This is a genomic window from Mycobacterium sp. ITM-2016-00316 (assembly GCF_002968335.2).
Lineage (GTDB): Bacteria > Actinomycetota > Actinomycetes > Mycobacteriales > Mycobacteriaceae > Mycobacterium.
In genome coordinates this window covers 2,107,845-2,223,187 of sequence record NZ_CP134398.1, presented here as the reverse complement: position 1 = coordinate 2,223,187, position 115,343 = coordinate 2,107,845, and the positions used below count along the sequence as shown (strand labels likewise).

Here is a 115,343-nt window from a genome sequence, read left to right as displayed (position 1 = left end):
GGGTAGCGTGCCACGCCGTCGCGGCGAGCCAGCCGAATTTCGCCTTCCTCCAACGGAGTGCGCAGCGATTCCAGCACATGGGTGCCGACTTCGGCGTACTCGTCGAGGAACAGCACCCCGCGGTGCGCGCGGCTCACCGCGCCCGGACGTGCGATTCCCGTTCCCCCGCCCACCATCGCGGCCACGGTCGAGGAGTGATGCGGGGCGATGAAGGGCGGGCGGGTGATCAGCGGGGTGTCGGGCGCCAGCGTCCCGGCGATCGAATGGATGGCGGTGACCTCGATGGCCTCCTCCTCGGTCAGCGGCGGGAGCAGGCCCGGCACCCGTTGGGCCAGCATCGTTTTGCCGATTCCTGGCGGCCCGGTCAACATCAGATGGTGCGCACCCGCAGCGGCGACCTCCACCGCGACCCGCGCCGCGGTCTGCCCGATCAGATCCGCGAGATCCCGGCACTCCGGCGGCACATACGGCGCGGCGTCGGTGACCCGTCCCGCCAGCTGACCCTTTCCGCGGAACCAGTCCTGCAACTGGCGCAGACTCTGCACACCCCACACATCGATACCGTCGACCAGGCTGGCCTCGGCCAGATTGTCCAGCGGCACCACCACCGCCTGCCAACCATCGCGCTTGGCCGCCAGCACCGCCGGCAGCACACCCTTGACCGGTCGCACCCGGCCGTCGAGTGCGAGTTCGCCGAGCAGCACCGTCTTCTCCAGCCGGGCCCACGACTTCTTCAGATGCGCCGACAGCACGGCCGATGCCAAGGCCAGGTCATACATCGAACCCACCTTGGGCAGCGTGGCCGGCGACAGCGCCAGCGTCAGCCGGGTGTCCGGCCACGTGTTCCCGCAGTTGGTGATCGCCGCCCGCACCCGATCACGGGATTCCTGCAGTGCGGTGTCGGGCAGCCCCACCAGGTGCACGCCCGGCAGCCCGCCGGTGATATCAGCCTCGATCTCCACCGTGATGCCGTCCAGGCCGCGAATCGCGACGGCGAAGGCGCGTCCCAGAGCCATCAGCCGACCGCCTGCAGATGGGTGAGCTCCGGTGTGCGGGCACGGCCGAACCGCACCCCGATCACATCGATGCGCACCCCCGCCCAACTCCCGCCGCCACCGGCCAGCCACAACCCCGCCAGCCGTCGCAGCCGACGGACCTTGTCCGGGGTGACCGCGTAGGCGACACCGCCGAACCGGTCGGTCGTGCGCGCCTTCACCTCGACGAAGATCACCACCCGGGCCGCCTCGTCCAGCGCGATCACATCCAATTCGCCGTACCGGCAGCGCCAATTGCGCTCCAGCACCGTCAAACCCATTGCTTCCAGGTGCTGCACCGCCAACTGCTCACCGAGCGCACCGATCTCGGCGCGAGTCCAGGTTTCCATGAACCCACCCTCGCCACGGCCACCGACAGAACCGCGACTCCGAGACGCAGAAAGCCCTAGTTATCCCCAATCACCGATTCATCCACAGGGTCAGCCCAGGGCGCCGCTGTCCTTCGCGACGATCGACTCGACATCGGCACGCACCCGCTCCAACTCCGCGCGCTCCTCGTCGGAGTACTCACGGGCCGTGTCATCGAGCACACACACCGTGCCGACCACCCGGCCCGCACCGTCATGCACGGCGACACCCAGGTAGTTGTGCAAGCCGAACTCGGTCTCGTCCTCGTTGCCTGCGAAGGTGTCATCTGCTCGCGAATCCCGAACGAACAACGCCTCATCGGTGTTCACCACCCGTTCGCAGTACAGCGGTGTCCGGCCCGTGTCGTCTCCGGCCTTCTTGCCCGCCGCCCCGACCGTGTAGTGCTGGGTGGCTTCACCGGCGGTGGCCGCGACCACCATGGCATCGGGGTCCGAGCGCATCACCAGGACGGATTTGACGCCCAACCGGGAAGCCAGCGTTCGAGTTGAGGGGTGAGCGCAGACAGCGCCGGAGTGGAATCGGCGGCAAAGGGTTCGGCTGGGGTCATGGCCGCGATTATGGTCACACCCCTCTCGTCGCACAACCATTGTGCTCACCGGGCGGTCACATCCGCGAATATTTCGTCAGCGCAACGCTGTACAAGCCGTACGCGGCAAAACCGACTGCCGCCGCCAACAACGTCGCCTGACCGTACTCCGTCTGACCCAGCGCTCTCACCGACGCATCCAGTCCCGTCGCCCTCGACGGATCCTGCAAGAACGAAGCGCCCAGGACCAAGATTCCCGCCCCGAAAAGCACGATGCCCTCCCCGACATGACCGACCAAGCCCAACACGGTCATCAGCCGTCCGCCCGGCACCGTCAGGTCTGCAAGGAACTTCCGGGATGCGCCCTTGTAGATGAAGTAGCCGCCGAATGCCGCGATCGCCACACCGGCGGCGACCAGAACAGCTTTACCCCCACCGGACTGCATCAACCGGGCACTCAGTCCTTCGGCCCGTTCACTCCCATACCTTCCCACGCCCACCGCGAACTGCACCGCCGCGAAAGCCAGCGCCAGGTATACGACCGCAAGTCCCAACGCCTTGAGCCGGTTCACCGGCGGCGTGTGCCGCTTGTCGGCATGGGTGCTCTCGCCCGGATGCAGACCCAGCACGACCTCGGCCAACCGCCACATCGACAGCGCGAACAGGCCGAAGGCCACCACCCATAACGACATCGAACCGCCGCGCTGCTCGGCGAGCACCGCCAAAGCCCCGGTCTGGTCGGCCTCGCCCCGGAAACCGAACGCGATCCGCACGATGATGTAGGCGATCAAAAGATGCAGCAATCCACTCACGGGATAGCCGGCACGGGCGATCGACTCGACAGTGCGACTTTCGGTGGCACGGTTGACCGCGCCCTTGAACGTCATCCAGCCACTGCCAGGTCGAGCACCGTGCACGTCTACCCGCCTTGCATGTTCGAAAGGGACTCTCCGACCAACGGTATAGCGGCACGTTCTGTCGGGCGGTTTCGGCATATCGCACGCCTTGACCTCAATGCCCGTTGAGGTTCTAGGTTGGCGGAGACAACGACGACGAGAGGAATCCCGTGGCTGAATACACACTGCCAGAACTCGATTACGACTATGGCGCGCTGGAGCCCCACATTTCCGGGCAGATCAACGAGATCCACCACAGCAAGCACCACGCCACCTACGTCAAGGGCCTCAACGACGCCCTGGCCAAGCTCGAAGAGGCCCGCGCCGGCGACGACCAGTCGGCGATCTTCCTCAACGAGAAGAACCTCGCCTTCCACCTCGGCGGACACGTCAACCACAGCATCTGGTGGAAGAACCTGTCCCCCAACGGCGGCGACAAGCCCGAAGGCGAACTGGCCGCCGCCATCGACGACCAATTCGGATCCTTCGACAAGTTCCGCGCCCAGTTCACCGCCGCGGCCAACGGCCTGCAGGGATCGGGCTGGGCCGTGCTGGGCTACGACAGCCTGGGCCAGCGCCTGCTGACCTTCCAGCTCTACGACCAGCAGGCCAACGTGCCCCTGGGCATCATCCCGCTGCTGCAGGTCGACATGTGGGAGCACGCCTTCTACCTGCAGTACAAAAACGTCAAGGCCGACTACGTCAAGGCCTTCTGGAACGTCGTCAACTGGGCCGACGTCGCCGACCGCTACGCCAAGGCCACCGCGAACACCGGCGGACTCATCTTCGGCTGAGCTGGGTTTCGCACGCGTCAAAAACGGGGACACCGCGGTCCATGAGCAAAAGTGGCAGCACGGTCCACGGTGCGGTGGACAAGGCGACCGACAACGACGGCTTCCAGTACGCCGCGCGTGCCGGCTACGCAGCGAGTGGCGTCCTGCACCTGCTGCTGGGCTACATCATCCTGCGGCTGGCCCTGGGTACGGGCGGCAACGCCGACCAGTCCGGCGCGCTGGCGGCCCTGGGCGCACAGACCGGCGGCCAGGTGATGTTGTGGATGGCGACGATCGGGCTGTTCGCGCTCGGGCTGTGGCATCTGGCCGAGGCGGTCGTGGGCTCCAAGCCCAGCGAGCGCTCCGGCGACGACGATTCACCGGCGTGGAAGCGTGCCAAGTCGGTCGGTCTGGCGATCGCCAACTTCGCGATCGCGTTGTCCGCCATACGGTTCGCGACGGGCTCCGGTCAGTCCAGCGGCCAGCAGAACTCGGGCCTGTCCGGCCAGCTCATGCAGTCCGGCTGGGGTAAGGCACTGCTGATCGCCGTCGGTCTCGGGGTCTTGGCCGTCGGCGGCTACCACGTCTACAAGGGCGTGACCAAGAAGTTCTTCAAGGATCTGCGGGTATCCGGCGGCACCGGTATCACCGCTGTCGGTGTCGCCGGATTCGTCGCCAAGGGCCTGGTGCTCGCCGGCGCCGGCATCCTGGTCATATTCGCCACGCTGCAGGCCGATCCGGCCAAGGCCTCCGGTCTGGACGCCGCGGTCAAGACGCTGGGCCAGGCTCCGTTCGGCAAGTTCCTGCTCATCCTCGCCGCCCTCGGCATCGCGGCATTCGGCACGTACAGCTTCGTGCGCAGCCGCTACGGCCGGCTCTGACCCGGTCAGCTCAGGGCGTCGATGAGCGCCGCCAGCTGCCCGGGTGACACCGCCACCCCGCATTGGCGCCGCAGGTCGATCAGCGGGCGCGCGATGTTCTGCAGATCGAGGAACTCGCCGGGGTGGGTGAGGAAGTAACCGCGCACCGAGTTCTCGGCATCGGCGGTGGACTGACTACCGGCCGCCGTGAGCACATCGTTCGCGCCGGGATGCGTGTCCAGGTAACCGCCCGCCTGCCCCAGCACCCCACTGGCGACGGTGGCGAGGTTGCTCGCCGAACAGGGTGGTGCCGCCCCGGCAGTCGGGGCAGCGATCACGGACGCGGCGAGTCCACCGAGGACGAGCGTGGCAAACGGTTTCATGCGTCGATCCTGCGGCACCTCCCGCCGCCCTGCACGATCTTGTCGCGAACTGGACATGTCGGTGCACCCGGTTACCGTCGCGCCATGTCGTTTCCCACCCTCGCCCGCCAGGTCGGCATCCCGGCTCCGAACGGGACTTTTGACGCCGAGAGAGCCGTCGCCGCGGCCATCGATTTCTGCACCGCCCACGACGTCGCCCGGCACACCAGATACTCGGTGGTGCCGCGGCTGGATCAGGCGTTGCGCATCGCCGCGCTGACCGGCCCGGACCGGCGCTGGCGACGGATGGCCCGCTGGTCGGGAAACAACGATATCGAGGGGCTGCCCGAGACGGTGCAGCTCACCGATGAGCGTGACAACCTCTACAACCGGTTCGTGGCCGCCCTGCCCGAAGCGGACTGGCTGCCGCCGAACACGGTGACCTCGGTGAGCCGCTGGGCACGGTTCTCCCCCGCCATGCGCGAAGCCCAGAAATTGGGCCTGGGCTGGATCCTGCCTGTTCAGCGGGAGGTTCTGCTGGTCCCGATGCCCACGACCCGCTACGCCGACACCAGCGCCCGCGTGCTGCACTGCGACACCGGCCGGCCGGCCATCGAGTGGTCCGACGGCTCGGGACCGTTCTATCTGCACGGCACCGAGTTCGACGAAGGCCTGTACCGGGCGGCGCTCGGCGGTGGGCTCTCCCTGCATGCCATGTCCGCCATCCGCAACGCCGATCAGCGCTCAATCGCCATGCGCTACTTGACCTTCGACGCGGCCGAGACCGACGGAGCCCGGATGCTCGACAACAATGTGTACCGGCTGACACTGCCACCGCGGCTGGCCGGCAACCATGGCGCGTTCGCCTACTTCACCCGTGTGGGCGAAAGCCAATCCATCCAGTGGGTGGATCCGCGGGGCAAGATACGGGAGGGTTCGATGCGCACCCTGTGAATATCGCGGGTAGGCCACCCTATCCTTATCGGGGGATGAAAGGATTCCTCCATGAAACTCCGGTGGAGCCGCGTTGCCGCGGCGTTGTCCGTCATCGCCGTCGTCGCCTCGGCGACGGCGTGCTCGTCCGACGACGGGGGCGACGAACTGCTGATCTACAACGCGCAGCACGAATCGTTGACCAAGGAGTGGATCGACGCGTTCACCGCGGAGACCGGCATCAAGGTCACCTACCGGCAGGGCGGCGACACCGAACTGGGTAACCAGCTGATCGCCGAGGGCGACGCCTCACCGGCCGATGTGTTCCTCACCGAGAACTCGCCGGCGATGGCCGCCGTCGAGGACGCCGGGCTGTTCGCCGATGTGGACGCCGCCACTGTCGAGCAGGTGCCCGCCGAGTACCGCCCGTCGACCAACAAGTGGACCGGCGTCGCCGCGCGCACCACGGTGTTCGTCTACAACACCGAGAAACTGCAGCTCGGCGAGCTGCCGCGGTCGATCATGGACCTGCAGCAGCCCGAATGGAAGGGCCGCTGGGGCGCGCCACCGCCCAAGGCCGACTTTCAGGCCATCGTGGCGGCGATGCTGCAGCTGACCGGCGAAGAGGCCACCTCGGCGTGGCTGGCCGGGATGAAGACCAACGCGACCCTGCTGCAGGACAACATCGCCACCCTGCGTGCGGTGAACGACGGTGAAATCGACGGCGGGATCATCTACCACTACTACTGGTATCGGGATCAGGCCAAGACCAAGGAGATCAGCGCCAATACCGCGCTGCACTACTTCCGCAACGAGGACCCGGGCGCGTTCATCAGCATCTCCGGCGGTGGCGTACTGGAGTCCAGCAAGAAGAAGGATCAGGCACAACAGTTCCTGAAGTTCGTCACCGGCAAGTCCGGACAGGAAGTCCTGGAGAAGGGCACCTCGTTCGAGTATCCGGTGGCCAGCGGCGTGCCCGCCAACCCCGCGCTGCCCGCTCTGGACACCCTGCAGGCACCGAAGGTCGACCCGTCCACCCTGGACGCGGCCAAGGTGACCGACCTGATGACCAAAGCCGGCCTGCTCTAGGTGGTCTCCACCCAGCCCGACCGCACAACCGCCGGACCGCGACCACCCGCCCGGCCGGGCCCCCTGCTGACCGGGGGCATCGGCCTGCTGGTCGCGGTGACCTTCGTGCCGTTGGGCTACGTCGGCTGGGCGGTGATCAGCACCGGTCCCACCCGCATCTACGAACTGGTGGTGCGGCCCAGGGTGGCCGAGCTGCTGTTCAACACCGTCGGCCTGGTGGTGGTCACCGTGCCGCTGTGCGTGGTCCTCGGCGTCGGGGCGGCCTGGCTGGTCGAGCGCACCGACGTATTCGGCGCCGCGGTGTGGCGCCCGCTGCTGGTGGCCCCGCTGGCGGTGCCCGCCTTCATCAACAGTTACGCCTGGGTCAGTGTGTGGCCGACGCTGCACGGGTTCGGCGCGGGCGTGCTCGTCGCCACCCTGTCGTACTTTCCGTTCGTGTTCCTGCCCGCCGCGGCCACGCTGCGCCGGCTCGACCCCGCCATCGAGGAGTCCGCGCGGGCCCTGGGTTCGGGCACGACCGGCACCCTCTTCCGGGTGGTGCTGCCGCAGTTGCGGCTGGCTGTTCTCGGCGGCGGACTGCTGATCGCGGTGCACCTGCTCGCCGAGTACGGCGCGTTCGCCATGCTGCGTTTCTCGACGTTCACCACCGCCATCTTCGAGCAGTTCCAGGCGACGTTCGACGGTGCCGCCGGCGCCACCCTGGCCGGGGTACTGGTGCTGCTGTGCCTGATGCTGTTGCTGGGTGAGGCGCTGCTGCGCGGCAACGCCCGATTTGCCAGGATCGGATCCGGCGCGCCACGCGCGGCGACACCGATTCGGTTGCGCGCGGCGAACATACCGGCCACGGCCGGCCTGGCCGCGCTCACCGTGCTGGCGCTGGGCGTGCCGGTCTGGACACTGCTGCGCTGGCTCTGGATCGGCGGCACCCAGGTCTGGGAGATCGCCGATCTGAGCGAGGCGCTGGGCCAGACCGCGGTGCTGGCCGCGGTGGCTGCCGCGCTCACCACGGTGGCGGCGTTCCCCTTCGCGTGGCTCGCGGTCCGCTACAGCGGCGCGTTCGCCAGGACGGTCGAGGGCGCCAACTTCGTCACCAGTTCCATGCCCGGCATCGTCACCGCGCTCGCGCTGGTGACCGTGGCCATCCGGTTCGCTCCCCCGCTGTATCAGACCGCGGCACTGGTGCTGTGTGCCTACGTGCTGATGTTTCTGCCCCGCTCCCTGGTGAGCCTGCGCTCGGGTCTGGCTCAGGTGCCGCCCGGACTGGAGGAGGCGTCACGTTCGCTGGGGGTGTCACCGGCGCTCAGCTTCGTGCGGATCACCTTGCGGCTCACCGCACCCGCGGCCGGTGCGGGTGCGGCGCTGGTGTTCGTCGCCGTGGCCACCGAACTGACCGCCACCCTGCTGCTCGCGCCGACCGGCACCAGGACGCTGGCGATGCGGTTCTGGTCGCTGTCGAGCGAACTCGACTATGCGGCCGCGGCGCCGTACGCGCTGGTGCTGGTCTCGTTGTCGATCCCGGTGACCGTGGCCCTGTTCCGGCAAGCGACGAGGGGGACGTCATGAGCGAGCACACCCTGGCCGTCGCGGGCCTGACCAAGACGTTCACCGATCACCCGGTGCTCGACGGCGTAAACCTGACCCTCAACCCGGGCAGTATCACCGCCGTGGTCGGCGCGTCAGGCTGCGGCAAAACCACCCTGCTGCGACTGGTCGCGGGATTTGAGGCGCCCGACGCCGGCACCATCGACATCGGCGGGCGACGCGTCGCCTCCGCGTCGAGCAGCCTTGCCCCGCACCGCCGCTCCGTCGGCTACGTCGCACAGGACGGCGCCCTGTTCCCGCACCTGAGCGTCGGCGCCAACATCGCCTACGGGCTACCCGGCCGCGCCCACAGCGCAGCGGTTGCGGCCCGTGTCACCGAACTCCTCGACACCGTCTCGCTGCCACCCTCTTTCGCGACACGACGTCCCCATGAACTGTCCGGCGGCCAGCAGCAGCGCGTCGCACTGGCCCGCGCGATGGCGCGGCAACCGGCCCTGATGCTGCTCGATGAACCGTTCTCCGCCCTCGACACAGGACTGCGTGCCGCCACCCGCAAGGCGGTCACGAAGGTGCTCAACGAGGCCGGCGTGACCACCCTGCTGGTGACCCACGACCAGGGCGAGGCGCTGTCGATTGCCGATCAGGTCGCCGTCATGCGCGAGGGGCGGTTCACCGCTGTCGGTACCCCTCAACAGGTCTACCGCAGACCCGCCGACCGATTCACCGCCGAGTTCCTCGGCGATTGCGTGTTCCTGCCCGCCACCGTGCGTGCCGGGTCCGCCGAATGCGTGCTGGGCCGGATCCCGTTGGTCACACCGGCGCCCGACGGTCCCGCCACGTTGATGTTGCGGCCCGAGCAGCTGGTCGCCGTCGAGATCACCGATGCCGCAGCGGCGCCGGGGCCCGGGATCGGCGTCGTGGTGTCCACCGAGTTCCTCGGTCACGACGTGCTGCTCACCATCGATGCCGGTGGCGACACCCCGCCGATCACCGTGCGTCAGCACAGCATCGCACCACCGGAGGAATCCGCGAAGGTTCGCATCGAGATACTCGGTGGCGGTCTGGTGTTGCCGTGAAGCACGTCGTCGCGCACCTGCGGGCCCACGGTGAACGGCCCGCGGTGCACACCGCCGACCAGACGCTGAGCTACCGACAGCTCGCCGACCGGGTCGACTGCGCCACAGCCGAGTTCGCCGGCGACCGGAAACTGATCCTGCTCGAAACGCACAACGATATCGCCACGCTGGTGCATTATCTCGGCGCCATCGCCGGCGGACATGTGGTGCTGCCGGTGCCGCCCGGCAGTGATCACGCAGATCTGCTGGCAACCTATCGTCCCGATATCGTCATCGACGCCGACGGGATGCGCCGCCGCGGCGCGCAGCACCACGACCTGCACCCTGACCTGGCACTGCTGTTGTCCACCTCCGGAAGCACCGGCTCACCGAAACTCGTCCGACTGTCGGCGGCCAATCTGCTGGCCAACGCCGAGTCCATCGCCGAATACCTCGACCTCAGCGTTACCGACTGTGCCGCAACGACATTACCGATGTCCTACTGCTACGGGCTGTCGGTCATCCACAGTCATCTGCTGCGCGGGGCGGCGTTGATCCTCACCGATCTCTCGGTCATCGACGACGCCTTCTGGGAGCTGTTCCGCCGCCATCAGGGCACCTCGTTCGCGGGCGTGCCCTACACCTTCGATCTGCTGGACCGGATCGGCTTCGACACGATGAGCCTGCCGCACCTGCGCTACATCACCCAGGCCGGCGGACGCCTGGAACCCGCCCGGGTACGTCAGTTCGCCGCACTCGGACAACGCCGCGGCTGGCAGCTGTTCGTCATGTACGGAGCCACCGAGGCGACCGCCCGAATGGCCTACCTGCCACCAGAACTCGCCGGCACCCGGGCCGAGGCGATCGGCCGGGCCATCCCTGGCGGACGACTGTGGATCGACGGTGGGGCGAGCGAAGCGACGGGGAATCAGTACAGTCCCGACGGCGAGATCGGCGAACTCGTCTACCAGGGCCCCAATGTGATGATGGGCTACGCCCGCGACGCCGCCGACCTCTCGGCAGCTGCCGGCACCGACGAACTGCGCACCGGCGATCTGGCCCGACGCGGAGACGACGGACTCTTCGAAGTCGTGGGCCGCGCCAGCCGGTTCGCCAAGCTGTTCGGACTGCGCATCGATCTGCAGCGGGTGGAGTCGGCCCTGCGCGAACGTGGTATCGCCGCGCTGTGCACCGACGACGACGACACTCTCGTCACCGCCACCACCCACGACGCGCAGACGGTGCGCGGGGCCGTCACCGAGATCACCGGGCTGCCCGCCGGATCGGTACGGGCCGTCACCGTCGACGAGCTGCCGATGCTGTCCTCGGGCAAACCCGACTATCCCGCGGTACGAGCGCTGCGCCCCGAGCCGGCCGCCGCGACCGCACTGCGCGGCGTGTTCGCCGACGTGCTGCACCTCGACCCCGCCCACATCGACCCCGGCGCCAGCTTCGTGGATCTGGGCGGCAATTCGCTGAGCTACGTGACGATGTCGGTGCGCATCGAGCGGGTACTGCACGAGCTTCCGCCCGATTGGCATCGGCTGCCGCTACGCGACCTGGAGCAGCTCACCACCCGCAAGCGCCGCTGGACCTCCACATTGGAAACCAGCGTGGCGCTGCGGGCCCTCGCGATCGTGCTCATCGTCGGATCCCATGCCGAACTGTTCGAGATGTGGGGCGGCGCGCACATCCTGCTCGGTGTCGCCGGCTATAACTTCGGCCGGTTCTGCCTGACCTCCGTGCCGCGCCGGGACCGGATCCGGCACCTGCGCAGCACGATCGCCTGGATCGGCCTTCCCGCGATCGCCTGGGTGGCGATCACCATGACCTTCAGCGATGACTATCAGTGGTCGAATCTGTTGCTGGCCAACAAGATTTTCGGCCCTTTCGACAGCATGACGGCGGGCCGGCTGTGGTTCATCGAAGTGCTGGTGTGGATCCTGGTGCTGTTGACCCTGCTGCTGTGGGTGCCCGCCGCGGACCGGCTGGAGCGCCGCCGGCCGTTCGCGTTCGCGCTGGTGTTTCTGGCCGCCGGAGTCGCCCTGCGCTACGACGCCCCGGGTCCCGACATGGGCGAAGATGCCTGGTTCAGCATGCTGGCGTTCTGGTTCTTCGCCGTCGGCTGGGCCGTCGCGAAATCATCGAGCACCTGGCAGCGTGCCGCCATCACAGCTCTGCTGGCGGTGGGCTTGTACGGCTATTTCGGTGACCATCTCCGGGAAGCGTTGGTCTTCGCCGGTATTGCGGCGATGATCTGGTTGCCGTCGATCCGCTGCCCGGTGCTGCTGACCGGCGTGGTGGCCGCCCTGGCCGACGCCTCGCTGTATATCTATCTGACCCACTTCCAGGTCTATCCGCTGTTCGGCGAGCATCGGTTGCTCGGTGTGCTGGCCGCGCTGGCATTCGGTGTGGTGCTGGCCCAGGTGATGACGCGGCTGCGTCACCGCTCGGCGATCAGGCCTTCCTGGACCAGGGTGGCGGCGATCACGCCGTCGGCGCGCACGAGCGACGCGGTCATCACGCCGCGCCCGCGGGAGGCCGCCGGCGAGCGGGATTCCAGCAGATTCCACTGATCTGCCCGCAACGGCCGATGGAACCAGATCGACGAGTCGGTGGTGCCGCTGCGATGCGACCGGTCGGCCATCGAGAATCCGTGCGCCTGCAGAATCGGGTCGACGCCGTAGAGGTCGGTGACATACACCGCGATCAGGGTGTGGATCAGCGGGTCGTCGGGCAGCCCGACGGTGGCGCGCCACCACAACCGCCGCACGAACTCCCCGTCGGTGTGCTCGTCCTCGACATGGACATCGAGTTCGTCGAGCGGAACTGACGGCGCCGGCCCGGGGGGCCCGGTGTGGTCCAGGGTGTCCGGGTGCGGCGGCATCGACGGCCGGGTCCCGTGTTCGGGGCCAGGCAGCGGCGCGGAGAACGACACCGTCGCGATGTTGAGCAGCCGGTCGTGCTGGCGGGTCTGCACCCGGCGGGTCGCGGCGGTCCGCCCGTCATAGATCCGTTCGACCTGATAGTCCGAATCGTCACCGGCCTCGCCGCCGCGCAGGAACTGCATGTGCAGGTTGGTGGGCCGTTTCCCGGCGTCAACCGTGGCGCACGCCGCGGCCAGGCTCTGCGCGGCGAACAACCCGCCGAAGGACCGCTTGCCCGGTGGTCCGGCCCCGGGGCCGGACCAGCGGTCCTCGCCGTCCGGCACCGGCGTCAGCAGGTCCAGCAGCACGCTCACGCCACGGTCCCCGCTCCGGTCAACCGCTCGATCTCCGCGCCGCTGAGCCCCAGCCGCCCCAGCACGGCCGCGGTGTGGTCGCCCAGCGCCGGCGAGGGGACGGCGGGCGGATAGCTGCCGTCGATGGAGATCGGCAGACCCGGCGCCAGGTACTCCCCGATCCGCGGCTGGTCCAGGGTGGTGAACAGCGGGTTGGCGGTCACCCGTTCATCGGCGGCGACCTCGGCAAAGCTGCGGTAGCGCTCCCAGAGCACCGAGGTCTGCGCCAGCGCGGCGGTGATGTCCTGGGCGCTGCGTTCGGCGAACCACAGGGTGAACAGTCCGGTCAGCGCATCGCGGTGCCGGTATCGCTGCCCCTCGTCGGTGAAGTCGGCGCCGAGCGCCTCTCCCAGTGCGGCAACGGCTTTGGTCGTGCCGGTCAGTTCGGTGAGGTCGCGGAAGTGCCGTCCGGTCAGCGCGACCAGCATGAACACCACGCCGTCGCTGCTGGTGAAGTTCTGGCCGTACTGGCCGTAGAGCGAGTTGCCGATGCGTGGGCGCTCGGTGCAGGAGACCATGACCTCGGTCAGGAAGCTGAGATTGCCTGCGGTGGCCAGTGCGACATTCTCCAGCGGGATGGCGACCTGCTGTCCGGCACCGGTGCTCTCACGGTGGCGTACCGCGGTGACCACCGCCAGCGCTGCGTACAGTCCACACGTCACATCCCAGGCCGGCAGCACGTGGTTGACCGGGGTGGCCAGATTCGGCGGCCCGGTCACCAGTGGGAAACCGACGGCGGCGTTGACGGTGTAGTCCACCCCGGTGGAACCGTCGGCGCGCCCGGAGATCTCGACGTGGATCAGATCCGGCCGCAGCGCCACCAGCGCGTCGTAGGAATGCCAGGCGCGGCCGGCCACATTGGTGATCAGCACGCCGGCGTCGGCGATCAGCCTGCGGATCAGCTCCTGGCCCTCGGGTGCCCGCATGTCGACGGCCACCGACTGCTTGCCCTTGTTGAGTCCGGCCCAGTAGATGCTGTCCCCGTCGTCGGTCACCGGCCAGCGCCGGTAGTCGGCGGCGCCTCCCACGGGGTCGACGCGGATCACCTCCGCGCCCAGTTGTGCCAGGGTCATCCCCGCCAGCGGCACCGCCACGAAGCTGGAGATCTCGATGATCCGTACACCCGCCAGGGGCCCCTGCGCCACACCAGTCACCCGGTCAAGCTATCAACCCTGCGTCAGCACGGCGCCGTCACGGCTCGCGGTCACCAATGCGCCGCGACCACCGTCGATCAGCACACCGCGCAGATATCTCGAACACGATGTCGCGCCGTCGAAGATCTCGCTCTTGACCTCTTCGGCCAGCACCGACCGGCCGTTGTCGGTGAAAAGGTAGCGGTACCGGGTCTCGGTGTGGCCCTGCCCCAGCTCTTCGGACTCGATATCGAGGTCGACATCGGCGGGTTTGGCGACGCCGAGTGCGGTGAGCACCGCGTCGGGCGAGAACTCCGCGAGATCGATCTCCCGGGTGGTCTCCGGGGCCAACCGGACCTCCTCGGTGGCCTCGGCGACATCCAGGAAGCGCACCAGTCGCCAGGCGTCCCCGACTCCCCGCAGCACCACCCGCTCGCGGCCCGGCAGCAGCTCCGCGACCACCAGCTCCTTATCCAGGTACACGGCGACGGCTCCGGTGATCTCGCCCAGCTCAGCTGCCCGACGCCGCAGCGCCGACAGGTCCCAGGGCCGGACCTTGGGGCCCAGGTTGTCCTCGTTGAGCGCGCGCACCGCGGCGGCGACGGCCGCCCGGATCGGTCCCTTGTTGCAGCGCAGCGGAATCTCACCCGCGTCACGCAGGGCCCACAGCGCGGTGATGACCTCGGCTGCCAGGTCGACGGAATCAGACACGACACGTCAGGTTACGGCCTCTCGGCTCGTGCCATTAGATTTGGCGGCATGTCCTCGATCGAGCTCGACACACCTGGCGGCCCCATCGACGCGCTGGTCGACGTACCCGAGGGCCGGGGTCCCTGGCCGGGCGTGGTCGTGGTGCACGACGCCATCGGCTATCAGCCCGACAAGGAGGCGGTGTCAGCGCGTATCGCCGCCGCCGGCTACCTGACCGTCACCCCTAACCTGTATGCCCGGGGCGGCCGCGCCCGCTGCATCACCAAGGTGATGCGGGCCGCGCTGACCAGGCAGGGTCCCGCCATCGAGGACCTGCTGGCCGCCCGCGACTATCTGCGCGACCGGCCGGACAGCACCGGCATCGTCGGCATCGCCGGTTTCTGCATGGGCGGCCAGTTCGCGCTCATTCTGTCCCCCAAGGGTTTCGGTGCGGCCGCGCCGTTCTATGGGACCCCGCTGCCGAAGAACCTGGAGGACACGCTCAGCGGCGCGTGCCCGATTGTGGCGAGCTTCGGAGCCCGAGATCCGATCGGGCGGGGCGCCCCGGCGAAGCTGAACAAGGCCGTGGCGGCCCACGGCATCGCCGCCGACGTGAAGGTCTACCCGAACGCCGGGCACAGCTTCGCCAACCAGCTTCCCGCGCAGGCGCTGTTGCGGGTCACCGGATTCGGTTACAACGAGGCCGTCGCCGAGGATGCGTGGAGCCGGGTCTTCGACTTCTTCGAGACGCATCTGCGAGGCTGACCGCCGCGCCGTCACGAGTCCATCCGAACAGCATCGAGTGTGTCCATCCGCACTGCGATCCACTCGCGAACGGTGTCAACAGCGCTCAACAGTGACTGCTCCTCCAGGCCATCCGTGACGGGCACCGTGGCGGCGATCTCGTCGAGCAACGCGCTCGCCGTGCCGTTCCCGTACATCTGGTCGTAGAGATCCCAATAGACCTCACGGTAGGTGGGCGCCCACGCCTCTGATTCGAGGAATCGGGTCTTGAGCTGGTTACCGAAGTTCGGCGCCTGGCCGCCCGGCGCCATGCCCTCGACACCCGGGGCCGGCCCGATCTGAACGTCTTCGCCCGGCAGAGTTTTGGCGTCGCCATTCATGGCGAGGTTGAGATCCCACGATATGACCGAGATCTTCTTCGCGGACAGGTCATACCAGAGATAGTAGTTTTGGCCGGGCCCACCCATATCGTCGCCGTTGCCGAGCAGATTCTGGGTGGCCAGGTAGCGAGCGAACGAGTCGGTGTCCACCCACTCCGAGACGTGCGCATCGAAGTCGGTCTGGTCGGCGTCCTGCAGCCATGCCAGGAAATTGATGAGCGGCTGCAGGTTCCCGTCGTCCGCGGCGTTGATCTGCTTGAACTGTTCGGCGTAGAGCGACTGGTCGGGTCCGCGGTACTCCAACCGCGAGTTCGCGTCCGCCTTGTAGAGGTAGCCATCTGTGTCGAACAGCGAGTTCGCGTACATCTCGTCAGGGTGCTCGGCCAGCAGGCGCGTCGTCGTATGGCCGTTGATCGTGTAGGTGGCGTACGCATAACGCTGGGTGGGCTGACCCGTCACCGCCGTCAGCGACAGGGACAGCGCTTCGTTGATCACGGGCGTCCCCGGTCGCACCGACAGTTCGGTCAGTCCCTGATAGCCACGGCCGTCGGCATTCTCGTCGAAACTGATGAGCAGCGGCAACGACGTGGGGTCTTCCGCCGAAGCGACAGCCATCCCGGCCATTCCTGCGGGCGGACCCGCCTCACCGCCGACGGGGGGCACATCGGGACCACCGGCGCGCCCACCTCCCAGCCCCATCAACGTCGAGTTGCCTTTGAGCCGCACAGCCACATCGCTGATCTGGGTGCCGTCGATGACGATGTCCGCCGTCACCCACTTCTTGTCGCCGTCCTTCTGGTAGGCCGAGATCATCTGTTGATACTCGGCCTCGGTGACATCGACGGTCAGCGTGTGCGGCACGTCACCATCGAACAGATCGATGGTGCCGGCGATGTTGTCGGTGATCTCTGACTGCACGATGGTGATATCGCCGGTGATGTAGGGCCGGATACGGGTGTGCCCCAGTGTTGCGGTCAGCCCGATCGCGACGGCAACCAACAATGCCAACACCTTCCAGTGCTGACGCAACCGAACGGGTATGCGATGGGCGAGGCGTCGCTTCGGTGGTGCACCGCCGGCGAGCAGGTCGACCTCCTGCATCAGATGTCGGTCTGGTCGTACCCGGTCAGTACGGTCACCCGCTGGCCGGTGTTGACGGCTCCGAGCGCCGCGATCAGTTCACTGCCCTTGCGGCCCTTCTTCAACTGGGCCGTGTAATACAACTCGTTGAGTGCACCCGAGCGTGCCGACTCGGTCGACACCAGCTCGAACTCCGAGCAGAACTCGATCAACACGTCTTCCACACGCGCCGTGTACTCGGGCTCCGGCGGCACCTGGACTTTGACAACCTGGCGCTGGACATCGAGTGTGAACCAGTTGAACCGGTACATGATCACCAACACCAGACAGATGACCGCCGTGGCGGCCACGGCCAGCAGATAGAACCGGGTACCGGTGGTCATACCGACCGCCATGGCGAGGAAGATGAAGCCGACATCACGAGTCTCTTTGATGGCGTTGCGGAATCGGATGACCGACAGCGCGCCGACGAGCGCGAAGGCACGTGCGATATTTGACCCGACGACGAGCATGATCACCGAGATGACCATGCACACCATGACCAAGGTCTGCACGTAGGACTGACTGTAGGAGACGTTTTTGTGCGTGTAGCGGTAGACCCATCCGATGATCGAGGCCAGCACGAAGGACAGCATCAGCGAAGCTGCCACGTCGAACACCGTGAAGGTGCCGCTGAGATCTTGTAGGTCGATGGTCATTTGTGGTCATTCCTTTGGTGTCTGTGGAGTGTGCGATGAGGGTGATCTAGGTGGCTGCGCCGGCCACTTCGTGTGCGCTGTAATCGAGTTCGGGCGCCCCGGTCCGCGAGCGGGGCGCCAGGCCGAAGGCCTGCACGGACTGGCAGTACTTGGAGACCCGGACCACCGACATATCGATACTGGCGGCGAGGTCGGTGACCCAATAGGGCACACGCTCGTTGGCCTTGATCTCGACCACGGCCAGCTTGGGCGGGATGATGAACCGGTTGGTCGCACCGGACGCGAAATGCAGATCGCGGTCGCGCCCGTGCACCTTGTGGTCGATCGTCACCCGAAGCCCGAGATCCGCATCACGGCCCACGAAAGCCTCTCTCAGGTACCCGGTCGTGACGATGGGCCGCAGATCCAGATTGCCGATGAGCGTCGTCACCTCGTCGACGAATCCCTTTTGAGATCTGCTGCACAGCAGTGTCTCTCGCCTGTCCAGCCAGTCTTTTGCGTCACCGTAGGGTATTTCGATCCGGCGTTTCTGGGTGACGCGGTTGACCCGCTGTTTGATCTCGACGTGAACCGGCGTCTGGTCGGTGCAGTCTGCCGGCTGCCCGTAAAGACGGAGGCGCAGCTTACGCCGGAACCGTAAGCCCTCGATCTTCTCCCAGTAGAACCGCAGATCCGCGGTGTCGTAGTACAACGATGTCACCGGGTATCCACCCTGGGGCGAGAACGGATCCGAACCCATTCGCGCCGCGAGCCTCGCGCGGAGTTCGGGGACTTTGAATTCGTCAAGAAGGTACTTGATCTCATACCGGTTGAACGAATGCAGGCGACTCGCCGTCTGCTGATAGCCGGTCGGCTCAGTGGGCACGTCCTCGTACGAGGTCTCGGGCCGAGCGGCCTTCTTCGCAAGCCACTCCTTCAGATCCTTCAATGCCGCATTGCCTTTCACTCGACGTTCATGCCCGGTTCATACAGAAGATCACCGATGTCTATGGATCTCGTGTGACAGCGATAACCGATCGATATCAAGGTGCGGGAACAACAACGACCGGTGTGGCGTCGCCGTCATCGCTTTCGGGTACCGCCAGCGGCGGCCAGCCGACCTCCGTGGGCGGCCATGATTCGACGGAACTCTGGCTCGAATCACCATGTCCGTCATCATCATCGTCATCACCCGCCTGCGCGGTCCCCGCAAGGCCGACCATGATCACGAAGGTCGTCAGCAGGGCCACGGCCGACCTCGACATTGCCCTCACAGCGGAAGCACCTGGCCGTAGACGTTGAGCGCGTCATCGGATACCTCGGAGCTGGTCTGAGCCGATGCGAACAGACGAGCGGTGACCAATCCGCCGCACTCGTCGACCTGAACATGGGCATCCTGAACCGAGATGGTGGCGACCGACCCCTTCAGCGACTTGACCCCGAGTCCGACGGTCGCGATGCCGCCGGAGCGCAGTGTCGTGCCGATATCGGGACCGACACCCAGGACCGTGGTGTCATCGAACAAGTCGGTATCGAAGCCGACCCCCAGATCCAGGCCATCGCTGAGATCGATCTGGCAGCCGAGCTGCGCACCCACCACCAGCTGCCCGGAGTCGACCGGCCGAACACCCGCGCCCTCGACGGACAGGGTGAATCTTGCACTGAGATAACCCTCTTTGGTGTAGGGAGCACCGGCCATGTTCGGCACCGCGTCGATTCGGGCCTCGGTCATCGTCAGCGTCACCTGCCAACCGTCCACCGTCGTCGTCGTCCGGGTCACGTCCGGCACGACGACGACTTCAGCCTGCGCCAAGGCGGCGGGGCAACTGAGCATGGCCACGCTCACCGCGGCGGCAACCGCAGCATTCCGGAACGTCAACGTGCTCAACACCTTACTTGGCCATCCGCCTGGGCCGGCCCTCGCAGCCGACCCTCCCGATCCCGGCAAGCTTGCCGCACGATCATGTGCGCCCCCTATGCACAACGTGTGTCCGCGCTTTCCCCTGTGCGACAGGGTCTTCACACACTGCGCACATGTATTGCGAAGCGTCGCAGACGCTATCGGAAGGACAGTTACCGGCAACTCGGATGGGCGAGAGTTCCCGGCGAACCGTCAATCACACCCAAGATGTTCACCTCACAGCCGGCACATAGCAGTTCGATATGAGACCAGTAACCAAAACGGAGTGTTCTGGTCACCATCGCTGTCGATTTCATGACACGGTGGAAGAGTCGGACACACGATCGTCGCGAAACAATCTGATCGAGAAAGGAATTCATGCTCCCGGCGCACCGGGCCCCGGCCCCGGCGCCGGACCGGCGCGCCCCGGTCCCGGCGTACCGGGCCCCAGCCCCTGCCTGCCGTCGGCGCCCTGTCCGCCACCGCGGTAGAAAGCCAATAGGTGTGGCCCGAGACGATGCCGTCTCGGGCCACACGGCTGTGCTCCTATCAAGAATGTTTGCGCGGGCTCACGGTCTGGGCCGGAGAGCACAGCCAGCCGGGCTCGGGCAGTGCCCGGCGCTGGCGCGGCGTCAACGTCTCGGCGACCGCATCGACAAAGGTCCGCGGCGGTATGAACCGCGAGAACACCGAGTACGGTTTGTCGCTGGTGTAGACGAATGTCGCCGAATAGCGATCGCGGTCTGTCGGTGCTTTCAGCCGGTGGATGAGGCGACCCGTGTCTGCGTACACGGCGGTACGGGCGGGTCCGGTCACCTGACGCCAACCGGGTGGGGGTGCGACGGCCGCGATCGCCTCGTCCGCCAGGAACGTGATTCCCGGACGGCAGCGCAGCCGGCGGCGGGCCAACTCGCTCAACGATGGCGATAGGTACTCGAAAGGCCCATTCCCGGAATCCACATCATTCAGGTAGACAATGATCTTCAACATCCTGCGATCCTCGGCGTCGAGGTGCCAGTAGCGAACCTGCTGGCGCGCAGCCGGTGCACTGGCACGCTCCACCTTGACTTCCATCCCCACGTAGCGCACCGGCAGCCGGATATGTCTCTCGGCAATGTCCAGATTGTTCTGATCAAAGCCCCATCGATACAGCGAACCAAGCAGTTTGGGCTGATCGAGCGGCAGGTAGGTGACCGGTTCGGAGATGCCGTTGTCCCTCAACCACCCGACCGCGCGAGCGATGTCGAGGTTCACCGCACCCTCCATGTGCAGTCTGCGACTGGCAACCCCTTCGGTGTCGAGGCGGTGAACCCAGGCTTCATCCTTGGCGGTCAGCGTTGGCAAGGAGGCGCGGTGCCGTGCCGCTCGACTCTCGTAGTTACCCGCACGGAAGTTCCTCAGCACCGGAAGCTCTGAGGCTCGGCGAGCCACGTCGACCATGCGCAGCTGTATTCCGGCGATGGACGTGTCTTGCAGAACCAGTACCCGGCGCTGATCCCAGATCAACTGATAACCCCTCTGTGACGGATGCAGCGAACTCACGGTGGATCACGCAAAAGTGTTGATAGAAAGGTTCATTCGATGATCATAGGACGTGTGCCGGGCGACTTCGCGACACCGCCCTGGATGCCCGGGCGCCTCGATGAGGACGCCACCGCCGGCGACCTCTGCTCGGCTAATTCTACTGGGTTCGCGTGAAATCCGGCTATTGGCAACAGAATCGACAAAAGCACACGCCAGTCGACCAAGGAATGGCCGGGGGCGGATAGCCGCGCCGGCACGAGCAAAAGCAGCGTAGGGCCGCGACAGACGTTGGGCAGACAAAAGACAAAGGCCCTTCATAGAACTCTGCCAGTGTGCACCTAGCTGGCGTGCATATGTTGGCGGCGAGGGAACGGAGAATGTGATGCCTGGTAGCGCCGCGGTGGAGGAGAACTGGTCTTCGTGCGCCGCGCACGAGAATGGAGATTCGCCCGGCGCCGCTGTCACCTTGCGTGTTCTCGGCGACCCGCTGGCGTTTCGCATCATATCGGCGCTCGGCCAGTGCTCCACCGAGGGAATCAACGAACGTGAGTTGGCCGATATCGCAGGACTACCGGCCTCGGAGATCAGCACACAACTGGCCACTCTTCGCGAGGCCGGGCTGGTGGAGTCCCAGCGACGGGGCACCAACGAGTACCACCGGACCCGCTCTGAGCGCTGGCACGCCCTCGCTTCGTTGCTCACAGACGCTACGGTGCCGGCAACGTTCATTCCGACGCGCGCGTCATCGGGACGTAAATCGCGCCGTCGCGGGCGGCCCCGCGGTTCACACAACACAAGAGCTGAAATCGTGCTCGCCGCTAGGTCTCTCGCGCTCAGAGTCGGATTCGACGCCCTCGCCATGGGAGCGGTGGCCGCCGCGGCGGGAGTGAGCCGCGCCGCCATCAACTACCATTTCACCTCCAAGGCTGCGCTTTACCGGGCCGTGCTGGCCGAGACTCACACGGACATCGACCGTGCCGCGTCAGCCACCGCTCATTTTCTGCGCGGCGAGCAGGTCAGCACCCAGTTGCAGGCTTTCATCACCAAACTGGTCAATCCCCATGGCGATTGGTCGGCCGCCGCGGCGCTACCGAGCCTGATACTGGATTGCAGTCGTCACCCCGATCTGGTCGATGACGGTGTCGATATCATCGGGCTCGTACGCGGGTTCCTCACCTCGTCGATGAGTGCAGCGGCCGCCCATCAAGGCCCCGACGAGCAAGACGGCGGACTCGCGGTGTCCGTGGAAGCGACGCTCGCCTTCATCTTGGGGCTGGGCATTTCCGCACAGTTCGGCGGGGGAAACGGCCGTGCACAGCAATTGTTGGTGTCCTGGCTGGCGCTCGTGGATGGAGCAGACACGGCGCGGCCCGCCTGCACGCCCTGAAAGTCGCCTGCCGGGAGTGTCACCGTGACGCGGGTGCCATGTCGGTCGCTGCGGACGTCGATCCCGCCATGATGGGCCTTGATCACCGCCCGCGTGATCGCGAGCCCCAGCCCGGTGCTGCCGGAGTCTCGAGATCGGGAGCCGTCACCGCGAGCGAAGCGTTCGAATACGTGGGGCAGCAGGTCTTCGGGTATTCCGGGGCCGTCGTCGGCGACGGTGAGTGTGACCGATCGGTCGACGTGCGACACCAACGAGGTGACGATCTTCGTCCCGGGTGGAGTGTGGATGCGGGCGTTCGACAGCAGGTTGGCGACGGCCTGGTAGAGACGGGACCGGTCCCCGATCAGGCCTACTGATTCGGGCGGAATATCCAAGGTCCACAGGTGATCCGGTCCTGCGATATGGGCGTCGTGGACGGCATTGATCACCAGGTCGGATACGTCGAGCTCGTCGGTGGCAACGGGTCGACCGGTATCCAGTCGGGCCAGCAACAACATGTCTTCGACGAGTTGGCTCATCCGTCGGGACTCATCGTGAACCCTGCGCAGGGCGTGCACCAAGTCCCCACGATGGTGGAGGTCGCCCTGCTCATCGGCGTCCCCGACGAGGCGCTCTGCGAACTCGGTATAGCCCTTGATCGACGCCAACGGGGTCCGCAACTCATGGCTGGCATCGGCGACAAACTGGCGAATACGCATTTCGCTGGTGTGACGCGCCGTCAGTCCCTCGGCCACCCTGTCCACCATCGTGTTGAAGGCGGTGCCCAGCCGGCCGACCTCGGTGTGGGCGGTCGCAGGATTCACCGGCTCCAGAGGCGTCGGCAGCTGCACCTCGCCCCGGTCCAACCGAAGGCCGGCAATACGTTGCGCGGCAACCGACATCCGCGACAACGGGTCCAACTGACGGCGGATGATCACCATGCCTGCAGCGACGGTGGCAACCAATGCCACCAACGATGATCCACCGATGATCCAGGCTGCGGACGCGAGCGTGGCTTGCACCCCCGACATGGAGAGGCCGGCGATGATGACGACATCGGTGCCCTCGATCGGATACGCGGTCAGGCGGTAATCACCGAGCCCGTCGAGATCGATGCTGACCATCTGCTCGTCCGGCACATCCTTGAGTTGATCAGCCGCAGCGGGAGTCAGTGCCTGCCGGTTTCCGGTTGCCGTGTTCACCGCCGCCGCTGCGATGGTGTTCGCCGATTTGACCGCGCCGACCGTTCCCGATGACTGGCCCGGACCGTCCAGGAAGAGCGGCCCTGGTCCGGAGAAGCGCAGAAACGGCACGCTGCCCATCTGGTAGAACATCACCGAGCGCGACTGCGTTTCGAGCACCTGTGCATCGAGTTGACCGATGAGATAAGTCCTCAGTGCCAGCAGTGTCGCCGCACTCACGGCGATGCACAGGCTGACGCCCAGGACTGCGACCGCAGCGACCAGCCGGATCCGCAACGGCCAGGTGTTCGGCTTGAGCATCCGGACGACCCGGTCGCGCCCACTGGGCCTATCGTGGTTTGAGGACATACCCGACGCCTCGAACGGTATGGATCATCGGTGGCCGAGCCGCATCCACCTTCTTTCGGAGATACGAGATATAGAGCTCCACCACATTCGAACGGCCTTCGAAGTCGTAGTCCCACACATGTTCCAGAATCTGAGACTTGGTGAGCACCCGCCGCGGATTGCGCATCAGGACCCGGAGAACGGAGAACTCCGTGGCGGTGAGGAAGAGCTCCTCCCCCGCGCGGGTGACCTCATGGCTGTCTTCGTCAAGGACGAGATCGCCGACGACGAGGCGGCTGGTTCCGTCGACCACACCACGGCCAGATCGCCGCACCAGGGCACGCAGTCGCAGGATCATCTCCTCGACGCTGAAAGGCTTGGTGACGTAGTCATCTCCCCCCGCGGACAGTCCGGCGATTCGGTCCTCCACGGAGTCTTTTGCGGTCAGCAGGAGCACGGGCAGTTCGGGTCTCATGCGACGAAGTTCCTGCAATACGTCCAGGCCGCTCATATCGGGCAACATCAGGTCCAGTACCACCACGTCCGGGCAGACCGCCGCCGCGCGATGGATCGCCGCCGCACCGTCGGACGCCGTGGCGACCTCCCAGCCCTCATACCGCAGCACCATCGAGACGAGCTCGCTGAGCGCCGGCTCGTCGTCGACGACGAGAACTTCGATCGGGGATCCGTCGGGGTGGGTTATGCGATCGGCGTTCGCCACCGAAAATGATCGATGGGCAGCCGCACCGGTGTTGTGCACCTGTCGATTCTGTGACAGCTCCTTAGCCGGGCCCTGTGCACAGTCTGTGGGCGAGCTTTGTCTGCCGCGCACCCGAACCGGATCCGGTAGTGCGGCGATGCCGAAGCGCGGCGCGCGGACCGTGGCCCACGCGCCGCGCAGTGCTGCTCAGTCAGAACCTCGGGCCCGGCCCGAACGGGAGCGCGCCCGGGCCTGCACCGGGGCCCGGGCCCATCATCGGCGCCGGGGGTGGCGGTGGACCTCCACAAGGAAGCAGCGGCAGACACAGACCCTGCCCCGGTCCCGGCGGCGGAGGCGCGGGGAAAGCGTTCGCCACCCCCGCACCGAACCCGACGGAAGCCAGTGCGATACCCCCGCACACGGCCGCGGACCCTGCCGCCACAAGCACTTTCTTTCGTTGGTTTCCCACGGATCTCCTCCTCTGTACGAGTCACCGGAAGTGACGATCTCGACGCTAGGACGCAGACGTGGGAGCACCGTAGTCGTGCTCTGGGAATCGAATGTGAACCGGTGCGCCACCCTTCCGCGCTCCCGGCGGGCCTCATAGCAAGCACATAGGTTGGTCCCAGAGTCCACCCATGGCCGCGCCCCACGATGTGGTCATGACTCAGAACGTGGTGGACAGGCTCGCGGTGTCGACGCCGGTGACCCGACCCGACGCCGGCGCTCACGCCCGCGACCGTGGGGTGCCGGTGGTCGACGTGGTGGTTCCGGTGTACAACGAGCAGGGCGCACTGGCGGCTTCCATTCGTCGCCTACATCGGTATCTGGCCGAGACGTTGCCGTTCAGCACGCGGATCACGATTGCCGACAACGCCAGCATCGACGACACCCCGCGTATCGCAACCGAACTCGCCGATGAACTGGACGGAGTCCGGGTCATCCGGTTGGAGCAGAAGGGTCGTGGACGTGCCCTGCACACCGTGTGGTCTGCCTCGGATGCGCCGGTGCTGGCGTACATGGATGTCGATCTGTCCACCGACTTGGCCGCCCTGCAGCCGCTGCTGGCCCCGTTGATCTCGGGCCACTCCGACCTGGCCATCGGTACCCGACTGGCCCGCAGTTCACGGGTGGTTCGCGGCGCCAAGCGCGAGGTCATTTCGCGCTGCTACAACCTGATCCTGCGCTCGACGCTTGCCGCCAAATTCTCCGACGCACAATGCGGATTCAAGGCCATCCGCGCGGATGTGGCGGCCACACTGCTGCCGCACGTCGCCGATACCGGATGGTTCTTCGACACCGAGTTGCTGGTCCTGGCCGAACGGTCTGGTCTGCGGATCCACGAAGTTCCGGTGGACTGGGTCGATGACCCCGACAGCCGCGTCGACATCGTCGCCACCGCGACAGCGGATCTCAAGGGAATCGCCCGGATGCTGAAAGGCTTTGCCAATGGCTCGATCCCGGTGCGCGATATCGCGGCCCAACTCGGTTCGGGCCGGCGCACCGCCGCGCCACGCAGCTTGATGCGTCAAGGTGTCCGATTCGCCGCGGTCGGGGTGGCGTCGACGCTGGCGTATCTGACGATCTTCTCCCTGCTGCACGCCACCGCCGGCGCCCAGGCGGCAAACCTGATCGCCCTGCTGGTGACGGCAGTCGGAAACACCGCGGCCAACCGCCGATTCACGTTCGGCGTGCAAGGGCGGGACGGCATGCTGCGCCACCATGCCGAGGGGCTCACCGTCTTCGCCCTTGCGCTGGCGCTGACCAGTGGATCTCTGGCCCTGGCGCACAGCCTGGTCATCGTCACCCCACACTGGCTGGAACTCTCGGTACTGATCATCGCCAACCTCACCGCGACCGCGCTGCGCTTCACGCTGCTGCGAGGCTGGGTGTTCCACCCGAACCGAGGAGCATGATGCCCGCCTCCGCGGACACCACACACGCAGAGATCCCTGCTCATACCGTTGAGCCACCATCAGATCCGCGGTGGGCACGACCCGCGCTGGCCGCTCTGCTCGCGGCCACCGCGGTGTTCTGGTGCATCGGCCTGAGCCGCAACGGGTGGGCCAACGCTTTCTACTCCGCCGCGGTGCAGGCCGGCACCGAGAGTTGGAAAGCGTTCCTCTTCGGATCCTCCGACGCCGCGAACGCGATCACCGTCGACAAACCACCCGCCTCGCTATGGCCGATGCAGATCTCCGCCCGGATCTTCGGCGTCAGCTCCTGGTCGATCCAGCTTCCCCAGGTCCTTCTCGGGGTGGCGTCCGTCGCACTGCTCTACATCATCATCAAGAAGCAGTTCGGTCCCGCGGCAGGACTGATCGCGGGTGCGGCCCTGGCACTCACACCCGTAGCCACCTTGATGTTCCGCTACAACAATCCCGATGCACTGCTGGTCTTTGTGATGATCGTCGCGGCCTGGGCGCTGCTGCGCGCCGTCTCCGACGGTCGCACTCGCTGGTTGGTGCTGTGCGGCGCACTGCTCGGTGTGGGCTTCTTGACCAAACAGCTACAGATCCTGCTCGTCATACCGGGGCTGGCCCTGACCTATCTGATCGCCGGTACGCCACGGCTGCGTATCCGGTTCGCGCAGTTGATCGCGGGGCTGGGCGCGATGGTCGTCACGGCAGGATGGTGGGTGCTGCTCGTCGAACTCTGGCCCGCCGACAGCCGTCCCTATATCGGTGGATCAGAAAACAACAGCTTTCTCGATCTGACCCTCGGCTACAACGGATTGGGCCGCCTCATGGGCGGAGACAGCAACACCCCCGGGGGTGGCGCCGGACCCACACCCGAGATGGACAGTGGTGGTTTCAGCCCGTTCGGGAACCCCGGTATCACCCGGATGTTCACCGGGGAGTCGGGCGCTCAGATCTCCTGGTTGCTGCCGGCCGCCCTCATCGTGCTGGCCGTCGGCCTGATCGTGGCCTGGCGCCGGCCGCGCACCGATGCGCATCGCGCACAGTATCTGGTGTGGGGTGGCTGGCTGATCGGTACCGCAGGTGTGTTCAGCTTCATGTCCGGGCTGTTTCACGACTACTACACCGTTGCGCTGGCACCGGCCGTTGCCGCCCTGGTGGGAATCGGTGCTGTCGATCTGTGGAATCGCCGGGAAAATACCTGGGCTGCAATGACACTCGCGGCAACCGTCGCGGTAACCGGAGCATGGTCCTGGGTACTGCTCACCCGCACGCCTGACTTTGTCGGCTGGCTGCGCTGGGTTGTGCTGGCTGCGGCGATCCTTGCTGCGACAGCTCTGGCGATCACCGCTCTACCGACGCTGCGCCGCCCGCGAATCCAGTCCGTTGCTGCCGGTACCGCACTGGCCGTGGCCCTCGCGGGTCCGCTGTCCTATTCGATACAGACCATCAGCACGTCCCATACCGGCGGTGTGGTGACGGCGGGCCCGCAGGTGCCCGGACAGGGCTTGCCCGGCATGCCCGGCCCCGGCGGCGGGCCGATGGACACCACCAACGAGGTCTCTGCCGAGGTGGCCGCCACGCTGTCGGCCGACAGTGAGCGTTTCACCTGGATCGCCGCGATGCCGGGCTCCACCGAAGCCGGCTATTACCAGCTGGCCACCGGCCTGCCGGTGATGGCGCTCGGCGGGTTCGGGTCCGCGGACCCGGCTCCCACGCTGGAGCAGTTCCAGGATCACGTCGCCGACGGCCGTGTGCACTACTACATCGAATCGACGGGCCTGGGCATGCCCAGGAACACGGGCGACTCCGGCAAGCCGCTCACGCCGCCCGGAGTGAACCGCTCGACGGAAGCCGAACGCATCAAGGAGTGGGTCAAGCAGAGCTTCGCACCGGTGACCGTCGACGGTGTGACGCTGTACGACCTGACCAAACCCGTTGCCGGAAATTAGTTTTCAGACGGTCCACGCTTCAGTCGGGCAGCCGCAGTTCCGGCTTCTCCACCTCTTCGATGTTGACGTCCTTGAAGGTGATGACGCGGACCTGCTTGACGAAGCGGGCCGGGCGGTACATGTCCCACACCCAGGCGTCCGCCAGGCGCAGCTCGAAATAGACCTCACCGTCGGCGTTACGCGGCACCATCTCGACGCTGTTGGCCAGATAGAAGCGGCGTTCGGTCTCCACCACGTAGCTGAACTGTCCGACGATGTCCTTGTACTCGCGGTACAGCGAGAGCTCCATCTCGGTTTCGTACTTTTCGAGATCCTCGGCACTCATCTGCTCTGCTGTCCTTCGTCTAGGTTGGTCTCCATCATTCCCCACACCGCGGAACCATCCAAGCGGCGCGCTGTCGCACCCGAGCCCGCGACCCGCCGCACATTCGCAAAGGAATAGCGGTGCTCGCTGCAGGGACCCCGTTCCGCCAGCGCCGACATGTGCACGGGCGTGCTGTAGCCCTTGTGCTCGGCGAAGCCGTATCCGGGGTGTTCGGTCTCCATCGCCACCATCAGTCGATCCCTGCTCACCTTGGCCAGCACGCTGGCGGCCGCGATGCAGGCCGCCGCGGCGTCGCCGCCGATCACCGGCAGCGAGGGCATCGGCAGTCCCGGTACCCGGAAGCCGTCGGAGAGCACGTAGCCGGGCCGCAACGGCAGTCCTGCCACCGCTCTGCGCATCCCCTCGATGTTCGCGTGGTGCACCCCGCGGCGGTCCACCTCGACCGAGGGAATGAACACCACGTGATAGGCCAGCGCGTACCGGCGGATCAGCGGGAACAGCCGTTCCCGCTCGGCCTCGTTGAGCTTCTTCGAATCATCCAGTGCGGCAAGGCTGGTCAAGCGGTTCGGACCCAGCACGCAGGACGCCACCACCAGTGGCCCAGCGCACGCACCGCGACCGACCTCATCGACGCCGGCCACCGGCCCGAGGCCGTTGCGGTACAGCGCGGATTCCAGAGTGCGCAGGCCGGACCTGCGGATCACTGTTCTGGGGGGCCAACTCGCCGGCAACGCCGGAACTCCTAATCGGCCGATGCCGTCTGCGGATTGGTACTGCTCACGCCACCCCACCGCGACGGCGGCCAGGCGATGAAGCGCGCCTTGCCGATCACATTGTCGACGGGAACGGTGCCGGCCTCCGGGTCACCGGTGCAGATGAGGCCACGCCGGGCGTCGCCGGGCAGATTGGAGCAGCGCGACCGCGAGTCGGCGGAGTGGGTCCGGTTGTCGCCCATCACCCACAGCTTGTTCTCCGGCACCTTGACCGGTCCGAACTCGTTGCCCAGGCAGGGATAGACCTCGGCGTCGGCGTTCATGGTGACCGAGTCCAAATACGGTTCGACGAGCTTCTTGCCGTCGACGGTCAGGCCGGTGTCGGCGCGGCACTGCACCGTCTGTCCGCCCACCGCGATGACCCGCTTGACGAGGTCGTTCTCGTCGGGCGGCACGAACCCGACGAAGGACAGCGCGTCCTGGACCACCTTGATCGCCGGGTTGTCCGAACGGATCGACTTGTAGCCGATGTTCCAGTTCGGCGGGCCCTTGAAGACGACAACGTCACCGGGTTCGGGCTCGGTGAACCGGTAGGTGAGCTTGTCCACCATGATCCGGTCACCGACGCAGCCCGGGCAGCCGTGCAGCGTGGGCTCCATCGATTCCGAGGGAATCAGGTATGGACGCGCCACAAAGGTCAGCATCACGTAATAGAGAACCAGCGCGATGGTGACCAGGATGGCGCCCTCGCGCAGCGCGCCGTGCTTCTTCTTCGGCTCCTGCTCCGCTTCCGTGTCCGATCCGGTGGCGGATTCGGCGGTCTCAGCGGAAGCGGCGTCCTCGGCTTCGTCGGTCACGGCATCAGGGTAGCCAGCGAGGCTGGGGACCAGCCTGACAGCCTGAGCGAGCGTGTCGTGGTGCGCGCACCTGACACGATCAGCGTCAGCGCTTCTCCTTGATCTTCGCCTTCTTGCCACGCAGATCGCGCAGGTAGTACAGCTTGGCGCGACGCACGTCGCCGCGGGTCACGACGTCGATGTGGTCGATGTTGGGCGAGTGCACCGGGAAGGTCCGCTCGACGCCCACGCCGTAGCTCTCCTTGCGGACGGTGAAGGTCTCGCTGATCCCACCGTTCTGGCGGCGCAGCACGACACCCTTGAAGACCTGGATGCGCTCCTTGGAGCCCTCGATGACCTTGACGTGCACGTTGACGGTGTCGCCGGGGCCGAATGCCGGGATGTCGTCGCGCAGCGACGCCTTGTCGACGAAGTCAAGCGTGTTCATCGGTGACTCTTCCTTGCTGTTGGCGGCTCTTCATGGGCTGCGCGGTTACGCGCGGCCGAACCGACGTATTCGGGCGGATCTGACGTGTTCGTCTCCGCAGCAGGGGTGAACCTGCGCAGACAACTGCTCAATTGTGCCAGACGCGGCGCACGAGGCGAAATCGTCGCCTTGAGCACCGGGCCGGTCACCGAACGCCGCGCCCTCCCGGGGCGCGCGCGGGTAGCCGACGGTGGTTACGCTACCCGTATCCGGGGTAGACGTTCCGACATCGTGGCCGGGATTCCCCGCCCCCTCACCATCCCCTGGAGGAACGCATGCCGCGGCCGTCGACGTTTCTGGCGGTGGCCGTGGCAGCTGTGTGTGGGGCTGCCACGATTTCCGGGTGCGAAGCGCAGGTGTACGGCAGCCCGCCGCCACCGCCCACCGCGCCAGGACTCACCGTGGTCGCACCGCTGGGCTCCTCCGCGCCCCTACCCGAAGCGCCGCCGGAGAGGCCGACCGGAACATTCGAGGGGCTGAAGAACCGCGAGGTGCAGGCCACCGCCGACGCCGCCGAGGCCGGGGCCGATATCACCGTGGCAGTGCTGGACCGCAACACCGGCCAGCTCGTGACCAACGGCCGCAACAACGCCATCGCGATCGCCTCGGTGGTCAAGCTCTTCATCGCCGACGACCTGCTGCTCCAGGAGGCCAACGGGGACACCACGCTGAGCCCCGAGGACCGCACCATGCTCGACGTGATGTTGCGGTCCTCCGATGACAGCGCCGCCGAGGTGTTCTGGAACCGCAGCGGCGGCAGCGCGATCATCGACCGGGTCGTCCAGCGCTACGGGCTGGGCTCGACGCGCGCCAACGGTCGCTGGTTCAACACCATCAGCACGGTGACCGACCTGGTGCGCTATTACGACATGCTGTTGGCGGGTACCGGCGGGCTGCCGTCGGAGCGGGCCAGCATCATCCTGTCCAACCTGGCGCAGTCGACACCCACGGCACCCGACGGCATGGTGCCCGGCGGTGTCTACCCGCAGCGGTTCGGCATCCCGGAAGGTCTGTTCGCCGAACCGGTCGCGGTCAAACAGGGCTGGATGTGCTGCATCGGTGCGGACTGGATGCACCTGTCCACCGGTGTGGTCGGTCCGGAGCGGCGCTATGTGATGGCCATCAGTTCGATGCAGCCGGCCGGCGCTGAGGAGGCGCGACGGACCATCACCGAAGCGGTGCAGACGATCTTCCCCGGCGGCCGGATCTAATTCCCGGGTCGCTTCGCTTCAGCCCGCCGAAAAACTAGAGCAGGTCGGGTCTGCGATCACGGGTGCGCTGCAGCGACTGCTCGTGGCGCCAGGCATCGATCTTGGCGTGGTCCCCGGACAGCAGCACCGGTGGCACCTCCAGGTCTCGCCACACCGGCGGCCGGGTGTAGCTGGGGCCTTCCAACAAACCATTCGAGTGCGAATCGTCTTGATGCGATGCGGGATTGCCGAGCACCTCGGGCAACAGACGCACCACGGCCTCGACCATCACCAGGACCGCCGATTCACCGCCGGCGAGCACGTAGTCACCGATGGACACCTCTTCGACCCGCATCCGTCGCGCCGCGTCATCGGCGACCCGTTGGTCGATGCCCTCATAGCGTCCGCACGCGAACACCAGATGCGCCTCGGTGCTCCACCGGTGTGCCGTGGCCTGCGTGAACGGGCGGCCCGCCGGTGTCGGCACCACCAGAAGTGTGTCCGCCGAACAGATGTCGTCGAGGGCTGCACCCCACACCGGGGCCTTCATGACCATGCCGGGGCCGCCACCGTATGGCGAATCGTCCACCGACCGGTGCACATCGTGGGTCCACTCACGCAGATCGTGCACACCGAGTGCCACGATGCCGGACGCAATCGCCTTGCCCGGCAATGCCTGCTGCAGCGCGTCGAGATAGGCGGGGAAAATCGTGACGACGTCGATCCGCATGCGGTCCCTACAGATCTTCGAGGTTGAGCAGACCCTCGGGCGGATCGATGTCCACGGTGCCCTCGGCCAGTGACACGGCGGTGACGATGGCACTGACGAACGGCACCAGCAGTTCGGTGCCCTCGGGCCTCTTGATCGACAGCAGTTCCCCGGCCGCGGTGTGCAGCACCTCGGTCACCGTGCCGACGGCCTCACCGGCGACAGTGCGCACGGCCAGGCCCTCGAGTTGGTGGTCGTAGAACTCGTCGGGGTCCTCGATGGGTGGCAGGTCCCCGGATTCGACGAGGAACAGTGTGCCGCGCAGTTCGTCGGCGGCATTGCGATCGCCGATCCCGTTGAGGCGCACCAGCAGTCGGCCACCGTGCTCGCGGACCGTGTCGATGACGAAACTGCGCTCCGGTCCCCCGCGGGGCTTACGCCCGCGGAGCACCGAACCGCGGGCGAACCGGGCCTCCGGGTCATCGGTGCGGACGTCGACGACGACCTCGCCGGTGACGCCGTGGGCCTTGGCGATCCGCCCGATGACCAGCTCCATCCGTACTCCCCGGTCGCTTCGCTCTGCCCGCCGTACTACTGGTCGGTGTCCACCACGTCGACGCGGATCCCGCGGCCGCCGATACCGGCGACCAGTGTGCGCAGCGCAGTTGCGGTACGTCCGCCGCGGCCGATGACCTTGCCCAGGTCATCGGGATGTACGTGCACCTCGACGGTGCGGCCACGCCGGTTGGTCACCAGGTCGACCCGCACGTCGTCGGGGTTGTCGACGATCCCGCGAACGAGGTGTTCGACGGCGTCGACGACGACGGTGCTCATTCTGCGGCGGGCTCTGCGGCGGGCTCTGCGGCCGGAGCCTCGGCCTCGGCGGCCTCGGTGGTCTCAGCCTCTTCGGCCTTCTTGGCCGGGGCCTTCTTCTTCTTGAGCTGGGTGGCCTCACCGGTGGGCGCATTGTCGGCGGCGGCCAGCGCGGCGTTGAACAGGTCCAGCTTGGACGGCTTGGGCTCCTTGACCCGCAGGGTGCCCTCGGCGCCCGGCAGACCCTTGAACTTCTGCCAGTCACCGGTGATCTTCAGCAGTGCCAACACGGGCTCGGTGGGCTGGGCACCGACGCTCAGCCAGTACTGCACGCGCTCCGAGTCGATCTCGATCAGGCTGGGCTCTTCTTTCGGCTGGTACTTGCCGATGACCTCGATGGCGCGTCCGTCGCGGCGGTTGCGCGCGTCGGCGACCGAGATGCGGTACTGGGGGTTGCGGATCTTGCCGAAGCGGGCGAGTTTGATCTTGACAGCCATGGTGAAGCGGTTCTCCTGTGATTGCCACGCTTGCAATTCAGCGACTCGGGCGGGTTGCCCGGTCCGGTTTTGCCTTACGTGTGTGACCGGCGCGCGGCTCATCTAACGTGTCGCGCGCGGGACAGCCGCCCATTGTGCCAGAGCAGGGGTTATCGCCCCAAATCCCGGTCAGACCACCCGGTCGAAGCACTTCTCTTCGACGCGCCGGGTCATCCGCCAGCCGTCGGCGGTGCGGACGAACTCGTCGTCATACCAGAGCCCGCAGAACAGGACCTGTTTCTCGTCGCCGCCAAGCACCATCGGGTTGAAGCACAGCGTGCGCGAGGTCGCGCTGTCACCGTCGATCTTCACGTCGAAGTTGCCGAGCATGTGGGCATAGGCCGGGAAGTTCGGCAGCACCTGGGCCAGCCAGGCCTTCACCTCCGGGTAGCGCCCGTCCACCCCGCCCATGGCGCGGTAGTCGATATAGGCGTCCGGGGTGAACACCCGGTCCAGATCATCGAAGCGCCGCGCGTCGATGGCGGTGGAGTAGTCGACCAGCAGCTGCTGGATTTCCAGGCGGTCGGAGATCTCTTCGATGCTCAGCACGCCTTGATTGAACCACTACGTCGGCGGACCGACCGGACCCTCGGCAGGAGGCCAGTGCTCCCCGGACCATTCGCCGGGCTCGGCGTGCTCGCCGCGGGACAGCGGCACCCACTGCTCGGTGGGCGCCGGCTGCTTCGACGACGGGAAGTCGCGCAGCTCGCCCTCGGCGTGCGCATCCCATTTGGCGAAGGTCAGCGGTGTCCGCAACCACGCGTGCAGCAGGTTGTAGACCGCCTCCAGCGACTCGATGTGGGTACGTTCCCAACCGTGACTGCCGTCCAGGCCGAACCCGACCAGCGCCGCCCGGGTGGCCGCGCCCGCTTCGATGGCCGCCGCCGCATCCGAACGGTAGTAGCGGAACACGTCGCGTGCGTACGGGATACCGCGTTCGTCGGCCAGCCGGCACAGCTTGCGGGTCAGGTGATAGTCGAACGGCCCGTGCAGATCTGCCATCGGGATGGTCGCGCCGTCTTCGATGGAGTGCTGACCCGGCGCGCACACCGCGTTGTCGACGGACACCAGCTCGGCGACGTCCGGTGGCAGGCCGTGGCTGGCGCCGTGGCCGACCTCCTCGGTGATGGTCACCATGATGGTGGTGCGATGCGGCAGCCTGATGCGTTGCGTCATCACATCGCGGGCCAGGGCCAGGGCCACCGCGACACCGGCCTTGCCGTCCAGGTGCCGCGAGACGATGAAACCGTCCTCGGTGAGTTCGGGACTGGTGATCAGCGCGACGAAGTCGCCGACCTGGAATCCGAGACGCTCCAGGTCCGCAGCTGTGGACACCTTGCGGTCGATGCGGACCTCGACGTCCTCCCACTGCGTCGGCTGGGTGTCGATCTCGTCGCCGAAGGCGTGCCCGGAGGCCTTGAGCGGCATCACGGTGCCGGTGAAGAACTCGTCGGGATCATCGGTGAAGATCCGCACCCGCGCCCCCGTGGCGAACCGTGCGGAGAACGTGCCCACCGGGATCAATTCGAGCCGGCCGTTGTCCTTGAGGCGACGCACCATGCAGCCGATGGTGTCGGCGTGTACGACGACAGCCCGCTCGACGGTGTCGGAATCGCCGGGCAGTTCTGCGTTGAGCGCACCGCGGCGGGTCAGGGTGAACGGCACCCCGAGATCGGTGAACATCTCACCGATCAGCTGCATGACGGCGTCGGTGCGCCCGGACGGGCTGGGCGTCTGGAGCAACGCCAACAGGGTGTCGACCATCCAGTCGCGATCGGCATCCGGCATCCTCGGCGCGGGCGTCTGTGCGGTTGTTCCGGCACTCACTGAGGCGGCTCCACTGGGTCGGGGTGCCACGCCCATGGCGTGGCAGCGGTACGGGGGAAGAGAAGGTCAACGAAAGCCTGTGCGGTGGGCCGGGGTTCGTGATTGGCAAGGCCGGGGCGCTCGTTGGCTTCGATGAAAACATACTCTTCGCCCTTCACCGAGGGCACGATGAGGTCGATACCGGTGACCGGGATGCCGATGGCGTCCGCCGCATCCACCGCGACCTTCGCCAGTGTCGGGTTCAGGTCGTCGGTCACATCGACGATGGTGCCGCCGGTGTGCAGATTCGCGGTGCGGCGCACCACCAGGTGCTCGTTGGCCGGCAGCACCTCGTCCATGTCCCAACCGGCATCGCGCACGGTGTCCTCGGTGACGGAGTCCATCGGGATCTTCGACTCGCCCTGAGTGGCTCCGGAGCGGCGACGGCTCTGCGCCTCGATGAGCTGGGCGATGGTGTGCTTGCCGGTACCGATGATCTCCGCCGGGCGGCGCAGCGCGGCAGCGATCACCTTGCCGTTGATCACCACGATCCGCAGATCCTCACCCTCACAACGCTCTTCGATCAGCACCTCAGGGCAATGTTTGTTGGCCAGCTGCAACGCACGGTCCAGCTCGTCGTGCCGGGTGACGCCCACGGTGATACCGGCACCCTGCTCGCCGCGGGCGGGCTTGACCACGACCGAACCCACCGTGGCGAGAAAGCGCTGGTCCTCCTCGCCAAAGGTCGCGGTGATACCTCTGGGCACCCGCACCCCCGCTTCGGCGACCACCTTGCGGGCGATTCGTTTGTCATCGCAGCGGCTCATGGCGACAGCGTTGGTGAGCTCGGACAGCGACTCCCGGGTGATGACCGTGGTGCCGCCGTGGGTGAGTTGCATGTATCCGGCCTGGGCGTCGAGTATCTGTACCGCGATGCCGCGCAGCACGGCCTCGTCGGCAATGATCCGCGCGTACGGGTTCAGCTGGGCGAGTTCCTCCTCGGCCTGCGCCGGCGCGAACAGACGCTCGTTGATCGCGTTCTTGCGCTTGACGCCGAGTTCGGGGACGCGCTCGAAACCCATCCGCTCATACAGCGCGATGGCCGCGGCATTGTCGTGCAGCACAGAAAGATCCATCTGGGCGCGGCCGCGCCGGATGAACTCCTCGACCAGCGAGCGCACCAGCAGACCACCCGCTCCGGGCCGGCACAGGGTCGGGCTGACCGCCAGGCACCACAGCGAGGAGCCGTTCTCCGGGTCGTCGAACAACTGGTGGTGATCGATCCCGGTGACCGTGCCGACCACGATGCCGGTGTCGTCCTCCACGGCCACCAGGTAGATCATGTGCGGCTCGGACTGGCTGTTGTGCCACATCAGGTCGATATCGGCGGGCACCATCCGGCACTGCACGTAGATCTCATTGATGGCGGCGCAGTCGGCCATAGTCTGCACCGGCCGCACCGAGACGCCGGGCAACTCCGGCGGGCGGTAGGCCAGCGGCTCGGTGAGATCCAGGCGATAGGTGAAGCTGGGATCGATGAAGAAGTCCTGCGGGTTGAGCGCCACGAAGACATGTGGCGCCTCCAGGTACATCCCGATGTCCCGACGCCCACTGGCCTCGGCACGCAGCGCGGTGCCCAGCTGACCCGGATCGTCGAATGTCTGCCCGAAGACCAGCCGACCCCAGCCGAGGTCCTGGATGACCTCCTTGGATCCGCTGCTCTCTTCCGGGGTCATCTCGTCGCGACCCCGTCCACGTGATGCGCCAGCCACAGTTCCAGCAGCCCGAGTTGCCACAGCGGGTTACCCCGCAGTGGGGTCAGGTGACCATTCGGTTCGGCGAGCAGGCGGTCGACCTCGGTCGGGTTGAACAGTCCGCGCGCACGTGCCCCGTCGCTGTGCAGCGCGTCGCGCACCAGGTCCAGGTAGGGCCCGGCGAGGTGCTTGAGCGCCGGCACCGGGAAGTAGCCCTTGGGGCGGTCGATCACCTCATGCGGAATGACCTTGCGGGCGGCCTCTTTCAGCACACCCTTGCCGTCGTGGGCGGTCTTGAGGGAGGGCGGGCAGGTGGCCGCGAGTTCGACGAGCTCGTGGTCCAGGAACGGCACCCGGCCCTCCAGACCCCAGGCCATGGTCATGTTGTCCACGCGCTTGACCGGGTCGTCGACCAGCATCACCGTGGTGTCCAGGCGCAGCGCACGGTCGGTCGCGGTGGCCGCACCGGGGTGGGCGAAGTGCTCGAGCACGTAATCGCCCGCGATATCGGCGTCGAGGCGCCAGGCCGGCGCCACCATGGTGTTCAGCGCGGTGTGGTCGCGGTCGAAGAAGGCCTGCCGATAGCTGGCCAGCGCGGCGCGCGGATCGGCATCGGCGGCGTGCGCCATCGGCGGATACCAGTGATAACCGGCGAAGATCTCGTCGGCGCCCTGCCCGGACTGCACCACCTTGACGTGCTTACTGACCTCCTGGGAGAGCAGATAGAACGCCACGCAGTCGTGGCTCACCATCGGCTCGCTCATGGCGCCGATCGCCCCGGACAGCGCCGGCAGCATGCGCGCGGTGTCGATCCGGATCTGATGGTGGTCGGTGCCGTAGTGGCGGGCGATGACATCGGAGTACTTGAACTCGTCCCCCTCTTCCCCGCCGGCGGCCTCGAAGCCGATGGAGAAGGTCGCCAGTCCGTGCTGGCCGGCCTCGGCGAGCAGCCCGACGATCAGACTGGAGTCCAAGCCGCCGGAGAGCAGGCAGCCCACCGGCACGTCGGCGACGAGTCGCCGTTCGACCGCGGTGCGAAGGGAGGCGAGGATCGCCTCTTCCCATTCGTTCTCCGACCAGTCGGCCCGCTCCGCGGAGCGCTCGAAGATGGGCTCCCAGTAGGTGTGCTGGGTGCGGGTGCCGTCCGGCTCGATGCGCATCAGGGTGCCCGGGGGCAGTTTGTGCACGCCGCGAAGGATGGTATGCGGCGCGGGCACCACCGAGTGGAAGCTCAGATAGTGGTGCAGGGCAACGGGATCGATCTCGGCGTCCACTCCGCCCGCGGCCACCAGCGCCGGAAGCGAGGACGCGAAGCGCAGGGCATCGGAGACCTCGGTCCAGTACAGCGGCTTGATGCCGAGCCGGTCGCGGGCCAGCAGTACCCGGCCGGAGTCGACCTCGGTGACCGCGAAGGCGAACATCCCGAACAGGTGCTCGACCACCCGTTCGCCCCACTCGCGGTACCCCTTGAGCACGACTTCGGTGTCGCTGTGCGAGAAGAACCGGTAGCCCTTGGCGATCAGCTCCTGGCGGAGCTGCGGGTAGTTGTAGATGCAGCCGTTGAAGGCCACGGTGAGCCCGAGATCGGGATCGTGCATCGGCTGCTGCCCGTGGCTGGAGAGGTCGATGATCGCCAACCGGCGATGGCCGAAGGCGATCCCGTCCTGGGCCCAGAAGCCTCCGCTGTCCGGACCTCGCGGCACCATCGATTCGGCCATTTTGGCGATGGCCCCTAGGTCTGCCGACCGGCCGCGAGCAACCTCGCCGGCGATGCCGCACATTCTTTTCGTCCCCCTCGATGGTGTTCGGCCACTCTGGTTCGCGCTGGTCTTACGTTACCTCTGCGTGCTCTCGCCAAACCTCTGGTGCAGAAAGGTCGTTAGGCTCACACCCCATGCGAAGGCTCGTAGCCGGTCTCATCTCCGTCGTGTTGCTCTGCTCCGTCGGGACCGGCACGGCCGGCGCCGAGCTGGGCGTCGATCAACCCCTGGGCTCGGTGCCGATACCGGAGGGACCTGCGCAGGCGTGGGTGATCGCGGACATGGACAGCGGCGCGGTGCTGGCCTCGAAGGACGGGTACGGGCGGTACGCCCCGGCCAGCACCATCAAGGTGCTGTTGGCCATGGTGGTGCTCGACGAGCTACCCCTGGATGCGACGGTGATCGCCAACGAGGCCGACACCCGGGTGGAGTGCAATTGCGCCGGGGTGACCGCCGGGCACACCTACTCGGTGCGCCAGTTGTTGGAGGGCCTGTTGCTGGTGTCGGGCAACGACGCGGCAAACACGTTGGCGACCATGCTCGGCGGTCAGCAGGCGGCGGTGGCGCAGATGAACGCGAAGGCCGCACTGGTGGGTGCGCATGCCACGGTGGCCGGCAGCCCGTCCGGTATCGACGGTCCCGGCATCGATATGTGGTCCTCGCCGCACGACCTGGCGGTCATGTTCCGGGCGGCGATGGCCAATCCGGTGTTCGCCCAGATCACCGCACAGCCGACGGCAGTGTTCCCCGGCAAGGCCGGCGATCGGGTGCTGGTCAATCAGGACGAACTGTTGGGTCGCTACCCCGGCATGCTGGGCGGCAAGACCGGATTCACCGACCTGGCCCGCAAGACCTTTGTCGGCGCCGCCCAGCGCGACGGTCGGCGCCTGGTGGTCGCGCTGATGTTCGGATTGGTCCGTGAGGGTGGCCCGACGTACTGGGATCAGGCGTCGGCGTTGCTGGACTGGGGGTTCGCCCAGGACCGGTCGGCAGGCGTCGGGGCGCTCTAGTCGAGACCGGACGGAGACCGTTCCGCGCACGTAACGAGTCCTGCCCGCCATAGGGTCGGGATCCTGGGCGAGCGTAGCGCCAGCGGAGCGACGGGAAGAAACACAGTGCGACATCTGCTCGCGGCGACCGCGCTCGCCCTCAGCACGGTCATCGCGGCGCCCGCACAGGCCGCACCCACCGTGGAACCCATTGGCGCGCAATCGTTCACCAACGGGCCAGCCAAGGCGTACCTGCTGGCCGACCTGGACACCGGCGCGGTTCTGGCCGCCAAGGATCCAGGCGGGTCCTACGCCCCGGCCAGCACCATCAAGGTGTTGCTGGCGATGGTGGTGCTCGACAATCTTCGGCCCGACAACTTCGCCCGCGCCAATGCCTCACATACGAAGGTCGAATGTTCTTGTGTCGGACTGAAGCCGGGGCAGCCCTACACGGTGACGCAGTTGCTCAGCGCGCTACTCATGGTGTCGGGCAACGACTCCGCGAACATGCTGGCCGATATGTTGGGCGGCCAGCGGGCGGCGGTCGCCGCGATGAACCGCAAGGCCGCCGGCGTCGGCGCACGCGGCACCAAGGCATCGTCGCCGTCCGGGCTGGACGGCCCCGGCTGGGAGTCGATCACCACCCCGCACGACCTGGCCGTCATCTTCCGCGCCGCGCTGCGGTATCCGCTGATCGCGCAGATCATGCGGGCGCAGTCCGCGCCTTTTCCCGGCAAGACACTGTCCAACCAGAACGAACTGCTGACGCGATATCCCGGCGATCTGGGCGGGAAGACGGGTTTCACCAACCGGGCCCGCAAAACGTACGTCGGGGCCGCGCAACGCGGGAACCGGCGCCTCGTTGTGGTACAGATGTACGGAACCGGTGACCTGTACGACCAGGCGATCAGCCTTTTGGACTGGGGATTCAGCCAACCCTGAGGGGGAGCTCCCCACAACCGCCCCCAACCAAGTAAGGTCACCCTAATTTGAGCGCCGGACACCCGTCCTGCGCGTGACCAAGGGGGCAACGTGTCCGGCCAGGCTGATCTCTCACTCATCGTCGCCTTCGGCACCGATATGGGGAACTCCGAAGATGCCGCGATGACGTTCGCCGAGGCCGTCGCGGCCATCGGCATCGAGGTCGAAGCGGTGGAACTGAACCAGGTCGAGGTCTCCGAACTGCAGAACGCCACCCACTTCATCACGGTGGTATCCACCTTCGGCGAGGGCGAGTTCCCCGATTCGGCGACCCTGTTCTGGGAGGCGATCAGCGCCGACACCGAACGCCTCGAGCACCTCAGCTTCGCGGTCCTGGCCCTCGGCGACAGCTCGTATGAGTTGTTCTGCAATGCCGGCCGGCTACTCGATCAGCGCCTGGAGGAACTGGGCGCCAAGCGGATGACCGACCGGGTGGACGTCGACGGCTTCTATGAGGACCCGGCCAAGGCGTGGACCGCCGAACTGGTCAAGCAGCTGACCGCCGAGCAGGGTGAGGGAGAAGCCTCGGAGGACTCGGCGGCCCCGGCCCCCGAACGCGCCGAACCCCGCGAACGCAACGTTCCTGTCGTCGCGCGGCTGGCCGTCAACCGGTGGCTCAATTCGACCGACTCCGACAAAGAGGTCCGGCATTTCGAAGTGGACCTCACCGGTACCGGGATCACTTATCACGCAGGCGATTCCATCGCGGTGCACGCCACCAACGATCCGGCACTGGTCGACGCGCTGCTGTCCGGACTCGGGGTCGGCGCCGGCTACGCGGTCAGTGGCCATGACCAGCCGCTGGGCGCGCTGCTCACCGAACACTTCGAGATCCGCACGCCGTCACGCGCGCTGCTGAGTCTGGCTGCGTCGCGTACCGCCGATGAGGAGGTCGCCGAGATCCTGCGGTCCGGGGACACCCATGGCGGCACCGAGGGCTCCTGGCTCTACGGCAAGGACGTACTGGACATCATCGGCTTGGCCGACCTCAACGTCGACGAGGTCATCGACACGCTGCGCCCGCTACAGTTCCGCGACTACTCGATCGCCTCCAGCCCACTGGTGCACCCCGACAACGTGCATCTGACCGTGGCCAGCGTGCGCTACGACGTGCAGGGGCGCCGGCACGGCGGTGTCGCGTCGACCTACCTAGCCGACCGCTGCGAGAAACTGCTGGTGCATCTGCGGCCCAACAACCACTTCCGACTGCCCGCCGGCGATGTACCGATCATCATGATCGGCCCCGGCACCGGTATCGCGCCGTTCCGCGCGTTCCTGCAGGAGCGCAAGGCCAGTGCAGCGACAGGACGGTCGTGGCTGTTCTTCGGAGACCGCCGCCGCGCGACCGACTACCTGTACGGCGAGGAACTGGAGGAGTTCGTCTCTTCCGGGGTGCTGACCCGACTGGACCTGGCTTTCTCGCGCGATCAGGACGCCAAGGTGTATGTGCAGCAACGCATTCAGGAGAACTCCGAAGAGTTTTACAGCTGGCTGCGCGACGGCGCGCACGTCTACGTGTGCGGGGACGCCGACCGGATGGCCAAGGATGTGGACGCCGCGTTGCACGACGTCATCGCCCGGGTCGGCGGCGTGGATGCCGCGGCCGCACACGCCTACGTCAACGACATGATCAAGAGCCACCGCTACGTGCGCGACGTTTACTGAGCTACTTCCAGACCCGGCCGCGCAGAATCACCAGGTCCGGGTCGCCCACCCCGACCTCGCGCGGGTCCGCGGCGAAGCACAGCAGATCCGCCGACGCACCGTGTTCCAGCGCCGGGCGCCCCAGCCAGGCCCGGGCATCCCAGCTTGCCGCGCCCAGCGCCTCGGTCGGGCTCATCCCGACGCCCTTGAGTGCCTCGATCTCATCACCGATGCGACCGTGGGCGACCATCCCGCCCGCGTCGGTGCCCGCGTAGATCGGCACCCCCGCCTCATGGGCGGCGCCGACGCGCTGTCTGCAGGACGCGTACAGGTCGCGCATGTGCCTGGCGTAGGTCGGGTACTTGCCGGCAGCGTCGGCGATGCCCGGGAAGTTGTCGATGTTGATCAGCGTGGGCACCAGCGCGGTGCCGTGCGCCAGCATCAGCTCGATGGTGTCGTCGGTGATCCCGGTGCCGTGCTCGATGCAGTCGATGCCGGCGTTGATCAGCCCGGGCAGCGCGTCCTCGCCGAACACGTGCGCGGTGACGCGCGCTCCGTTCGCGTGCGCGGCCGCGATGGCCTCGACCAGCACCTCATCGGACCACAGCGGGGCCAGGTCGCCCACTCCCCTGTCGATCCAGTCGCCGACGAGCTTCACCCAGCCGTCGCCCCAGCGCGCCTGCTCGGCGACATAGGCCGGCAGCTGTGTTTCGTCCTCGATGTCGATCGGCAGGCCGGGCATATAGCGTTTGGGCCGGGCCAGGTGCCTGCCGGCGCGGATGATGCGCGGCAGGTCGTCGCGGTCATCCAGGCTGCGGGTGTCGACCGGGGAGCCGGCGTCTCGCAGTAGCAGGGCGCCGGCGTCGCGTTCGGCTTCGGCCTGGCCGATCGCTTCGTCGAAACTGGTCGCCCCGTCGGGCCCGAGCCCCACGTGGCAGTGCGCATCGACCAGCCCGGGGATGATCCATCCGCCGTCAAAGACGGTGTCGGCGTTGGCGATCGGCTCGGCAGACAGCGTGCCCTGCTCGATCCACCACTGCACCTCCTCACCGTCGGGCAGCGCCCGGCCGCGAAGATGCAGCGCCTCCATGTCTAGTTCTGTCCAGGGAACTTCAGCTTGGACAGGTCGATATTGGCCAGGCCGGGCGGCAACTCGTCGAGGCCCTTGGGCATCCCGGTCAGATCCGGGAACCCGGCGGGCAGGCCTGCGCCCATTTGATTCTTCGGCGGCGTCGGCCCCCGGCCCTTCTTCTTACCGGCCTGCTTGTTCTTGCCCTTGCCGGCCTTGCGCGGGGAGCTCTTGCGCCCGAATGGCATTCCCATCTGGCCTGCCATCTGGGACATCATCTTGCGGGCCTCGAAGAAGCGGTCGACAAGCTGATTGACCTCGCCCACCGAGACACCGGAACCGTTGGCGATGCGCAGCCGGCGCGAGCCGTTGATGATCTTCGGGTCGGCCCGCTCGGCGGGCGTCATGCCACGGATGATGGCCTGCACGCGATCGAGTTGACTGTCGTCGACGGCGGCCAGTGCGTCCTTCATCTGCCCGGCGCCGGGCAGCATGCCCAGCAGGTTCCCGATCGGACCCATCTTGCGGATGGCCAGCATCTGCTCGAGGAAGTCCTCCAGGGTCAGCTCGCCGGAGCCGATCTTGGCGGCGGCCGCCTCGGCCTGCTCGGCGTCGAAGTGCTGTTCGGCCTGTTCGATGAGCGAGAGCACATCGCCCATGCCGAGGATGCGGCCGGCCATCCGGTCGGGATGGAAGACGTCGAAGTCTTCGAGCTTCTCGCCGCTGGAGGCGAAAAGGATCGGCACGCCGGTGATCTCGCGCACCGACAGCGCGGCACCACCGCGGGCGTCACCGTCGAGCTTGGTGAGCACGACGCCGGTGAAGCCGACCCCGGCGCCGAAGGCCTCGGCGGTGGTGACGGCGTCCTGACCGATCATGGCGTCGAGCACGAACAGCGTCTCGTCGGGCGTGACGGCGTCGCGGATGGCCGCAGCCTGGCTCATCAGCTCCTCGTCGATACCGAGGCGGCCCGCGGTGTCGACGATGACGACGTCGTAGTGCTTGGACTTGGCTTCGGCCAGCCCCGCGGTGGCCACCGAGACCGGGTCGCCGCTGGTCATCTGGTCGATGGTCACGCCGTCGGGTGAGACCCCGGGGTGTGGTGCGAACACCGCGACACCGGCGCGCTCGCCGACGATCTGCAGCTGGCGCACCGCGCCGGGGCGCTGTAGGTCACAGGCCACCAGCAGCGGGGTGTGCCCCTGCGCCTTGAGCCAGCGCGCCAGCTTGCCCGCCAGCGTCGTCTTACCGGAACCCTGCAGACCGGCGAGCATGATCACCGTCGGCGGGTTCCTGGCGAAGGCCAGTTGTCGGGTCTCCCCGCCGAGGATGCCGACGAGTTCCTCGTTGACGATCTTGACGACCTGCTGGGCCGGGTTGAGCGCGGCAGAGACCTCGGCGCCCTTGGAGCGTTCCTTGATGCGGTTGACGAACGCGCGCACCACGGGCAGCGAGACGTCGGCTTCCAGCAGGGCGAGCCGGATCTCCCGCGCGGTGGCGTCGATATCGGCGTCGGTCAGCCGACCCCGGGCGCGCAGGCCCTGCAGTGCACCGGTCAACCGGTCAGAGAGCGATTCAAACACCCGATAAGCCTAACGGTCGAAGTTCTGGCCCGAAGCGGCCCGCTGACGCTAATCTGTCAACGCACGATGACAGATTTGGCCGGAGGCCCCCATGACAGCGATCGACGTCCCCCTCCCCGAGGTGCGCGGCAACCTCGACGAACCGATGAGTGTGACGCACATCAGCCAGTGCACGCTGTGCGAGGCGCACTGCGGCATCCACGTCACCGTCACCGATGACCAGGTCAGCCGCATCACCGGCAACCCAGACGATGTGTTCTCCAAGGGCTACATCTGTCCCAAGGCCACCGCGATGGGCGGCCTGCACCACGATCCGGACCGGCTGCGCACCCCGATGCGACGCGTCGGGGATTCCTTCGAACCGGTGAGTTGGGCCGAGGCCTTCACCGAGATCGGCACCCGACTGCGGCGTGTCCGCCGCAGGCACGGCGTGCGCGCGCTCGGCATGTACCTGGGCAACCCGGCTGCGCACAGTTCCGGGGCCATGTACGGACTCGCCTTGCGCATCGCGCTGCTCACCCCGAACTTCTACTCGGCCTCGTCCATCGACCAGATGCCGCACGAGTACGCCGCGTGGCGGGTGTTCGGGTCCAACGTCCTGGTGCCGATCACCGATATCGACCGCACCCAGCGGCTGGTCATCCTGGGGGCGAACCCGGCGGTGTCCAACGGTTCGCTGTCGATCATGCCCGGCGCCAAACGGCGCATCAAGGCGGTCCGGGACCGCGGCGGAAAGGTCGTGGTCATCGACCCCCGCCGCACCGAGACCTCCCGGCTGGCCGACCAGCACGTCGCGGTACGCCCGGGCGGCGACATCTACCTGCTGATGGGCATGCTGCATGTGCTCATCAACGAGAACCTCTGCGACACGGCGTCCCTGGACAAGGTGGCGAGCGGACGGCGCGAACTCGCCGACCTGGTGGCCCACGCCACCCCCGAGGCCATGGCCACCCGCGCGGGTGTCGATGCCGACGAGATACGGACGCTGGCCCGCGAGCACGCCGCCGCCGAATCGGCGGCGATCTACGCCCGCATCGGCATCTGCCAGCAGGAGACCGGCACGTTGGTGAGCTGGCTGGTCATGGTGATCAACACGGTCACCGGAAACCTGGACCGGCCGGGCGGCACGATGTTCTCCACGCCGATCGTCGACGTACCGCGGCTGGCCAAGTTCATCCCGGTCGGGCACGGCCTGTGGACCGACCGCTCCGGCCGGTACAAGGCGTTCCGCGCCGAACTGCCCGCGGTGGCGATGGCCGACGAGATCCTCACCGAGGGCCCGGGCAAGATCCGGGCGATGATCACCTACGCCGGCAATCCGGTGTCCTCGATCCCGCAGAAAGGCCGGCTCGCCGAGGGCCTGGCGCAGCTGGATCTGTATGTGGCAGTGGACATGTACATCACCGAAACCACCCGGCACGCCGATTTCATCCTGCCACCGGTATCCCCGCTGGAACGCGAGGACGTCGGCCTGCTCACCACCATCTTCAGCGTGCGCAACAACATTCGTTATCAGCACCGCAGCTTCGAGCCGGCGATCGGCGCCCTGGAGGACTGGGAGATCCTGAGCCGGTTGACCTTCGAACTGCTCCCGGCCCCGCTGCGCCAGTTCGCCGCACCGCTGCGGGAGAAGTTCATTGCCTTCGCCAACCCACTGCGGGTCACCGCCGCCGCATTGGCCACCGGCCCGTACGGGCGACTGCGTCGCGGCCGCAAGGGCATCACCATGAAGGCGCTGCGCCACAGTGCCGGCGGGATCGATCTGGGCCCGCTGCAGCCCCGGCTGGGCAAGGTGCTGGCCACCTCGGATCGCCGGGTACACCTGGCACCGGAGGAGTTCATCGCCGACGCCGCGGCCCGACTGGCCACCCCGGGCGAGGAGCCCGGTGCCGGTCGGCTGCAGCTGATCGGCCGACGGAATCTGCGCAGCAACAACTCCTGGCTGCACAACGTGCCGTCGATGACGGGTGGACAGAACATCTGCACGGTGCTGATGCATCCCGATGACGCGGTCGCCCGCGGCCTGGCCCAAGGCGACACCGTGCGCGTCACCTCGGAGATCGGGCACATCGACATCCCGCTGGACATCAGCGACGAGATGCGGGTGGGCACGGTGGCCGTGCCGCACGGTTGGGGCCACCGCGACACCGGGTGGCAGCACGCCAACACGCTGCCCGGCGCCAACGTCAACGATCTGCACGACCCCGATCAGGTGGACACCTTCACCGGCACGGCGGCGGTGAACAACACCTGGGTGACCGTGACCACGCCCTGAGTCAACTCGCTTCGGACACCTTCTTCGGCGGCGGCGCGGGCAGCATGGCGTACAGATCACGTTCCAGTTCGGCACGGGCCTCGGCGATCTTGGCGGCGTCCCCACCGGCGGCCAGCGCGGGCACCGTGATGCTGAAGACGTCGATCACCACCGACCCCAGTGTGGTGACCTTCGCCCAGTTGATGTCCAGGCCGTCGCGTTCGATGACGGCGGTCAGCCGGGACAGCAGACCGGGCCGGTCGGTCGCGCGGACCTGGACGAAGAACTCACCGGGGGCGCCGCCGTCGGTCCACAGGATGCGCGGCGGGGCGATGGTGTGGTTGACCGGCACCGAGGCCGGGGTCTCCCCCGCCCGGTGCGGAGCGGCGGCCGCGCTTTCCAGGTCGCGGCGCTCGAGGGTCTCGATGACGTCGAGCTGACCGTCCAGGGCGAGGATGAACTGCTGGCGCAGCAGTTCGGCGGCCGGTGGTGTCCCGAAATGCGGTGAGACCGCGAAGGTGTTGATGGCCACGCCGTCGCGGCTGTTGACCGAGGCCGAGTGCACCCGAAGGGCATTGAGCGCCAGCACACCCGCCGCCTTGGACAGCAGACCGCGTCGATCCGGCGCGATCATCGTGACGTTGTGGATGTGCGGGCCTTCGCCGGGCACCATCTCGACGTGAACCACCCCGCCGGCGGCCAACTCCAGGTAGCGGGGGTCGATGGGGTCCGGTGTGGGCAACGGTTCCCCGGCCATCACCAGCCGGCACCGGCGCACCAGATCGCCGATGAGCGAGGACTTCCAATCACCCCAGACCCCGGGACCGGTGGCCAGCGAGTCCGCCTCGGCCAGCACGTGTAGCAGTTCCAGCAGCTGGTAGTCGCCGCCGAGGGCATCGACCACGGTGGCAATGGTCTTGGGATCCTGTAAGTCTCGGCGGGTGGCGGTGTCGGGCAACAGCAGGTGGTAGCGCACGATCTTCGACAGCACCTCGACATCGGAGGGCCACAGGCCCAGCCGGGTGCCGATCTGGGTGGCCAGTTCGGCGCCGATGACGCTGTGATCGCCACCGCGCCCCTTGCCGATGTCGTGCACCAGCGCACCGAGCACCAGCAGGTCAGGCCGAGACACGCGGGTGGTGAATGCGCTTGCCCGGGAGACGGTTTCGACCAGATGACGGTCGACGGTCCAGATGTGCACGACATCGCGGGGCGGCAGGTCGCGCACCGCTCCCCACTCGGGGAACAACCGGCCCCACAGCCCGGTGCGGTCCAGTGCCTCCACGGTGTTCACCGCCGCCGGCCCCGCCGACAGCAGCACCAGCAGGTCCTTGAGCGCCTCGCGCGGCCACGGGGTGCGCAGTTCGGGTGCGGCTCCGGCCAACCGGCTCAGTGTGGACGCGGCGATCGGCAGCGCAGTGGTGGCCGAGGCGGCGGCCACCCGCAGGATCAGGCCCGGATCGCGTTCGGGTTTCGCGTCGCGAGCCAGGATCACCTCACCGTTGAACTCGATGACGCCCTCGTCCAGCGGTCTGCGGGCGGGGCGGCGCAATGCGGCAAATCCGCGGCGCGGCAGGGCATTCCCCGCGGTGCGGATGCCGGCGTCGACGTAGTAGCTGATGGTGCGGGCCGCATCGGAGATGGTGCGGGCCAGATCGAAGCGGTCCCCGATGCGCAGGGCCGCGCCGATCTCGTCGGCGTACTGGGCCAGCACCTGTTCGCGGCCCCGCTTGGAGACGCGGTGCAGTTCGGTGCGGACGTTGAGCAGCGACAGGTGTGCCTCGCCGAGGGTGCCGGTGGGTGAGGCCAGCAGCCGGCTCGGGTAGACGTCCGCGAGTTGGGCGATGGCCAGGCCGTTGAGCAGCTGCACGTCGCGCAGGCCGCCGCGGCCGTTCTTGAGGTCGGGTTCGGCGCGGTGCGCGATCTGCCCGCTGCGCTCCCAGCGGGCCTGGGTGTGCGCGACGAGTTCCTCGTAGCGCGAAGCGATTCCGATCCGCCACTGGCGTCGCGCGCCGCCGGTCAGCAGCGCGGACAGTTCGGCGTCCCCGGCGATGTGGCGGGCATCGAGCATGGCCATTCCGGCGGAGATGTCCTCACCGGCCACCTTCAGCGCCTCGGGGACGGTGCGCACGCTGTGGTCGATGTGGATGTTGGCATCCCACAGCGGGTACCAGAGCAGTTCGGCGACCCGGCTGACGGCCTCGGCCGGCATGTTGTCGTGCAACAGCATGAGATCCAGGTCGGAGTACGGCAGCAGCTCGCCTCGACCCAGGCCACCGGTGGCGACGATGGCGAACCCGCTGGTGGCGGTGATCCCGATCTCGGCTGCCTTGGTGGACAACCAGAATTCGTTGAGATCCAGCAGCGCGTCCCGGAGTGCGGCCGAATCCAGTTGCTTGCCACCGACGTCGAGCAGTTGCTTGGACGCCTTGGCCAGATCGGTGGCCGGACGCGGCGATCCCGCTGCCGGCGCTTCCCATCGGGAAGCGCCGGCAGCGGGATCTGGTGTCTGATCAGTCATTTCGGTCCTCCCCCGGCCCTACATTCGAACGGTCATATTTGGCCGGGAAACGACCCTTGAACTGGCTAGAGCGCGTCGACTCCCCGCTCACCGGTGCGCACGCGCACGACGGTCTCCACGGGGCTCACCCACACCTTGCCGTCACCGATCTTTCCGGTGCGGGCCGCCTGCACGATGACGTCCACCACCTTGTCCACGGCGGAGTCGTCGACGACGACCTCGACACGGACCTTCGGCACGAAGTCCACCGAGTATTCGGCGCCCCGGTAGACCTCGGTGTGCCCCTTCTGGCGTCCGTAGCCCTGCACCTCGCTGACGGTCATTCCGAGGATGCCCGTCTGCTCCAGGCCCGTCTTGACGTCTTCGAGAGTGAACGGTTTGACGATCGCAGTGATCAGTTTCATTTAGTCGATTCCTTCCAGGACTCAGTCAATTGTTCCCGATCATGCGAGTTCATAAGCGGTTTCTGCGTGCTCGGTCTCATCGATACCGGTGTCTTCGTCTTCCTTGCTGACTCGCCAGCCTAGTGGCTTGACCGCGAAGGCGATGATGGTCGTGAGCACGGCGGTGAACAGCAGCGCCACCCCGGCGATCACGATCTGGACGACCAGCTGCTTGTAGTCGCCGCCGACGAACAGGCCGGCGTCGGTGGCGAAGAAGCCCAGCGCGACGGTGCCCCACAGGCCGGCAACGAGGTGCACGCCGACGACGTCGAGCGAATCGTCGTAGCCGAACTTGTACTTCAGGCCGATTGCCAAGGCCGACAACACACCCGCGATCGCACCGACGACCAGCGACCAGACCGGGGTCAGGTTGCCACAGGCCGGGGTGATGGCGACCAGACCGGCGACCACACCGGAAGCGGCACCCACGCTGGTGGCGTGGCCGTCACGCAGACGCTCCACGATCAGCCAGCCGAGCATCGCGGCGGCGGTGGCGGCGGTGGTGTTGACCCAGACCAGACCGGCCAGCATGTCGGCGCCACCCTCGGAGCCGACGTTGAAGCCGAACCAGCCGAACCACAGGATCGCGGCACCGAGCATCACGAACGGGATGTTGTGCGGACGGAAAGCGGTCTTGCCGAAGCCGACCCGCTTACCCAGCAGCAGCGCGAGAACCAGTGCGGCCATACCGGCGTTGATGTGAACGACTGTGCCACCGGCGAAGTCGATGGGTGCGACGTTGGCCGCACCTTCCTCGTCGACACCGAACAGCTTGGCCGCCAGGCCCTGGTCGCTGGCCGAGAGCAGGCCACCGCCCCAGACCATGTGCGACAGCGGGAAGTACACGATGGTGACCCAGAGGCCGCCGAAGACCAGCCAGGTGCCGAACTTCATGCGCTCGGCGACCGCGCCGCTGATCAGCGCGACGGTGATGACGGCGAAGGTCAGCTGGAAGGCGACCCAGACGATGGCCGGAACGGTGCCGAAGCCGCCGTAGACGAAGGTCTCGACGCCGTCGATCTCGCGGACCTCGGCGAGCTGGTTCACGCCGAACAACGCGAACGGGCTGTCGAAGAACAGCCCGGGCTGCTCACCGGTGTGTCCCGCGGAGAAGGACATCGAGTAGCCCCACAGCACATAGATGACGCTGACCACGCCCAGCGAGCCGAACGACATCATCATCATGTTCAGCACGGACTTCTGCCGTGACAGACCACCGTAGAAGAAGGCGAGGCCGGGCGTCATGAACAACACCAGGGCTGCCGAGATGAGGACCCAGGCGGTGTTACCGGTGTCCAATCCATCCGGGCCGAACGGCAGGAAACTATCGTCCGGCAAAGCCGTGACGACGTCGCTTAAGGCAAAGACCACTTTGTGTGAACCTCCTCGGGATTTCGCCGATGAATCGGCCTCCCGAAGAGACTCTTTTGCGCGCGTTTCATCCGTGGTTCACAGATGTTTCGCGCGCGTGAACGGATTGGCCTTGTCTGTTACACGTGTGTTTCTGCGTTGCCAAACGGCTATCCGAGGAGCGCATCGACGAATGCGGCGGGCTCGAACGGCGCCAGATCGTCGGGTCCTTCGCCGAGCCCGACCAGCTTCACCGGGACACCGAGCTCCTGCTGAATGCGGAAAACGATACCGCCCTTGGCAGTGCCGTCGAGCTTGGTGAGCACCACTCCGGTGATGGCGACAACCTCGGCGAACACCTTGGCCTGCGGCAGGCTGTTCTGCCCGATGGTGGCGTCCAGGACGAGCAGCACCTCGTCGACCTTGGCGCGCTTCTCCACGACACGTTTGACCTTGCCGAGCTCGTCCATCAGGCCGGTTTTGGTGTGCAGGCGTCCGGCGGTGTCGATGACGACGACGTCGGCGCCGTTCTGGATGCCCTTGTCGACGGCGTCGAATGCGACCGAGGCGGGGTCGGCGCCCTCGGGGCCGCGGACGGTGTCGGCGCCGACGCGGGAACCCCAGCTCTGCAGCTGATCGGCGGCGGCGGCGCGGAAGGTGTCCGCGGCGCCCAGCACGACGCGGCGCCCGTCGGCGACCAGGACGCGGGCCAGCTTGCCGACGGTGGTGGTCTTGCCGGTGCCGTTGACGCCGACGACCAGCAGGACCGAGGGCTTGTCATCGTGCGGCAGCGCACGGATGGAGCGGTCCAGGTCGGGGCGCAGCTCGGAGATCAGCACCTCCTTGAGCACCGTGCGGGCGTCGGCCTCGGTGCGCACGGAGGCGCTGGCCATCTTGGCGCGCAGCGCGGCGATGACGTTCTGGGTGACGACCGGTCCGAGGTCGGCGATCAGCAGGGTGTCCTCGATCTCCTCCCAGGACTCCTCGTCGAGGTCGCCGCCGCCGAGCAGGCCGAGCACGCCGCGGCCCAGGGTGCTCTGCGATTTGGCCAGGCGCCCGCGCAGGCGTTCCAGCCGGCCCTCGGCCGGGGCGATCGCCTCGATCTCGGGGGTTGCGACCGGTTCGGGCTCGGGAGTGGGCTCCGGCTCGGGGGTCGGCTCCGGGGTGGGCTCCGGGGTCGGCTCCGGGGTCGGCTCCGGCTTGGGCGGCTCGACGACGGGCGGCTCGGGCAGTTTGACTTCGGCGATGGTGCGCTTGGGGGCGTCGCGCGGCACGGCGGCGTCGTCGCCCACCCCGGGCAGCCCGGTGGGGTCGACCTTCTCGGCCTCCGTGGTGTCCGGCCCGCTGAACGTGATGCCCGATGAGGCCTTATAGCCACCCGACTTGTCGATCTGAGTGGTGGTGTCCGGCGCGGACAGGGAGATCCGCCGCTTGCGGTAGCGCACCAGCCCGACGACCAGCGCGGTGACAAGCAGGACGGCTACGACCGCAATCGCGATCCATAAGGCATCTGACACCCGGCCATTGTCTCAGGCGACACTGGCTGCCATGTTCGAGCACCTGGTCGCCGTGCGCATTCCACTCGGCATCTCATCGAGGCGAGGCGTCCGGATGTGGCAGTCTCGGGCTGGTGACCATCGGCCCCGGTTTCGATGACCGCATTCAGGTGCGCAAGCGGCGTCACATCGATGTCTGCCTGTCCGAGGCCGTCCAGTATCAGACCGTCACCACGGGCCTGGAGCGCTACCGGCTGCCCTACAACGCGCTGACCCAGACCAGCCTGGCCGGCATCGACCTGGGCACGGAGTTTCTGGGGGTGCCGTTGCAGGCGCCGGTGCTGATCGGTGCGATGACCGGCGGGTCGGAGCTCTCGGGCACCATCAACCGCAATCTGGCCACCGCGGCGCAGGCGCTGGGTGTGGGCATGATGTTGGGTTCGCAGCGGGTGATGCTCGGCGAGGAGTCGCTGCCCAGCTTCCAGGTGCGGGAGGTCGCACCCGATGTGTTGCTGGTAGGCAATATCGGGCTGGCCCAACTGAACCGTGCAATGGTGCCCGAACTGCGCCGCGCCCTGGCAACTGTGGACGCCAATGCCCTTGCGGTGCATACCAATCCGCTACAGGAGGCGGTGCAGTACCAGGGTGACACCGATTTCACCGGGTCGCTGGCCCGACTGCGCGAGGTGATCGACACAGTCGGGTATCCGGTGCTGCTCAAGGAGGTCGGGCATGGGATCGGGGCGGCCGCGGCGAGGTCGTTGACCGATGTCGGGGTGGCCGCGGTCGACGTGGCTGGTGCCGGCGGGACGTCGTGGGCGCGGGTGGAGCAGTTCGTGCGCTACGGCGGGATCACCGATCTGGGCCTGGCCGAGTGGGGCCTGCCGACGGCGCAGGCGCTGGTCGAGGTGCGTTCGGCGCTACCGAGGGTGCCGCTGGTGGCCTCCGGCGGGATCCGCACCGGGATGGACGCGGCGAAGGCGATCGCGCTGGGCGCCGATGTGGTGGCGGTGGCGCATCCGCTGCTGGTGCCGGCCATCGAGTCGGCGGCGGCCGTTCAGGAATGGTTGGAGCGCTTCATTTCTGAGCTGCGGGTCTGTCTGCACGGGTGCGGGACGCCCGATCTGGCGGCGTTGCGTGCCGTGGGTGTCGACCCGGTTAGAGCACGCTAGAAGGGCGGGTCGCTGTCGCTCTCTGCGAGTTCGAGGGCGCGTTCGAGTTGGTTGCGTGCGCGTTCGGTGTTGATGCGCTGGGCGCGGTCTTGGGCGCGGGTGCGTTGTCGGGCCGGCATCTTGGTGTCGCGGTCGGTGTCGTCGATGAGGCTGATCGCCCGTTTTCGGGGGATCGGTGTGTCAATGTTCCAGTGCGGGAACAGGATTGCCGCCCCGGGGGCTTTCTGGTAGCTGTGCCCGGTGGGCGCAGTCCAGTGGATGCTGCCGTCGGGTTTCGCGGCCGGTTCCCAACCACCGAAAGTCTTGACCAAATGGTGCAGACGGCACAGCGGCCCGAGGTTGCCCGGATGGGTGGCTCCCGCCGGCCACGGCGTCAGGTGGTCGAGGTCGCAGCGGTGTGCGGCCCGGTTGCAGCCGGGGAAGCTGCAGGTCATGGCCCGCATGCGGACGAACGCGGTCAGCGCGGCCGACGGCCGGTACTGCCGTTCGGCGGGCAGGTCAGCGATCTCCGATAGCGGCTTCACGGTGGCGCCGCCGGCGACGAGCTCGGCCAGCATGGCGGCCGGGATGATGTCGCCATCGAGCATCACCCCGGGGCCGGGATTGCAGGCCGCGGGAGTCGCGGGGCAGGCGTTGGCCGCAGCCGCGGCGGGCGCCGCGGGTTCGGTGCGGGCAGCCGGCGCGTCGGGTTCGGACTCCGCGGCCGGTGTCTGCGGCTCGCGCTCGGGCGCAGCGGGTTCGGATTCCGCGGCCGGTGTCTGCTCCTCTTTCTCTGGCGCAGCCTCGGTCGCGGCGGGCTCGGAGTCCGGAGTGCCCGCACCACCCGGCGCGGTCTGCCGCAGGGTGTCCTCACCCGCGGCCGGCACCTGGTCGGTCAGCGCATAGATGGTGATCGCGCCGGCGCGCGGATCCTTCCCGCTGCCCGCACAGCCGGCATCCCCGCACTCACAGGCCAGGCGTTCCAGGGCCGGGCCGACCACACCCAACGCGGCCAGGGCGGCGGCACGCAGTTCGCCGCGGCGGCGGGGATCATTGGTGCAGACGGTGTCGGCGAGGTCGTTGAGGCGCTGTTCGAGGATCTTCTTGTCGGTAATCCGCAGCCGCCCCCAGAACGAGGCCACCCCGTTCGGGTCATCCTTGTCGTCGAATTCGACGTAGAGATCTTTGGCGGCCCGCCGGGAGCGCACCACGGCTTCGGGGTCGAACTTCTCCACCCACAGATCCACCGCGCCGATCAGTTGCTTCTCCGAATGCGCCCCATACTCGCCCGCTTCGCCGGAGATGGCGGTGTCGATCAACACCAGCGCGTCCTCGTCGACGACCAGATGCGTGCGCCAAGTGATCGCATCGATCACCGTCGCCGAGATCGCACCGGTGGCGAACAGGGCCGCGGTGCGGGGTAGCCGGTCACGCAACGCTTGGGCGATGCGCATCTGCTTGGACGCCGCGTACGGATTCAGGTTGCAGGCCGCCGCGACCGCGGCTTGGGCCCACGCCCAGCCATCGATCACCTGATGGGCAACGGTGTCGTCCTCGTCGTCACACTGGCGGGCGACCACTTCGCCGATCAATGCCAGCCGCGCCGCGGCCGCCATAGCCTCAGTCTTGGTCATGGTCGTGACCGCGCAGATGAGCGCCTCATCGCTCAACCCGGCGAGTGCGACCCGATCCAAAACCTCGAACATATGTGCGATACTACCGGCGGGGTCGGACATTGACAGCAGGATTTTCCAGGCTGTGGATAACTGATTTGAGGCCGACAAAGGCAGCGGGCCAGCGGGGCCAACGCCGCCGGGAACCCGCCCCCCACATTGCCTCGAGACGATCCAGGTTCAGAGCCAGAGGTAGAGCGCGGACAGCAGCGCCCACATCCCGAGGCAATACGCCTCGAACGCAGCCCGCAACGGAATCGGGGCGTGCCGCAGCTCCATGAAGTCCAGGCCAACGAGGCGCACCTTGATCGCGGCGATGCCCAGGACCAGGACGGCGACCAGGGAGCCGGTGCCGTGTTCGGCGCCGACGGCCCAGGACACGATCGTCGCGGCGACCAGGAACAACCAGCTGGCGCCGGCGCGGTTCTTCAGCAGGTTGAGGACGATCATCAGCTCACCAGGTAGAGCAGCGCGAACAGGAAGATCCACAGCAGGTCGACCAGGTGCCAGAAGCAAGCGGCGCCCTCGACGAGTGCGGTGCGGGTGTCGCCGAGTTCGGCTCGCCGAGTTTGGGTAAGGACGAAGGACAGCGCGCCGAGGCCGAGGCACACATGGAACAGGTGTAGCCCGGTGAGGATGAAGTAGTACAGGTAGAAGTCGTTGGCGCCCGGGCCGTGCCCGGCGATGCCCAACGAGGTGTATTCGTAGACCTTGAGTGCGATGAACAGGATGCCGAAGGCCATCGCCGCGGCGGTGGCCTTGGTGGCGAGCCGGCCCTGGCCCGCGCGCATCGCGTTGAGAGCGAGTACCACGCAGAGCGAACTCGTAAGCAGCACAAGGGTATTGATGACGCCGATACCGATGTGCAGGGTGGTGCGGGCGGCGTCGAAGATCTCTGGGGCTTTGGCGCGTTCGACGAGGAACGTCACGAAGAAGGCGCCGAAGACGAGCATGTCGCCGAACAGGAAAACCCAGGTGCCGCTTTCGCCGGGGATTCGCTTCTGGTGTGGCGGCGCTGCTGGCGCTGTCACGCGGGCTGCAGGGCCTGTTGTTCGGCCTTGATCGACTTGAGCATCACCGCGGTTGTGGAGAACAGCCACACCACCAGGACGAGACCGGGGATGTAGAAAGCGAAGATACCGTCCCAGGCCAGCGGTCCGTCGTTGAAGACGACCACGACGCAGCCCGGCAGCGACAGCGTCGCGACCCACAGGTTGAGGTAGCCGTACCAGCGCGGAAAGGTCGGTGGGTCGGTCTTGTCGATGAACGCCGCGGCGGCCAAGGTGAGGTTCTGGATGATGATGGTGCCGACGATGCCGATAAACCACAGCCAGAAGACGTCGTTGAGGGCCTGGGTGAGTTCGGCGGAGCGTTCCTCGGGGCGGTAGGCGGCGACGCCGAGGAAGAACTGCGGGAACAGCAGGGCCGGCACGAAGACGGTGGCGGCCATCAGCTGGGTCATCGAGAGCATGCCCCAGTGGCCCTCGACTCGCCGGATGCGCAGGATGATCGCGGCCAGGAACGGCAGTGCGAGGACCGCGCTGAGCAACGCGCCCGAGACGCCGAACCGGATCCAGAGCTTGTGCTCGACGAAGAACGCGGCGATCTCGTCGGGTGAGGATGCCGGTGACAGTGGCGGGAAGAGTTGAGCAATACCGGAAAAGCTTGTGCCGTACAAGATGATCATGATGGTTCCGCACCAGGCGCCGATGCGTTGCAAGGTCAGCTCCACAGGTGGGACGTTACCGTTTGCAATCTCTTGTTTTGACATTTTTGACATAACTTGTAGTGGTACTGCGGTGAAAGAAGTGCACTGGAGTGCGCACCGGCTCACTTAAACTGGCATTCGGGCCATGTGGCTAGCATCGGTTGAGGGATGTTCGACGGCAACGGGGGTGGATCGGTGACGGCGCGCGATTATCAGGGGTGGCGCCAGTGACGAATCCACCGCCACCAGGTAATTGGGGTCCACCGCAGCCGCCCTATGGGCAGGGCCAGCCGCCGTACGGATCCGGCGCGTGGCCTCCGCAGCAGGGCTGGGGCCCGCCGCAGCCGCCAATCAAAAACAACAGCCTGAAGTGGTTGTTGATTGGCGTGGCAGTGCTACTAGTGATTGCCATATCCGTAGGCGCCACACTGCTTTTCACGCGGGATGGCGGGGGCGGGACCACGCAGGCTGCCAACGGAAACCCGCCGGCAGCCGGTGAGATTGCGAGCGCGAACGACACTGGGCCGGTTTCGATCATTACCGAGGATCCGACGTGTGAGCCATGGCGGCCGATTATTAGCACTCTCGCCAATCAGCAGAGACAGGGTTGGGACAAGCGAAACTACGCCGTCCCTAGCTCGTCGTGGAATGCCGCCGACAGACAGCTTCATGAAGCAACCGCAGATGCTATGCGCCGTGCGGCCGACCAAACGCTCGGACTCGCAAAGCTAACGCCGCACCGAATCATGCGTGAATTGTACGAACAATCAGTCGCGTACTGGCGCGCATACGCGGATGCAATTCCAACGTATACACCGATCAACAATTCCTTGGCAGTTACGGCGAGTGACACCTCCGACTCAATCACATCCATCTGCGGGGCCATCGACAATGGCGCTGCAGCAGCTCGGCGACCGCTGGTAAATTCTAGTAACCCCGCTGCAGGCTCGGCGGCCCCGCCTAGGCCCTTAGAATCACCAGAGACCTTTATCGGAGCCTCGGAATCGGAATTCTGCGCTGAATGGTCGCAGCTGGTAAAGAGATTCGAGGCAGACTCGACAGCATGGCGCGAATGGGACGCAACTGACCCGGCAAGTGACTGGACACCGGACCATCGCAACATGATGGAATCTGTATCGCCCATCATGACAGGTTTCGCTGAAGACACCCAAGCCTTGGGGGCGCAAAGCGGCAATGCTTTGGTAGCGGATTTTGCAAGGCTTTCCTCGCAGTATTTCCTAGCCTACGTCCAGGCAATTCCAAGCTACACATCAGCGGACAGCTACCTGTCATCGGTTGGAACGCTCGGATATCTGATGGTCTTCAACGCGTGCGCCGCAGTGGGAAGTTGATGACGGATGGGGTTCGCTAGGCCGACCGGTAGACACACCGATCGGATGCTCATGCCTGGAGGTTGGCCAGACACCGACGAGCAGGAGTTTTTAGACCGCGCGTCTAGACTTACCTCGGTTCTTCAGAACATGACCCACCAGCTAGAAGCGTGGTTACACGAGCAATCTGAGTTATCAGCCGGGAATATATGGTCGGGAAGTGGCGCCAATTCTGGCCTATCTGCAATTCAGCGAATAATCTCGGAGACGACAGGTCAGCAAGCCAATATTGTCAAAGCGATCTCTTGGTTGAGCAGTACTTTTGACACAATATTGGCAACTAAGATTTCTATTTTCAACAGAGTCGTTTCAGCTGAAGCGGAGATCGCTAAACTGGAGGGAACTAGTCTCAATCCTGAAGCTCGCCAGTCAGCGATTGAAGACATCATTCAAGGCGCGCACTCCGCTAACGTGTCCGATGTCGAGAATGCTGCGTCACGCGCTTCATTTCCTGGCGCGACGATGACTGACGAACAGTACAAAACAGCACTGGACCAGCTCACTCGCACTCCCCCGTCAGGTGCAACGCCAGCTCCAAATGCAACCCAGGCACGGTCACCCTCCAATGGCGTCTCCAATATGGCTCCGACTACGACACCGTCTTCAGGCCCCGCAATAGGGCGATCTAGCGAATCTCAGCTTGGAGTTGTCGCCAACCCGCAGGAGCCGGCAGCAGAACAACCGGCCGAACCGGGTCGACAGTCGCCGGCGCCCGCCGATCAAGTGGCCCCGGCCGTCGGTCGGTCAACCGAATCACAGGGAGGGCTGCCAGCAATCCCGCCGAACCCGACGAAGCCGCCGGTCGGAGTGTCGCCACCTCCTGACTTTGGCCGCACCACCCAAGTACAGACAGGGGCGTCAACTACGCCATCAACACCGACACCGACTCCCTCCCTGTCTTCACCCAACGGGCCGACCTTTCCGGCCGCGTCATCCGTGGCCCAACCGACTTCGCCAGTCTCAAGCACCGGCCCCAGCATCGGCGGCACCCAAAGCCCAACCGGCGGAACAGGCGGGGGCGGACCCCAAGCACCCGCAGCAACAGCCGGCCCAGGGCAAGGTTCCGGCCCCGCACCGGTCAGCACTCCGCAGCAGGACTTCCAGAAGGGCTTCACCGACGCCACCAAGGCCGCGAACGCCAACCCGATGCCGCTCAACCAGACACCGCTCGGCCCCGCAGCACCGGCGGCTCAGCCGGTCGCACCGGTCTACCAGCAGGCCGACACCACCGGCTCCACGGCACCGGCCGCAGCCACCAACCACAGCACGCCGGTGACCAGCGCCCCGACCCCCACTGCACCACCGGCGCCCGCCGCACCCACCGGCGCCCCACCCATGCCGCTGGGAAACCCGTCCACCCCGGCACCCGCAGCACCCGTCTCGCCCGGCGCAGGACCCGTCGGCCCCGCCGTCGCCCCAGCCTCCACCAACCAGGGCGCCGCCGGCGGAGCCGCAGCGCCGGTACCGATCTCGGCCGCCCGTGCCGAACGCGACGCCATCGCCAACGCCGCCACCGCCGGCGCGCTGCGCCACAAGGGACCCACTGCCCGCCAACACGCCCGCCACATAGCCGCCGCCCTCAACGTCGACATCACCGACCCCAGCCTGTTCTGGATCACCGCCATCACCTCCGATGGCCAGATCCTGACCGCCAACAACTACGGCCTGGCCTACATCCCCGAACACGTACACCTGCCCGAACAGGTCCGCATGGTCACCGCGGACGAAACGATCCCCGCCCAGACTCGCGGCACCTGGGCCACCTATCCCCTACTGGCGGTGCAGGAATGGGCCCGCCACCACGACGTCACACTGCAGGCCGTGGCCGGCACCGAAGAAAACCTCAAGGGCTTCGACCTCGGCGCCGCGCGGGATATCATCACGGCCGAGGACATGCCGCCCAGCGGAAAGATGCAGGGCCGCAACCGGTTAGAAGTCATCGCGCCAGAAGTCGCCACCAAGCTTGCAGGTATCAGTGCCAGCGGGTTGACCGAACTGCTGCCGCCGGCCCCCGCCGACAACACCCCGCCCGCCGACAACAGGATCAACCTGCTGCTGGAGGTCTGCAAACCACTGCTCAGCGCCAACCCCGACCGTGCCGGCGCACACCTCAAGGCGATGGTCGCCTACGCCGACCATCTGCAGGACGTCGCGCTGTTCCGCGCCCACACCGCGCAAGACGCCGAACTGCAGAGGGCCGCCATCGCGGAATGGATTTACTGGCAACACATCAGCGTGCTCAGCACCGACGCGCTCGCCGCAATGGTGAGCTGATCGGCACCACACCTACAAGTTGATCGTCGGATCCGCGGGGGTGGCCGGCCTCGACAAAGACGCCGCGGGGGCGCGCTCGCCCTCGTCCTGTCCCGGCGCGGCACCGGCAGGTGCCTCCTCAGCGCGATGCTTGCCGCCGGACTCAGCCGCCTCACCCTTTTCGTCGGGCTCGTTGCCGCTGAACTGCTCGACCATCTGCTGGACCTGACCCCCCACCTGCTGTGCGCCCTGCATCACCGACTGCGGCAGCGACGCGGCCATGCCGCCGATCTGCTGCGGGATCTGGCCGGCTTGCTGGGCCATCTGCATGGGCATGCCCATCATCCCGCCCATGGCGCCCATGCCGCCGCCCGCACTCCCGCCGGCAACGGCGGGTGCACCGGCTGCAGCCGCACCACCACCCCCGGAACCCGTTGCCGGGGAAGCAATTCCACCGCCACCGGATGAGCCGCCGACGGTCGGCTGGTTCATCGTCTCTTCGATCTTGCTCTTGAGGTGCGAATCGGCGCTCAGATACCGCCGGGCCGCTTCGACGACGGACTCTGCGGTGCCGATGGCGGCCTGCTTCAATGGCGGCAGACCCTCGATGATCGGGGCCTCGGCCTTGGGCACATCGGCCGATAACGCCTGCGACAACGCGTCCGACCCGTACCCGGGGGTGAACGCCTCCGGCGCATCGGGCAGGCCCTGGGCCGCAGTCAACAACCGCTGCCCCGCCGCACCGAGCAACTCGGCGTCCACCTTCAACGGTTCGAGTGTCATGAAGCCCCCTCCCGCGACACACTCCTCGCCAAAAAACCCTACCGGAGCTGCGCACCCCGAGGGCACACCAAAATCAGCCCGTGGTCGCCAGGTCCTGCCCGCGCATGCGCTGCGAAATCACCTGTGTGATGCCATCGCCCTGCATGGTGACGCCATACAGGGCATCGGCGATCTCCATCGTCGGTTTCTGGTGGGTGATGACGATGAGCTGCGATTTCTCCCGCAGCTGCTCGAACAACCCGAGCAGTCGGCGCAGGTTGACATCGTCCAGCGCCGCTTCGACCTCGTCCATGATGTAGAACGGGGACGGCCGCGCCCGGAAGATGGCCACCAACATGGCCACCGCGGTCAGCGACTTCTCGCCACCGGACAGCAGCGACAGCCGCTTGACCTTCTTACCCGGCGGGCGCGCCTCGACCTCGATACCGGTGGTCAGCAGATCGCCAGGGTTGGTCAGCAGCAGCCGGCCCTCACCACCGGGGAACAGCGACGCGAACACCTGGGTGAATTCGCGCTCCACATCGGCGTAGGCCTCGGTAAAAACCGTCAGGATGCGGGCATCGACATCCTCGATGACGTCCAGCAGGTCCTTCCGGGCGCCCTTTACGTCCTCCAGCTGGGTGGACAGGAAGTTGTAGCGCTCTTCCAGCGCCGCGAACTCCTCCAGCGCCAGCGGATTGACCCGGCCCAGCTCGTTGAGCTCACGCTCGGCTTTCTTCGCGCGCCGCTCCTGGGTGGGCCGGTCGAACGGCATCGGCGCCGGCGCGGTGACCTGCTCGCCGCGCTCCTTGGCCTGCTCGTACTCGGCCATCTCCAGCTCGGTCGGCGGCAGCGGATTGTCGGGTCCGTACTCGGCGATCAGGTCGGCGGCGGCCAACCCGAACTGCTCCAGCGCCTGCTGCTCGAGCTGCTCGATACGCAGTGCCGCTTGGGCTTTGGCCACCTCGTCACGGTGCAGTGAATCGGTCAGCGCATTGATCCGGGCACCCAACTCGTTGACCTCGGTGCGGGCCCGGTTCAGCGCCTCGGTGCGCTGCGAACGCTCGGCGGCCACCTGGTCGCGAGTGCGCGAGGCCAACGCCACTGTGGCCGCCAATCGGGCCGCGACCAGCCGACCCGACTCGGCCACGGCGATCGCGACGGTCGCTGCATGCTCGCGGGCCTCCCGAGCCCGAGCAGCACGCAGCCGCGACTCACGCTCGGCCGCAGCCGACCGGCGCAGCGAATCAGCCCGCCCCCGAACGGCGTTCGCGCGTTCTTCGGCGGTGCGCACCGCCAGACGGGCCTCCACCTCGGTGGCCCGCGCGGTCTCGGCGGCCAGCGTGAACTCCTGGCGATCCTCGGTATCGTCGACCTCGAACATCGGCGACTGCTGCGCGTTGTGCAGCCGGGTCTCCAGTTCGGTGAGCTCCTCGACCGCGGTCGTCCGGCCGGCCTCCAGCTCGTCGCGTTGCTTGATCAGCCGCTGCCATTCGGCGTCGGCGTTCCGAGATTCCTGACCGAGCCGACCCAGCTGCTCGTAGATCGACGAGATCGCGGCGTCGGATTCGTTGAGCGCCGCCAATGCCTGCTCGGCCGCATCCTGGCGGGCCGCCTGTTCCTCTTTGGCGCCCGCCAGGGCCGCCGTCACCTCCCCGGCCTGACGTTCCACGTTGGTGAGTTCTGTTCGGGCCTTTTCGATTTCGGAAGCGATCTCCAGCGTCGAGACCTTGCGATCCGATCCGCCGCTGACCCAGCCGGCGCCGACCAGGTCGCCCTCGGCGGTCGCGACCCGCAGATGCGGCCGCTCTGCCACCAGGCTCAGCGCCGCCGACAGGTCGTCGACCACGGCCACACCGGACAGCAGCGCGCTGATCGCGCCGCGCAGCCGGTCGGGAGCCTCCACCAGATCGATCGCCCACTGCCCGCCGGCGGGCAGCGCCTCGCCGTTGTGGGCGGGATGCACGGGCCAGTCCCCGAGCAGGATCGATGCCCGTCCCCCGTCGGCTTCCTTCAACGCGGCGACGGCCGCACGGGCAACGCCGACGTTCTCGGCGGCCAGCGCGTCGGCAGCCGGGCCGAGCACCGTCGCCACCGCAACCTCGTAGCCGGGGCGTACCCGCACCAACTTGGCGACCGACCCGAAAAGCCCTGTGCCGCCGTGGTTCTCCGACAGCCAGGCGGCCCCGTCCTTGCGCGCCAGGCCCATCGACAGCGCGTCGATACGGGCGTGCAGCGAGGCGGCCTGCCGTTCGGCGGCCCGCTCGGCGGACTGTAGTTCGGCGACCCGCTCGTCGGCGGTGCGCAGTGCGGTGATCGAACGGTCGTGCTGATCGTCGAGACCGACCTCGCCCTCGTCCAGTTCGCCGACGCGTGCCTGCACGTTCTCGAAGTTGGCCTGGGCCTGCTGAACTCGGGTCGCGGCTTCCTCGATGCGGGCAGTCAGCCGGGCGACCTCGTCATCGGTGGATTCCACCCGGCTGCGCATGGTGTCGACCTGACCGGACAGCCGGGCCAGACCTTCCCGGCGATCGGCCTCGGCGCGCGCGGCCGCCCGGTGCGCCTGCTCGGCGTCGGCGGCGATGCGTTCACGTTCGGCGAGTTCGGCGCGGGCGTACTCCAGGGTCTCGCGCGAGGCCTCCAGCTCCGCCAGCAACTCCTGCTCACGCGCGGCGACCTCGTCGGCCTCGGCCTCCAGGGCGTCGGGGTCGCGGCCGGAGTCCGTTTCCGGTTCGGCGTCGAGCAGCTGGGTGCGGTCATTGGCGATGCGTACTGTCGCGCTGACCCGTTCGGCCAGCGCGGACAGCCGGAACCAGGTCTGCTGGGCGGCCTCGGCGCGTTCGGTCAGCTCGGTCACGGCGCTCTCATGGGCGGCCAGCTCGACGGTGGCAACCTCCAGCCGCGTCGTCACGTCGTCGTGTTCGCGGCGCAGCGTGGTCTCGGCCTGGTTGGTGTCGTTGAACTCGGTCTGGCGCACCAGCAGGTCGTGGGCGGCCAGCCGCAGCCGGGCGTCGCGCAGATCGGCCTGGATGGTCTGGGCGCGGCGGGCCATCTCGGCTTGGCGGCCCAGCGGTTTGAGCTGTCGGCGCAACTCGGTGGTCAGATCGGTCAACCGGGCCAGGTTGGCCTGCATCGAGTCGAGCTTGCGGACGGCCTTTTCGCGGCGCTTGCGGTGCTTGAGCACGCCGGCCGCTTCCTCGATGTAGGCGCGGCGGTCCTCGGGACGCGATTCCAGGATCTCCGAGAGCTTGCCCTGCCCGACGATGACGTGCATTTCCCGGCCGATACCGGAGTCGCTGAGCAGCTCCTGCACGTCCATCAGGCGACAACTGCTGCCGTTGATCTCGTACTCGCCGGCGCCGTCGCGGAACATCCGCCGCGTGATGGACACCTCGTTGTACTCGATGGGCAGCGCGTTGTCGGAGTTGTCGATGGTCAGCGTCACCTCGGCGCGACCCAGCGGGGCGCGCGAGGATGTGCCGGCGAAGATGACGTCCTCCATCTTGCCGCCGCGCAGCGTTTTGGCGCCCTGCTCGCCCATCACCCAGGTCAGGGCATCGACGACGTTGGATTTACCCGACCCGTTGGGCCCGACGACGCAGGTGATACCCGGCTCGAAGCGCAGAGTCGTCGGCGCAGCGAAGGACTTGAAGCCCTTCAGCGTCAGACTCTTGAGATGCACGAGGTGAAACCCTACCGTCGCGGCGGTTAACGTTCGCTGAAGCCGTCAATCGGGTCGCCCGCCGCCGACCAATCGGCCATCACCGCATCCACCGTTCCCGGAGTCTGACCGGATTTCAGGTGGTCCAGCAGCCGCTCACAATCCGGCCGGGGCCCCTGTGCCACGACGTGCACCCGCCCGTCGGGCCGGTTCGATGCATACCCGGACAACCCGAGCTCCAGCGCCCGAGCACGCGTCCACCAGCGGAAACCCACGCCCTGCACGTGTCCGTGGACGTAGGCGCTGAGCCGGACCGGCTGATCCGCGCCGGAATCAGCCAACGTTCTCCACCTCGAAGGTCACCTCGGTGCCCGATTTGAGGGTGCGCCCGACGGTGCAGACCTGGTCGATGGCGCGCTCGACGACGACCAGCAGCCGCTTCACCTCGTCCTCGGACAGCCCGGCCAGATCAATCTGCAGGGTTTCGGCCAGCAGTGGGTACCGCTCCTGCTCCCGATCGGCCGCGCCGGACACCCGGATGGTGGTGGCGTAATCGTCGCCGAGGCGACGGCGCAGCGGCGCGTCGCTACTCATCCCACTGCACGCGGCCAGTGCGATCTTCATCAGCTCACCGGGTGTGAAGACGCCCTCGACGTCCTCGGACCCCACCAGCACCTCCGCGCCCCGCGTGCTGCGTCCGGTGTAGCGCCGCACGCCGGTCCGCTCGACCCACAGTTCTGTCATTCCGGCGAGTCTACGGAGGCGCGAGTTAGTGTTGAACGACACCAGCTGAGGAGCTATCGCCGTGACGCACTACCCCCCGCAGCAACCGGGGCCGCAGGGACCGTGGGGTCCACAACAGCAAGGTTCGTGGGATCCCCAGCAGCCGCCGGCCTACGAGTACCCGGCCTATGAGGTGCCGCCACCGGCGCAGCCCTACCAGCAGCCCTACGGTTACGGCGCTCCGCCTCCGGGTTATCCGTACGGGTATCCGCCGCAGCCCCCGAAGAAGAGCAACGGAACCTGGTGGATTCTCGGCGGCGTGGCCAGCGTGCTGGTCGTCGCGGCGCTGGTGGTCGGCGGAGTGTTCCTGTTCCGCTCCGGTGACCAGATCCTGGTGTCCACCGACGAAGCCCAGATCCAACAGCTCGTCGAGGAGTTCGGCGCCGCCGGGAACACCGGGAAGTTCTCCGATCTCGGTCAGTACTTCTGCGCCGCGGAGGCCGGGATGTTCGGCGCCCTCGGCGAACTCGGCGACATCCTGGAGGGCATGGACGTTCCGCAGAGCGCCCCGACCACCGAAGTCACCGCGACCGACATCACGGTCAAGGGCGATGTGGCATCGGCCAGGATGAATGCGGGCGGACCGTTCGACACCGCCTACTTCCGCAAGGAATCGGGCGAGTGGAAGGTCTGCATGTCCGCAGCCGTGGAGTTCAGCCAGCGCTAGATGTGCGCCGAATCCTCGGGGGCGGTTGGCATTTGGGACAGTAGTACGACGAACGGTTCATGAACTTGTCGCGCTGCATCACCGCACCGCAGCGCCGGCACCCTTGGTCGACGCGCCCGTAGGCCTCCAGCGAGCGCTCGAAGTATCCGGATTCGCCGTTGACATTCACATACAGCGAATCGAACGACGTCCCGCCCTGGCTCAGCGCGCCGGTCATCACCTCGGCGGCGGCGTCCAGCAGCTCGGCCAGTTGCCGTCTGGTCAGGGCCGACGCCAGCCGGCCGCCGTTGATCTTGGCCCGCCAGAGCGCCTCGTCGGCGTAGATATTGCCGATCCCGGAGACCACCGTCTGGTCCAGCAACTGACGCTTGATCTCGGAATGCTTGCGCCGCAACACCGTGACCACGCCGTCGCGGTTGAACTCGGGATCCAGCGGGTCACGGGCGATGTGCGCGACGGGTTCGGGCACCTCGGTGCCGTCGATGGTCACCAGATCGGTGAGCATCCAACCCCCGAAGGTGCGTTGGTCGACGAAATTCATCGAGACACCGTTGTCGAGCGTCGTGGCGATCCGCAGATGCGACGGGTTCGGGACATCACCGAGCAGCATCTGCCCGCTCATTCCGAGGTGCACGACCAACGCGTCACCGCTGGAAAGGGTAAGCCACAAGTACTTTCCGCGTCGGCCGGTTCCGGTGATGGTGTTGCCACGCAGCCGCGCGGCCAGGTCGATCGAGCCGGCGAGGTGCCTGCGCGCGGCGCGTGGGTGCAGCACCTGCACATCGGTGATGGTGCGGTCAAGGATGTGTGCGGCCAGCCCCCGCCGCACCACCTCGACCTCAGGGAGTTCCGGCATCCCCGGTCTCGTCGTCGCCCGCGGCGTCGATGGCGCTCCATGCTGCGGCGGCCGCCTTGAGTTCTGCCTCTTTCTTGGTGCGCCCGACCCCGCGGCCGAATTGGCGCTCGGCGATCACCACGATCGCGGTGAATTCCTTGTCGTGGTCCGGCCCTTGAGCGCTGACGGTATAGGCCGGCGGGCCCAGGCCTCGGGCGACGGACAGTTCCTGCAGGCTGCTCTTCCAGTCCAGCCCGGCACCGAGTGTCGGTGCGGTGTCCAGCAGTTCGCTGAACAGCCGCAGGATCGCTTCCCGCGCAATCACATTGCCCTGGTTCAGATAAATTGCGCCCAGCAGGGATTCGACACCGTCGGCGAGGATGCTGGACTTGTCGGCTCCGCCGGAGCTCTCCTCCCCCTTGCCGAGCAACAGGTGGGTGCCGAGCCCGAGCTTGCGCCCGACATCGGCCAGCGCCTGGGTGTTGACGATGCTGGCACGCAGTTTGGCCAGGTCGCCCTCGGGACGATCGGGGTGGCGGTGGTAGAGCTCCTCGGTGATCGTCAGACCCAGCACCGCGTCGCCGAGGAACTCCAGGCGCTCGTTGGTGGGCAGCCCGCCGTTCTCATAGGAAAAGCTGCGGTGAGTCAGGGCGATGGTGAGCAGATCCTCGGGCAACCGCACGCCAAGGGCTTCGATCAACGACTCGTGCTCAGCCGTCACTGGCATCTCCGGCTTGGTCTTTCAACGCGGCCAGCTTCGCCCAGCGGGGGTCGATCTTGTCGTGCGCGTGCCCCGGCTCGGCGTCGGCGAGCGCGACACCGCAGTCCGGGCACAGCCCGGCGCAGTCCTCCCGGCACATCGGCGAGAACGGCAGCGCCAGGCCGACGGCGTCCACCAGAGACTGCTCGATGTGGACGCGGTCATCGACGACGTGGCCGACCTCGTCTTCCTCGGTGGTCGCTTCGGTGGTGCTGCCCGGGTAGGCGAACAGTTCGGTGATGTCGACGGACACCTCACCGCTGACCGGTTCCAGACAGCGCACACATTCGCCGGTGGTGGGCCCGGAGACGGTGCCGGTGACCAGCGCGCCCTCGGAAACCGATTCGATGCGCAGGTCCAGATCCAGCGGGGCACCCTGCTCGATACGGATCAGGTCCATCCCGATACGCGACGGCGAGGGCACCGTCTCGTGTACCTCGATCATCGAGCCCGGCCGCAGACCCAGCCGCGAGATGTCGATCGCGAGGGGATTTTTGCCAGCCATGGGGCCAATCCTACTTCGGCGCTGTTGACGTGCCGTCGCACCCGACACCCGATCACCGAGATTTTTAGTCGGTGGCGGCGCTGTGGCCGGTGAGGGTCGGTGTCGCCGCGGAACGCACGCCGGATCGGGCCTTGCCGGTCGGTGGGGAGGTCGATACTCGTGGGCACGAAGAGTACTTGCTGCGTAAGGACGGATCTGACCGTGAAGTTGCACTGGTTTCTGCCCACCTACGGCGACAGCCGGCTGATTGTCGGTGGTGGGCACGGCACGCCGGCCGGCGCCGCCGGGGGTGACCGCGAGGCGTCCATCGACTACCTGGCGTCGATCGTGCGGGGCGCCGAACGGTTCGGCTTCACGGGTGCGCTCATCCCGACCGGCGCCTGGTGTGAGGACGCCTTCGTGACCGCGGCGCTGCTGGCCCGGGAGACGACCTCACTGGCCTTCCTGGTGGCGTTCCGCCCCGGGCTGGTGAGCCCCACGCTGTCGGCGCAGATGGCCGCCACGTTCGCCCGCCACGCTCCGGGACGCATCCTGCTCAACGTCGTCGTCGGCGGGGAGGCACACGAGCAGCGCTCGTTCGGCGACCATCTGGACAAGGACGCCCGGTACGCCCGCGCCGACGAATTCCTCGACGTGGTGCGCCGGCTATGGGCCGGCGAGACCGTCAGCCTGGACGGCGAGTACATCCAGGTCGAGGAGGCCGCGCTGGCGGTGCCGCCCAGTCCGGTCCCGCCGCTGTACTTCGGTGGCAGCTCGAAGGCCGCCGGCCCGGTCGCGGCCCACCATGCCGATGTCTACCTCACCTGGGGTGAGCCGCCGGCCGCCGTGGCCGAGAAGATCGCCTGGATCCGCAAGGAAGCCGAGGCCGCGGGTCGCACGCTGCGCTTCGGCATTCGGCTGCACACCATCTCCCGCGACACGGCCGACGAGGCGTGGGCGCAGGCCGACAAGCTGATCGGCGCGCTCGACGAGGAGACCGTGCAGGCCGCCCAGGCCGGGCTGGCGCGCAGCCAGTCCGAGGGCCAGAAGCGGATGCTGGCGTTGCACCAGGCCAACCGGACCAACGGAACCTGGAGCGACGCACGCAGTTTGGAGATCGCGCCGAACCTGTGGTCGGGCGTCGGGCTGGTGCGCGGTGGGGCGGGGACCGCCCTGGTCGGCAGTCACGCCGAGGTGGCCGACCGGATCGCCGAGTACGCCGAGATCGGCATCGACGAGTTCATCTTCTCCGGGTATCCCCACCTGGAGGAGCTGTACTGGTTCGGCGAGGGCGTGGTGCCGATCCTGCGGGAACGCGGCCTGTTCAATCTTGGATCCGGGGCGGATTATCCGATGGCCCCCAGCGTCTCGATCCCGTTCGTCGGGTCGGCGCGCTAACGACACAGGCACGTCGGCGTAATCTCGCCGAAATCCACGCATGGTTTCCTCACAACAGACGCTGTTTCATGTGAGAGATCACGATGGAGGTTCTGTGACGAGTACGGCCGCGCCCATCTTCCAAGTCACCTCGGGTTTCTGGGAATCACTTCCGCAGATGCCCCTGGAGCAGTACCCGGGAACCGAGGGGTTCATCGACGACGTCTACGCCAACCCCGACGGGGTGCCGATGTGCTCGGGGTACTTCGAGCTGCGCAATACCGATGCGCCGCTGGACTATTACTACGCCTACGACGAGATGAAGGTCGTCCTCGAAGGTGAGTTCCGGCTGGAGAACCCGGACACCGGACAGGTGCAGATCGCACGGGCCAAGGACGCCATCTTCTTCCCGAAGGGCTCGCGGATCTTGTTCTCCACCCCGGACCATGCCCTGGCGTTCTACGTCGGCTACCGGTCGTTCGCGCCCTGATCTCGCTGCCGGACTCTCATGATCGAACGCTTCCGGGTGGCACCCGGCTCGGTCACTGCGCTGTCGGTCACCGGCGGTGACCGCTTCGAGGTGATCGACCGGTACGGGCGCCAGGCCGTGGAACTGACGGTGCTCGCCGCCGATCCGCGTGCGGTCAGCGGATCGGCGCCGGACTCGCCGGCCACAGTCTTGCGCAGCCTGGTGGCCGGCCCCGACGAGAACGGCTACGCGGCCGGTCGGATCCTGGGACTGCTCTCACGCCACGTCGACCAGGACCAGGCCCGGGCCACCCGGCTGTTCGGCGGAGACTCCGAAGCCGGCGCCCGACTCGGTTTCGCCGTCGCCGCGGACGCCGTCGTGCTCATCGCCGCACCCGCGGTCCCGATGAACCTGGCGCTCGCCGAACCGAATCCACCCTCGGAGGTGATCATCGAGGTGCACCGGGCCAGCCCGCTGCGGGTGCACGAGCGCGAGCTGCCCGCGCCGCTGGCAGAACCGTTGTGGGACATGCGCATCGACGCCTCGACCGCGTCGTCCTATGAGATCCGGGCCGGGCAGTTCGTCCAGATCATCGACGTCCAGGGCAGGCAGTGTTCGGACTTTCTGGCCTTCGATGCCCGCGGCCTCGACGGCGGACACGAGTACGGGCTGGATGCCACCACCACCCGCAGCATCGGTGGCGGCGCGTATCCGCAGCCCGGGTTGTTCGGCAAGTTTTTCGACGGCCGGGCACAACCTCTCGTCGAGGTGGTGCGGGACACCGTGGGCAGGCACGACACCTTCGCGCTGGCCTGCACCGCCAAGTACTACGCCGATTTCGGCTACCCCGGCCATGTCAACTGCACCGACAACTTCAACGCGACGCTGGCCCGGTTCGGGGTGGCCGCCCGCGCCGGGTGGCCGGCGCTGAACCTGTTCTACAACACCGCTTTCGACGCGGCGCACCAGCTGACCTCCGATGAGCCGTGGTCGCGCCCGGGCGACTACGTGATGCTGCGGGCCTGTACCGACCTGGTGTGCGCGTCATCGGCCTGCCCGGACGATATCGACCCCGCGAACGGTTGGACGCCCACCGACATCCACATCCGCGTCTACGACTCCACCAGGAGGTTCTCTGTGGCGGTGGGACACCGGTTGACCCCGGACTCCGAGCCCGTGCTGACCAAGCCCACCGCGTTCGCCTCCCGGACCGGCGCACTGACCTCCAATTTCACCGAGTATCAGGGCTATTGGCTGCCCAACAGCTTCGACGGCCACGGACCGCAACAGGAGTACTGGGCGTGCCGGGAACGCGCCGCGGTGATGGACCTGTCGGCGCTGCGCAAGTTCGAGGTCCTCGGCCCCGATGCCGAAGCCCTGCTACAGGCCACGCTGACCCGCGATATCCGACGGCTGTCCCGCGGGCAGGTGGTGTACTCGGCGATGTGCACCGAGTCCGGCGGCGTCATCGATGACTGCACGGTGTTACGCCTGAACGACACCAACTTCCGCTTCATCGGCGGTGACCCCCATGACGGGATGTGGCTACGCACCCAAGCCGAGAAGCTGGGACTGCACCGGGTGTGGATCAAGGACTCCACCGATCAGATGCACAATATCGCCGTGCAGGGGCCGGCCAGCCGTGAGCTGCTCGCCGGACTGATCTGGACTCCGCCGACCCAGCCGGCCCTGCGGGATCTGGGGTGGTTCCGGTTCCTGATCGGGCGGCTCGGCGGACCCGACGGGATCCCGCTGCTGGTGTCCCGCACCGGATACTCCGGCGAACTCGGCTACGAGCTGTGGGTGCACCCCGGCGACGCCGAAACCCTCTGGGACGCGGTGTGGCTGGCCGGTGAACCGCACGGTCTGGCGCCCTTGGGCCTGGAGGCCCTGGAGATCCTGCGTGTCGAGTCGGGTCTGATCGCGGCCGGCCACGAATTCGACGATCAGATCGACCCGTTCGAGGCAGGTATCGGATTCGCCGTCCCACTCAAGTCCAAGACCGACGATTTCGTGGGCCGGGCAGCACTTCTCGAACGCAAGGCCCACCCGCAACGCACACTGGTGGGGCTGCGTCTGGATGGCAACGAAACCGCCGCACACGGGGACTGCGTGCGCATCGGTCGCGCCCAGGTCGGCGTGATCACCAGCGGTGTCCGCTCTCCCACCCTGGGAGCCAGTATCGCGTTGTGCCGCATGGCCGTCCAGCACAGCGATCCCGGCACCCGGGTGGAGGTCGGCAAGCTCGACGGGCACCGCAAGCGCATCCCGGCCACCGTCACCACCTTCCCCTTCTACGACCCCGACAAGACCCGACCCCGCTCATGACGTCCTTGAGGAGAACCCGATGACCAGAATCGCCGTGATCGGCGCCGGCCCCTGCGGACTGGCCCAGCTGCACGCGTTCGAGCAGGCGCGACAGGACGGCGTCGACGTCGGCGAGGTGGTGTGCTTCGAGAAGCAGAGCGACTGGGGTGGGCTGTGGAACTACACCTGGCGCACCGGTCTGGACTCGCACGGAGATCCGGTGCACGGCAGCATGTACCGCTACCTGTGGTCCAACGGACCCAAGGAGTGCCTGGAGTTCGCCGACTACAGCTTCGACGAGCACTTCGGCGGTCCGATCCCGTCATTCCCGCCGCGCGAGGTGCTCTACGACTACATCGTCGGGCGGGCCAAGAAGAGCAATGTGCGCCAGTTCATCCAGTTCGACACCGCCGTCCGTGATATCACCTTCGACGGAGACACCTTCACCGTCACCGTCGAATCCTGGGAGTCCGGTCCCGGCCTGCTGCGCACCGAGACGTTCGACCACGTCATCGTGGCGACAGGGCACTTCTCCACCCCGTATGTACCGGAGTACCCGGGCTTCGAATCCTTCCCGGGCCGCATTCTGCATTCGCACGACTTCCGGGACGCGGTCGAGTTCGCCGGCAAAAACCTGCTGATCCTGGGCAGCAGCTATTCGGCCGAGGACATCGCACTGCAATCCCTCAAGTACGGCGCCGGGTCCATCACCATCGCCTACCGCAACGCCCCGATGGGATTCGGCTGGCCCGACGGCATCACCGAAGTCCCTGCGCTGCAACACCTGGACGGTCGCACCGCGCATTTCGCCGACGGCACCAGCCGCGACGTGGACGCGATCATCCTGTGTACGGGATACCAGCACCACTTCCCGTTCATCGATCCCGACCTGCGGCTGACGACCGCGAACAACCTGTACCCCGCCGGGCTGTACAAGGGCGTGGTGTGGACGGCCAATCCGAAGCTGCTGTACCTGGGCATGCAGGACCAGTACTACACCTTCAACATGTTCGACGCACAGGCCTTCGTGGCCCGCGATGTGGTGCTGGGCCGGCTGCCGCTGCCCCCGGCCGATGCGATGGCCGTCGATGTCGACGCCTGGCTGACCAGGTACGCCGCGGTCGACACCGTCATGGAGCAGATCGACTTCCAGACCGCCTACGTGCGGGATTTGATGGCGCTCACCGATTACCAGTCCTTCGATCTGGACATGGTGCGACAGCATTTCGTCACCTGGGAACACGACAAGGACGAGAGCATCACCGGATACCGCGACAAATCGTTCGCCTCGCCGTGCACCGGCACGGTCGGCCCCGTACCCAGTTCCACCTGGTGGGAGGAGCTCGACGACAGCCTCGCCCGATTCCTGCAGCGCTGAGCACTCAGAATCTCGCTGAGCCCAACGGCTGACGGTTCCACCGCGCTCGGGCACGCTCCCGTAGTGACTCCTCCGCATCCCCACTCCGTGACGACCGGCGCCTCGGGTGAGGCCACCAGGATCGCCGACGCCACACAGGCGCTGGCCATCGCGACCGAGTTGTCGGCGTCCTTCGCCGCCGAGGCCGGTGCTCGCGATGCCGGCCGGGTGCTGCCACACGATCAGGTGCAAGCGCTCAAGGAGTCCGGTCTGCTCTCGCTGTCGGTCCCCGTCGAGCACGGCGGGATCGCGGCACCCGCGGCGGTGATCGCCGAGGTGTTCCGGTTGCTCGCACACGGCGACCCATCGGTCGCCCAGATTCCGCATTCGCACTACACGTTCCTGGAGGCGGTGCGACTGCAGGGCACCGACGCGCAGCGGGCGTTCTTCTACGAGAAGGTCTTGGAGGGCGCGCTTTTCGCCAACGCGCAATCCGAACGCTCGGGCCGCATCGATGTGGACGCCACAACCCTGATACCTGATGGCGAGCACTATGTGCTCGACGGCCGCAAGTTCTATTCCACCGGTGCGCTGTTCGCCGACTGGGTGATCGTGCGGGCCTCGCTGCCGGAGCATCCCGGGGATAGCCCGACATCGTCCACGCCGAAGGCACTGGCCTTCGTGCCCGCCGGCACCCGGGGACTGCGGGTCGTCGACGACTGGGACGGGATGGGACAGCGCACCACCGCCTCGGGCACCGTCACCCTCGATGGCGTGCGGGTGCCTGCCGAGCAGGTGGTGGCGTTCACCCCCATCTTCAGCGCGCCCAGCGTGTACGGGGCGCGGGCGCAGTTGTTCCACACCGCGCTCGACGTCGGGATCGCCACCGCGGCACTGGCCGAAGGGGTCCGTCAGTCCGCCACGGCCCGCCCGCATTTCGAGGCCGGGGTGGAAACCGCCGCCGATGATCCGACGGTCGTGCACCTTGCCGGCGAAGTCACCGTCACCGTGCGTGGCGCGCAGGCGTTGCTGACCGAGGCAGGCCGCGCCGTGGATGCGGCGGCCGCCGACCTCGACTCCGGCAGTGCCGCTGCGGCTTCGGTGTCCGTGGCAGTGGCCAAGGTGGCCGCCACCCGGGCGTCGTTGGAGGCGTCGAGCGCACTGTTCGAACTGGGCGGCACCCGCAGCGCATCCGGTGCGGCGAACCTGTCGAGGTACTGGCGCGACGCCCGCACCCACACGTTGCACGACCCGACCCGCTGGAAGTTGCAGCACATCGGCCGCTACACCCTGTCGGGCACCACACCGCCGCGGCACGGCCAGCTTTGAGGCCTACCGGGTGGTTACCGGGTGGCTACCGGGTGGCTACCGGGTGGCTACCGGGTGGCGTAGTCGTGTGTCCCGGCGGCGGTGCGCAGCTGATGACGGCCACGGCTCACCGAGCGCAGGGTGCCGTTGAGGTAATCCTCGAACTCGGCGAGCTTGCTGTCGACGTAGATATCGCATTCGCCGCGCAGCCGGTCGGCCTCGGCGTGCGCGGTGTCGACCAGTCGGGTGGCCTCACTGGTGGCGGTCTGCACGATCTCGGTCTGCGAAACCAGGCGCTGCTGCTCCTTGATGCCCTCCTGGACGGCCTTCTCGTAGGAGATGTTGCCGTTCTCGATCAGACGATCGGCCTCGGCCTTGGCGCGCCCGGTCGCGGCCTCGTACTCGCGCTTCGCCGTCGAGGCGATGCGGCTCGCCTCTTCGCGGGCCTCGCCGACCATCCGCTCGCTGTGCGCGCGCGCCTCGGCGACCATCCGGTCGGCCTGTGACTTGGCGTCCGCCAGCAGCCGGTCGGCCTCACCGCGGGCGTGGTTGACCATCGAATCGGCCTCGGCCGACGCGGTGGCCACCATGGACTGGGAGTGGTCCTTCGCCTCGTTGAGCATCGAGTCCCGGGCGTCCAGCACATCCTGGGCATCGTCGAGCTCACCGGGAATGGCGTCCTTGATGTCGTCGAGCAGCTCCAGGACATCGCCGCGCGGCACCATGCACCCGGCCGTCATCGGCACGCCACGGGCTTCTTCGACGATTGCGCTGAGTTCGTCAAGCGCCTCAAACACTCGATACACGGCAACACCCTCCAGGCGTAGTTGTTAGTGACCAGTGTGCCTGGTGTTACGCCTGTGACTGAGCTTTCCCGGCCGGTGTGTCGCGTAACGGTGCTGTGACAGGGCGGAGAGGTCAGCCCTTGAGCTTTTCGCGCAGCCGCGCGTTCACCGGCGCGGGCAGCAGGTCGGTGACATCGCCGCCGAGCTGAGCGACCTCCTTGGCCAGTGAGGACGACACGAACGAGTACTGCGGCGTGGTCGCCACGAAGAAGGTGTCGACGCCGGCGACGTGCTTGTTCATCTGTGCCATCTGCAGCTCGTACTCGAAATCGGTGCCGGTGCGCAGCCCCTTGACGATGGCGGTCAGCCCGCGCTGCTTGACGAAGTCGACCACCAGACCGGAGCCGGACTCGACCCGCAGATTCGGCAGATGCGTCGTCGACTCGCGGATCAATTCGATGCGCTCATCGGCGCTGAACATCCCCTTCTTGTTCGGGTTCACCAGCACGGCCACCACGACCTCGTCGAACTGGGCGGCCGCCCGTTCGAAGACATCGAGATGACCGAGGGTGACGGGGTCGAATGATCCGGGACACACAGCGCCACTCATGGACGAAGACGCTACGCGAGCGGATGTCGCTACGCGATGACGCCGAACTCCAGTCGGGTGTCGCCGTAGCGGCGCTCCTCCTCGGCCGCCCAGCCGTCCGGCCAGACGATCGCCGGCCCGCCCGCCGCACGCTCGATCACCGCGAGCGCGCCGGGGCGCACCCAGCCATTCGCCAGGAGTGCGGCCAGCACGCGCTCGACGGCACCGGCGTCCACCTCATACGGCGGGTCGGCGAACACCAGATCGACCGGTCTACCCGTGGATTGGACCACCTTGTCGACCGGGGTCCGGCGCACCACGGCTCCCCTGGCTCCGAGCGCGGCGATATTGGCCTCGATCACCGCGACGGCACGCCGGTCGGACTCGACCAGCAACGCCGAGGACGCACCACGGGACAACGCCTCCAGCCCCAGCGCACCGGAGCCGGCGTACAGATCGAGCACCGCGATCCCGTCGAGATCCATCCGCGCCTGCAGCACGTTGAACAACGACTCCCGCACCCTGTCGGTGGTCGGACGGGTTCCGCTGGCGGGCACCGAGATTCGGCGTCCCTTGAACTGTCCGGCGACGATCCGGGTCAGGTTGACACCACTGCCAGCAGGTCTCCGCCCTCGACCTGGGCGGTGCCGGTGACGGCGATGCGTTCGATGGTGCCGGCCTTGGGTGCGGTGATGGCGGCTTCCATCTTCATGGCCTCGATGGTGGCGATGGTCTGCCCGGCGTCGACCTTCTCGCCGGTCTGCACGCCGATGGTGACCACACCGGCAAACGGTGCGGCGACGTGGTCGGGGTTGGTCTTGTCGGCCTTCTCGGCGGCGGCGACATCGCTGGCGATGCTGCGGTCACGCACCAGCACCGGGCGCAGCTGCCCGTTGAGGATGCACAGCACCGTACGCATCCCGCGCTCGTCGGCATCGGAGATCGCTTCCAGCCCGATCAGCAACTCGACACCACGCTCCAGGAAGACCCGGTGCTCCTCGCCCTGGCGCAGCCCGTAGAAGAACTGGTTGGCGCTCAGCCGTGAGGTGTCACCGTACTGGTCGCGGTGGGCCTCGAATTCCTTTGTCGGACCGGGGAACAACAGCCGGTTCAGCACGGCTTGGCGCTTGATACCGGGCTGGGCGAGCACCGTCTCGTCCTCGGCGGACAGGGCCTGCTCCGGTTTGGCCGCCGCGCGACCGGCCAACGCCTTGGTGCGCAGCGGTTCGGGCCAGCCACCGGCCGGGTCGCCGAGTTCACCGCGCAGGAACCCGATCACGCTGTCGGGGATGTCGTACTTGTCGGGGTCGGCGGCGAACTCCGAGGCGTCCGCGCCGGCACCGACCAGCGCGAGCGCGAGATCACCGACCACCTTGGAGGACGGGGTCACCTTCACCAGCCGGCCCAGCACCCGATCGGCCCCGGCGTAGGCGTTCTCGACATCCTCGAACCGATCGCCCAACCCGAGGGCGATGGCCTGGGTGCGCAGGTTGGAGAGCTGCCCGCCCGGGATCTCGTGGGTGTACACCCGCCCGGTCGGGGCGGGCAACCCGGCCTCGAACGGGGCGTAGACCTTGCGCAGCGCCTCCCAATAGGGCTCCAGGTCGCACACCGCGGACAGGTCCAGGCCGGTGTCGAATTCGGTATGCGCGGTCGCCGCCACGATCGCCGAGAGCGCGGGCTGGCTCGTGGTGCCCGCCAGCGGCGAGGACGCCCCGTCCACCGCGGACGCGCCGGCGGTCCAGGCCGCCAGATAGGTGGCCAGCTGCCCGCCCGGGGTGTCGTGGGTGTGTACGTGGATCGGCAGGTCGAAACGCTCCCGCAGTGCGGTGACGAGTGTGGTGGCGGCCTGCGGGCGCAGCAGCCCGGCCATGTCCTTGATGGCCAGCACATGCGCCCCGGCCGCCACGATCTGATCGGCCAGATGCAGGTAGTAGTCCAGGGTGTAGAGATCCTCGGCCGGGTTGCTCAGATCGCCGGTGTAGGACATCGCCACTTCGGCGATGGCGGTGCCGGTTTCGCGCACCGCGTCGATGGCCGGGCGCATCGAGTCGACGTTGTTCAACGCGTCGAAGATCCGGAAGATGTCGACACCAGTTGCCGTTGCCTCGTCGACGAAGGCCTGCGTCACCAACTCCGGGTACGGGGTGTAACCCACGGTGTTGCGCCCGCGCAGCAGCATCTGCAAACAGATGTTGGGCATCGCCTCACGCAATGCCGCCAGCCGCTCCCACGGGTCTTCCTTCAGAAACCGCAGCGCCACATCATAAGTCGCGCCACCCCAGCACTCCACCGACAACAGCTGCGGCGTCATCCGCGCGATGTAGGGGGCCACCAGCAGCAGGCCTGTGGACCGCACCCGGGTGGCCAGCAACGACTGGTGAGCATCACGGAAGGTGGTGTCGGTGACCCCCAGCGCCGGTGAATCACGAAGCCAAGCCGCGAAACCCTCGGGTCCGAGTTCCTCGAGCTTCTGCTTGGAGCCATCCGGCGCCTTGGTGCTCAGATCCAGATCGGGCAGCTTGTCCTGCGGGTAGACCGTCGCGCTCCGCTCACCGTGCGGCTTGTTGACGGTGACATCGGCCAGGTAGTTCAGGATCTTCGTGCCGCGGTCGGCGGGGGTGTGCGCGGTCAGCAGCGCCGGACGCTCGTCGATGAACGATGTCGTGACCCGGCCCGCCCGGAAGTCCCGGTCGTCGATGACGGCGAGCAGGAACGGGATGTTGGTGCTGACACCGCGGACCCGGAATTCGGCCAGCGCGCGCCGCGCCCGGGCGGCAGCCATGGTGAAATCCCTACCGCGGCAGGTCAATTTCACCAGCATGGAATCGAAGTGCGCACTGATCTCCGCACCGGTGTGGGTGCCGCCGTCCAACCGGATACCCGCGCCGCCGGGCGAACGGTAGCCGGTGATCCGACCGGTATCGGGGCGGAAACCATTGGCGGGATCCTCGGTGGTGATGCGGCACTGCATGGCCGCGCCCCGGATCTGGATCGACTCCTGGCTCAAACCCAGGTCCGAGAGGCTCTCCCCCGCCGCGATCCGCAGTTGCGAGGACACCAGATCCACATCGGTGATCTCCTCGGTGACCGTGTGCTCCACCTGAATCCGCGGATTGCACTCGATGAACACATGGTGACCACGCTCGTCGAGCAGGAACTCGATGGTGCCCGCACAGAAGTAATTGATGTGGCGCGCCAACGCGACCGCGTCCGCACAGATCTTCTCCCGCACCGCCGGGTCCAGATTCGGCGCCGGCGCGAGCTCGATGACCTTCTGGTGGCGGCGCTGCAGGCTGCAATCGCGCTCGAACAGATGAATCACATTCCCGGCACCGTCGGCCAGGATCTGCACCTCGATATGGCGCGGGTTGATGACCGCCTGCTCCAGGTACACCATCGGGTCACCGAACGCCGACTCCGCCTCACGGCTGGCCGCCTCGATCGCCTCCGCCAGTCCGCCGGCTTCCGCGACACGGCGCATGCCGCGCCCACCACCACCGGAGACCGCCTTGACGAACAACGGGAACGTCATCGACTCGGCCACCGACACCAGCTCGTCCACCGAGGCCGAGGGCTCCGAGGACGCCAGCACCGGCAATCCGGCCTCCCGCGCCGCCGCGATCGCGCGGGCCTTGTTACCGGTCAGCTCCAACACATCCGACCCTGGGCCCACGAATGTGATGCCCTCGGCCGCACACGCCGAAGCCAACTCCGGGTTCTCCGACAGGAAGCCATAGCCGGGGTACACCGCGTCCGCGCCGGCATGCTTGGCCACCCGGATGATCTCGGGCACCGACAGATACGCCCGGACCGGATGGCCCTCATCACCGATCTGATAGGACTCATCGGCCTTGAGCCGGTGCAACGAATTGCGGTCCTCGAACGGATACACCGCGACCGTCGAGATGTTCATCTCGGTCGCCGCACGGAAGGCGCGGATGGCGATCTCGCCGCGATTGGCCACCAGGAGTTTGGAAATCACGGCGCTACCCTAACTTCGCTGTTGTTACCTGGATGTAACACCGGCGTCGCCGCCAGGCTCACACCAGGGTCGACCAATAGTTCCAGAAACGAACCAAGATCATCAGCAGCACCGCGGTGAACCACAGCGCCACCAGCGACCAGCGCCACTGGTAGATCGCGCCCGCCACCCCGGTGCCGGTATCGGCACGCAGAGCGATCGACGCGACGATCACCAGCAGCGGGACGGTCACCGCCCAGACCACCATGCAATAGGGACACAACGCCCCGATGCGGTAGAGGCTCTGGAAGATCAGCCAGTGCACGAACACCACGCCCAGCGCCGTGCCGACGGCCAGCGCCGCCCAGTACCAGCGCGGCAGAGTGACCCGCGCAACGGTCAGCACACCGGTGACCAGCACGACGGTGAAGGCAATGATGCCGAGCAGGGAGTTGGGGAACCCGAACACCGAGGCCTGCGGTGTCGTCATCACCGACCCGCAGGACAGCACCGGGTTCAGGCTGCACGACGGGATGTAGCTCGGATCGATCAGGATCTCGATCTTCTCTACGGTCAGCGTCGCGGCCGCGGCGAGTCCCAGAACGCCGGCGACGAGCACACCGATCGCACTGGACCGGCGCACCCCGCTCTGCTCGGCCGGAACCTCGGCCGATTCGAGGTCAGGGGCAACGGTCACGCTTCGGGCATCCCGGGAACGTCGCCGACGATCTCCTTGACCTTCGCGACCAGGGCCTCGGGGGTGCTGTATTCGTAGTCCTCGCCGTTGATGCGCACGGTCGGGGTGGCGTTGATCTCGGTGGCGGCGGCCATGCCGGCAGCCATATCGACGTAACGGCCCTTGTCGATGCACTCGGGCACCTTGCCCGCGGCGCCGGCCTGGCGCGCGGTCTCGATGAGCTGCGCATCGGTCGGGTAGGCGCCACCGGTCTCGCTGGGCTGCTGGGCGTAGAGCGCGCCGTGGAACCGGCGGAACGCGTCGGTCGATTCATCGGCGACGCAGTAGGCGGCGCCGCTGGCACGTGACGAGTAGTTCTGGTTGCTCGGGCTGTTCAGGATGCCCACCATGTAGTAGTCGACCGCGATCGCACCGCCGTCGACGAGCTCGTTGATGGTGGGGCCGAAGGCCTTCTCGAAGGCGCCGCAGTGCGGGCAGAGCGGATCCTCGTAGATCGACAGCACGAGCTTGGGCTCGATCCCGTCGTCCTTCTTGACCACATTGCTCGACTCGACGCGGACCGCGCGGGCCTCGCCGGATTCGGGCTTCGTCTCGCCCGACAGGACGATGTAGAGCACCAGTGCCACCGCGAAGAGCACCACGATCGAGGTGAGCCCGATCTGGACGAAAAGGTTGCGCTTGCGGTCGGCGGCCTTCAAGTCGTAGCTGGCCTGCTTCTTCGGTTTGTTCGCCACGGGTGCAGCCTACCGGCTCAGATGAGCCCGCAGCGCCGAGGTCAGGTCGGTGAGCGCCACCTCGCTGCCGCCGCCGAGGGGGAAAAAGTTGGCGAAGCCGTGCGTCAGCGATCCGTACTCACGCAGGTCCACCGGGACGCCCGCGGCCGCGAGCGCGCCGGCGTAGGCGGCCCCCTCATCGCGCAGCGGGTCGAACCCCGCGGTCAGTACCAACGCCGGCGACAGTCCGCCGAGATCGGTCGCGCGCAGCGGGGCCACCCGGATATCGGTCGGCGAGATATCGGCGCCGCCGATGTAGTGGTGGTTGAACCAGTCGATATCGGCCTTGGTCAGGAAGTAGCCATCGGCGAACAGCGTCCGCGAGACGGTCTCGCCTCCGGGGTCGACCATCGGGTAGATGAGCAGCTGCAGGACCGGCAGCGCCACCCCGGAGTCCCGGGCGGCCTGGGTGACCACCGCGGCGAGGTTCCCGCCGGCGCTGTCCCCGCCGACGGCCACCCGCTGCGGATCGGCGCCCAGCTCATCGGCGTGTTGCACCGCCCAGCGATAGGCGGCGATGCAGTCCTCGCCGGCGGCCGGCGCCTTGTGCTCGGGAGCCAGCCGGTAGTCCACGGACAGCACGTGCATGCCGGAGTCGTGGCAGAGGCGACGACACAAACCGTCGTGGGTGCCGAGGCTGCCGACCACGAACCCGCCACCGTGCAGGAAAACCAGCAGCGGCGCACCGGGCTCGGCGGCGTAGTGCCGGACGGTCAGCGCACCGGCCGGTCCCGGGATGGTGAAATCCCGCACCGGCACGACGACCGGCGTGCTCAGCGCGGCGGCGACGCTGTCGAGTTGCTTCCTGGCGACCACGACATCGTCACTGGCGACGAGGCCGCCCACCCCCGAGACCCGCTGGGCGTTGAGCATCAGCTGCAGGGTGGTGTCCAGCGTGTTGCCCTCGATCGTGACCGAACGCCGCCCCAACAGCACCCGTTTGACGGGATCCGGGATGCGCGCCATGACCGGCAGCGACAACCTGCTGGCGACATTGGCGAACTTCAAGCGAAACGGGCTCGGATTCTGCCGTGCTGGCAGACTCTGCGTCATGACTGGCCTTTCGAATCCCACACTGTTGCTGAACGACGGTAATTCCATCCCCACGGTCGGGTTGGGAGTTTGGCAGACCCCGGCCGAGGAGACCCGCCAGGCGGTCGAGGCCGCCCTGGCGACGGGCTACCGGCATATCGACACCGCGGCGGCCTACCAGAACGAAACCGAGGTGGGCCAGGGACTCACGGCCGCCGCAGCCAACGGTGTGGCGCGCGAAGATGTGTTCCTCGTCACCAAACTGTGGAACTCCGAGCACGGATATGACAAGGCGCTCAAGGCGTTCGACGGCAGCGCCAAGCGCCTCGGCGTCGACTATGTGGATCTGTATCTGATCCACTGGCCGATGCCCGAGGTCAACCAGTTCGTCGACACGTTCAAGGCGTTGGCCGCACTGCGCGACGAGGGCCGGGTCCGGTCCATCGGCGTCAGCAATTTCGCGCCAGAACATCTGCGAACCCTGGTGGAGGGCACCGGCATCGTGCCTGCGGTGAACCAGGTCGAGTTGCACCCGAAATTCCCCCAGCAGGAGTTGCGGGAAGTGCACGCCGAGCTGGGTATCGCCACCGAGGCGTGGAGCCCACTCGGGCAGGGCGCGTTGCTGAGCGACCCCACCGTGGTCGCGGTGGCCGAAGCGCACGGCAAAACCCCAGCCCAGGTCTTGATCAGATGGCATCTGCAGCTGGGTAATATCGTCATCCCGAAGTCGGTGAACCCCGACCGGATAGCGAGTAACTTCGACGTGTTCGATTTCGAGCTGACCGCGCAGGACATCGAGTCCATCGCGACACTCGAAGGACGGCACCCGACTGGGCCCCGATCCGCGGACCTTCAACTGGACAGGCTAGGTAGACATGACATCGGCAGCTGCGGCGCCAAACATCGGTTTGAGCGATGAGAACACCATCCCGGCTCTCGGCATCGGGGTGGGCGAGCTCTCCGACACCGAGGCCGAGCGCGCGGTCGCGGCCGCGTTGGAAATCGGTGTCCGCCTTATCGATACCGCAGCCTCCTACGGCAACGAGGCGGGCGTGGGCCGGGCCATCGCGGCATCGGGCATCCCGCGTGCCGAGATCTTCCTCACCACCAAGCTGGCCACCGAGGATCAGGGTTTCCAGGCGTCGCAGGACGCCGCGCGGGCCAGCCTGGAGCGTCTCGGCCAGGAGTACGTCGACCTCTACCTGATCCACTGGCCCGCCGCCGCCTACGGCAAGCATGTGGACAGCTGGGGTGGCCTGATGCGTATCCAGGGCGACGGACTCGCCAAGTCCATCGGTGTCGCGAACTTCACGTCCGAGGACCTGGCGACGATCATCGACCTGTCCTACGTGGTGCCGGTCGTCAACCAGATCGAGCTGCATCCCCAGCTGGTGCAGACCGAGCTGCGCGCCGACCACGCCGAGCGCGGCATCGTCACCGAGGCCTACAGCCCGCTGGGTGTGGGCAAGCTGCTGGACAACCCGACGGTCATCTCGGTCGCCGCCGAGTACGGCAGGACGCCGGCGCAGGTGCTGATCCGCTGGAACCTCCAGCAGGGCAATGTGGTCATCCCACGGTCGGCCTCACCGGAACGCATCGCGCAGAACTTCGACGTGTTCGACTTCGAGCTGGCGCAGGAGCATCTGGCGGCGCTGACCGGGCTCGATGACGGGACCCGGTTCCGCCCGGATCCGGCCACCTACACCGGCACGTAACCCGCTATTTCCTGCGCGGGGTTACGAGACCTGCGCGGGCACCTTCTCGGTCTGCGCCGCCGAGACCGTCAGCGCGGCAAACGCACTCAGGCCGGCGATGACAAAACACAGTGCGGTGTACCAGAGGCTGCCGACCGGGTCACCGTTGTCGGTGACGCCGTCGACCGCCCCGAAGTAGGCGGGCAACGCGGTCACCCACAGCACGGCCATGACGGCCAGATAGCCGACGCCGAAGCGCACCATGAGCGGGTTCGCGTAGCGCGCCTCGGTGGCGCCGGCCGGCGTATTGCGCAGCCGCTGCCACTGTTTGACCAGCACGGGTATCGCGACGACGGCGATCACCACGAGTTCCAGGGCATAGACCACACCCATCACGGTGAAGTTGGTGAACGACCCGATGATCGTCGCGGGCGCGGGCAGCAGCACCGTGCCGATCGAGGCCAGCACGCCGATGACAACGGTCCGCCACACGATCTGCCACCCGGTGAAGCGCCGGCCCCGGTCGGCGTGGCGGCCGATGAAGAACTGCACGCAGAAGGCCAGCGACATCGGCCAGAGAGCGGCGAACACCACGACGCTGGGCAGCGGCACCGAGTCCAGGAACGGCTGGTTCATCGGGTGATCCAGCGTCCACTCCCACCAGCGCAGTTGCGGGCCCAGGTGATCGAAGATCTCGTAGAACGCGTGGTGCACGAAGCCGACGCACACCGCCCCGACCAGGGTGCCGTAACGGTGAAACACCCCGAGAGTTCTCACGATCTCGAAGGCGATCGTCGCCATCATGGGATAGATCGCCACGATGTAGAGCGGAAGGCGCCCCCACAGGAAGTCGACGGTGAACACGTTGTGCGCGAACATCGTGTCGACGTACTCGGCGATCCCGAACTGCGCCGGAAAGTACAGCGGCGGTTCGATGATCAGCAGATAGGCGATGGCGCCGAACCACAGCGCGATATTGGTGGCGTCACCGTGGCGGCGGAGCCGGATGACCGCGTACACCAAGGCCAGAATGGCGCCTGCGATGACCGTGAGTTCCAGCACCGGCAGCGTCCAGTTCTCCAGACCGAACGGGCTGCGCAGTTCCACCAGCCCGCCGGCCTCCGCGCAGGAGAAGCCCAGGCGTTCGGCGAGTTGCTCGAACGTCGGTGCACACAGGTCAGACACCGGCTGCCTCCTTGTTGGCGCTGTACCACTTGGTGACGTCGTATCCGGCGTCGAACCGATCGAACCATTGCGCGGCCAACGCGGGCAGCTTTTCGTGTTCCGGGTTGTGGCCGGGGATCTGGCTGCGCACGATGCCGGCCAGCGCGGCGGCCATCTCCCGCTTGGGCAGGTGGGCGAACGCGTTGGCGAGCGGCCCGTAGTTGGGGCGGCGCCCGATGCGGGTGAGGAACTGGTTCTTGCGCCGCTCCAAGGAGAAGGTGGAGACCGCGTCGACCTTGCGGACCTCCAGCGGGATGTGGGTGTTGAAGCCGTCGCAAGCCAATCGGATCACGTCCATGACATGTTTGAAGATCGAGGGCGCGACCCGCATCCGGTACCAGGGATCGTCGACGAGTCCGTTGTAGATGATCAACGCGGAACTGCGGTGCTCGACCTCTTCGACGAAGTGCCAGAGGAACAGCGACGCGACGCGGTCGTCGCCGGGGGCGAACAGGGTGTCGTCGTGGTCGAGCATGAGCTTGAAGACCGGCGTGAACGTGGCTTCGAGATCCGCGGTGTAGGCGAGCCGGTACTTCAGCGGCTTGGTCTCCACGAGGTCATCGAAGGCCGCGATCACCTCGTCGAGGGTCTCCTTGAGCGCCGGGTAGGCCTTGATCAGACCGCGGGCGTGCTGGCGGTGGGCCATGGAATGCTGGCCCTCCTGGCGGGTGAAGGCGTCGGCCTCCTCGGCGATGACCGGGTCGGTGAGCAGCGGTTTCGCCTCGGCCATGGTCGTCACGATCATCTTCTCGAACGCGATGGCCAGAAACGACACCGCGTTGGCCATCGCGGAGAACGCCGGGTTGGTCTCATTCCAGAGGAACGGCACGTCGTGGTCGGCAAAGCCGAACCGCATCTTGCGCACTTGGAGGTTGGTCATGCCCGGAAACTATCACACGATCATACGCTTCTACGTCTAACTGTATGATCGTCGCTGCGTGCTACGGTCGCGTACCGCCGAGAGGAAGATGGCCATGGCACGCAGGCGCGGGTGGGGCGGTAACCCACCCCAGACCGATGAAGAGGCCACCCAGCGCATCATCACGGCCGCCGTCGACCTGATCAGCGCCACCGGATCGGCCGTATCGCTGGCCGAGGTCGCCAGCTCACTGGGCATCATCCGCCAGACCGTCTACCGCTACTTCCCCACCTCCGACGCCCTGATGCGCGCGGTGGCCATGGGTTCGGTCGATGCTTTCCTGGACCGTCTGGCCGACAGCGTGCGCGGTCTTCATGACCCCGCCGACGCGCTCACCCAGGGCACCCTGTTCACCCTCGACGAGGTCAGCCGGACCCCACACCTGGGCATCCTGCTCTCGGAGTCCTACCCGCACAACCACAGTGAAGACCTCACCTCCGAAGAGGCGCGCGCCATCGGGATGCGGATGATCGACCGCTTCGATGTGGACTGGGCCGCACACGGCTATGACGACGCCAGCCTGCAGGAGCTGGTGGAATTCACGCTGCGGATCATGCTGTCCTTCTTCGTCGCCCCCAACGACACCCACCGGTCGCCGGCGGAGCTGCGAAAATTCCTGCGGCGCTGGCTCGGTGGCGCGGTGGCCGCTCAGCGGCTGGAACAGCCCTCCGGCGGCTGAGCCGCTTGCCCTATGGTTAGCGCGTGGAAGGGACGCCGTTCGGCCGATACCGCCTGGTGAAGGTGCTGGGCCGGGGCGGCATGGGCGAGGTCTGGCGGGCCTACGACACCGCGATGAACCGCGTGGTGGCGTTGAAGGTGCTGCCCCCGAACCTGGCCGACGACGACACCTACCAACGCCGTTTCCGCCGCGAAGCACAGATGGCCGCCGGACTCGACGAACCGCACATCGTCCCGATCCACGACTTCGGCGAGATCGACGGACGCCTCTATGTCACGATGCGGCTGATCGACGGCAAGACCGTGCACGAGCTGCTCGAAGAACGGGCCACTGCCACCCCAGCGGGCCGTCGGCATCACCGAGCAGATCGCCGCCGCCCTGCACGCGGCGCACCGCGTCGGGCTGGTGCACCGCGACGTGAAACCGTCGAACATTCTGGTGACCGACGAGGACTTCGCCTATCTCATCGATTTCGGGATCGCCCGCGCCGCCGGGGCCACCAAACTGACCAGCACCGGTTCCACCATCGGCACGCTGGCCTACATGGCGCCCGAGCGGCTGTCCACCGACACCTCCGACGCACGCGCCGACGTCTACGCCCTCACCTGCGTGCTGCACGAGTGCCTGACCGGATCACAGCCGTTCCCGGGGGACAGCGTGGAACGCCAGATCGCCGGGCACCTCACTCTTCCTCCGCCGCGGCCATCGACCCTGCAGCCCGGGATCCCCGCCCAGCTCGATCAGGTCATCGCCACCGGCATGGCCAAGAATCCCGAGCACCGGTACGCCAGCACCCGGGATCTGGCGACCGCCGCCCGTGCCGCCGCGACACCGCCGGCCGCCCACGCCCACCAACCCACCGCGGCCGCCTGGGCGACACCACTTCCTTATCCCCCTTCGGGTTTCACGGCGGCCCCCCAGCAACAGCACTGGCCGTCCGCGCCCGGCCCACACTGGCAGCAGCCGATGCCGCCCGGCCGGCCGTGGTGGCGCGGCCCGGCGGTCCTGATACCGATCGGCCTGCTCGGGGTCGCCGGTGTCGTCGCCGTCGCCATCACCCTCGTCGTGACCGGCCGCTCGGAGAACACCACCGGCCAGCAGGTCGCCACCGGCACCCAACGCTCAGCGGTTGCGGCCGCGACAACATCTGCACCGCAGACGAATTCGACCACGACTTCCAGCCCGGTCGGCATCTCGGCCGAGTTGCAGTCCGCCGAGGGGCTGGCCGCGCTGTTGCAGACACTGCGCGACAAGTTCGGCGACACCATGGGCTACCAGTTGGTGGTCTACCCCGACTACGCGGTGGCCGACCGGGCCGATCCCACGAATTCGCATGTCGAGCAGGGCTACACCTACCGCGGCGACGGTTGGCAGACCTGGGGATCGGCGACCTCGACCAGTTCGTTCGACTTTCTCACCGATCTCGGCACCTTCGACACGACCGGGGTGGCGGCAACGCTGACGGAGGCGCCGCAGACCCTGGGCGCACCCGACGGCACCGGGACCTACCTGCTCGTGGAGGGCGCCGAGGGCGGCGGTCTGGAACTGGCCATCTACTCCACCGCCCCGGGAACCGGCTTCATGCAGGTGAATCCGGACGGCAGCATCAAACAGGTGTTCCCGCCGTGACCGCCACCGGCCAACCCCGCCGCGCGCTGCGCAAGGATGCCGAGCGCAACCGGGAGCGCGTGCTCGGCGCCGCGCGGGATCTGTTCGCCCAGCGGGGCTTGGAGGCCACCCTCAACGACGTGGCGCACCATGCCGATGTCGGGGTGGGCACGGTGTACCGGCGTTTCGCCACCAAGCAGGAACTGCTCGACGCGATCTTCGAAAGCGCCATCGACCAGATCGTGGCGCTCGCGGAATCCGCTCTGGATCGCGAGAACTCGTGGGACGGCTTCGTCTGGTTCGTCGAGCAGCTCTGCGAGCTGACAGCGACCGATCGTGGCCTGCGCGAGATGGTCTACAGCACGGCCTATGGCGGCTACCCGGTCGAGTGCGCCCGGCTGCGCCTGGTTCCCCCGATCTCGAAAATCTTCGAACGCGCCCGCGCCGACGGATATCTGCGCATCGACGCCCACCACACGGATATGCCGATCCTCAGCATGCTGGCCGGCACTGTGAGCGAATGGGCCGGCCATGTGGAACCCGAGCTCTGGCGCCGGTACGTCGCGCTGCTCCTCGACGGTCTGCGTCACCGCGACGGTCAGAGCCGGCTGCCCGTGGACGCGCTCGACGACGATCAGATGAACACCGCGATGCACGGCTGGCAGCCGGCGGGCTGAAACTCAGGGCCTTAGCAGAATCGGGCCAACTCGGTGGTCGTCTCGACACCGTCGTCGTATCCGCCGGTGCCGCCGAGACCGTTCATGATGGCCAACGTGTAGCGCTGACCCGGGCCTGCGAAGCCGACGGAATTGACCACCCAACCGCCCTGTTCCTGCGACCAACCGTTCTTGTTGCCGGGGCTCATCGCCGCACCGGCACCCCACACGCCCCACTGCTGCGAGCTGTCCACCCGCTGCATCTCGGCGACCACTGCTGCCGCGTTGGCCGGCGTGAGACCCGTGAGCACATAGTTCATCAGCGCGTCGAAATCGTCGGCGGTGCCCTTCTGGAAGCCCCAGTACGGATAGACGTCGCCGAACCCTGGTTGGGGCTGAACGTTTTTCATCCCGTAACGCGGGAAGTTCGTGTTGAACACCGTCGTCGTCCCGCCGTAGCGTGACCACAGCGAGTCCGCGGCCGCGTTGTCGGAACGGCGCAGCATCGCGGTCATCTGTTCCCGGTCGGTGGCGGTGAGACGGAGAATGCCGGCCTGTTCGCGACTGAGCAGGTCGGCCACCATCGCCAGCTTGATCGTCGACGCGGTCCAGATCGGTGTCCCCGCCGCGGCACTGCGATAGCGCGCGCCGGTGACACGGTCGCGCAGCACGAACCCGACGGTCCCCGGCCGGGTGGCGACGTACTTTTCGGCGGCCGCAATGCGCTGTTGCAGTACGCATTGCGGGTCCGGGGCGGCGCATTCCGCCGAGGCCACCGGGGCCACGGTCAGGCTCGCGCACAGCATCCAGAGCGCCACCAGGGTCCGCGCGCGTGTCACCGCAGCGCGCTGTCGAGGGCGTTTCGCAGGTCCTCGGCGCGCTGGACGACGATCTGCTCGCCGTCGACGAAGAACGTGGGGGTGCCCATCACGCCCAGCATTTCGCCGTCACGCTGGTCGACCCGGATGCGCTCCAGCGTGGCCAGGTCATCGTAGGCGGCATCGAAGGCCGTCATGTCCAGGTTCAGATCAGCGGCGAATCCGCGGAAAACGTCGTCGGCGGGGGTGCGCCGTTCGCCCCATTCAGGCTGTGTGTCGAACATCTTTTTGTACATCGCTTCGAGTTGACCCTGCTGTGCCGCGGCTTCGACGGCACGTGCGGCGCGTTCGCCGTTGAAGTGGCCGGCCAGCGGGAAGTACCGCAGCACGAACTCGACGCGGTCCCCGTAGTCGCTGCGCAGTTGCTCGACGATGGGATAGGCGGCCCGGCAGCCCTCGCATTCGAAGTCGAGGAATTCGACGAACGTCACCGTCGCGCCCTGCGGATCGTTCAGGCGGTGGCTGCTGTCGCGTACCACCTGCACCGCGCCGGTGTCGACGGCCTCGGCGCTGCGGTCACCCCCGCCCCGGGTGGCCAGCAGCACGACACCTACCGCCAGGATCGCCAGCACGGCGAAGGCGGTCACCCAGGCGCGGCCGGCGCGGGTCTTCAGCACGGCTTCCCTTCCCCGATGCACAGCTCGCGCGACCTTGCACGGGCGTTGACGTGCATCTACGTAGTTACTACGTAGAATGCTAGCGCAAGGGCACTTCGACGGACGGCGGGATGACTGGGATGAGGCGGGAGACATCGGCAACGGCGATACTGGCTCTGCTGACCGTCGTGGCGGTCGCGCTGGGGTTGAGTGCCTGCACCACTGCACCCACCGCACCGCAGGCACAAACGGTGATCGACAAGGGCACACCGTACGGGGATCTGCTGGTACCGAAACTTCAGGCGTCGGTCACCGACGGCGATATCGGCGTGTCGGTCGAACAACCGGTGACCGTGAGTGTCGAGGCCGGTGTGCTCGGCGAGGTGACACTGGTCAACGCGCAGGGCCGGGTCGTCGAGGGCGAACTGAGCGCCGACGGAGTCTCCTGGCGCTCCGCCGAACCGCTGGGCTACAACAAGGAATACACGCTCGACGCCGACGCCTACGGCCTGGGCGGGGTGACCCACACCAGCGCGACGTTCGAGACGCACTCCCCGGAGAACCTGACCATGCCCTACCTCCTGCCCGACAACGGCGCCGTGGTCGGTGTGGGCCAGCCCATTTCGGTGACTTTCGACGAGGTCGTCCCGAATCGGGTGGCCGCGCAACGCGCCATCTCCGTCACCACCACCCCGGCGGTCGAGGGTGCGTTCTACTGGCTCAGCGGCCGCGAGGTCCGCTGGCGCCCCGCGCAGTACTGGAAGCCCGGCACCACGGTGGAGGTGCAGGTGAAGACCTACGGTGTGGATCTGGGCGACGGACTGTTCGGCCAGGATGACGTCACCTCCCGATTCACCATCGGCGATGAGGTCATCGCCACCGCCGATGACGCCACCAAGACGCTGACCGTGCGCGTCAACGGCGAGGTGGCCAAGACCATGCCGATCTCGATGGGCAAGGATTCCTCCCCCACCGACAACGGCACCTATATCGTCGCCGAACGCCTTGCGGACATGGTGATGGATTCCTCGACCTACGGTGTGCCGGTGAATTCGCCCGACGGGTACCGCACCGAGGTCAAGTGGGCGACCCGGATGTCCTACAGCGGGATCTTCGTACACGCCGCTCCGTGGTCGGTGGGCAGCCAGGGCCGGGCGAACGTCAGCCACGGCTGCCTCAATGCCAGTACCGAGAACGCCAAGTGGTTCTACGACAACACCAAACGCGGAGATATCGTCGAGGTGGTGAACACCGTCGGGCCGACGCTGCCGGGTACCGACGGTCTCGGTGACTGGAACATCCCGTGGGAGCAGTGGAAGGCGGGCAACGCCGCCGCCTGACCAGCCTGATCCTCAGTGATGACAGATCAGGTTGATGACCAGCGGCGCACCGGCCGTCGCGGCGATGGTCGCCCACGCCAGCAGTCGGTGACGTTGCAGACTCCCCCGGCCGGCCGGAACCAGGAGCCGATTGGCCCGCACCGCGATCGCACTGGCGCCGACCGCCAGGCCCGCCGGCTGCACCGGCCCGGCCAGCTCGAGCATTCCCGCGACCAGCGCCCGACTGCCGTGCCGCCGGGCGGCGGTGTCATCGGCGCACATCTCCAGCAGCTCGCCCACCGCCGCGGCACCCCGCCGAAAGAGCGGCAGGCGCGGCAAATGCGCGGCCAGCGCCCGCAGGACCATCAGCACCTGGTGATGACGGCCGGCGATGTGCGCGTCCTCATGAGCGAGCACTGCGTTCAACTGTGAGTCGGTCAGCCGGTGGACCGCAGCGGTGGTCACCACGATGGCGTTCGGACGGCCGACCACGCAGTACGCGGCGGGCCGTTCGGCGTTGAGCAGGAAGACATCCGGACGGTCGGTGGGCAGGCCCACGAGCCTGGCGGCGTGCGCATGGTGATGGCTGCGCGAGCGCAGGCCGAGCACCGAACGACCCACCTTGAGTCCCACGATCCCCGACAGGATGACGCCACCGGCGATCACGATCAACAGGCCCGGCAGGCCTGGGGTGGCGACCTGCTCGGGAATGCCGAGCAGCTCCAGGCAGACCACGAACACCGGTGAATCCGGAAGCCCGCGAATACCGTTGACCACGACAAGGGATATCGCGACCGCCCAGGACACCAGCGCGCCGACGATCGCCGTCAGCCACGCCGTCACGCCCAGTTGCGGGTTCAGCCCGCCGCGGGTGAGCCGGGACAGCACCGGCGGCGCCAGCCAGGTCACCAGCGCCCCGTAGGCCAGCAGGCAGATGGCCGTGGTCATCGACGGCGCTTCTGGGTGCCGGACGACCGCAGTGCCGCCTTCAGTTGCGCGGATTCGTCGGCCGACATCTGTTCGACGAAGAAAGCGAGTACCGCCTCGGGCTTGCCACCGGCCTCGAACGCCGCGCGCATCATGTTGGCCGAGCGCTCTTCACGGGTCATGGTGGGCCAGTAGCGGAAGGCCTTGCCCTCGCGCTCGCGACGCACCCAGCCCTTGCGATGCAGATTGTCCAGGGTGGACAGCACCGTGGTGTAGGCGATCCGGCGGGCGTCGGTCAGCTCCTCGAACACCTCACGCACGGTGACACCGTCCTCGCCGTCCCACACCCGGTCCATGACGGTGGCTTCGAGATCACCGAACCCGCGCTGCTGCATGCTCACCTTTCGTTCCCGAACGGCCAATCTACGCCTTTACTACGTAGATCGCGCTCAGTCCGTCGGGCAAGTCCCCGCGGCCTCGCGCAGCACCCGCGCCGACGGCGCGTCGACCGGCAGCCCGTACCCGCGCAGGACCGCGGCGAACTGCACCGCGTATTGGCACCAGAATGCCCGGTTGGGCGGCATCCACACGGCGGGCTCGCTGTCCCCCTTGTGCTGATTCGTCGGCCCGTCGACGGCCAGCAGATTGGCCGGGTCGTTGGCGAACCGCATCCGCAGTTCGTCGGTCCAGGTGCGGGCGCCCAGATCCCAGGCCAGCGACAGCGGGACGATGTGGTCGATCTGCACCGACGCCCCGATCTGGTTGCCGCGCACGAACGCGATGGTCGCGTTCGTGTACGGATCGATCAGGGTGCCGGTGGCGACGGCGGTCGGACATCGCTTGATCGACACGTACGACTTCTCGACGAGATCGCGATCCAGGATGTCGTTGCGGGTGTCACAGCCGTTGCGCCCACCCGGCGCGTCGTTGTCATCGTCCCAGGACTCCCCGAACGCGTCGCGCCGGTAGTCGTACCCGGGGACCCGGACCGGGATCTCGGTCACCCCGGCCAGCACGTCGACACCGGGCGCGACGGTGGGAGTGTCGGCCTCGGCCACGTACCGCGCCGAGCCTGCGCCGGGCTCGGTGCTGACCTGCACCGCGACCAACACCGCGAGCGCGACGCCGGCACCGAGCAGGCCGATCCGCTTCACGACTTGTCCAGGTACTGAACCCGATCGGAGGCGGAGAACGGTGCGGCCAACACGTCCAGCCCGGGTTGATACGGGTTGTCCTGGTAGGCGGTCTCGCAGAAGCTGCGGGCGTCCTGGATGATGCCGAGATGATCGGCCAGTGACAGGAAACGCAACGTGGTGAGACGCCCGGACTGGTTGTAGCCCAGCACATCTCCCTCCTGACGTTCCTGGAGGTCGAGGTCGGCCAGCGCGAAACCGTCGAGTGTGCCTGCCACCGCGCGCAACCGTTCACCGGCCTTGGAACTCTCCGGCATCCGGGTCACCAGCAGGCACAGGCTCGGATGCTGTCCGCGGCCGATGCGCCCGCGCAGTTGGTGCAGCTGACTGATGCCGAACCGGTCGGCGTCCATCACCACCATCATGGTGGCGTTGGGCACGTCGACGCCGACCTCGATGACGGTGGTGCAGATCAGCACGTCGATCTCGCCGGCCCGGAACGCCGACATCACCGCGTCCTTTTCGTCGGGCGCCAGCCGGCCGTGCATCAGACCGAGCCGCAATCCTGCCAGCGGACCGGTGCTCAGCCGGTCCAGCACCTGCAGCACGGTGACCGGCGGCGGACCGTGTTCGTAGGCGTTCTTCTTGTCGGGCTCCTCGTCGATGCGCGAGGCCACCACGTAGGCCTGCCGGCCGGCGGCCACCTCCTCGATGATGCGCGCCCAGGCCCGGTCCAGCCAGGACGGCTTGTCCTTGGTGAACACCACATTGCTGGTGATGGGCTGGCGTCCGCGCGGCAACTCGCGCAGCGTGGAGGTCTCCAGATCACCGAACACCGTCAGCGCGATGGTGCGCGGGATCGGTGTCGCCGTCATCACCAACAGGTGCGGGGTGATCCCACCGGTGGCCTTGGCCCGCAACCGGTCCCGCTGCTCGACGCCGAATCGGTGCTGTTCGTCGACCACCACCATGCCGAGCTGGCTGAACTCCACCGCGTCCTGAATGATGGCATGTGTCCCCACCACGATCCCCGCTGTACCGGAATAGATCTCATCGCGCGCCTGACGCTTCTGCTGTGGCGACATCGACCCGGTGAGCAGGGTGACGGCGGTCGCGCCGTCGGCGGCGCCGAGTTCACCGGCCATGGCGAGCGGCCCCAGCACCTGGCGGATGGAACGGTAATGCTGCGCGGCGAGCACCTCGGTGGGCGCCAGCAGCGCACACTGCAAACCTGCATCGACCATCTGCAGCATCGCCAGCACCGACACGATGGTCTTGCCGGAGCCGACCTCGCCCTGCAGCATCCGGTTCATCGGGCGGGTCTTGGCGAGCTCACCGGAGATGACCTCGAGGACCTCGCGCTGCCCGCCGGTCAACTCGAAGGGCAGCTGCTTCATCAGGGCGGCCGCTAGACCGTCCCCGCGCAGCGGCGCAGCCGGGCCGGTTTCACCGAGCGCCCCGTAGCGCCGCGACACCAACGCCCACTGCAGGCCGATCGCCTCATCGTAGGTCAGCCGTTCCTGCGCGGCCTCCCGCTCGACAGCGTTCTCCGAGACGTGGACGCGACGCAGCGCGGCATCCTCGGAAATCAGATCCCATTGCCGCAGAAAGGGTTCCGGGAGCAGCTCGGGGATCGGGTCGAGGACGGCCAGCACCTGGCAGATGCAGGCGTAGATGTCCCAGCTCTGCAGCTTCTTGGTCGCCGGGTAGATCGGGAAGAACTCCCGCTCGAACGCGGCCAGCACGTCTGAGCCGGACTCCCCCGACGCATCGGCGATCTTCGCGAACGACCGGGTGCCGATGGTGCGTTGTCCCGGGGCGCCGATGATCAGGAACGCCGGGTGCGACAACTGCATGGTTTTGCGGAAGTAGCCGATCTCACCGGAGAGCATCACCCGGGTGCCCTCGACCAGACTGCCGATGAGGTAGTCGGCATTGAAGAAGGTGGCGGTGATCGGAGGATTCCGTTCACCGAGGGTGACGCGCAGCATCTTGCGTGGCCGCTTGCCCCGTTGCGGTTTCATCTGCCGGACGTCGGTGGCGGTGATGACGTCGACGAAGGTGACGTGCGTGCCCTCCTTGAGTTCGATCTCCTCGCCCTCTTCACGCACGGTCATGCCGTCGCTGTACTTGCGCGGGTAGTGGCGCAGCAGGTCGTTGACGGTGCGGATGCCGAAGGCTTCTTCGAGCTTGTCGGCAGCCTTGGCGCCGATGATGGGCGAGAGCAGATCGTTGAGGGCAACCACGGGTCACTCCACCCCGATCAACAGCGCGTCACCGTCGTGATCGGTGCGATAGCTGACCAATTCGGCTCCCAGATGCTGCTGGCGCACGTGATCGCGCAACCGCTCCCCCACTCCCTCGTCGACGCCGCTGCCGATCAGCACGGTGATCAACTCGCCGCCGGCGGCCAACAACAGATCGATCAGTCCGGCCCCGGCCGAGGCGACATCGCGCCCGACGATCAACACCTCGTCACCCGAGATGCCCAGTCCGTCACCGGGTTTGCAGTGCCCCGCCCACGTCAGCGCATCGTCGGTGGCCACCCGCACCGAGCCGTGCCGGGCGGCGGCAGCCGCACGCGCCATGGTGTATCCGTCGTCGACGCCCTGGCGGGTCGCGTCGTGCACGGCCAGCGCCGCCAGGCCCTGCACCATGGACGCGGCCGGCACCGGGACCACGTCGATACCCCAGCCGGTCGCCGCCGTGCAGCCCGCCACCAGCTCCTCGGCGGCGATGAAACCGTTGGGCAACAACATGATCTGCGCCGCATCGGCGTCCACCAGGGCGCGCAGCAGCTGCTGCGCGCTGATCGGCACCCCGTCGTGCGGGCGCAGCACACGGGCACCCTCGCCGGCGAACAGTGTCGCCGCGCCGTCGCCGTCGACCACGGCGAGCACCGCGCGGTCGCGGCCGGCAGTGTGGATCGGGCGGGCGCCGGTGAGGACGGTGATCTGAATGTTGCTGGGACAACCGACCGCAAGGCCGGCCTCCACCGCAGCGCCGGCATCGTCGGTGTGCACATGCACCGACTGGGTTCCGCTGCGGCCGGCGGTGATGGCCACCGAATCGCCGAGCGCGGCCAGCGTGGCGCGCAGCCCCTCCACCGACTCCGCTCGGCAGCCGTCCAGCAGATACATGACCTCGAACTGCGGGGCCGCGGCCGAGCCGATGGCCGGTTCGGGGGTGCCGGCGGCCGGTTCGTAGGCGGGGCGCCGCGGTGCGGTGCCGATCAGGGTCGCGGTCAGCGCGTCGAGCAGGACCAGCAGACCCCGCCCGCCGGCGTCGACGACACCCGCCTCGGCGAGCACGTCGAGTTGGTCGGTGGTGCGCTCCAAGGCCGCGACCGCCGCGGTGGCGGCCGCGTCGACGACGGTGGCCACATCGGTACCCGCAGCCGCGCGATCCTCGGCGGTATCGGCCGCTGCGCCGAGTACCGAGACGATGGTGCCGGGGACCGCCTCACCCATCGAGGCGACCACCAGTCCCTCGGCGCAGCGCAGGGCGGCGGCGAAGGACGGCCCGCCGATCTCGGACAGGTGCCCTTCGGCGGTGACATCGGAAATTCCCCGCAGAATCTGGGACAGGATCACCCCGGAGTTGCCGCGGGCGCCACGCAGGGCACCGTCGGCCAGGCAGCCGGTCACCCCGACCAGGTCGAGATCCTCACGCCCCGCAAGGCCGGCCACCGCCGAACGCATGGTGAACAGCATGTTCGTGCCGGTATCGGAATCCGCGACGGGGAAGACGTTGAGCCGGTTGATCTCGTCGGTGTGGGTGATCAGGTGCCCGACGGCGGTGTGGGCCCAACGTCGCATCGCCGATGCGTCGAGCCGCGCAGCCGACATCTACACCTCCTGAGCGTCGCACCAGCCGTGCGGGCCAGAATAGTCATCGTGGCCGACAGTGCGGCCGGCAGCGGCACAGGTTGTGGACAACAGGAGCGAGCGCAGCGCACCCTGAGCGAGCGGAGCGAGCGAACCATCAGCACCGAACGCGGCCTGTGAGCCTGCGAACAGGGTGCGTTTTGGAGATCCGTTCACCGGGCCGGTATCCTGGTCAGGTTGTCGGGTCACCCGCTTGCGGTCGATGGCCCCCAGTACCGATTACAAGGAGTTCTAGACATGGCTGCCGTGTGCGACATCTGCGCTAAGGGCCCCGGCTTCGGCAAGTCGGTGTCGCATTCCCATCGCCGGACCAACCGTCGCTGGAACCCGAACATCCAGACCGTCAACGCGGTGACCCGCCCCGGCGGCAACAAGCAGCGTCTGAACGTCTGCACCTCCTGCCTGAAGGCCGGCAAGGTCGCACGCGGCTAGTTCCGCCTCACGCGGTCTGCAGCTGAACCATATCGACGGTCACCTCACCGGTGACCGTCGTTTTTGGTGACTCGGTGGGCGCCGATCGGCGCAAGACTGGCAGCGCCACCACGGCACACACCGTCCCTGCAATTCATCAGTCTGTTCGGCATGCTGGCGCTCTCGCTCCTCGATCTCATTTCGCACTCCACTGGGTCATAGGGACCTTCGGGCTCTGCAAGCAGTTGATCGGAGACCGTCAAGCAAGGCGATCTCGCCCGTCTCAGCGTCATGTGCAGGCCCGCGCACCGAAGAGGCGGCCGACCGACCTCTGGCTCAACGGAGCGTTGCCTGCCTACTAAGGTCTCTGGCATGGAGCCGATGCACCCCAGTGATCGTCACTACCGGAGCACCTCTATTCGCCTCCCGGAGTTGGCCGTAGTCTCCGATGTTCTGCACAACCTCACGTTTGAGAACTGCGCGATACACGGTCCCGCCGTCATCTTCCTTCAAGGGACGTCACTGACGCAGTGCACATTCGACGGCACGGAAGAGAGTTTGTTCTGGGATCTGGGCGAGCGGCAGAAGATCGTTGGCGCTATCGCCTTGGTCGGCTGCACGATCATCGGCTGCCGGTTTGAAGGTATCGGGCTGGCCGTCACTCCGTCGTCTCGCGAGATCTACCGAAAAGGTCTCAACCTCTAGGCGATCATCTCGGCGGTATCGATACCGGAGTACAACGGCCGAGGTTCCTGTACCTGGTTGTTCGCGAACACCACGTCGCTGGAGTAACTCACAAAGACGGCCCAATGACGCGGGACTTCCACAAACTCTGCCGGCTCGCTGTCCGCCCACATCCGCTCAAACTCGTCTGGCGTGGTATCGACTTCCGCCATCTCGTCGTCGCGGTCCATAGTCAGATAATCCTCCATGCCGACCGCAATTGCCACACTCCGTCATTGCGATCAATCGGCTTCAGAATCACCAAAATCAGTTTTCCCTGGTCATCGCGGGTCTTCATCAGCAAGCGCAACCCATACTTCCCGTGTCTGTGCCATCTGGCCGACTCGTACTGTTCTGGGATGCACCACCGCCTGATGTCCTCCCCAGTGAGGTTGTGCTTCTCGCGAATCTTGTCCTCGATGTCATCCGATACACGGATGTCCGCTATCCAGAACTCCCGAGGCACGATCAACAGGCTAAGGCAGTGCGCAGTCCTGCTGGCAGCGATGCCGCGGCCCGCCGGCCGATATGCAGTTCCAACACGCAATCGGACTCGAACTTGCGGGGTTCTGAACCCCGGTCCCGGCTACGGCAGCCGCCAGTCGATCGGCTCGGCACCCAGCTTCGTCAGCAGTTCGTTGGCGCGGCTGAAGGGCTTGGATCCGAAGAATCCGCGCGATGCCGACAATGGCGACGGGTGCACCGATTCGATACAGGCGCAACCGCCCTCGGTCAGCATCGGCTTCAGCGTCTGCGCGTCGCGTCCCCACAGCACCGCCACCAGCGGCTGCGGTCGCGCGACCAAGGCACGGATCGCGCATTCGGTGACGGCCTCCCAGCCCTTGCGCCGATGTGAGGCCGGCTCGCCGGGCCGCACGGTGAGCACCCTGTTCAGCAGCATCACCCCCTGCTGCGCCCACGGACTCAGGTCGCCGTTGGCCGGCACCGGGTAGCCGAGGTCCGCACCGTACTCGGTGAAGATGTTGACCAGACTGCGCGGCACCGGGCGGACGTCCGGGGCCACCGAGAAACTCAGCCCGACGGCGTGACCGGGTGTCGGGTACGGGTCCTGACCGACGATGAGCACCCGCACCGCGTCGAACGGAAACGTGAACGCCCGCAAGACGTTCTCCCCGGCCGGCAGATATTGGTGTCCGGCGGCCAGCTCGGCGCGCAGGAACTCCCCCAACTCGGCCACCTGCGGGGCCACCGGCTCCAGCGCACGCGCCCAGCCGGGTTCGATCAGATCTGTCAGCGGGCGTGGCGTCACGAGGCCCCAAACTAGCGTGCCGCCGGTTCAGTAGGACTGCCAGCCCGGGTTTCCCTGCCAGGCCTGGCCGTCGACGAGCACCGCGGGCGCGCCGTCGAGCACCTGGCCGATGACCCGCCAGCCGGCGGGCACCGCGCCGGGGAAGGTGGCGACCAGCGCGTGGTCCTCTCCCCCACCGAAAACCCAGTCCCAGGCGTCCTCCCCGGTGGCCGCCGCGGCCTCGGCCAGCGCGTCGTGATCGGGGCCCAGCGCCTGCCGCGACACCTCGATGACGACCCCGGACGCGGTCGCGATGTGCCCGAGGTCGGCCAGCAGCCCGTCGGACACATCGGTCATCGAGGTGGCCCCGGCATCGGCGGCGACACGGCCCTGGCCGTACGGCGGTTTCGGCACCAGATGCTGCGCACGCAACGCGGCGGGTTCACTGATCTCCTTGAGCCACAACGAGTATCCCGCACCGGAGCAACCCAGATCACCCGTCACGGCGACGAGGTCACCGGCGCGTGCGGTGTCCCGTCGCACCGGTTCGCGCCCACCGAGATCGCCGAGCACCGTCACCGACACCACCCACTGCGGGGCGCTCACCAGGTCGCCACCGGCGATCCCCGCGCCGCAGCGCTGCGCCTCGTCCCACAGGCCGTCCGACAGTGCCCGCGCGGCGGCGGCTGGGGTGTCCGGTGGCGCACCGAAGGCCACCACGAACGCGGTCGGCGTCGCACCCATGGCCTCGACATCGGCCGCGTTCTGGGCGATGGCCTTGCGGCCGATGTCATGGGCCGTCGACCAGTCCAGCCGGAAATGCCTGTCCTGCACCAGCATGTCCGTGGACACCACGGTGCGCCCGTCGGCGGCGGTGATCACCGCGGCATCGTCGCCGGGACCCAGTTCCACAGCGCCGGGCTGGTGGCGGTCCGCATTGATCGCGTCGATGACACCGAACTCCCCGACCTGTGCCAACGTCGGCTCGCTGTCGCTCATCTCACCGTCCTGCGTAGGGCTTCCCGGCCTGAACACTGCCGCGACCTGCGGTACGTTTGGTCCCTGCGGCGACGAGTCTATGCAGCGGAAACGGAGGGCACACCCAGTGGTAGAGGCATTCATGCTGATTCAGACCGAGGTGGGCCGCGCCGAGGTCGTCGCGAAACAGCTGGCCGGCCTGCCCGGAGTGCACTCCGCGGAGTATGTGACCGGGCCGTATGACGTGGTGGCCCGCGTCGGCGCCGACACGTTGGACGCACTGCACCGCGATGTGGTGGACAAGGTGCAGCAGGTGGCCGGAATCACCCGCACCCTGACCTGCCCGATCGCCGAGACGCAGCATCCCTAGAGTTACCCGTGTGACACAGCCCGATGAGCAGGACGGCCCACCCCGGTCGCTGATCATCGCGGCCGTCGGAGTCGCCGTGGCCGCCGTGATCGTGGTGCTGACCTTCGCCGCGACCCGCCAAGCCGCCCCGCCGGACACACCGGTGGCCATCGCCGCCGCCCCCGCCCCGCAGGCCGACAGCCCGCAATGCGCTGCGCTGCTGCAGGCGCTGCCCGAACAACTCGGTGATTACCGGCGCGCGCAGGCCGTGGAGCCGGTTCCCGCCGGCGCCGCCGCCTGGCAGGCCGATCCGGAAGCCGATGCCGTCATCCTGCGGTGCGGCCTGGACCGCCCCGCCGATTTCGTGGTGGGCACCCCGCTGCAGGTGGTCGATGAGGTGCAGTGGTTCGAGGTGAACGCCTACGGGATCAGCACCTGGTTCGCCGTCGACCGGGGCACCTACGTGGCGCTCACGCTGCCGTCGGGGTCGGGTCCGACGCCGATCCAGCTGATCTCCAAGGCGATCGCGCGGACCATGCCGGCCCAGCCGCTGGATCCCGGGCCGCCGCGCTGAATTCTCTCGCGCGTTAGCGCAGGCCGGTACCGCGGGCCAGCGCGGTCTCGACCATCGTCGCCAGCAGCGTCGGGTAGTCCACCCCGCTGGCCGCCCACATCCGCGGGTACATGGAGATGGTGGTGAATCCGGGCATCGTGTTGATCTCGTTGATCACCGGGCCATCCTCGGTGAGAAAGAAGTCGACCCGGGCCAGGCCCTGACAGTCGATGGCACGGAACGCCCTGATGGCCAACGTGCGGAGCTCGGCGGCAATATCGTCATCGACCTTGGCCGGCACATCGAGCTCGGCGGCGTCGTCGAGGTATTTGGTGGCGAAGTCGTAGAAGGTGTCCTCCCGGTCGCGCACCCCGGCGACCCGGATCTCACCGATCTCGCTGGCCTCCACGCGCCCGTCCGGGAACTCCAGCACGCCGCATTCCAGTTCGCGGCCGATGATGGCGGCCTCGACGATGACCTTGGGGTCGTGGCGGCGGGCATCGGCGATCGCGGCGTGCAGCTGATCCCAGGCGGTGACCCTGCTGACCCCGATCGACGAGCCGCCGCGGGCCGGTTTGACGAACACCGGAAGACCAAGTCGGGCGCGGCCATCGAGTGCGACGGTGTGCTGCCCGCCGCGCAGCACCACGTGATCGCCGATCGGCAGCCCATCGGCCACCAGAAGTTTCTTGGTGAATTCCTTGTCCATACCGGTGGCGCTGGCCAACACCCCGGCCCCGACGTAGGGCACACCGGCCAGCTTGAGCAGGCCCTGAATGGTGCCGTCCTCGCCGTAGGGACCGTGCAGCACCGGGAACACCACGTCGACGGCGGCCAGCACCTCGCCGGCACCCTCGCCCAGCGACAGCAGTTCGCCCTTGCGCACCGGGTCGGCGGCTAGCGCCAGCGCGGTACCGTCGGCCACATTCGGCAGCTCACCGGCGGTGATGGCCAGGTTCTCGGGCCTGCCGTCGGTCAGCACCCAGGAGCCGTCCGGGGTGATCCCGACGGCGACCACCTCGAAGCGCTGCGGGTCGAGATTACGCAGGATGCTTCCTGCGGAAACACAGGAAATCCCGTGCTCAGAACTGCGTCCGCCATAGATGACGGCAACACGGGTACGGGCACTCACAACCTGCAGAGGCTACCGGCTGAGACGCCCGCAGGGCCTGTCAGGCCAGCGCGCGCTCGATATCGGCGACGATATCGTCGGTGTCCTCGATGCCCAGCGAGATCCTGGCGAAGCCCTCGGGCACCGGGTCTCCCCAGCGCGCGCGGCGGTCGACGCAGGTGTGGATACCGCCGAAGCTGGTGGCCGCCACCAGCAGCGCGCTGCGTTCCACCAGTTGGTGCACGGCGCCGGCATCGGCGAGTTCGACGGACACCAGACCGCCGAAATGCCGCATCTGCTCGACGGCGATCGGGTGGGCGGGATCCTGCGGCAGGCCCGGGTAGCGCACCGAGCGCACCGCCGGATGATCGCGCAGCATCAACGCCACCGCCTGCGCGTTACGGCACTGCCGGTCGATGCGCAGCCCGGCGCTGCCCAGGCTGCGCAGCACCAGCCACGCCTCGAACGTGCCGAGCACCGGCCCGGCCAGCAGCCGGTCGCGTTCCAGCGCGGCCATCAGCTCAGGGTGTGAGCCCGCGACATAACCGGCCAGCAGATCACTGTGCCCGGACAGGGCCTTGGTGGCACTGGCGACGACGAGGTCCGCACCCAGCGACAGCGGCTGCAGGCCCAGCGGGGTCGCGGCGGTGTTGTCGACCACCAGGGTGGCGCCGCGGGAACGACAGGTGGTGGCCAACCGGTGCAGGTCGACGACGTCCAGCGTCGGGTTCACCGGGGTCTCGGCGAGAACGACGTCGGCGTGCTCGGCCGCCGCGCACATCTGCGCGGCGGAGGCCTCCACCACGGTGACACCCAGGGGTGCCAGATACTCGGCGGCGTACCGGCGCACCTGGTAGTAGCCGTCGGCGGGCACGACCAGGGTCTTGCCCGGTTTGGCCAGCACCCGCAGTGCCGCGCTGATCGCCCCCATCCCGGAGCCGAAGGTCAGCGCCGACGAGGCGCCTTCCAACTCGGCGAGCGCCGATTCCAGCTGCCGCCAGGTGGGATTCGATGCCCGCCCGTAGGTGTCCAGCGGTTCGGACTCGTCCGGCGACAAGTGATACGCCGACGCCGGAACCGGCACCGGGCCGACGGGTGAACCTGGCATTCCATGTGCACCAACAGCATTCACGCTGCGGGTGGAATCGCCGTACTCCATATCCATCTCCCGTCGCTTCGCTCGCCCGGGCAAACGCCCTATTCCGGCTTGGTGCTGCGCCCCAGCAGCAACATCACGGCCTGCTCGACGGACAGACCGCGATGGCAGACCTGGTGCACCGCGTCGGTGAGCGGCATCTCGACGTCGTAGCTGGACGCCAACGCCAGCACCGACTGACACGATGTGGCGCCCTCGGCGACGTGCCCCTGCGCGGCGCGCAGCGCGGACTCCATCGAACCGCCCTGCCCGAGTCGCGCCCCGAAGGACCGGTTGCGCGACTGCGGGGAGGTGCAGGTGGCCACCAGGTCGCCGACGCCGGCCAGACCCGCCAGCGTTGCCCCCTTGGCACCCAACGCGATTCCCAGCCGCATGATCTCGGCGAGACCGCGGGTGATGATGGCCGCCGAGGTGTTCTCGCCGAGCCCGACACCGGCGGCCATACCGCACGCCAGCGCGATGACGTTCTTACAGGCGCCACCGATCTCGGCGCCGATCACGTCGGCGTTGGTGTACGGGCGGAAGTACGCAGTGGACAGCGCCCGCTGCAAGGCGACGGCGCGGCCCGAGTCGGTACAGGCCACGACCGTGGCGGCGGGTTGCTCATCGGCCACCTCTTTGGCCAGGTTCGGTCCGGTCACCACCGCGACGCGCGCCTGGTCGGCTCCGGTGACCTGCGAGATCACCTGACTCATCCGCATCAGGGTGTCCAGTTCGATGCCCTTGGCCAGGCTGACCAGGGTGGCATCGTGGCCGATCAGGTCCTTCCAGGACTCCAGATTGGGTCGCAGCGTCTGGGACGGTACCCCCAGCAGCACGGTGCAGGCCCCGTCCAGCGCTTCTGCCGCATCGCCGGTGGCCCGGATACCGGCGGGCAGCGGGGTGTCCCCGAGATAGTCCGGGTTGCGGTGCGTCGCGTTGATCTCATCGGCCAGTTCGGCCCGCCGTGTCCACAGCGTCACGTTGTTACCCGCGTCGGCAAGCACCTTGGCCAGCGCTGTTCCCCACGCACCGGCTCCCATCACAGCGGCTTCGACCACGGCTCAACCCTAGCTGCCCCGTGGAGACTGGCAGGATGGCGGATATGACGGGCAGCAGCGCGCAGCCGGAGGTCGGTGTGCTGATCGCAGTGAAGCGGCTGACCGCGGCCAAGACCCGGCTGGCGCCGGTGCTGTCGGCCTCCGCGCGGGAGAGTTTGGTGCTGGCCATGTTGGTCGACACCGTCGCCGCAGCGTCGGCGGTGCCCGCCGTGACGTCGATCACCGTGGTGACACCGGATCCGGATGCGGCGGCGGCGGCCCGCGAGCTCGGCGCGCAGGCATTGTTTGACCCGACCCCCGACGGCCATCCCGACCCGCTGAACAATGCGCTCAGCGCGGCCGAATCGGCGGCCGGCGTGCCCAACATCGTTGTCCTCCAAGGTGACCTGCCGGCGCTCAGATCTGCCGAGCTGGCCGAGGCACTGGCCGCCGCGCGCCGGCACCCGCGCAGCTTCGTCGGCGACCGGCACGGCACTGGAACCTCGGCGCTGTTCGCCTTCGGAGTCCCACTCGATCCGCTGTTCGGTGCGGAATCCACACGCCGCCATACCGATTCGGGTGCGGTGGAACTGGCCGGCAACTGGCCGGGGCTGCGGTGCGATATCGATACTCCCGACGATCTCACCGCGGCACTGCACCTCGGACTCGGGCCGGCAACGCACCGCGCGGTCGGCGCGCTGCCGTGCACGGGCAGCGACGGTTGACGGCGATGCGCACTGGAATGCTCGGTGGGGATAGGCAATGATCGACACATGACCGACGCCGATACAACCAGTGCTGACACCGAGTGGACGCCGGCGGAGGCCGTGGACAGTGCGCCCGACGCTCCCCCAGCGGAGACCGCCGACGCCGTCGAGGACGCGCTGCCCGAGGATCGCTACCTCAATCGTGAGCTGAGCTGGCTGGACTTCAACGCCCGGGTGCTGGCGCTGGCCGCCGACACCTCACTGCCACTGCTGGAGCGGGCCAAGTTCCTGGCCATCTTCTCGTCCAACCTCGACGAGTTCTACATGGTGCGCGTCGCCGGGCTGAAACGCCGCGACGAGATGGGACTGTCGGTGCGCTCGGCCGACGGGCTCTCGCCCCGGGAACAGTTGCGGCGCATCGGTGAGCGCACCCAGCAGATCTCCAGCCGTCACGCCCAGGTCTTCCGGGAATCGGTGCGGCCGGCGCTGGCCGAGAAGGGCATTCTGATCGTCAACTGGGCGGACCTGGACGAGGACGAACACGCGACGCTGTCCACCTACTTCCACGAGCAGGTGTTCCCGGTGCTGACGCCGTTGGCCGTCGACCCGGCGCACCCGTTCCCGTTTGTCAGCGGCCTGAGCCTGAATCTGGCGATCACGGTGCGCCAGCCCGATGATCGCACGCAGCACTTCGCCCGAATCAAGGTGCCCGACAACGTCGACCGATTCGTCGAGCTGCCCCGCCGCGAAGGCGAGGACGGCACGCCGGGCCCGGTGCGCTTCCTGCCCCTGGAGGAGCTGATCGGCGCCTTCCTGTCGGTGCTGTTCCCCGGCTTGGAGGTCGTCGAGCAGCACGCGTTCCGGATCACCCGCAATGCAGACTTCGAGGTCGCCGAGGACCGCGACGAAGATTTGTTGCAGGCGCTGGAACGGGAACTGGCCCGGCGCCGGTTCGGTTCCCCGGTGCGCCTCGAGGTCGCCGACGACATGACCGAGAACATGCTCGAGCTGTTGTTGCGGGAGCTCGACGTGCATCCCGGCGATGTCATCGAGGTGCCTGGACTACTCGACCTTTCGTCACTGTGGCAGATCTACGGGGTCGACCGGCCCGATCTCAAGGACCGTCCGTTCGTGCCCGCCACCCCGGCCGCGTTCGGTGAACGCGAGACGCCGAAGAGCATCTTCTCGACGCTGCGCGACGGCGATGTGCTGGTGCACCACCCCTATGACTCGTTCTCGACGACGGTGCAGCGCTTCATCGAGCAGGCTGCCGCGGACCCGAACGTGCTGGCCATCAAGCAGACTCTGTACCGCACGTCCGGTGACTCGCCGATTGTCAACGCGCTCATCGACGCCGCCGAGGCCGGTAAGCAGGTGGTGGCGCTCGTGGAGATCAAGGCCCGTTTCGACGAGCAGGCCAACATCAAATGGGCTCGCGCCCTTGAACAGGCCGGTGTGCACGTGGTGTACGGGCTCATCGGCCTGAAGACCCACTGCAAGACCTGTCTGGTGGTGCGCCGGGAAGGCTCGACGATACGGCGGTATTGCCATATCGGCACCGGCAACTACAACCCGAAAACCGCCCGGCTGTATGAAGATGTCGGCCTGCTGACCGCATCCCCCGATATCGGCGCCGACCTCACCGATCTGTTCAACTCGTTGACGGGGTACTCCCGCAAGGTGTCCTACCGCAATCTGCTGGTGGCGCCGCACAGTGTGCGCAAGGGCATCATCGGGCGCATCGAGCAGGAGACCGCCGCGCATCTGGAGAACGGGCAGGGCCGAATCCGGCTGAAGGCCAACGCGCTGGTCGACGAGCAGGTGATCGACGCGCTCTACCGGGCCTCGCAGGCCGGCGTCCGGGTCGAGGTCGTGGTGCGCGGAATCTGCGCGCTACGCCCCGGTCAGGAGGACTTGTCCGAGAACATCGTGGTGCGTTCGATTCTCGGTCGCTTCCTGGAGCACTCCCGAATTATTCACTTCCGCGCCATCAACGAGTTCTGGATCGGCAGCGCGGACATGATGCATCGTAATCTGGACCGCCGTGTGGAAGTCATGGCTCAGGTCAAGGATCCGCGGTTGACAGCCCAACTGGACGAGATGTTCGAGTCCACCATGGATCCGGCGACCCGGTGCTGGGAGCTCCAGACGGACGGTCGATGGAATGCGCTGCCGCTCCCCGGCCACACCGTGCGCGACCATCAGGTGGCGCTGATGGCGAGACATCGCTCACCCTGACCGCCCGGACTGTCGGCCACTGACAACACCTAGGAGTTGATGTGTCGGACAGCTCGCCCCGCGAGAAGACGAAGACGGTGCACGCCGCCGGCGCGGTGCTGTGGCGCGAGCTCGCGGGACGGACCGAGGTGGCCGTCGTGCACCGTCCGCGTTACGACGACTGGTCGCTGCCCAAGGGCAAGGTGGACCCCGGGGAGGGCCATCCCGCCGCCGCGGTCCGGGAGATCCATGAGGAGACCGGGTTTCAGAGTCGGCTCGGGCGCAGGCTGGCCGTCATCAGTTATCCGGTGGACGGTGCCCTCAAGCGGGTGGTGTATTGGGCGGCCGGCGCGGGTGACGGCGAGTTCAGCGCCAATGACGAGGTCGACGAGTTGCTCTGGCTGCCGCCGAAGGACGCGATGAAGCGGCTGCAGTATCAGCAGGATCGTAAGGTGCTGCGACGCTTCGCCAAAGCGCCGGCAGACACCGCGACGACGATCATCGTCCGGCATGCGCGCGCCGGTTCACGGTCGAAATACAAGGGCGAGGATTCCAAGCGGCCGCTGGACAAGCTCGGTCGCGCCCAGGCCGAATCACTGGTGAGTCAACTACTTGCCTTTGGGGTCACCGAACTTCACGCCGCTCCGCGCGTGCGGTGTGAGCAGACGCTGGGGCCGCTGGCGCAGGAAATCGGGTTGCCCATCGAATCAGAGGCCGCCCTCACCGAGGAAGCCTATGCCGGGGACAAGAAGGCCGCCCGGGCCCGGGTGATGGAGATCGCCTCGGGATCAGCCGATGTGACGCCGGTCATCTGCACCCAGGGCAAGGTGATCCCCGATCTCATCGCATGGTGGTGCGAGCGCGACGGTGTCCGGCCGGACAAGTCGCGGAACCGTAAGGGCAGCACCTGGGTGCTGTCCTCGGCGGGCGGGCGGCTGATCGCCGCCGACCATATCGGCAGCCCGCTGGCCATCCTGGAGTAGGGCCCGGTAGATCTCCGGGTGGCCGGCGGCACACCCAAAAGCACCCCAGAACATGGTGTTCTGGGGTGCTTTTGGGTCTGAGCCGGAATTACTTGCGGCCGCGCTTGACCGGAGCCTTCTTGGCCGGAGCCTTCTTGGCGGGAGCCTTGGCGACGACCTTCTTGGCCGGTGCGGCCTTCTTCGCCGGTGCGGCCTTCTTGGCCGGAGCAGCCTTCTTGGCGGCGGGAGCCTTCTTGGCCGGAGCCTTCTTGGCCGGAGCAGCCTTCTTCGCTGCCGGTGCGGCCTTCTTGACCACAGCCTTCTTGGCCGGTGCAGCCTTCTTGGCCGGAGCAGCCTTCTTCGCTGCCGGTGCGGCCTTCTTCACTGCCGCCTTCTTGGCCGGTGCGGCCTTCTTGGCGGCGGTGCGCTTGGCCGGAGCCGCTGCCACACCACGCTTGACGGCGGGACCGTCTGCCGGGAGACGCTGCGCGCCAGAGACAACTGCCTTGAACTGCGCGCCCGGGCGGAAGGCCGGAACCGACGTCGGCTTGACCTTGACGGTCTCGCCGGTGCGCGGGTTGCGGGCCACACGGGCGGCACGGCGACGCTGCTCGAAAACGCCGAAGCCAGTGATGGTAACGCTCTCACCCTTGTGCACCGCACGAACGATCGTGTCGACGATGTTCTCAACCGCGGCAGTAGCCTGTCGACGATCGGTGCCCAACTTGGTTGTGAGTGCGTCGATGAGCTCTGCTTTGTTCATGCAAACCCTCCGAAGTCCAGTGGTCCACCTTGGACCGACTAGAGGACACGGTAAACCTATTTGCCGCATATTTCCAAGAGCCACGCGCAGTTTCATCCGTAGCTGGCGAATATCCGGCAATCCGATTGGCCCACTTGGACAGTGGTACCGGCGTCCGAGAATAGGGTTGCCGGGCCACATTTGGGGGCCCGGAAACCGTCCAAATCAGACCGGCAGCGTCCGCGGTTTGAAGCTCGGACGGCGCTGCTCGTAGGCTTCGATTTCAGCTTGTTTCCGCAGCGTAAGGCCTATATCGTCGAGTCCCTCGAGCAGCCGCCACGCGGTGTAGTCATCAATGATGAACGGCAGCAGGACCGTTCCGGCGGCAATGGTCCGATCTTGAAGATTGACAGTGATTTCCAAGCCCGGATTCTGCTCGATCAGCTTCCAGAGAAGTTCGACATCATCATGGGAGACTTCGGCCGCCAAAAGACCCGCCTTGCCGGCGTTGCCCCGAAAAATATCGGCGAATCGCGGTGAGATGACGACCCGGAAGCCGTAGTCCATCAGCGCCCAGACGGCGTGTTCGCGAGACGAGCCGGTGCCGAAATCGGGGCCGGCCACCAATACCGACCCCTTGTCGAAGGGCGCCAGATTCAGGATGAAAGCCGGATCATTGCGCCAGGCGGCGAACAAACCGTCCTCGAAACCCGTTCGGGTGACCCGCTTCAAATACACCGCCGGGATGATCTGGTCGGTGTCGACGTTGGTTCGGCGCAACGGCACGCCGATCCCGGTGTGGGTGGTGAAAGCTTGCATGTCCTGGTACTCCTTGCGGTTCGAAGACCTAGCGGGTGGCGGAGACGGGTTCGAGATCGGCCGGGGAAGACAACGTGCCGCGCACGGCGGTGGCCGCTGCGACCGCGGGCGACACCAGGTGGGTGCGCCCGCCCTTGCCCTGTCGGCCTTCGAAATTGCGGTTCGAGGTCGAGGCGCAACGCTCCCCCGGGGCGAGCTGATCCGGGTTCATTCCCAGGCACATCGAACAGCCGGCCTGGCGCCATTCCGCGCCGGCGGCGGTGAAGATCGCGCCCAGACCCTCGGATTCGGCTTGCGCACGCACCCGCATGGAGCCCGGGACCACCAGCATCCGGACCCCGTCGGCCAGCGTGCGGCCGTCCAGGATCTCGGCGACCACGCGCAGGTCCTCGATGCGCCCGTTCGTGCACGAGCCGACGAAGACCGTGTCCACCGGGATGTCACGCATCGGAGTGCCCGCGCGAAGGTCCATATAGGTCAACGCTTTCTCGGCCGCCTGTTTGGCGTCGTCATCGACCATCATCTCGGGATCGGGCACCGCCGCCGAGAGCGGCACACCCTGCCCGGGATTGGTCCCCCAGGTGACGAACGGGCTCAGCGTCGCGGCGTCGATGTACACCTGGGTGTCGAATTCGGCGCCCTCGTCGGTGTGCAACTCACTCCAGGCCTGCACCGCGGCATCCCAATCCGCGCCCTTCGGCGCGTGCGGACGGCCCTTCAGGAATTCGAAGGTGGTGGCATCGGGCGCCACCATGCCTGCCCGGGCACCGGCCTCGATGCTCATATTGCAGATCGTCATCCGGCCCTCCATCGACAAGGATTCGATGGCGCTGCCCCGGTATTCGATGACGTGCCCCTGCCCGCCACCGGTCCCGATCTTGGCGATGACCGCCAGAATGATGTCTTTGGCGCTCACGCCCTCGGGCAGATCCCCGTCGACGTTGACGGCCATCGTCTTGAAAGGCTTCAGTGGAAGCGTCTGGGTGGCCATCACGTGTTCGACCTCAGATGTGCCGATCCCCATGGCGATCGAGCCGAACGCACCGTGGGTCGAGGTGTGGCTGTCACCGCAGACCACCGTCATGCCCGGCTGTGTCAGACCCAGTTGGGGTCCGATGATGTGCACGATGCCCTGCTCGGCATCGCCCATCGGGTGCAGCCGGATACCGAACTCCGCGCAGTTGCGGCGCAGGGTGTCCACCTGGGTACGCGACACCGGGTCGGCGATGGGCTTGTCGATGTCCACCGTGGGCACATTGTGATCCTCGGTGGCGATGGTGAGATCGGGCCGGCGCACCGGGCGCCCGGCCAATCGCAGACCGTCGAAGGCCTGCGGGCTGGTGACCTCGTGCACGAGGTGCAGATCGATGTAGATCAGGTCGGGTTCGCCCGCGCCGCGGGCCACGACGTGGTCATCCCACACCTTCTCGGCCAGGGTGCGGGGCCGCGGACTGGACTGTGTCTGCTCCATTGGGTATCTCAATTCGACTCGGGCGTCCTGCCGTGACGGGCTGGCTATCTCACGATGCGGGACGCTAGTATCTCCCTGTGAGACAGGATAGCGGTATCGGCGTCCTCGACAAAGCGGTGGGCGTCCTGCACACGGTGGCCGAGTCACCATGCGGTCTGGCCGAACTGTGCGAACGCACCGGCCTGCCGCGGGCGACCGCGCACCGGCTGGCCGCCGGGCTGGAAGTGCACCGCCTGCTCGCCCGCGACGCCGAGGGACGTTGGCGGTTGGGCCCGGCGCTGACCGAGCTCGCCGGCCAGGTCAATGATCCGTTGCTGGCCGCCGGTGCCGCCGTGCTGCCCAGGCTTCGCGAACTCACCGGCGAGAGCGTCCAGCTCTATCGCCGGGAGGGCACCTCGCGGGTGTGTGTGGCCTCCCTGGAGCCACCGGTGGGGCTGCGCGACACCGTCCCGGTCGGCACCCGCCTGCCCATGACCGCCGGCTCGGGTGCCAAAGTGCTACTGGCCTACAGCGATAGCGCCACCCAACAGTCGGTACTCATGACCGCCAAGTTCACCGAACGCACGCTTGCCGAGGTACGCAAGCGGGGCTGGGCGCAGAGCGCCGCCGAGCGCGAATCCGGTGTGGCCAGCGTGTCCGCGCCGGTGCGCGACGGTCGCGGCGCGGTGATCGCCGCCATCTCGGTGTCCGGGCCCATCGACCGGATGGGCCGACGGCCCGGTGCCCGCTGGGCCGCCGATCTGCTGGCCGCCTCGGAAGCGCTGACCCGCCGGCTCTAGCAAACTTCGTGCGCTGGCCCTATTGTCGACACCATGAGCGCGTCGGCGCTGGCCGGAGGTGCGTGACCACGGGTTCTCAATCGCCGCAATGGCTGGCCACCGCACGAATGCTGCGGCGGTCCGGTTTCGGTACCACCGGGCGCGAGGTCGATGCGGTGGTGAATCGGGAGTGGGGGTCCTACCTCGACGAGGTGCTCG

Annotated in this window: 106 protein-coding genes and 4 pseudogenes (2 of these 110 cut by a window edge); 40 read left to right on the top strand and 70 right to left on the bottom strand. The window is 67.3% G+C overall.

Going from position 1 to position 115,343, the window contains the following annotated elements:
* From C6A86_RS10650 to C6A86_RS10635, 4 genes are all read right to left on the bottom strand, one after another.
* On the bottom strand, nt 1-1,016 hold the 5' portion of the coding sequence (locus C6A86_RS10650; protein ID WP_311101110.1) for a YifB family Mg chelatase-like AAA ATPase. 496 nt of this gene lie to the left of the window's left edge; only the first 1,016 of its 1,512 coding nucleotides appear in the window; the start codon lies at nt 1,014-1,016; the stop codon falls past the left edge of the window.
* Nucleotides 1,016-1,384 carry a YraN family protein gene (locus C6A86_RS10645; RefSeq protein ID WP_105361455.1) on the bottom strand — a complete coding sequence of 123 codons (369 nt, stop codon included), beginning with the start codon at nt 1,382-1,384 and terminating at the stop codon, nt 1,016-1,018. Before C6A86_RS10645 ends, C6A86_RS10650 begins: the two co-directional genes overlap by 1 nt.
* 90 nt (nt 1,385-1,474) lie before the next feature.
* Complete coding sequence (locus C6A86_RS10640) at nt 1,475-1,888, bottom strand: GAF domain-containing protein (protein WP_233212827.1); 414 nt, start codon at nt 1,886-1,888, stop codon at nt 1,475-1,477.
* Between the two features lie 139 nt (nt 1,889-2,027).
* A complete protein-coding gene (locus C6A86_RS10635) occupies nt 2,028-2,837 on the bottom strand; it encodes a DUF1206 domain-containing protein (RefSeq protein WP_105361456.1) in 810 nt (269 codons plus the stop codon).
* A gap of 179 nt (nt 2,838-3,016) precedes the next feature.
* On the opposite strand from C6A86_RS10635, the gene C6A86_RS10630 reads away from it, so the two are divergent.
* Together C6A86_RS10630 and C6A86_RS10625 are read left to right on the top strand one after the other, a co-directional pair.
* Nucleotides 3,017-3,640 (top strand): superoxide dismutase, encoded by a 624-nt coding sequence (locus C6A86_RS10630; protein WP_311101109.1) that lies wholly within the window; start codon nt 3,017-3,019, stop codon nt 3,638-3,640.
* Nucleotides 3,641-3,681: 41 nt separating this feature from the next.
* Nucleotides 3,682-4,500, top strand: a complete 819-nt coding sequence (locus C6A86_RS10625; RefSeq protein WP_105361529.1) for a DUF1206 domain-containing protein — start codon at nt 3,682-3,684, stop codon at nt 4,498-4,500.
* Nucleotides 4,501-4,505: 5 nt separating this feature from the next.
* Here C6A86_RS10625 and C6A86_RS10620 read toward each other — a convergent pair whose 3' ends face one another.
* Complete coding sequence (locus tag C6A86_RS10620; protein ID WP_105361530.1) at nt 4,506-4,862, bottom strand: heme-binding protein; 357 nt, start codon at nt 4,860-4,862, stop codon at nt 4,506-4,508.
* Nucleotides 4,863-4,946: 84 nt separating this feature from the next.
* On the opposite strand from C6A86_RS10620, the gene C6A86_RS10615 reads away from it, so the two are divergent.
* From C6A86_RS10615 to C6A86_RS29170, 5 genes and pseudogenes are all read left to right on the top strand, one after another.
* Entirely contained in the window at nt 4,947-5,795 is an 849-nt protein-coding gene (locus C6A86_RS10615; RefSeq protein ID WP_105361531.1) for a hypothetical protein, read from the top strand.
* 51 nt (nt 5,796-5,846) lie between these two features.
* Nucleotides 5,847-6,863 (top strand): iron ABC transporter substrate-binding protein, encoded by a 1,017-nt coding sequence (locus tag C6A86_RS10610; RefSeq protein WP_105361532.1) that lies wholly within the window; start codon nt 5,847-5,849, stop codon nt 6,861-6,863.
* Complete coding sequence (locus tag C6A86_RS10605) at nt 6,864-8,426, top strand: iron ABC transporter permease (protein WP_311101108.1); 1,563 nt, start codon at nt 6,864-6,866, stop codon at nt 8,424-8,426.
* Nucleotides 8,423-9,481, top strand: a complete 1,059-nt coding sequence (locus C6A86_RS10600; protein WP_105362711.1) for an ABC transporter ATP-binding protein — start codon at nt 8,423-8,425, stop codon at nt 9,479-9,481. Before C6A86_RS10605 ends, C6A86_RS10600 begins: the two co-directional genes overlap by 4 nt.
* A 287-nt stretch (nt 9,482-9,768) precedes the next feature.
* Nucleotides 9,769-11,817: pseudogene (locus tag C6A86_RS29170) on the top strand (AMP-binding protein); the annotation flags it as partial.
* An 86-nt stretch (nt 11,818-11,903) separates the two neighbouring features.
* Here the strand turns inward: C6A86_RS29170 and C6A86_RS10590 are convergent.
* From C6A86_RS10590 to C6A86_RS10580, 3 genes are read right to left on the bottom strand one after another with little or no spacing between them, the layout of a single operon-like run.
* Entirely contained in the window at nt 11,904-12,701 is a 798-nt protein-coding gene (locus C6A86_RS10590; RefSeq protein WP_105362710.1) for an acyl-CoA thioesterase II, read from the bottom strand.
* A complete protein-coding gene (locus tag C6A86_RS10585) occupies nt 12,698-13,885 on the bottom strand; it encodes a CoA transferase (RefSeq protein WP_199196134.1) in 1,188 nt (395 codons plus the stop codon). The genes C6A86_RS10590 and C6A86_RS10585 overlap by 4 nt, the downstream gene beginning before the upstream one ends.
* A 21-nt stretch (nt 13,886-13,906) precedes the next feature.
* Nucleotides 13,907-14,584 (bottom strand): hypothetical protein, encoded by a 678-nt coding sequence (locus C6A86_RS10580; protein WP_105362708.1) that lies wholly within the window; start codon nt 14,582-14,584, stop codon nt 13,907-13,909.
* Nucleotides 14,585-14,632: 48 nt separating this feature from the next.
* Between C6A86_RS10580 and C6A86_RS10575 the strand changes: the two genes are divergently transcribed.
* Nucleotides 14,633-15,328: a dienelactone hydrolase family protein gene (locus tag C6A86_RS10575; protein ID WP_105362707.1), complete on the top strand. Its 696-nt coding sequence runs from the start codon at nt 14,633-14,635 to the stop codon at nt 15,326-15,328.
* An 11-nt stretch (nt 15,329-15,339) separates the two neighbouring features.
* Here the strand turns inward: C6A86_RS10575 and C6A86_RS10570 are convergent, their stop codons facing one another.
* The 6 genes from C6A86_RS10570 to C6A86_RS10545 all read right to left on the bottom strand — a co-directional run bounded on the left by C6A86_RS10570 (nt 15,340) and on the right by C6A86_RS10545 (nt 20,886).
* The gene (locus C6A86_RS10570; RefSeq protein WP_105362706.1) at nt 15,340-16,788 is read right to left on the bottom strand and encodes a CotH kinase family protein; all 1,449 of its coding nucleotides are present in this window, start codon (nt 16,786-16,788) and stop codon (nt 15,340-15,342) included.
* Nucleotides 16,788-17,465, bottom strand: coding sequence for a DUF4956 domain-containing protein (locus C6A86_RS10565; protein ID WP_105362705.1), 678 nt, complete (start codon nt 17,463-17,465; stop codon nt 16,788-16,790). The genes C6A86_RS10570 and C6A86_RS10565 overlap by 1 nt, the downstream gene beginning before the upstream one ends.
* 46 nt (nt 17,466-17,511) lie before the next feature.
* Complete coding sequence (locus C6A86_RS10560; RefSeq protein WP_233212953.1) at nt 17,512-18,330, bottom strand: polyphosphate polymerase domain-containing protein; 819 nt, start codon at nt 18,328-18,330, stop codon at nt 17,512-17,514.
* 157 nt (nt 18,331-18,487) lie between these two features.
* Nucleotides 18,488-18,694, bottom strand: a complete 207-nt coding sequence (locus C6A86_RS10555) for a hypothetical protein (RefSeq protein ID WP_142406941.1) — start codon at nt 18,692-18,694, stop codon at nt 18,488-18,490.
* Nucleotides 18,695-18,714: 20 nt separating this feature from the next.
* Complete coding sequence (locus C6A86_RS10550) at nt 18,715-19,323, bottom strand: MspA family porin (RefSeq protein ID WP_233212952.1); 609 nt, start codon at nt 19,321-19,323, stop codon at nt 18,715-18,717.
* A gap of 570 nt (nt 19,324-19,893) precedes the next feature.
* Nucleotides 19,894-20,886: a hypothetical protein gene (locus C6A86_RS10545; RefSeq protein WP_142406940.1), complete on the bottom strand. Its 993-nt coding sequence runs from the start codon at nt 20,884-20,886 to the stop codon at nt 19,894-19,896.
* 364 nt (nt 20,887-21,250) lie between these two features.
* Between C6A86_RS10545 and C6A86_RS10540 the strand changes: the two are divergent.
* Nucleotides 21,251-21,754: pseudogene (locus C6A86_RS10540) on the top strand (ArsR/SmtB family transcription factor); the annotation flags it as partial.
* Nucleotides 21,755-22,071: 317 nt separating this feature from the next.
* Here C6A86_RS10540 and C6A86_RS10535 read toward each other — a convergent pair.
* Together C6A86_RS10535 and C6A86_RS10530 are read right to left on the bottom strand one after the other, a co-directional pair.
* The gene (locus tag C6A86_RS10535; protein WP_233212951.1) at nt 22,072-23,736 is read right to left on the bottom strand and encodes a cell wall metabolism sensor histidine kinase WalK; all 1,665 of its coding nucleotides are present in this window, start codon (nt 23,734-23,736) and stop codon (nt 22,072-22,074) included.
* A gap of 28 nt (nt 23,737-23,764) precedes the next feature.
* Complete coding sequence (locus C6A86_RS10530; protein ID WP_311101220.1) at nt 23,765-24,466, bottom strand: response regulator transcription factor; 702 nt, start codon at nt 24,464-24,466, stop codon at nt 23,765-23,767.
* Nucleotides 24,467-25,125: 659 nt separating this feature from the next.
* Here C6A86_RS10530 and C6A86_RS10525 point away from each other — a divergent pair.
* Together C6A86_RS10525 and C6A86_RS10520 are read left to right on the top strand one after the other, a co-directional pair.
* A complete protein-coding gene (locus C6A86_RS10525; RefSeq protein WP_105363818.1) occupies nt 25,126-26,379 on the top strand; it encodes a bifunctional glycosyltransferase family 2/GtrA family protein in 1,254 nt (417 codons plus the stop codon).
* A complete protein-coding gene (locus C6A86_RS10520) occupies nt 26,379-28,334 on the top strand; it encodes a glycosyltransferase family 39 protein (protein WP_105363817.1) in 1,956 nt (651 codons plus the stop codon). Before C6A86_RS10525 ends, C6A86_RS10520 begins: the two co-directional genes overlap by 1 nt.
* Nucleotides 28,335-28,353: 19 nt before the next feature.
* Here C6A86_RS10520 and C6A86_RS10515 read toward each other — a convergent pair whose 3' ends face one another.
* The 4 genes from C6A86_RS10515 to rplS all read right to left on the bottom strand — a co-directional run bounded on the left by C6A86_RS10515 (nt 28,354) and on the right by rplS (nt 30,656).
* Entirely contained in the window at nt 28,354-28,659 is a 306-nt protein-coding gene (locus C6A86_RS10515) for a DUF2469 domain-containing protein (RefSeq protein ID WP_019511324.1), read from the bottom strand.
* Nucleotides 28,656-29,390 carry a ribonuclease HII gene (locus tag C6A86_RS10510; RefSeq protein WP_105363814.1) on the bottom strand — a complete coding sequence of 245 codons (735 nt, stop codon included), beginning with the start codon at nt 29,388-29,390 and terminating at the stop codon, nt 28,656-28,658. Before C6A86_RS10510 ends, C6A86_RS10515 begins: the two co-directional genes overlap by 4 nt.
* 11 nt (nt 29,391-29,401) lie before the next feature.
* The gene (gene lepB / locus C6A86_RS10505) at nt 29,402-30,229 is read right to left on the bottom strand and encodes a signal peptidase I (protein WP_199196231.1); all 828 of its coding nucleotides are present in this window, start codon (nt 30,227-30,229) and stop codon (nt 29,402-29,404) included.
* An 85-nt stretch (nt 30,230-30,314) separates the two neighbouring features.
* On the bottom strand, nt 30,315-30,656 hold the full coding sequence (rplS, locus tag C6A86_RS10500) for a 50S ribosomal protein L19 (RefSeq protein WP_057166382.1): 342 nt from the start codon (nt 30,654-30,656) through the stop codon (nt 30,315-30,317).
* A gap of 314 nt (nt 30,657-30,970) precedes the next feature.
* Here rplS and C6A86_RS10495 point away from each other — a divergent pair, with 314 nt between their 5' ends.
* Nucleotides 30,971-31,906 carry a serine hydrolase gene (locus C6A86_RS10495; RefSeq protein ID WP_105363813.1) on the top strand — a complete coding sequence of 312 codons (936 nt, stop codon included), beginning with the start codon at nt 30,971-30,973 and terminating at the stop codon, nt 31,904-31,906.
* 34 nt (nt 31,907-31,940) lie between these two features.
* Here C6A86_RS10495 and trmD read toward each other — a convergent pair whose 3' ends face one another.
* From trmD to C6A86_RS10455, 8 genes are all read right to left on the bottom strand, one after another.
* A complete protein-coding gene (gene trmD, locus C6A86_RS10490) occupies nt 31,941-32,615 on the bottom strand; it encodes a tRNA (guanosine(37)-N1)-methyltransferase TrmD (protein ID WP_105363812.1) in 675 nt (224 codons plus the stop codon).
* A 7-nt stretch (nt 32,616-32,622) separates the two neighbouring features.
* Complete coding sequence (gene rimM / locus C6A86_RS10485) at nt 32,623-33,150, bottom strand: ribosome maturation factor RimM (protein WP_105363811.1); 528 nt, start codon at nt 33,148-33,150, stop codon at nt 32,623-32,625.
* Between the two features lie 35 nt (nt 33,151-33,185).
* Nucleotides 33,186-33,428 (bottom strand): RNA-binding protein, encoded by a 243-nt coding sequence (locus C6A86_RS10480; RefSeq protein ID WP_056548932.1) that lies wholly within the window; start codon nt 33,426-33,428, stop codon nt 33,186-33,188.
* Complete coding sequence (rpsP, locus tag C6A86_RS10475) at nt 33,425-33,904, bottom strand: 30S ribosomal protein S16 (RefSeq protein ID WP_105363810.1); 480 nt, start codon at nt 33,902-33,904, stop codon at nt 33,425-33,427. Before rpsP ends, C6A86_RS10480 begins: the two co-directional genes overlap by 4 nt.
* A gap of 168 nt (nt 33,905-34,072) precedes the next feature.
* Complete coding sequence (locus tag C6A86_RS10470) at nt 34,073-34,492, bottom strand: nuclear transport factor 2 family protein (RefSeq protein ID WP_105363809.1); 420 nt, start codon at nt 34,490-34,492, stop codon at nt 34,073-34,075.
* A gap of 15 nt (nt 34,493-34,507) precedes the next feature.
* The gene (locus C6A86_RS10465) at nt 34,508-35,731 is read right to left on the bottom strand and encodes an osmoprotectant NAGGN system M42 family peptidase (RefSeq protein ID WP_233213040.1); all 1,224 of its coding nucleotides are present in this window, start codon (nt 35,729-35,731) and stop codon (nt 34,508-34,510) included.
* Nucleotides 35,732-35,766: 35 nt separating this feature from the next.
* A complete protein-coding gene (gene ngg / locus C6A86_RS10460) occupies nt 35,767-37,485 on the bottom strand; it encodes an N-acetylglutaminylglutamine synthetase (protein WP_105363807.1) in 1,719 nt (572 codons plus the stop codon).
* The gene (locus C6A86_RS10455) at nt 37,482-39,284 is read right to left on the bottom strand and encodes an N-acetylglutaminylglutamine amidotransferase (RefSeq protein ID WP_105363806.1); all 1,803 of its coding nucleotides are present in this window, start codon (nt 39,282-39,284) and stop codon (nt 37,482-37,484) included. Before C6A86_RS10455 ends, ngg begins: the two co-directional genes overlap by 4 nt.
* 113 nt (nt 39,285-39,397) lie before the next feature.
* Between C6A86_RS10455 and C6A86_RS10450 the strand changes: the two genes are divergently transcribed.
* The 3 genes from C6A86_RS10450 to C6A86_RS10440 all read left to right on the top strand — a co-directional run bounded on the left by C6A86_RS10450 (nt 39,398) and on the right by C6A86_RS10440 (nt 42,898).
* Nucleotides 39,398-40,273, top strand: coding sequence for a D-alanyl-D-alanine carboxypeptidase family protein (locus C6A86_RS10450; RefSeq protein WP_105363805.1), 876 nt, complete (start codon nt 39,398-39,400; stop codon nt 40,271-40,273).
* 105 nt (nt 40,274-40,378) lie between these two features.
* Nucleotides 40,379-41,194 carry a D-alanyl-D-alanine carboxypeptidase family protein gene (locus tag C6A86_RS10445; RefSeq protein WP_105363804.1) on the top strand — a complete coding sequence of 272 codons (816 nt, stop codon included), beginning with the start codon at nt 40,379-40,381 and terminating at the stop codon, nt 41,192-41,194.
* 90 nt (nt 41,195-41,284) lie between these two features.
* Nucleotides 41,285-42,898, top strand: coding sequence for a sulfite reductase flavoprotein subunit alpha (locus C6A86_RS10440; RefSeq protein ID WP_105363803.1), 1,614 nt, complete (start codon nt 41,285-41,287; stop codon nt 42,896-42,898).
* Nucleotide 42,899: 1 nt separating this feature from the next.
* Here C6A86_RS10440 and C6A86_RS10435 read toward each other — a convergent pair whose 3' ends face one another.
* Together C6A86_RS10435 and ffh are read right to left on the bottom strand one after the other, a co-directional pair.
* On the bottom strand, nt 42,900-43,967 hold the full coding sequence (locus C6A86_RS10435; protein ID WP_105363802.1) for an amidohydrolase family protein: 1,068 nt from the start codon (nt 43,965-43,967) through the stop codon (nt 42,900-42,902).
* Nucleotides 43,968-43,969: 2 nt separating this feature from the next.
* Nucleotides 43,970-45,529 carry a signal recognition particle protein gene (ffh, locus tag C6A86_RS10430; protein WP_105363801.1) on the bottom strand — a complete coding sequence of 520 codons (1,560 nt, stop codon included), beginning with the start codon at nt 45,527-45,529 and terminating at the stop codon, nt 43,970-43,972.
* 91 nt (nt 45,530-45,620) lie between these two features.
* On the opposite strand from ffh, the gene C6A86_RS10425 reads away from it, so the two are divergent.
* On the top strand, nt 45,621-47,804 hold the full coding sequence (locus tag C6A86_RS10425; protein ID WP_105363800.1) for a molybdopterin-dependent oxidoreductase: 2,184 nt from the start codon (nt 45,621-45,623) through the stop codon (nt 47,802-47,804).
* Between the two features lies 1 nt (nt 47,805).
* Here the strand turns inward: C6A86_RS10425 and C6A86_RS10420 are convergent, their stop codons facing one another.
* The 4 genes from C6A86_RS10420 to ftsY all read right to left on the bottom strand — a co-directional run bounded on the left by C6A86_RS10420 (nt 47,806) and on the right by ftsY (nt 53,614).
* Nucleotides 47,806-50,304, bottom strand: coding sequence for a [protein-PII] uridylyltransferase (locus C6A86_RS10420; protein ID WP_311101106.1), 2,499 nt, complete (start codon nt 50,302-50,304; stop codon nt 47,806-47,808).
* Between the two features lie 65 nt (nt 50,305-50,369).
* Nucleotides 50,370-50,708: a P-II family nitrogen regulator gene (locus C6A86_RS10415; protein WP_019511304.1), complete on the bottom strand. Its 339-nt coding sequence runs from the start codon at nt 50,706-50,708 to the stop codon at nt 50,370-50,372.
* A 39-nt stretch (nt 50,709-50,747) separates the two neighbouring features.
* Nucleotides 50,748-51,992: an ammonium transporter gene (locus C6A86_RS10410; protein WP_233212826.1), complete on the bottom strand. Its 1,245-nt coding sequence runs from the start codon at nt 51,990-51,992 to the stop codon at nt 50,748-50,750.
* Between the two features lie 275 nt (nt 51,993-52,267).
* Entirely contained in the window at nt 52,268-53,614 is a 1,347-nt protein-coding gene (ftsY, locus tag C6A86_RS10405) for a signal recognition particle-docking protein FtsY (protein WP_311101105.1), read from the bottom strand.
* Between the two features lie 113 nt (nt 53,615-53,727).
* Here ftsY and fni point away from each other — a divergent pair, with 113 nt between their 5' ends.
* Complete coding sequence (gene fni / locus C6A86_RS10400; RefSeq protein ID WP_105361733.1) at nt 53,728-54,765, top strand: type 2 isopentenyl-diphosphate Delta-isomerase; 1,038 nt, start codon at nt 53,728-53,730, stop codon at nt 54,763-54,765.
* Here fni and C6A86_RS10395 read toward each other — a convergent pair.
* The 4 genes from C6A86_RS10395 to C6A86_RS10380 all read right to left on the bottom strand — a co-directional run bounded on the left by C6A86_RS10395 (nt 54,762) and on the right by C6A86_RS10380 (nt 58,104).
* Nucleotides 54,762-56,450 (bottom strand): HNH endonuclease signature motif containing protein, encoded by a 1,689-nt coding sequence (locus C6A86_RS10395; protein WP_105361732.1) that lies wholly within the window; start codon nt 56,448-56,450, stop codon nt 54,762-54,764. The two genes, fni and C6A86_RS10395, sit on opposite strands and share 4 nt — an antisense overlap.
* Nucleotides 56,451-56,597: 147 nt before the next feature.
* Entirely contained in the window at nt 56,598-56,867 is a 270-nt protein-coding gene (locus C6A86_RS10390) for a cytochrome C oxidase subunit IV family protein (RefSeq protein ID WP_105361731.1), read from the bottom strand.
* Nucleotides 56,867-57,448 carry a cytochrome c oxidase subunit 3 gene (locus C6A86_RS10385; protein ID WP_105361730.1) on the bottom strand — a complete coding sequence of 194 codons (582 nt, stop codon included), beginning with the start codon at nt 57,446-57,448 and terminating at the stop codon, nt 56,867-56,869. The genes C6A86_RS10390 and C6A86_RS10385 overlap by 1 nt, the downstream gene beginning before the upstream one ends.
* Nucleotides 57,445-58,104, bottom strand: a complete 660-nt coding sequence (locus C6A86_RS10380) for a hypothetical protein (protein ID WP_199196056.1) — start codon at nt 58,102-58,104, stop codon at nt 57,445-57,447. The genes C6A86_RS10385 and C6A86_RS10380 overlap by 4 nt, the downstream gene beginning before the upstream one ends.
* Nucleotides 58,105-59,246: 1,142 nt before the next feature.
* Here C6A86_RS10380 and C6A86_RS10375 point away from each other — a divergent pair.
* Entirely contained in the window at nt 59,247-59,477 is a 231-nt protein-coding gene (locus tag C6A86_RS10375) for a hypothetical protein (RefSeq protein WP_142406878.1), read from the top strand.
* A gap of 1,185 nt (nt 59,478-60,662) precedes the next feature.
* A complete protein-coding gene (locus C6A86_RS10370; RefSeq protein WP_311101104.1) occupies nt 60,663-61,790 on the top strand; it encodes a secretion protein EccK in 1,128 nt (375 codons plus the stop codon).
* A gap of 12 nt (nt 61,791-61,802) precedes the next feature.
* On the opposite strand, the gene C6A86_RS10365 is transcribed toward C6A86_RS10370, so the two are convergent.
* From C6A86_RS10365 to C6A86_RS10350, 4 genes are all read right to left on the bottom strand, one after another.
* Nucleotides 61,803-62,552 carry a hypothetical protein gene (locus tag C6A86_RS10365; RefSeq protein ID WP_199196365.1) on the bottom strand — a complete coding sequence of 250 codons (750 nt, stop codon included), beginning with the start codon at nt 62,550-62,552 and terminating at the stop codon, nt 61,803-61,805.
* 73 nt (nt 62,553-62,625) lie between these two features.
* Nucleotides 62,626-66,213: a chromosome segregation protein SMC gene (gene smc, locus C6A86_RS10360; protein ID WP_105365497.1), complete on the bottom strand. Its 3,588-nt coding sequence runs from the start codon at nt 66,211-66,213 to the stop codon at nt 62,626-62,628.
* A 26-nt stretch (nt 66,214-66,239) separates the two neighbouring features.
* Entirely contained in the window at nt 66,240-66,533 is a 294-nt protein-coding gene (locus tag C6A86_RS10355) for an acylphosphatase (protein WP_105365498.1), read from the bottom strand.
* Entirely contained in the window at nt 66,526-66,936 is a 411-nt protein-coding gene (locus C6A86_RS10350) for an OsmC family protein (protein ID WP_105365499.1), read from the bottom strand. Before C6A86_RS10350 ends, C6A86_RS10355 begins: the two co-directional genes overlap by 8 nt.
* 61 nt (nt 66,937-66,997) lie before the next feature.
* Between C6A86_RS10350 and C6A86_RS10345 the strand changes: the two genes are divergently transcribed.
* Complete coding sequence (locus C6A86_RS10345) at nt 66,998-67,642, top strand: hypothetical protein (RefSeq protein ID WP_105365500.1); 645 nt, start codon at nt 66,998-67,000, stop codon at nt 67,640-67,642.
* Here the strand turns inward: C6A86_RS10345 and mutM are convergent.
* From mutM to C6A86_RS10330, 3 genes are read right to left on the bottom strand one after another with little or no spacing between them, the layout of a single operon-like run.
* Nucleotides 67,629-68,498 (bottom strand): bifunctional DNA-formamidopyrimidine glycosylase/DNA-(apurinic or apyrimidinic site) lyase, encoded by an 870-nt coding sequence (mutM, locus tag C6A86_RS10340; protein ID WP_105365501.1) that lies wholly within the window; start codon nt 68,496-68,498, stop codon nt 67,629-67,631. The two genes, C6A86_RS10345 and mutM, sit on opposite strands and share 14 nt — an antisense overlap.
* Nucleotides 68,482-69,198 (bottom strand): ribonuclease III, encoded by a 717-nt coding sequence (gene rnc / locus C6A86_RS10335; RefSeq protein ID WP_105365502.1) that lies wholly within the window; start codon nt 69,196-69,198, stop codon nt 68,482-68,484. The genes mutM and rnc overlap by 17 nt, the downstream gene beginning before the upstream one ends.
* The gene (locus C6A86_RS10330) at nt 69,188-69,742 is read right to left on the bottom strand and encodes a DUF177 domain-containing protein (RefSeq protein WP_105365503.1); all 555 of its coding nucleotides are present in this window, start codon (nt 69,740-69,742) and stop codon (nt 69,188-69,190) included. Before C6A86_RS10330 ends, rnc begins: the two co-directional genes overlap by 11 nt.
* 195 nt (nt 69,743-69,937) lie before the next feature.
* Here C6A86_RS10330 and C6A86_RS10325 point away from each other — a divergent pair, with 195 nt between their 5' ends.
* The 5 genes from C6A86_RS10325 (at nt 69,938) to C6A86_RS10305 (ending at nt 76,560) form a co-directional block, all read left to right on the top strand.
* Nucleotides 69,938-71,119: an LLM class flavin-dependent oxidoreductase gene (locus C6A86_RS10325; RefSeq protein WP_199196367.1), complete on the top strand. Its 1,182-nt coding sequence runs from the start codon at nt 69,938-69,940 to the stop codon at nt 71,117-71,119.
* 94 nt (nt 71,120-71,213) lie between these two features.
* Complete coding sequence (locus C6A86_RS10320; RefSeq protein ID WP_057166351.1) at nt 71,214-71,588, top strand: ethanolamine utilization protein; 375 nt, start codon at nt 71,214-71,216, stop codon at nt 71,586-71,588.
* Between the two features lie 18 nt (nt 71,589-71,606).
* Complete coding sequence (locus tag C6A86_RS10315; RefSeq protein ID WP_105365504.1) at nt 71,607-73,895, top strand: DUF1989 domain-containing protein; 2,289 nt, start codon at nt 71,607-71,609, stop codon at nt 73,893-73,895.
* A gap of 19 nt (nt 73,896-73,914) precedes the next feature.
* Complete coding sequence (locus C6A86_RS10310; RefSeq protein WP_105365505.1) at nt 73,915-75,252, top strand: NAD(P)/FAD-dependent oxidoreductase; 1,338 nt, start codon at nt 73,915-73,917, stop codon at nt 75,250-75,252.
* Between the two features lie 87 nt (nt 75,253-75,339).
* Nucleotides 75,340-76,560 carry an SfnB family sulfur acquisition oxidoreductase gene (locus tag C6A86_RS10305; protein WP_105365506.1) on the top strand — a complete coding sequence of 407 codons (1,221 nt, stop codon included), beginning with the start codon at nt 75,340-75,342 and terminating at the stop codon, nt 76,558-76,560.
* A 47-nt stretch (nt 76,561-76,607) separates the two neighbouring features.
* On the opposite strand, the gene sepIVA is transcribed toward C6A86_RS10305, so the two are convergent.
* The 7 genes from sepIVA to C6A86_RS10270 all read right to left on the bottom strand — a co-directional run bounded on the left by sepIVA (nt 76,608) and on the right by C6A86_RS10270 (nt 84,400).
* The gene (sepIVA, locus tag C6A86_RS10300; RefSeq protein ID WP_105365507.1) at nt 76,608-77,345 is read right to left on the bottom strand and encodes a cell division protein SepIVA; all 738 of its coding nucleotides are present in this window, start codon (nt 77,343-77,345) and stop codon (nt 76,608-76,610) included.
* A 112-nt stretch (nt 77,346-77,457) separates the two neighbouring features.
* Nucleotides 77,458-77,934 (bottom strand): pantetheine-phosphate adenylyltransferase, encoded by a 477-nt coding sequence (coaD, locus tag C6A86_RS10295; RefSeq protein ID WP_105365508.1) that lies wholly within the window; start codon nt 77,932-77,934, stop codon nt 77,458-77,460.
* Nucleotides 77,935-77,963: 29 nt separating this feature from the next.
* Nucleotides 77,964-78,515 (bottom strand): 16S rRNA (guanine(966)-N(2))-methyltransferase RsmD, encoded by a 552-nt coding sequence (rsmD, locus tag C6A86_RS10290; protein ID WP_105365509.1) that lies wholly within the window; start codon nt 78,513-78,515, stop codon nt 77,964-77,966.
* Nucleotides 78,512-81,898, bottom strand: coding sequence for a pyruvate carboxylase (locus tag C6A86_RS10285; RefSeq protein WP_105365510.1), 3,387 nt, complete (start codon nt 81,896-81,898; stop codon nt 78,512-78,514). Before C6A86_RS10285 ends, rsmD begins: the two co-directional genes overlap by 4 nt.
* A gap of 58 nt (nt 81,899-81,956) precedes the next feature.
* Nucleotides 81,957-82,574: a vitamin K epoxide reductase family protein gene (locus C6A86_RS10280; protein WP_105365511.1), complete on the bottom strand. Its 618-nt coding sequence runs from the start codon at nt 82,572-82,574 to the stop codon at nt 81,957-81,959.
* Nucleotides 82,571-83,308: a thioredoxin domain-containing protein gene (locus tag C6A86_RS10275; protein ID WP_105365512.1), complete on the bottom strand. Its 738-nt coding sequence runs from the start codon at nt 83,306-83,308 to the stop codon at nt 82,571-82,573. The genes C6A86_RS10280 and C6A86_RS10275 overlap by 4 nt, the downstream gene beginning before the upstream one ends.
* 9 nt (nt 83,309-83,317) lie before the next feature.
* Nucleotides 83,318-84,400, bottom strand: a complete 1,083-nt coding sequence (locus tag C6A86_RS10270; protein WP_105365513.1) for an alpha/beta hydrolase — start codon at nt 84,398-84,400, stop codon at nt 83,318-83,320.
* Here C6A86_RS10270 and C6A86_RS10265 point away from each other — a divergent pair.
* Both C6A86_RS10265 and C6A86_RS10260 read left to right on the top strand, forming a co-directional pair.
* Nucleotides 84,399-85,248: pseudogene (locus C6A86_RS10265) on the top strand (aldo/keto reductase). The gene C6A86_RS10270 and the pseudogene C6A86_RS10265 overlap by 2 nt on opposite strands.
* 6 nt (nt 85,249-85,254) lie before the next feature.
* The gene (locus C6A86_RS10260) at nt 85,255-86,094 is read left to right on the top strand and encodes an aldo/keto reductase (RefSeq protein ID WP_105365515.1); all 840 of its coding nucleotides are present in this window, start codon (nt 85,255-85,257) and stop codon (nt 86,092-86,094) included.
* Nucleotides 86,095-86,115: 21 nt separating this feature from the next.
* On the opposite strand, the gene C6A86_RS10255 is transcribed toward C6A86_RS10260, so the two are convergent.
* Nucleotides 86,116-87,258: a hypothetical protein gene (locus tag C6A86_RS10255; protein ID WP_105365516.1), complete on the bottom strand. Its 1,143-nt coding sequence runs from the start codon at nt 87,256-87,258 to the stop codon at nt 86,116-86,118.
* Nucleotides 87,251-88,177: a metal-dependent hydrolase gene (locus C6A86_RS10250; RefSeq protein ID WP_105365517.1), complete on the bottom strand. Its 927-nt coding sequence runs from the start codon at nt 88,175-88,177 to the stop codon at nt 87,251-87,253. The genes C6A86_RS10255 and C6A86_RS10250 overlap by 8 nt, the downstream gene beginning before the upstream one ends.
* A gap of 94 nt (nt 88,178-88,271) precedes the next feature.
* Between C6A86_RS10250 and C6A86_RS10245 the strand changes: the two genes are divergently transcribed.
* The 3 genes and pseudogenes from C6A86_RS10245 (at nt 88,272) to C6A86_RS10235 (ending at nt 91,180) form a co-directional block, all read left to right on the top strand.
* The gene (locus C6A86_RS10245; protein ID WP_105365533.1) at nt 88,272-88,895 is read left to right on the top strand and encodes a TetR/AcrR family transcriptional regulator; all 624 of its coding nucleotides are present in this window, start codon (nt 88,272-88,274) and stop codon (nt 88,893-88,895) included.
* Nucleotides 88,896-88,918: 23 nt separating this feature from the next.
* Nucleotides 88,919-90,524 (top strand): annotated as a pseudogene (locus tag C6A86_RS10240) (serine/threonine-protein kinase).
* Complete coding sequence (locus C6A86_RS10235; RefSeq protein WP_105365519.1) at nt 90,521-91,180, top strand: TetR/AcrR family transcriptional regulator; 660 nt, start codon at nt 90,521-90,523, stop codon at nt 91,178-91,180. Before C6A86_RS10240 ends, C6A86_RS10235 begins: the two are co-directional and overlap by 4 nt.
* 11 nt (nt 91,181-91,191) lie before the next feature.
* On the opposite strand, the gene C6A86_RS10230 is transcribed toward C6A86_RS10235, so the two are convergent.
* Nucleotides 91,192-91,965: a serine hydrolase gene (locus C6A86_RS10230; protein ID WP_142407070.1), complete on the bottom strand. Its 774-nt coding sequence runs from the start codon at nt 91,963-91,965 to the stop codon at nt 91,192-91,194.
* Between the two features lie 29 nt (nt 91,966-91,994).
* Nucleotides 91,995-92,654, bottom strand: a complete 660-nt coding sequence (locus tag C6A86_RS10225) for a thioredoxin domain-containing protein (RefSeq protein WP_233213189.1) — start codon at nt 92,652-92,654, stop codon at nt 91,995-91,997.
* A 119-nt stretch (nt 92,655-92,773) separates the two neighbouring features.
* On the opposite strand from C6A86_RS10225, the gene C6A86_RS10220 reads away from it, so the two are divergent.
* A complete protein-coding gene (locus C6A86_RS10220; RefSeq protein WP_396835294.1) occupies nt 92,774-93,973 on the top strand; it encodes an Ig-like domain-containing protein in 1,200 nt (399 codons plus the stop codon).
* Between the two features lie 12 nt (nt 93,974-93,985).
* Here C6A86_RS10220 and C6A86_RS10215 read toward each other — a convergent pair whose 3' ends face one another.
* The 5 genes from C6A86_RS10215 to C6A86_RS10195 are packed head-to-tail and all read right to left on the bottom strand — an operon-like array spanning nt 93,986 to nt 99,860.
* Nucleotides 93,986-94,900, bottom strand: a complete 915-nt coding sequence (locus C6A86_RS10215; RefSeq protein ID WP_105365521.1) for a M56 family metallopeptidase — start codon at nt 94,898-94,900, stop codon at nt 93,986-93,988.
* Complete coding sequence (locus C6A86_RS10210) at nt 94,897-95,274, bottom strand: BlaI/MecI/CopY family transcriptional regulator (protein ID WP_105365522.1); 378 nt, start codon at nt 95,272-95,274, stop codon at nt 94,897-94,899. Before C6A86_RS10210 ends, C6A86_RS10215 begins: the two co-directional genes overlap by 4 nt.
* A gap of 54 nt (nt 95,275-95,328) precedes the next feature.
* The gene (locus C6A86_RS10205; RefSeq protein ID WP_105365523.1) at nt 95,329-96,033 is read right to left on the bottom strand and encodes an HNH endonuclease family protein; all 705 of its coding nucleotides are present in this window, start codon (nt 96,031-96,033) and stop codon (nt 95,329-95,331) included.
* On the bottom strand, nt 96,030-98,258 hold the full coding sequence (gene recG / locus C6A86_RS10200; protein ID WP_311101103.1) for an ATP-dependent DNA helicase RecG: 2,229 nt from the start codon (nt 98,256-98,258) through the stop codon (nt 96,030-96,032). The genes C6A86_RS10205 and recG overlap by 4 nt, the downstream gene beginning before the upstream one ends.
* Nucleotides 98,259-98,261: 3 nt before the next feature.
* Nucleotides 98,262-99,860: a DAK2 domain-containing protein gene (locus C6A86_RS10195; RefSeq protein ID WP_105365525.1), complete on the bottom strand. Its 1,599-nt coding sequence runs from the start codon at nt 99,858-99,860 to the stop codon at nt 98,262-98,264.
* Nucleotides 99,861-100,136: 276 nt separating this feature from the next.
* On the opposite strand from C6A86_RS10195, the gene rpmB reads away from it, so the two are divergent.
* Nucleotides 100,137-100,331 (top strand): 50S ribosomal protein L28, encoded by a 195-nt coding sequence (gene rpmB, locus C6A86_RS10190; protein ID WP_057166329.1) that lies wholly within the window; start codon nt 100,137-100,139, stop codon nt 100,329-100,331.
* A 351-nt stretch (nt 100,332-100,682) separates the two neighbouring features.
* Entirely contained in the window at nt 100,683-101,015 is a 333-nt protein-coding gene (locus C6A86_RS10185) for a hypothetical protein (protein WP_105365526.1), read from the top strand.
* On the opposite strand, the gene C6A86_RS10180 is transcribed toward C6A86_RS10185, so the two are convergent.
* The 3 genes from C6A86_RS10180 to C6A86_RS10170 all read right to left on the bottom strand — a co-directional run bounded on the left by C6A86_RS10180 (nt 101,012) and on the right by C6A86_RS10170 (nt 103,281).
* The gene (locus C6A86_RS10180; protein WP_142407067.1) at nt 101,012-101,260 is read right to left on the bottom strand and encodes a hypothetical protein; all 249 of its coding nucleotides are present in this window, start codon (nt 101,258-101,260) and stop codon (nt 101,012-101,014) included. The two genes, C6A86_RS10185 and C6A86_RS10180, sit on opposite strands and share 4 nt — an antisense overlap.
* Nucleotides 101,261-101,619: 359 nt before the next feature.
* On the bottom strand, nt 101,620-102,303 hold the full coding sequence (locus C6A86_RS10175; protein ID WP_105365529.1) for a uracil-DNA glycosylase: 684 nt from the start codon (nt 102,301-102,303) through the stop codon (nt 101,620-101,622).
* A gap of 27 nt (nt 102,304-102,330) precedes the next feature.
* Nucleotides 102,331-103,281 carry a thiamine-phosphate kinase gene (locus C6A86_RS10170; protein ID WP_105365530.1) on the bottom strand — a complete coding sequence of 317 codons (951 nt, stop codon included), beginning with the start codon at nt 103,279-103,281 and terminating at the stop codon, nt 102,331-102,333.
* 106 nt (nt 103,282-103,387) lie between these two features.
* On the opposite strand from C6A86_RS10170, the gene C6A86_RS10165 reads away from it, so the two are divergent.
* Together C6A86_RS10165 and C6A86_RS10160 are read left to right on the top strand one after the other, a co-directional pair.
* Complete coding sequence (locus tag C6A86_RS10165; RefSeq protein WP_105365531.1) at nt 103,388-103,630, top strand: Lrp/AsnC family transcriptional regulator; 243 nt, start codon at nt 103,388-103,390, stop codon at nt 103,628-103,630.
* Between the two features lie 10 nt (nt 103,631-103,640).
* Nucleotides 103,641-104,183 carry a DUF3515 domain-containing protein gene (locus tag C6A86_RS10160; RefSeq protein ID WP_311101102.1) on the top strand — a complete coding sequence of 181 codons (543 nt, stop codon included), beginning with the start codon at nt 103,641-103,643 and terminating at the stop codon, nt 104,181-104,183.
* Between the two features lie 13 nt (nt 104,184-104,196).
* Here C6A86_RS10160 and C6A86_RS10155 read toward each other — a convergent pair whose 3' ends face one another.
* The 3 genes from C6A86_RS10155 to C6A86_RS10145 are packed head-to-tail and all read right to left on the bottom strand — an operon-like array spanning nt 104,197 to nt 107,451.
* Nucleotides 104,197-105,294: a D-alanine--D-alanine ligase family protein gene (locus tag C6A86_RS10155; protein ID WP_311101101.1), complete on the bottom strand. Its 1,098-nt coding sequence runs from the start codon at nt 105,292-105,294 to the stop codon at nt 104,197-104,199.
* 40 nt (nt 105,295-105,334) lie between these two features.
* Complete coding sequence (locus C6A86_RS10150; protein ID WP_311101100.1) at nt 105,335-106,438, bottom strand: cystathionine gamma-lyase; 1,104 nt, start codon at nt 106,436-106,438, stop codon at nt 105,335-105,337.
* 32 nt (nt 106,439-106,470) lie between these two features.
* Nucleotides 106,471-107,451: an NAD(P)H-dependent glycerol-3-phosphate dehydrogenase gene (locus C6A86_RS10145; protein WP_105364032.1), complete on the bottom strand. Its 981-nt coding sequence runs from the start codon at nt 107,449-107,451 to the stop codon at nt 106,471-106,473.
* 53 nt (nt 107,452-107,504) lie between these two features.
* Here C6A86_RS10145 and cofC point away from each other — a divergent pair, with 53 nt between their 5' ends.
* Genes cofC through C6A86_RS10130 form a run of 3 tightly spaced genes read left to right on the top strand, consistent with a single transcriptional unit; the run spans nt 107,505 to nt 111,355 of the window.
* Complete coding sequence (gene cofC, locus C6A86_RS10140) at nt 107,505-108,173, top strand: 2-phospho-L-lactate guanylyltransferase (RefSeq protein WP_396835028.1); 669 nt, start codon at nt 107,505-107,507, stop codon at nt 108,171-108,173.
* A gap of 48 nt (nt 108,174-108,221) precedes the next feature.
* Entirely contained in the window at nt 108,222-110,393 is a 2,172-nt protein-coding gene (locus tag C6A86_RS10135; protein WP_105364031.1) for an RNA degradosome polyphosphate kinase, read from the top strand.
* Nucleotides 110,394-110,434: 41 nt separating this feature from the next.
* Nucleotides 110,435-111,355, top strand: coding sequence for an NUDIX hydrolase (locus tag C6A86_RS10130; protein ID WP_105364030.1), 921 nt, complete (start codon nt 110,435-110,437; stop codon nt 111,353-111,355).
* Nucleotides 111,356-111,443: 88 nt separating this feature from the next.
* On the opposite strand, the gene C6A86_RS10125 is transcribed toward C6A86_RS10130, so the two are convergent.
* The 3 genes from C6A86_RS10125 to leuC form a co-directional block, all read right to left on the bottom strand.
* The gene (locus C6A86_RS10125; protein ID WP_105364029.1) at nt 111,444-112,097 is read right to left on the bottom strand and encodes an HU family DNA-binding protein; all 654 of its coding nucleotides are present in this window, start codon (nt 112,095-112,097) and stop codon (nt 111,444-111,446) included.
* 204 nt (nt 112,098-112,301) lie between these two features.
* On the bottom strand, nt 112,302-112,895 hold the full coding sequence (gene leuD, locus C6A86_RS10120) for a 3-isopropylmalate dehydratase small subunit (RefSeq protein WP_105364028.1): 594 nt from the start codon (nt 112,893-112,895) through the stop codon (nt 112,302-112,304).
* A gap of 28 nt (nt 112,896-112,923) precedes the next feature.
* Nucleotides 112,924-114,366 carry a 3-isopropylmalate dehydratase large subunit gene (gene leuC, locus C6A86_RS10115; RefSeq protein WP_105364027.1) on the bottom strand — a complete coding sequence of 481 codons (1,443 nt, stop codon included), beginning with the start codon at nt 114,364-114,366 and terminating at the stop codon, nt 112,924-112,926.
* Nucleotides 114,367-114,443: 77 nt separating this feature from the next.
* Here leuC and C6A86_RS10110 point away from each other — a divergent pair, with 77 nt between their 5' ends.
* Nucleotides 114,444-115,145, top strand: coding sequence for an IclR family transcriptional regulator (locus tag C6A86_RS10110; RefSeq protein ID WP_105364026.1), 702 nt, complete (start codon nt 114,444-114,446; stop codon nt 115,143-115,145).
* Between the two features lie 107 nt (nt 115,146-115,252).
* A protein-coding gene (locus C6A86_RS10105; RefSeq protein WP_105364033.1) for a DUF1800 domain-containing protein crosses the window boundary here: on the top strand, nt 115,253-115,343 show its 5' end (the start). It continues 1,178 nt past the right edge of the window; only the first 91 of its 1,269 coding nucleotides appear in the window; the start codon lies at nt 115,253-115,255; its stop codon lies off the right edge, out of view.

Bases quoted from the DNA above. Each gene is read 5' to 3' on its own strand.
- C6A86_RS10315 (WP_105365504.1), top strand. From the start codon at position 71,607: ATGATCGAACGCTTCCGGGTGGCACCCGGCTCGGTCACTGCGCTGTCG.
- C6A86_RS10145 (WP_105364032.1), bottom strand. From the start codon at position 107,451: ATGGGAGCCGGTGCGTGGGGAACAGCGCTGGCCAAGGTGCTTGCCGAC.
- C6A86_RS10610 (WP_105361532.1), top strand. From the start codon at position 5,847: ATGAAACTCCGGTGGAGCCGCGTTGCCGCGGCGTTGTCCGTCATCGCC.
- C6A86_RS10375 (WP_142406878.1), top strand. From the start codon at position 59,247: ATGATGGAATCTGTATCGCCCATCATGACAGGTTTCGCTGAAGACACC.
- C6A86_RS10210 (WP_105365522.1), bottom strand. From the start codon at position 95,274: ATGCAGCAGCGCGGGTTCGGTGATCTCGAAGCCACCGTCATGGACCGG.
- rpsP (WP_105363810.1), bottom strand. From the start codon at position 33,904: ATGGCTGTCAAGATCAAACTCGCCCGCTTCGGCAAGATCCGCAACCCC.
- rimM (WP_105363811.1), bottom strand. From the start codon at position 33,150: ATGGAGCTGGTCATCGGGCGGATCGCCAAGGCCCACGGCGTCACCGGC.
- rplS (WP_057166382.1), bottom strand. From the start codon at position 30,656: ATGAACACGCTTGACTTCGTCGACAAGGCGTCGCTGCGCGACGACATC.
- C6A86_RS10370 (WP_311101104.1), top strand. From the start codon at position 60,663: ATGCCGCTCAACCAGACACCGCTCGGCCCCGCAGCACCGGCGGCTCAG.
- ngg (WP_105363807.1), bottom strand. From the start codon at position 37,485: ATGACCCCGGAAGAGAGCAGCGGATCCAAGGAGGTCATCCAGGACCTC.
- C6A86_RS10525 (WP_105363818.1), top strand. From the start codon at position 25,126: ATGACTCAGAACGTGGTGGACAGGCTCGCGGTGTCGACGCCGGTGACC.
- C6A86_RS10535 (WP_233212951.1), bottom strand. From the start codon at position 23,736: ATGCTCAAGCCGAACACCTGGCCGTTGCGGATCCGGCTGGTCGCTGCG.
- C6A86_RS10620 (WP_105361530.1), bottom strand. From the start codon at position 4,862: ATGAAACCGTTTGCCACGCTCGTCCTCGGTGGACTCGCCGCGTCCGTG.
- C6A86_RS10250 (WP_105365517.1), bottom strand. From the start codon at position 88,177: ATGACCAACCTCCAAGTGCGCAAGATGCGGTTCGGCTTTGCCGACCAC.
- C6A86_RS10245 (WP_105365533.1), top strand. From the start codon at position 88,272: ATGGCACGCAGGCGCGGGTGGGGCGGTAACCCACCCCAGACCGATGAA.
- trmD (WP_105363812.1), bottom strand. From the start codon at position 32,615: ATGCGGATCGACGTCGTCACGATTTTCCCCGCCTATCTCGACGCGCTG.
- C6A86_RS10270 (WP_105365513.1), bottom strand. From the start codon at position 84,400: ATGACGCAGAGTCTGCCAGCACGGCAGAATCCGAGCCCGTTTCGCTTG.
- C6A86_RS10520 (WP_105363817.1), top strand. From the start codon at position 26,379: ATGCCCGCCTCCGCGGACACCACACACGCAGAGATCCCTGCTCATACC.
- C6A86_RS10625 (WP_105361529.1), top strand. From the start codon at position 3,682: ATGAGCAAAAGTGGCAGCACGGTCCACGGTGCGGTGGACAAGGCGACC.
- C6A86_RS10390 (WP_105361731.1), bottom strand. From the start codon at position 56,867: ATGATCGTCCTCAACCTGCTGAAGAACCGCGCCGGCGCCAGCTGGTTG.
- C6A86_RS10380 (WP_199196056.1), bottom strand. From the start codon at position 58,104: ATGATCATCTTGTACGGCACAAGCTTTTCCGGTATTGCTCAACTCTTC.
- leuC (WP_105364027.1), bottom strand. From the start codon at position 114,366: ATGGAGCAGACACAGTCCAGTCCGCGGCCCCGCACCCTGGCCGAGAAG.
- C6A86_RS10220 (WP_396835294.1), top strand. From the start codon at position 92,774: ATGAGGCGGGAGACATCGGCAACGGCGATACTGGCTCTGCTGACCGTC.
- C6A86_RS10480 (WP_056548932.1), bottom strand. From the start codon at position 33,428: ATGAGCACCGTCGTCGTCGACGCCGTCGAACACCTCGTTCGCGGGATC.
- C6A86_RS10575 (WP_105362707.1), top strand. From the start codon at position 14,633: ATGTCCTCGATCGAGCTCGACACACCTGGCGGCCCCATCGACGCGCTG.
- C6A86_RS10635 (WP_105361456.1), bottom strand. From the start codon at position 2,837: ATGACGTTCAAGGGCGCGGTCAACCGTGCCACCGAAAGTCGCACTGTC.
- C6A86_RS10330 (WP_105365503.1), bottom strand. From the start codon at position 69,742: ATGGCTGGCAAAAATCCCCTCGCGATCGACATCTCGCGGCTGGGTCTG.
- C6A86_RS10570 (WP_105362706.1), bottom strand. From the start codon at position 16,788: ATGCAGGAGGTCGACCTGCTCGCCGGCGGTGCACCACCGAAGCGACGC.
- mutM (WP_105365501.1), bottom strand. From the start codon at position 68,498: ATGCCGGAACTCCCTGAGGTCGAGGTGGTGCGGCGGGGGCTGGCCGCA.
- C6A86_RS10410 (WP_233212826.1), bottom strand. From the start codon at position 51,992: ATGACGCCCGGCCTCGCCTTCTTCTACGGTGGTCTGTCACGGCAGAAG.
- leuD (WP_105364028.1), bottom strand. From the start codon at position 112,895: ATGCAAGCTTTCACCACCCACACCGGGATCGGCGTGCCGTTGCGCCGA.
- C6A86_RS10645 (WP_105361455.1), bottom strand. From the start codon at position 1,384: ATGGAAACCTGGACTCGCGCCGAGATCGGTGCGCTCGGTGAGCAGTTG.
- C6A86_RS10230 (WP_142407070.1), bottom strand. From the start codon at position 91,965: ATGCTGTGCGCGAGCCTGACCGTGGCCCCGGTGGCCTCGGCGGAATGC.
- C6A86_RS10615 (WP_105361531.1), top strand. From the start codon at position 4,947: ATGTCGTTTCCCACCCTCGCCCGCCAGGTCGGCATCCCGGCTCCGAAC.
- C6A86_RS10185 (WP_105365526.1), top strand. From the start codon at position 100,683: ATGGAGCCGATGCACCCCAGTGATCGTCACTACCGGAGCACCTCTATT.
- C6A86_RS10435 (WP_105363802.1), bottom strand. From the start codon at position 43,967: ATGGAGGCGCTGCATCTTCGCGGCCGGGCGCTGCCCGACGGTGAGGAG.
- C6A86_RS10565 (WP_105362705.1), bottom strand. From the start codon at position 17,465: ATGACCATCGACCTACAAGATCTCAGCGGCACCTTCACGGTGTTCGAC.
- C6A86_RS10215 (WP_105365521.1), bottom strand. From the start codon at position 94,900: ATGACCACGGCCATCTGCCTGCTGGCCTACGGGGCGCTGGTGACCTGG.
- C6A86_RS10195 (WP_105365525.1), bottom strand. From the start codon at position 99,860: ATGTCGGCTGCGCGGCTCGACGCATCGGCGATGCGACGTTGGGCCCAC.
- C6A86_RS10425 (WP_105363800.1), top strand. From the start codon at position 45,621: ATGACAGCGATCGACGTCCCCCTCCCCGAGGTGCGCGGCAACCTCGAC.
- C6A86_RS10260 (WP_105365515.1), top strand. From the start codon at position 85,255: ATGACATCGGCAGCTGCGGCGCCAAACATCGGTTTGAGCGATGAGAAC.
- rpmB (WP_057166329.1), top strand. From the start codon at position 100,137: ATGGCTGCCGTGTGCGACATCTGCGCTAAGGGCCCCGGCTTCGGCAAG.
- C6A86_RS10350 (WP_105365499.1), bottom strand. From the start codon at position 66,936: ATGACAGAACTGTGGGTCGAGCGGACCGGCGTGCGGCGCTACACCGGA.
- C6A86_RS10135 (WP_105364031.1), top strand. From the start codon at position 108,222: ATGACCGACGCCGATACAACCAGTGCTGACACCGAGTGGACGCCGGCG.
- C6A86_RS10365 (WP_199196365.1), bottom strand. From the start codon at position 62,552: ATGACACTCGAACCGTTGAAGGTGGACGCCGAGTTGCTCGGTGCGGCG.
- C6A86_RS10600 (WP_105362711.1), top strand. From the start codon at position 8,423: ATGAGCGAGCACACCCTGGCCGTCGCGGGCCTGACCAAGACGTTCACC.
- C6A86_RS10310 (WP_105365505.1), top strand. From the start codon at position 73,915: ATGACCAGAATCGCCGTGATCGGCGCCGGCCCCTGCGGACTGGCCCAG.
- C6A86_RS10465 (WP_233213040.1), bottom strand. From the start codon at position 35,731: ATGCCGGATGCCGATCGCGACTGGATGGTCGACACCCTGTTGGCGTTG.
- cofC (WP_396835028.1), top strand. From the start codon at position 107,505: ATGGCGGATATGACGGGCAGCAGCGCGCAGCCGGAGGTCGGTGTGCTG.
- C6A86_RS10150 (WP_311101100.1), bottom strand. From the start codon at position 106,438: ATGGATATGGAGTACGGCGATTCCACCCGCAGCGTGAATGCTGTTGGT.
- C6A86_RS10515 (WP_019511324.1), bottom strand. From the start codon at position 28,659: ATGAGTGCCGAGGATCTCGAAAAGTACGAAACCGAGATGGAGCTCTCG.
- C6A86_RS10495 (WP_105363813.1), top strand. From the start codon at position 30,971: ATGCCGCGGCCGTCGACGTTTCTGGCGGTGGCCGTGGCAGCTGTGTGT.
- C6A86_RS10455 (WP_105363806.1), bottom strand. From the start codon at position 39,284: ATGTGCGGCATCGCCGGCGAGGTTGCTCGCGGCCGGTCGGCAGACCTA.
- C6A86_RS10420 (WP_311101106.1), bottom strand. From the start codon at position 50,304: ATGACTGATCAGACACCAGATCCCGCTGCCGGCGCTTCCCGATGGGAA.
- C6A86_RS10450 (WP_105363805.1), top strand. From the start codon at position 39,398: ATGCGAAGGCTCGTAGCCGGTCTCATCTCCGTCGTGTTGCTCTGCTCC.
- C6A86_RS10125 (WP_105364029.1), bottom strand. From the start codon at position 112,097: ATGAACAAAGCAGAGCTCATCGACGCACTCACAACCAAGTTGGGCACC.
- coaD (WP_105365508.1), bottom strand. From the start codon at position 77,934: ATGAGTGGCGCTGTGTGTCCCGGATCATTCGACCCCGTCACCCTCGGT.
- C6A86_RS10395 (WP_105361732.1), bottom strand. From the start codon at position 56,450: ATGTTCGAGGTTTTGGATCGGGTCGCACTCGCCGGGTTGAGCGATGAG.
- C6A86_RS10170 (WP_105365530.1), bottom strand. From the start codon at position 103,281: ATGAGCGACAGCGAGCCGACGTTGGCACAGGTCGGGGAGTTCGGTGTC.
- C6A86_RS10415 (WP_019511304.1), bottom strand. From the start codon at position 50,708: ATGAAACTGATCACTGCGATCGTCAAACCGTTCACTCTCGAAGACGTC.